The 113,797-nt window shown below is 64.8% G+C and carries 102 protein-coding genes and 8 pseudogenes (2 of these 110 running past the window's edge); 62 read left to right on the forward strand and 48 right to left on the reverse strand.

Annotation, left to right across the window (positions count from 1 at the left end):
- The 8 genes from V5F53_RS08915 to V5F53_RS08950 all read left to right on the forward strand — a co-directional run.
- Nucleotides 1–123, forward strand: partial view of an efflux RND transporter periplasmic adaptor subunit gene (locus tag V5F53_RS08915; protein ID WP_332119769.1) — the 3' portion only. It extends 1,533 nt beyond the left edge of the window; only the last 123 of its 1,656 coding nucleotides appear in the window; its start codon lies beyond the left edge, outside the window; the stop codon is at nt 121–123.
- Nucleotides 124–131: 8 nt separating this feature from the next.
- On the forward strand, nt 132–3,263 hold the full coding sequence (locus V5F53_RS08920; protein WP_332119770.1) for an efflux RND transporter permease subunit: 3,132 nt from the start codon (nt 132–134) through the stop codon (nt 3,261–3,263).
- A gap of 12 nt (nt 3,264–3,275) precedes the next feature.
- Nucleotides 3,276–3,650, forward strand: a complete 375-nt coding sequence (locus tag V5F53_RS08925) for a hypothetical protein (protein WP_332119771.1) — start codon at nt 3,276–3,278, stop codon at nt 3,648–3,650.
- Nucleotides 3,651–3,703: 53 nt separating this feature from the next.
- Nucleotides 3,704–5,254 carry a multicopper oxidase family protein gene (locus V5F53_RS08930; RefSeq protein ID WP_332119772.1) on the forward strand — a complete coding sequence of 517 codons (1,551 nt, stop codon included), beginning with the start codon at nt 3,704–3,706 and terminating at the stop codon, nt 5,252–5,254.
- Nucleotides 5,255–6,203: 949 nt separating this feature from the next.
- Nucleotides 6,204–6,560 carry an ArsR/SmtB family transcription factor gene (locus tag V5F53_RS08935; protein ID WP_012169800.1) on the forward strand — a complete coding sequence of 119 codons (357 nt, stop codon included), beginning with the start codon at nt 6,204–6,206 and terminating at the stop codon, nt 6,558–6,560.
- Nucleotides 6,553–7,095, forward strand: a complete 543-nt coding sequence (locus V5F53_RS08940; RefSeq protein ID WP_012169801.1) for an arsenate reductase ArsC — start codon at nt 6,553–6,555, stop codon at nt 7,093–7,095. Before V5F53_RS08935 ends, V5F53_RS08940 begins: the two co-directional genes overlap by 8 nt.
- Nucleotides 7,095–7,520 (forward strand): arsenate reductase (glutaredoxin), encoded by a 426-nt coding sequence (gene arsC, locus V5F53_RS08945; RefSeq protein ID WP_332119890.1) that lies wholly within the window; start codon nt 7,095–7,097, stop codon nt 7,518–7,520. Before V5F53_RS08940 ends, arsC begins: the two co-directional genes overlap by 1 nt.
- A gap of 23 nt (nt 7,521–7,543) precedes the next feature.
- Entirely contained in the window at nt 7,544–8,839 is a 1,296-nt protein-coding gene (locus V5F53_RS08950) for an arsenic transporter (protein WP_012169803.1), read from the forward strand.
- A gap of 62 nt (nt 8,840–8,901) precedes the next feature.
- Here V5F53_RS08950 and V5F53_RS08955 read toward each other — a convergent pair whose 3' ends face one another.
- From V5F53_RS08955 to V5F53_RS08970, 4 genes are all read right to left on the reverse strand, one after another.
- Nucleotides 8,902–9,621 (reverse strand): hypothetical protein, encoded by a 720-nt coding sequence (locus V5F53_RS08955; protein ID WP_332119898.1) that lies wholly within the window; start codon nt 9,619–9,621, stop codon nt 8,902–8,904.
- Nucleotides 9,622–9,703: 82 nt separating this feature from the next.
- The gene (gene arsH, locus V5F53_RS08960) at nt 9,704–10,447 is read right to left on the reverse strand and encodes an arsenical resistance protein ArsH (RefSeq protein WP_012169805.1); all 744 of its coding nucleotides are present in this window, start codon (nt 10,445–10,447) and stop codon (nt 9,704–9,706) included.
- 16 nt (nt 10,448–10,463) lie between these two features.
- Nucleotides 10,464–11,711, reverse strand: a complete 1,248-nt coding sequence (locus V5F53_RS08965; protein ID WP_043878999.1) for an MFS transporter — start codon at nt 11,709–11,711, stop codon at nt 10,464–10,466.
- Nucleotides 11,712–11,802: 91 nt separating this feature from the next.
- Entirely contained in the window at nt 11,803–12,201 is a 399-nt protein-coding gene (locus V5F53_RS08970) for a PadR family transcriptional regulator (protein ID WP_244421803.1), read from the reverse strand.
- A 458-nt stretch (nt 12,202–12,659) separates the two neighbouring features.
- Here V5F53_RS08970 and V5F53_RS08975 point away from each other — a divergent pair, with 458 nt between their 5' ends.
- The 3 genes from V5F53_RS08975 (at nt 12,660) to V5F53_RS08985 (ending at nt 20,113) form a co-directional block, all read left to right on the forward strand.
- The gene (locus V5F53_RS08975; RefSeq protein WP_332119565.1) at nt 12,660–15,155 is read left to right on the forward strand and encodes an ATP-binding protein; all 2,496 of its coding nucleotides are present in this window, start codon (nt 12,660–12,662) and stop codon (nt 15,153–15,155) included.
- A gap of 443 nt (nt 15,156–15,598) precedes the next feature.
- Nucleotides 15,599–16,750 (forward strand): HNH endonuclease, encoded by a 1,152-nt coding sequence (locus tag V5F53_RS08980; protein ID WP_332119564.1) that lies wholly within the window; start codon nt 15,599–15,601, stop codon nt 16,748–16,750.
- A 651-nt stretch (nt 16,751–17,401) separates the two neighbouring features.
- Nucleotides 17,402–20,113 (forward strand): caspase family protein, encoded by a 2,712-nt coding sequence (locus tag V5F53_RS08985; RefSeq protein WP_332119566.1) that lies wholly within the window; start codon nt 17,402–17,404, stop codon nt 20,111–20,113.
- 3 nt (nt 20,114–20,116) lie between these two features.
- Here V5F53_RS08985 and V5F53_RS08990 read toward each other — a convergent pair whose 3' ends face one another.
- Nucleotides 20,117–20,677, reverse strand: coding sequence for a hypothetical protein (locus V5F53_RS08990; RefSeq protein ID WP_274774090.1), 561 nt, complete (start codon nt 20,675–20,677; stop codon nt 20,117–20,119).
- A gap of 33 nt (nt 20,678–20,710) precedes the next feature.
- Nucleotides 20,711–21,178 (reverse strand): hypothetical protein, encoded by a 468-nt coding sequence (locus V5F53_RS08995; RefSeq protein WP_274774091.1) that lies wholly within the window; start codon nt 21,176–21,178, stop codon nt 20,711–20,713.
- Nucleotides 21,179–21,353: 175 nt separating this feature from the next.
- Between V5F53_RS08995 and V5F53_RS09000 the strand changes: the two genes are divergently transcribed.
- Nucleotides 21,354–22,259 (forward strand): hypothetical protein, encoded by a 906-nt coding sequence (locus V5F53_RS09000; RefSeq protein WP_274774092.1) that lies wholly within the window; start codon nt 21,354–21,356, stop codon nt 22,257–22,259.
- Nucleotides 22,260–22,268: 9 nt separating this feature from the next.
- On the opposite strand, the gene V5F53_RS09005 is transcribed toward V5F53_RS09000, so the two are convergent.
- From V5F53_RS09005 to V5F53_RS09015, 3 genes are all read right to left on the reverse strand, one after another.
- A complete protein-coding gene (locus tag V5F53_RS09005; RefSeq protein WP_274774093.1) occupies nt 22,269–22,703 on the reverse strand; it encodes a hypothetical protein in 435 nt (144 codons plus the stop codon).
- An 88-nt stretch (nt 22,704–22,791) separates the two neighbouring features.
- Nucleotides 22,792–25,029 carry a hypothetical protein gene (locus tag V5F53_RS09010; protein ID WP_332119563.1) on the reverse strand — a complete coding sequence of 746 codons (2,238 nt, stop codon included), beginning with the start codon at nt 25,027–25,029 and terminating at the stop codon, nt 22,792–22,794.
- 64 nt (nt 25,030–25,093) lie between these two features.
- Nucleotides 25,094–25,528 carry a hypothetical protein gene (locus tag V5F53_RS09015; RefSeq protein ID WP_274774095.1) on the reverse strand — a complete coding sequence of 145 codons (435 nt, stop codon included), beginning with the start codon at nt 25,526–25,528 and terminating at the stop codon, nt 25,094–25,096.
- Nucleotides 25,529–25,733: 205 nt separating this feature from the next.
- Here V5F53_RS09015 and V5F53_RS09020 point away from each other — a divergent pair, with 205 nt between their 5' ends.
- The 6 genes from V5F53_RS09020 to V5F53_RS09045 all read left to right on the forward strand — a co-directional run bounded on the left by V5F53_RS09020 (nt 25,734) and on the right by V5F53_RS09045 (nt 30,619).
- Nucleotides 25,734–25,994 (forward strand): hypothetical protein, encoded by a 261-nt coding sequence (locus V5F53_RS09020; RefSeq protein WP_274774096.1) that lies wholly within the window; start codon nt 25,734–25,736, stop codon nt 25,992–25,994.
- Between the two features lie 138 nt (nt 25,995–26,132).
- A complete protein-coding gene (locus V5F53_RS09025) occupies nt 26,133–26,489 on the forward strand; it encodes a hypothetical protein (RefSeq protein WP_274774097.1) in 357 nt (118 codons plus the stop codon).
- A gap of 150 nt (nt 26,490–26,639) precedes the next feature.
- Complete coding sequence (locus V5F53_RS09030) at nt 26,640–27,062, forward strand: DUF4189 domain-containing protein (protein WP_393998282.1); 423 nt, start codon at nt 26,640–26,642, stop codon at nt 27,060–27,062.
- 113 nt (nt 27,063–27,175) lie between these two features.
- On the forward strand, nt 27,176–27,604 hold the full coding sequence (locus V5F53_RS09035; RefSeq protein ID WP_332119562.1) for a hypothetical protein: 429 nt from the start codon (nt 27,176–27,178) through the stop codon (nt 27,602–27,604).
- A 149-nt stretch (nt 27,605–27,753) separates the two neighbouring features.
- Nucleotides 27,754–28,062, forward strand: a complete 309-nt coding sequence (locus V5F53_RS09040; RefSeq protein WP_393998283.1) for a peptidoglycan DD-metalloendopeptidase family protein — start codon at nt 27,754–27,756, stop codon at nt 28,060–28,062.
- 322 nt (nt 28,063–28,384) lie between these two features.
- Nucleotides 28,385–30,619 carry a hypothetical protein gene (locus tag V5F53_RS09045; RefSeq protein WP_332119561.1) on the forward strand — a complete coding sequence of 745 codons (2,235 nt, stop codon included), beginning with the start codon at nt 28,385–28,387 and terminating at the stop codon, nt 30,617–30,619.
- A 749-nt stretch (nt 30,620–31,368) separates the two neighbouring features.
- Here the strand turns inward: V5F53_RS09045 and V5F53_RS09050 are convergent.
- Complete coding sequence (locus V5F53_RS09050; RefSeq protein ID WP_332119560.1) at nt 31,369–32,196, reverse strand: hypothetical protein; 828 nt, start codon at nt 32,194–32,196, stop codon at nt 31,369–31,371.
- A gap of 428 nt (nt 32,197–32,624) precedes the next feature.
- Complete coding sequence (locus V5F53_RS09055; protein WP_393998268.1) at nt 32,625–33,737, reverse strand: Fic family protein; 1,113 nt, start codon at nt 33,735–33,737, stop codon at nt 32,625–32,627.
- Nucleotides 33,738–33,944: 207 nt separating this feature from the next.
- Here V5F53_RS09055 and V5F53_RS09060 point away from each other — a divergent pair, with 207 nt between their 5' ends.
- The 12 genes from V5F53_RS09060 (at nt 33,945) to V5F53_RS09115 (ending at nt 44,422) form a co-directional block, all read left to right on the forward strand.
- Entirely contained in the window at nt 33,945–34,844 is a 900-nt protein-coding gene (locus tag V5F53_RS09060; RefSeq protein ID WP_332119785.1) for an HNH endonuclease, read from the forward strand.
- Between the two features lie 174 nt (nt 34,845–35,018).
- On the forward strand, nt 35,019–35,990 hold the full coding sequence (gene trbB / locus V5F53_RS09065) for a P-type conjugative transfer ATPase TrbB (protein ID WP_332119786.1): 972 nt from the start codon (nt 35,019–35,021) through the stop codon (nt 35,988–35,990).
- A complete protein-coding gene (locus V5F53_RS09070) occupies nt 35,987–36,319 on the forward strand; it encodes a TrbC/VirB2 family type IV secretion system protein (protein WP_332119787.1) in 333 nt (110 codons plus the stop codon). Before trbB (V5F53_RS09065) ends, V5F53_RS09070 begins: the two co-directional genes overlap by 4 nt.
- Entirely contained in the window at nt 36,319–36,588 is a 270-nt protein-coding gene (locus V5F53_RS09075) for a VirB3 family type IV secretion system protein (protein ID WP_332119788.1), read from the forward strand. The genes V5F53_RS09070 and V5F53_RS09075 overlap by 1 nt, the downstream gene beginning before the upstream one ends.
- A gap of 13 nt (nt 36,589–36,601) precedes the next feature.
- Nucleotides 36,602–39,040 carry a conjugal transfer protein TrbE gene (gene trbE / locus V5F53_RS09080; RefSeq protein WP_393998284.1) on the forward strand — a complete coding sequence of 813 codons (2,439 nt, stop codon included), beginning with the start codon at nt 36,602–36,604 and terminating at the stop codon, nt 39,038–39,040.
- Complete coding sequence (gene trbJ / locus V5F53_RS09085; RefSeq protein ID WP_393998269.1) at nt 39,037–39,789, forward strand: P-type conjugative transfer protein TrbJ; 753 nt, start codon at nt 39,037–39,039, stop codon at nt 39,787–39,789. The genes trbE (V5F53_RS09080) and trbJ overlap by 4 nt, the downstream gene beginning before the upstream one ends.
- An 11-nt stretch (nt 39,790–39,800) precedes the next feature.
- Nucleotides 39,801–40,070, forward strand: a complete 270-nt coding sequence (trbK-alt, locus tag V5F53_RS09090) for a putative entry exclusion protein TrbK-alt (protein ID WP_393998270.1) — start codon at nt 39,801–39,803, stop codon at nt 40,068–40,070.
- A 3-nt stretch (nt 40,071–40,073) separates the two neighbouring features.
- Nucleotides 40,074–41,303, forward strand: a complete 1,230-nt coding sequence (gene trbL, locus V5F53_RS09095) for a P-type conjugative transfer protein TrbL (protein WP_393998271.1) — start codon at nt 40,074–40,076, stop codon at nt 41,301–41,303.
- A complete protein-coding gene (trbF, locus tag V5F53_RS09100; RefSeq protein WP_281809988.1) occupies nt 41,300–41,989 on the forward strand; it encodes a conjugal transfer protein TrbF in 690 nt (229 codons plus the stop codon). Before trbL (V5F53_RS09095) ends, trbF (V5F53_RS09100) begins: the two co-directional genes overlap by 4 nt.
- Before the next feature lie 74 nt (nt 41,990–42,063).
- Nucleotides 42,064–42,969, forward strand: a complete 906-nt coding sequence (gene trbG / locus V5F53_RS09105) for a P-type conjugative transfer protein TrbG (RefSeq protein ID WP_393998285.1) — start codon at nt 42,064–42,066, stop codon at nt 42,967–42,969.
- The gene (locus V5F53_RS09110; RefSeq protein WP_393998272.1) at nt 42,966–44,147 is read left to right on the forward strand and encodes a TraB/TrbI/VirB10 family type IV secretion system protein; all 1,182 of its coding nucleotides are present in this window, start codon (nt 42,966–42,968) and stop codon (nt 44,145–44,147) included. Before trbG (V5F53_RS09105) ends, V5F53_RS09110 begins: the two co-directional genes overlap by 4 nt.
- Nucleotides 44,148–44,149: 2 nt before the next feature.
- The gene (locus tag V5F53_RS09115) at nt 44,150–44,422 is read left to right on the forward strand and encodes a DUF2274 domain-containing protein (protein WP_393998273.1); all 273 of its coding nucleotides are present in this window, start codon (nt 44,150–44,152) and stop codon (nt 44,420–44,422) included.
- On the opposite strand, the gene V5F53_RS09120 is transcribed toward V5F53_RS09115, so the two are convergent.
- Together V5F53_RS09120 and V5F53_RS09125 are read right to left on the reverse strand one after the other, a co-directional pair.
- On the reverse strand, nt 44,382–45,299 hold the full coding sequence (locus V5F53_RS09120) for a LysR family transcriptional regulator (RefSeq protein WP_332117000.1): 918 nt from the start codon (nt 45,297–45,299) through the stop codon (nt 44,382–44,384). The genes V5F53_RS09115 and V5F53_RS09120 overlap by 41 nt on opposite strands.
- Nucleotides 45,300–45,640: 341 nt before the next feature.
- Entirely contained in the window at nt 45,641–46,954 is a 1,314-nt protein-coding gene (locus tag V5F53_RS09125) for a site-specific integrase (RefSeq protein WP_332116999.1), read from the reverse strand.
- 532 nt (nt 46,955–47,486) lie between these two features.
- Between V5F53_RS09125 and V5F53_RS09130 the strand changes: the two genes are divergently transcribed.
- Nucleotides 47,487–48,404 (forward strand): LysR family transcriptional regulator, encoded by a 918-nt coding sequence (locus V5F53_RS09130; RefSeq protein WP_393998274.1) that lies wholly within the window; start codon nt 47,487–47,489, stop codon nt 48,402–48,404.
- Here V5F53_RS09130 and V5F53_RS09135 read toward each other — a convergent pair.
- From V5F53_RS09135 to trbL (V5F53_RS09155), 5 genes and pseudogenes are all read right to left on the reverse strand, one after another.
- Nucleotides 48,364–48,636, reverse strand: coding sequence for a DUF2274 domain-containing protein (locus tag V5F53_RS09135; RefSeq protein WP_132034523.1), 273 nt, complete (start codon nt 48,634–48,636; stop codon nt 48,364–48,366). The genes V5F53_RS09130 and V5F53_RS09135 overlap by 41 nt on opposite strands.
- Nucleotides 48,637–48,638: 2 nt before the next feature.
- A complete protein-coding gene (locus V5F53_RS09140; protein WP_393998275.1) occupies nt 48,639–49,820 on the reverse strand; it encodes a TraB/TrbI/VirB10 family type IV secretion system protein in 1,182 nt (393 codons plus the stop codon).
- Complete coding sequence (trbG, locus tag V5F53_RS09145; RefSeq protein ID WP_393998276.1) at nt 49,817–50,800, reverse strand: P-type conjugative transfer protein TrbG; 984 nt, start codon at nt 50,798–50,800, stop codon at nt 49,817–49,819. The genes V5F53_RS09140 and trbG (V5F53_RS09145) overlap by 4 nt, the downstream gene beginning before the upstream one ends.
- Nucleotides 50,797–51,486: a conjugal transfer protein TrbF gene (gene trbF, locus V5F53_RS09150; RefSeq protein ID WP_393998277.1), complete on the reverse strand. Its 690-nt coding sequence runs from the start codon at nt 51,484–51,486 to the stop codon at nt 50,797–50,799. The genes trbG (V5F53_RS09145) and trbF (V5F53_RS09150) overlap by 4 nt, the downstream gene beginning before the upstream one ends.
- A pseudogene (gene trbL, locus V5F53_RS09155) lies at nt 51,483–52,529 on the reverse strand (P-type conjugative transfer protein TrbL); the annotation flags it as partial. The pseudogene trbL (V5F53_RS09155) and the gene trbF (V5F53_RS09150), both read right to left, overlap by 4 nt.
- 66 nt (nt 52,530–52,595) lie before the next feature.
- On the opposite strand from trbL (V5F53_RS09155), the gene V5F53_RS09160 reads away from it, so the two are divergent.
- Nucleotides 52,596–53,420 (forward strand): IS5 family transposase, encoded by an 825-nt coding sequence (locus V5F53_RS09160; RefSeq protein WP_509212946.1) that lies wholly within the window; start codon nt 52,596–52,598, stop codon nt 53,418–53,420.
- 15 nt (nt 53,421–53,435) lie between these two features.
- On the opposite strand, the pseudogene V5F53_RS09165 reads toward V5F53_RS09160, so the two are convergent.
- The 7 genes and pseudogenes from V5F53_RS09165 to V5F53_RS09195 all read right to left on the reverse strand — a co-directional run.
- Nucleotides 53,436–53,621: pseudogene (locus tag V5F53_RS09165) on the reverse strand (P-type conjugative transfer protein TrbL); the annotation flags it as partial.
- A gap of 32 nt (nt 53,622–53,653) precedes the next feature.
- Nucleotides 53,654–55,234: an AlbA family DNA-binding domain-containing protein gene (locus V5F53_RS09170; protein ID WP_393998708.1), complete on the reverse strand. Its 1,581-nt coding sequence runs from the start codon at nt 55,232–55,234 to the stop codon at nt 53,654–53,656.
- 13 nt (nt 55,235–55,247) lie between these two features.
- Complete coding sequence (gene trbE, locus V5F53_RS09175; RefSeq protein WP_393998710.1) at nt 55,248–57,488, reverse strand: conjugal transfer protein TrbE; 2,241 nt, start codon at nt 57,486–57,488, stop codon at nt 55,248–55,250.
- A 13-nt stretch (nt 57,489–57,501) separates the two neighbouring features.
- A complete protein-coding gene (locus V5F53_RS09180) occupies nt 57,502–57,771 on the reverse strand; it encodes a VirB3 family type IV secretion system protein (protein WP_393998707.1) in 270 nt (89 codons plus the stop codon).
- A complete protein-coding gene (locus tag V5F53_RS09185) occupies nt 57,771–58,103 on the reverse strand; it encodes a TrbC/VirB2 family type IV secretion system protein (RefSeq protein WP_393998706.1) in 333 nt (110 codons plus the stop codon). Before V5F53_RS09185 ends, V5F53_RS09180 begins: the two co-directional genes overlap by 1 nt.
- The gene (gene trbB / locus V5F53_RS09190) at nt 58,100–59,071 is read right to left on the reverse strand and encodes a P-type conjugative transfer ATPase TrbB (RefSeq protein ID WP_393998705.1); all 972 of its coding nucleotides are present in this window, start codon (nt 59,069–59,071) and stop codon (nt 58,100–58,102) included. The genes V5F53_RS09185 and trbB (V5F53_RS09190) overlap by 4 nt, the downstream gene beginning before the upstream one ends.
- 177 nt (nt 59,072–59,248) lie before the next feature.
- Entirely contained in the window at nt 59,249–60,148 is a 900-nt protein-coding gene (locus V5F53_RS09195) for an HNH endonuclease (protein ID WP_393998704.1), read from the reverse strand.
- A gap of 208 nt (nt 60,149–60,356) precedes the next feature.
- Here V5F53_RS09195 and V5F53_RS09200 point away from each other — a divergent pair, with 208 nt between their 5' ends.
- The 4 genes from V5F53_RS09200 (at nt 60,357) to V5F53_RS09215 (ending at nt 65,164) form a co-directional block, all read left to right on the forward strand.
- Complete coding sequence (locus V5F53_RS09200) at nt 60,357–61,472, forward strand: Fic family protein (protein WP_393998703.1); 1,116 nt, start codon at nt 60,357–60,359, stop codon at nt 61,470–61,472.
- 1,031 nt (nt 61,473–62,503) lie between these two features.
- Entirely contained in the window at nt 62,504–63,418 is a 915-nt protein-coding gene (locus V5F53_RS09205) for an AraC family transcriptional regulator (RefSeq protein ID WP_393998702.1), read from the forward strand.
- A gap of 145 nt (nt 63,419–63,563) precedes the next feature.
- Nucleotides 63,564–64,313 (forward strand): SDR family oxidoreductase, encoded by a 750-nt coding sequence (locus V5F53_RS09210; RefSeq protein ID WP_393998701.1) that lies wholly within the window; start codon nt 63,564–63,566, stop codon nt 64,311–64,313.
- A 401-nt stretch (nt 64,314–64,714) separates the two neighbouring features.
- Nucleotides 64,715–65,164, forward strand: a complete 450-nt coding sequence (locus V5F53_RS09215) for a hypothetical protein (RefSeq protein ID WP_393998700.1) — start codon at nt 64,715–64,717, stop codon at nt 65,162–65,164.
- Here V5F53_RS09215 and V5F53_RS09220 read toward each other — a convergent pair.
- Nucleotides 65,132–65,945, reverse strand: a pseudogene (locus V5F53_RS09220) (IS5 family transposase). The gene V5F53_RS09215 and the pseudogene V5F53_RS09220 sit on opposite strands and share 33 nt — an antisense overlap.
- 41 nt (nt 65,946–65,986) lie before the next feature.
- Here V5F53_RS09220 and V5F53_RS09225 point away from each other — a divergent pair.
- Nucleotides 65,987–66,244: pseudogene (locus V5F53_RS09225) on the forward strand (hypothetical protein); the annotation flags it as partial.
- A 10-nt stretch (nt 66,245–66,254) separates the two neighbouring features.
- Nucleotides 66,255–66,407, forward strand: a complete 153-nt coding sequence (locus tag V5F53_RS09230) for a hypothetical protein (RefSeq protein WP_393998698.1) — start codon at nt 66,255–66,257, stop codon at nt 66,405–66,407.
- A gap of 204 nt (nt 66,408–66,611) precedes the next feature.
- Here V5F53_RS09230 and V5F53_RS09235 read toward each other — a convergent pair whose 3' ends face one another.
- The 3 genes from V5F53_RS09235 to V5F53_RS09245 all read right to left on the reverse strand — a co-directional run bounded on the left by V5F53_RS09235 (nt 66,612) and on the right by V5F53_RS09245 (nt 69,086).
- Nucleotides 66,612–66,833, reverse strand: coding sequence for a DUF2783 domain-containing protein (locus V5F53_RS09235; RefSeq protein WP_393998697.1), 222 nt, complete (start codon nt 66,831–66,833; stop codon nt 66,612–66,614).
- 10 nt (nt 66,834–66,843) lie between these two features.
- Complete coding sequence (locus V5F53_RS09240) at nt 66,844–68,448, reverse strand: FAD-dependent oxidoreductase (protein ID WP_393998709.1); 1,605 nt, start codon at nt 68,446–68,448, stop codon at nt 66,844–66,846.
- A gap of 98 nt (nt 68,449–68,546) precedes the next feature.
- A complete protein-coding gene (locus V5F53_RS09245) occupies nt 68,547–69,086 on the reverse strand; it encodes a VOC family protein (RefSeq protein ID WP_393998696.1) in 540 nt (179 codons plus the stop codon).
- A 206-nt stretch (nt 69,087–69,292) separates the two neighbouring features.
- Between V5F53_RS09245 and V5F53_RS09250 the strand changes: the two genes are divergently transcribed.
- Nucleotides 69,293–69,757 carry a MarR family winged helix-turn-helix transcriptional regulator gene (locus tag V5F53_RS09250; protein WP_393998695.1) on the forward strand — a complete coding sequence of 155 codons (465 nt, stop codon included), beginning with the start codon at nt 69,293–69,295 and terminating at the stop codon, nt 69,755–69,757.
- A 38-nt stretch (nt 69,758–69,795) separates the two neighbouring features.
- Here V5F53_RS09250 and V5F53_RS09255 read toward each other — a convergent pair whose 3' ends face one another.
- Complete coding sequence (locus tag V5F53_RS09255; RefSeq protein WP_393998694.1) at nt 69,796–70,263, reverse strand: MarR family winged helix-turn-helix transcriptional regulator; 468 nt, start codon at nt 70,261–70,263, stop codon at nt 69,796–69,798.
- A gap of 200 nt (nt 70,264–70,463) precedes the next feature.
- Here V5F53_RS09255 and V5F53_RS09260 point away from each other — a divergent pair, with 200 nt between their 5' ends.
- The 7 genes from V5F53_RS09260 to V5F53_RS09290 all read left to right on the forward strand — a co-directional run bounded on the left by V5F53_RS09260 (nt 70,464) and on the right by V5F53_RS09290 (nt 77,648).
- Nucleotides 70,464–71,432 (forward strand): MBL fold metallo-hydrolase, encoded by a 969-nt coding sequence (locus V5F53_RS09260; RefSeq protein WP_393998693.1) that lies wholly within the window; start codon nt 70,464–70,466, stop codon nt 71,430–71,432.
- A gap of 99 nt (nt 71,433–71,531) precedes the next feature.
- The gene (locus tag V5F53_RS09265; RefSeq protein ID WP_393998692.1) at nt 71,532–72,767 is read left to right on the forward strand and encodes an ABC transporter substrate-binding protein; all 1,236 of its coding nucleotides are present in this window, start codon (nt 71,532–71,534) and stop codon (nt 72,765–72,767) included.
- 45 nt (nt 72,768–72,812) lie between these two features.
- Nucleotides 72,813–74,180 (forward strand): homogentisate 1,2-dioxygenase, encoded by a 1,368-nt coding sequence (gene hmgA, locus V5F53_RS09270; RefSeq protein WP_393998691.1) that lies wholly within the window; start codon nt 72,813–72,815, stop codon nt 74,178–74,180.
- 67 nt (nt 74,181–74,247) lie between these two features.
- On the forward strand, nt 74,248–75,567 hold the full coding sequence (fahA, locus tag V5F53_RS09275) for a fumarylacetoacetase (protein WP_393998690.1): 1,320 nt from the start codon (nt 74,248–74,250) through the stop codon (nt 75,565–75,567).
- A gap of 7 nt (nt 75,568–75,574) precedes the next feature.
- Entirely contained in the window at nt 75,575–76,210 is a 636-nt protein-coding gene (maiA, locus tag V5F53_RS09280) for a maleylacetoacetate isomerase (protein ID WP_393998689.1), read from the forward strand.
- A 458-nt stretch (nt 76,211–76,668) separates the two neighbouring features.
- Nucleotides 76,669–77,055 (forward strand): LysR family transcriptional regulator, encoded by a 387-nt coding sequence (locus V5F53_RS09285; protein ID WP_393998688.1) that lies wholly within the window; start codon nt 76,669–76,671, stop codon nt 77,053–77,055.
- Complete coding sequence (locus V5F53_RS09290; protein ID WP_393998687.1) at nt 77,052–77,648, forward strand: LysR family substrate-binding domain-containing protein; 597 nt, start codon at nt 77,052–77,054, stop codon at nt 77,646–77,648. The genes V5F53_RS09285 and V5F53_RS09290 overlap by 4 nt, the downstream gene beginning before the upstream one ends.
- Here the strand turns inward: V5F53_RS09290 and V5F53_RS09295 are convergent.
- Together V5F53_RS09295 and V5F53_RS09300 are read right to left on the reverse strand one after the other, a co-directional pair.
- On the reverse strand, nt 77,536–77,778 hold the full coding sequence (locus tag V5F53_RS09295) for a DUF2274 domain-containing protein (RefSeq protein WP_393998686.1): 243 nt from the start codon (nt 77,776–77,778) through the stop codon (nt 77,536–77,538). The genes V5F53_RS09290 and V5F53_RS09295 overlap by 113 nt on opposite strands.
- Before the next feature lie 37 nt (nt 77,779–77,815).
- Nucleotides 77,816–78,640, reverse strand: coding sequence for an IS5 family transposase (locus V5F53_RS09300; RefSeq protein ID WP_509212992.1), 825 nt, complete (start codon nt 78,638–78,640; stop codon nt 77,816–77,818).
- A gap of 488 nt (nt 78,641–79,128) precedes the next feature.
- Here V5F53_RS09300 and V5F53_RS09305 point away from each other — a divergent pair, with 488 nt between their 5' ends.
- The 8 genes and pseudogenes from V5F53_RS09305 to V5F53_RS09340 all read left to right on the forward strand — a co-directional run bounded on the left by V5F53_RS09305 (nt 79,129) and on the right by V5F53_RS09340 (nt 85,351).
- Complete coding sequence (locus tag V5F53_RS09305; protein WP_393998855.1) at nt 79,129–79,605, forward strand: toll/interleukin-1 receptor domain-containing protein; 477 nt, start codon at nt 79,129–79,131, stop codon at nt 79,603–79,605.
- On the forward strand, nt 79,602–79,871 hold the full coding sequence (locus tag V5F53_RS09310; RefSeq protein WP_509212993.1) for a hypothetical protein: 270 nt from the start codon (nt 79,602–79,604) through the stop codon (nt 79,869–79,871). The genes V5F53_RS09305 and V5F53_RS09310 overlap by 4 nt, the downstream gene beginning before the upstream one ends.
- A 40-nt stretch (nt 79,872–79,911) precedes the next feature.
- Nucleotides 79,912–80,669 (forward strand): annotated as a pseudogene (locus V5F53_RS09315) (IS5 family transposase).
- Between the two features lie 73 nt (nt 80,670–80,742).
- Nucleotides 80,743–81,496, forward strand: a protein-coding gene (locus V5F53_RS09320; RefSeq protein WP_509212994.1) for an IS5 family transposase whose coding sequence is annotated in 2 segments (ribosomal slippage) — nt 80,743–81,098 and nt 81,097–81,496 — 756 coding nt in all. Because the reading frame shifts where the segments join, the coding sequence is not laid out codon by codon here.
- 294 nt (nt 81,497–81,790) lie between these two features.
- Nucleotides 81,791–82,180 (forward strand): TIR domain-containing protein, encoded by a 390-nt coding sequence (locus tag V5F53_RS09325; RefSeq protein WP_393998830.1) that lies wholly within the window; start codon nt 81,791–81,793, stop codon nt 82,178–82,180.
- Nucleotides 82,181–82,183: 3 nt separating this feature from the next.
- Nucleotides 82,184–83,170 (forward strand): caspase family protein, encoded by a 987-nt coding sequence (locus V5F53_RS09330; protein WP_393998829.1) that lies wholly within the window; start codon nt 82,184–82,186, stop codon nt 83,168–83,170.
- Nucleotides 83,171–83,200: 30 nt separating this feature from the next.
- Nucleotides 83,201–84,367, forward strand: a complete 1,167-nt coding sequence (locus V5F53_RS09335) for a S8 family peptidase (RefSeq protein WP_393998828.1) — start codon at nt 83,201–83,203, stop codon at nt 84,365–84,367.
- Nucleotides 84,368–84,376: 9 nt separating this feature from the next.
- Nucleotides 84,377–85,351, forward strand: coding sequence for a caspase family protein (locus tag V5F53_RS09340; RefSeq protein ID WP_393998827.1), 975 nt, complete (start codon nt 84,377–84,379; stop codon nt 85,349–85,351).
- Here the strand turns inward: V5F53_RS09340 and V5F53_RS09345 are convergent.
- Nucleotides 85,344–85,559, reverse strand: a pseudogene (locus V5F53_RS09345) (IS481 family transposase); the annotation flags it as partial. The gene V5F53_RS09340 and the pseudogene V5F53_RS09345 overlap by 8 nt on opposite strands.
- A 262-nt stretch (nt 85,560–85,821) precedes the next feature.
- Nucleotides 85,822–86,968: pseudogene (locus V5F53_RS09350) on the reverse strand (IS3 family transposase).
- Between the two features lie 61 nt (nt 86,969–87,029).
- On the opposite strand from V5F53_RS09350, the pseudogene V5F53_RS09355 reads away from it, so the two are divergent.
- A pseudogene (locus V5F53_RS09355) lies at nt 87,030–87,590 on the forward strand (DDE-type integrase/transposase/recombinase); the annotation flags it as partial.
- A 958-nt stretch (nt 87,591–88,548) separates the two neighbouring features.
- On the forward strand, nt 88,549–89,907 hold the full coding sequence (locus tag V5F53_RS09360; RefSeq protein ID WP_393998523.1) for a tyrosine-type recombinase/integrase: 1,359 nt from the start codon (nt 88,549–88,551) through the stop codon (nt 89,905–89,907).
- A gap of 343 nt (nt 89,908–90,250) precedes the next feature.
- Here the strand turns inward: V5F53_RS09360 and V5F53_RS09365 are convergent, their stop codons facing one another.
- The 4 genes from V5F53_RS09365 to V5F53_RS09380 are packed head-to-tail and all read right to left on the reverse strand — an operon-like array spanning nt 90,251 to nt 94,148.
- Nucleotides 90,251–90,829 (reverse strand): amino acid synthesis family protein, encoded by a 579-nt coding sequence (locus V5F53_RS09365; RefSeq protein ID WP_393998524.1) that lies wholly within the window; start codon nt 90,827–90,829, stop codon nt 90,251–90,253.
- A 48-nt stretch (nt 90,830–90,877) separates the two neighbouring features.
- Nucleotides 90,878–92,392, reverse strand: a complete 1,515-nt coding sequence (locus V5F53_RS09370; protein ID WP_393998525.1) for a class I adenylate-forming enzyme family protein — start codon at nt 92,390–92,392, stop codon at nt 90,878–90,880.
- A 10-nt stretch (nt 92,393–92,402) separates the two neighbouring features.
- Nucleotides 92,403–93,560, reverse strand: coding sequence for an acyl-CoA dehydrogenase family protein (locus tag V5F53_RS09375; RefSeq protein WP_393998526.1), 1,158 nt, complete (start codon nt 93,558–93,560; stop codon nt 92,403–92,405).
- A gap of 54 nt (nt 93,561–93,614) precedes the next feature.
- Nucleotides 93,615–94,148 carry an acyl-CoA thioesterase gene (locus V5F53_RS09380; RefSeq protein WP_393998527.1) on the reverse strand — a complete coding sequence of 178 codons (534 nt, stop codon included), beginning with the start codon at nt 94,146–94,148 and terminating at the stop codon, nt 93,615–93,617.
- 295 nt (nt 94,149–94,443) lie between these two features.
- Between V5F53_RS09380 and V5F53_RS09385 the strand changes: the two genes are divergently transcribed.
- The 4 genes from V5F53_RS09385 (at nt 94,444) to V5F53_RS09400 (ending at nt 99,330) form a co-directional block, all read left to right on the forward strand.
- Nucleotides 94,444–95,637, forward strand: coding sequence for an ABC transporter substrate-binding protein (locus tag V5F53_RS09385; protein WP_393998566.1), 1,194 nt, complete (start codon nt 94,444–94,446; stop codon nt 95,635–95,637).
- 142 nt (nt 95,638–95,779) lie between these two features.
- Nucleotides 95,780–97,750 carry an ABC transporter permease gene (locus V5F53_RS09390; protein ID WP_393998528.1) on the forward strand — a complete coding sequence of 657 codons (1,971 nt, stop codon included), beginning with the start codon at nt 95,780–95,782 and terminating at the stop codon, nt 97,748–97,750.
- A complete protein-coding gene (locus V5F53_RS09395) occupies nt 97,747–98,511 on the forward strand; it encodes an ABC transporter ATP-binding protein (RefSeq protein WP_393998529.1) in 765 nt (254 codons plus the stop codon). The genes V5F53_RS09390 and V5F53_RS09395 overlap by 4 nt, the downstream gene beginning before the upstream one ends.
- A gap of 75 nt (nt 98,512–98,586) precedes the next feature.
- Nucleotides 98,587–99,330, forward strand: a complete 744-nt coding sequence (locus tag V5F53_RS09400; protein ID WP_393998530.1) for an ABC transporter ATP-binding protein — start codon at nt 98,587–98,589, stop codon at nt 99,328–99,330.
- A 16-nt stretch (nt 99,331–99,346) separates the two neighbouring features.
- On the opposite strand, the gene V5F53_RS09405 is transcribed toward V5F53_RS09400, so the two are convergent.
- The 4 genes from V5F53_RS09405 to V5F53_RS09420 all read right to left on the reverse strand — a co-directional run bounded on the left by V5F53_RS09405 (nt 99,347) and on the right by V5F53_RS09420 (nt 107,367).
- On the reverse strand, nt 99,347–100,243 hold the full coding sequence (locus V5F53_RS09405; protein ID WP_393998531.1) for a TetR/AcrR family transcriptional regulator: 897 nt from the start codon (nt 100,241–100,243) through the stop codon (nt 99,347–99,349).
- A 385-nt stretch (nt 100,244–100,628) separates the two neighbouring features.
- Complete coding sequence (locus V5F53_RS09410; protein ID WP_393998532.1) at nt 100,629–100,883, reverse strand: hypothetical protein; 255 nt, start codon at nt 100,881–100,883, stop codon at nt 100,629–100,631.
- A 142-nt stretch (nt 100,884–101,025) separates the two neighbouring features.
- The gene (locus V5F53_RS09415) at nt 101,026–105,486 is read right to left on the reverse strand and encodes an autotransporter domain-containing protein (protein ID WP_393998533.1); all 4,461 of its coding nucleotides are present in this window, start codon (nt 105,484–105,486) and stop codon (nt 101,026–101,028) included.
- A gap of 378 nt (nt 105,487–105,864) precedes the next feature.
- Entirely contained in the window at nt 105,865–107,367 is a 1,503-nt protein-coding gene (locus V5F53_RS09420) for a helix-turn-helix domain-containing protein (RefSeq protein WP_393998534.1), read from the reverse strand.
- An 82-nt stretch (nt 107,368–107,449) separates the two neighbouring features.
- Here V5F53_RS09420 and V5F53_RS09425 point away from each other — a divergent pair, with 82 nt between their 5' ends.
- Nucleotides 107,450–107,779 (forward strand): DUF1127 domain-containing protein, encoded by a 330-nt coding sequence (locus V5F53_RS09425; RefSeq protein WP_393998535.1) that lies wholly within the window; start codon nt 107,450–107,452, stop codon nt 107,777–107,779.
- Between the two features lie 89 nt (nt 107,780–107,868).
- Here the strand turns inward: V5F53_RS09425 and V5F53_RS09430 are convergent, their stop codons facing one another.
- The 6 genes from V5F53_RS09430 to V5F53_RS09455 form a co-directional block, all read right to left on the reverse strand.
- Entirely contained in the window at nt 107,869–109,287 is a 1,419-nt protein-coding gene (locus V5F53_RS09430; RefSeq protein WP_393998536.1) for an MFS transporter, read from the reverse strand.
- A 95-nt stretch (nt 109,288–109,382) separates the two neighbouring features.
- Nucleotides 109,383–110,345: a DMT family transporter gene (locus tag V5F53_RS09435; RefSeq protein ID WP_393998537.1), complete on the reverse strand. Its 963-nt coding sequence runs from the start codon at nt 110,343–110,345 to the stop codon at nt 109,383–109,385.
- Nucleotides 110,346–110,461: 116 nt separating this feature from the next.
- On the reverse strand, nt 110,462–110,854 hold the full coding sequence (locus V5F53_RS09440) for a VOC family protein (RefSeq protein ID WP_393998538.1): 393 nt from the start codon (nt 110,852–110,854) through the stop codon (nt 110,462–110,464).
- Nucleotides 110,855–110,955: 101 nt separating this feature from the next.
- The gene (locus V5F53_RS09445) at nt 110,956–112,611 is read right to left on the reverse strand and encodes an alpha-keto acid decarboxylase family protein (protein ID WP_393998539.1); all 1,656 of its coding nucleotides are present in this window, start codon (nt 112,609–112,611) and stop codon (nt 110,956–110,958) included.
- Nucleotides 112,612–112,720: 109 nt separating this feature from the next.
- Nucleotides 112,721–112,999: a hypothetical protein gene (locus V5F53_RS09450; RefSeq protein ID WP_393998540.1), complete on the reverse strand. Its 279-nt coding sequence runs from the start codon at nt 112,997–112,999 to the stop codon at nt 112,721–112,723.
- Nucleotides 113,000–113,025: 26 nt separating this feature from the next.
- Nucleotides 113,026–113,646, reverse strand: a complete 621-nt coding sequence (locus V5F53_RS09455; protein ID WP_393998541.1) for a DoxX family protein — start codon at nt 113,644–113,646, stop codon at nt 113,026–113,028.
- Here V5F53_RS09455 and V5F53_RS09460 point away from each other — a divergent pair.
- Nucleotides 113,606–113,797, forward strand: the start of a protein-coding gene (locus tag V5F53_RS09460; protein ID WP_393998542.1) for an HAD family acid phosphatase. 525 nt of this gene lie beyond the right edge of the window; 192 of the gene's 717 nt are visible here — the first part of the coding sequence; it begins with the start codon at nt 113,606–113,608; its stop codon lies beyond the right edge, outside the window. The genes V5F53_RS09455 and V5F53_RS09460 overlap by 41 nt on opposite strands.

Below are 113,797 nucleotides of genomic sequence, written 5' to 3' on the forward strand. Positions count from 1 at the left end.
TTCATGCCACGCGAGCTGAAGACGGAGCCCCTCGACGCGTCCCGCGTGCTGGTGCTGGCGGGCCTCGCCCCCGGACGTCGCATCGTGACCGATGGCGCCGAACTCCTCGACCAGATCCGCTGAGGCCGGCGATGTTCACGGTCCTCGTCACCCAATCGTTGCGCAACCGCCTGCTGGTGCTGGCGCTGGCTCTCGTACTGGTGGTCTATGGCGCCTATGCGGTCACGCGGCTGCCGGTGGACGTGCTGCCGGACCTCAACCGGCCCACCGTCACCATCATGACCGAGGCGGAAGGCCTCGCCCCGGCGGAGGTGGAGCAACTCGTCACCTTCCCGCTGGAAACGGCCATGAACGGCCTGCCGGGCCTCGTGCGCCTACGCTCGGTTTCCGGTGTCGGCCTCTCCGTGGTCTATGTGGAATTCGACTTCGGCACCGACATCTTCCGCAACCGCCAGCAGATCGCGGAGCGCCTCGCTTTGGTGCGCGACCGGCTGCCCGCAAACGTCGCGCCGCAGATGGGTCCCATCAGCTCCATCATGGGCCAGATCCTGATGTTCGCCGTCACCAGCGACACCGTATCGCTCATGGCGGTGCGGGAGACGGCGGACTTCGTCATCCGCCCGCGCCTCCTCGCCATCCCCGGCATTGCGCAGGTCATCCCCATGGGCGGGGAGGTGCGGCAGTTCCGCGTCTCGCCAGACGTTTCCGCCATGCGCGCCTACGGCATCACGCTCGATGCGCTGGAAAAGGCGCTCTCCCAATTCGGCACCAATTCCGGCGGCGGCTTTGCCGATCAGGGCGGGCGGGAGTTCCTCATCCGCAACATCGCCCGCACCCTGAGCCTCGACGATTTGAAGACCCTCGTCCTGCCGCGCCCCGCCGGCGGCAGCGTCTTCCTCCACCAGATCGCGCAGGTGGACTACGCCGCTCGCCTGAAGCGCGGCGATGCCGGTTATATGGGCCGGCCTGCCGTGATCCTCTCCGTGGAAAAGCAGCCGGAGGCCGACACCCTTGCCCTCACCAATGCGGTGGAAGAGGCGGTGGCCGACCTCAACCGCACGCTGCCCGATGGCATCCGCATCTCCCCGCCCGTGTTCCGGCAGGCGGACTTCATCGCCGCCTCCATCGGCAATGTGGAGAAGGTGCTGCTGGAAGCCATGGCGGTGGTGGCCGTGGTGCTGTTCCTGTTCCTTCTCAACTGGCGCACAACCCTCATTTCGCTCACCGCCATCCCGGTGTCGATCCTGGCCACCGCCATCGTGTTCCACGCCTTCGGCCTCTCCATCAACACCATGACGCTGGGTGGCCTCGCCATCGCCATCGGCGAGCTCGTGGACGATGCTGTGGTGGATGTGGAGAACATCTTCCGCCGGCTGCGCGAGAATGCCGCCGCAGCCGTGCCCCGTCCCGTGTTCGACGTGGTGGTGGCGGCGAGCCGGGAGGTGCGCTCCGGCATCGTCTACGCGACCCTCATCATCGTGTTGGTGTTCGTGCCACTGTTCGCCCTGCCGGGCATCGAGGGGCGGCTGTTCGCCCCGCTGGGGCAGGCCTATATCGTCTCGATCCTCGCGAGCCTTCTGACCTCCATCACACTCACGCCGGTGCTCGCCTTCTATCTGCTGCCGGCCCTCAGCCGCCATGCGGAAAGGGACGGCGCGCTGGTGCGGATGCTGAAGGGTGGCTACGCGGCGTTGCTCTCCACCGCCTTCCGCCACCCGCGCCTGGTGATGGGCACGACCGCGCTGCTCTTCGTCGGTGCGCTGGCCGGTGCCGCAAGTCTGCCGCGCGCCTTCCTGCCTCCGTTCAACGAGGGCTCGCTCACCATTTCCATGTCGTTCCGCCCCGGCCTCTCGCTGGCCGAGAGCGACCGCATGGGGCTTGTCGCCGAGACGCTGATCCTGGACGTGCCGGAGGTGAAGGCGGTGGGTCGGCGCACCGGCCGGGCGGAGCTGGACGAACATGCGGAGGGCGTGCACGCCTCCGAGATCGAGGTGGACCTGCGGCCCTCCGACCGCAGCCGGGCCGAGATCACGGCGGATATCCGCGACCGCCTCGCCGTCCTGCCGGCGTCCTTCAATCTGGGCCAGCCCATCTCCCACCGGCTGGACCACATGCTCTCCGGCGTGCGGGCCGAGATCGCCCTGAAACTGTTCGGCGACGACCTCGACACCTTGCGCGCCACGGCGGAAAGCCTGCGCCAGCGCCTCGGCGCCATTCCCGGCCTCGTCGACCTGCAGGTGGAGCGGCAGGTGCGGGTGCCGGAGGTGACGGTGCGCGTGGATTACGGCCGCGCCGCCCTCCATGGCCTCCAGCCCGCACAGGTGACGGACGCGCTGGCGCGGCTTTCCAACGGGCGCGTGGTCTCGACCCTCGTGGACGGCAACCGGCGCTTCGACTTGGTGGTGCGCCTGCCCGAGGCAACGCGCAGCGCCGAGGGGCTGGCCCGCCTCCTCATCGAGACCCCATCCGGCTGGGTGCCCCTCTCCCAGGTGGCGGACGTGAAGGAGACGGACGGGCCGAACCAGATCCTGCGCGAGGGCGGGCGGCGGCGAATCGTCGTGCTCGCCAACACCTCCGGCGGGCGCGACACGGCGGCCATCATCGCCGACATGCGCCGCGTTATCGCCGCGACGGACTTGCCGTCCGGCATGTCCACGAGCCTCGAAGGCACCTTCGCGGCGCAGGAGGAATCCATGCGCACCATCGGCGGCCTCGCGGCCGTATCGCTGCTCCTGGTCTTCGCCATCCTCTACAGCCGCTACCGCTCGGCGCTGTTCGCGCTGGTCATCATGGGCAGCGTGCCGCTGGCCCTCATCGGCGCGGTGGTGGCCTTGTGGCTGGCCGGGCAGCCGCTCTCGGTGGCGAGCATGATCGGCTTCGTGACGCTGACCGGCATCGCCGCGCGCAACGGCATCCTGAAGATCAGCCACATCATCAACCTCGCCATCGCCGAAGGCCTGCCGTTCGGCCCGGCCCTCGTGGCGCGCGGGAGCCTTGAGCGGCTCACCCCCGTGCTGATGACGGCCGCCTCCGCCGGCATCGCCCTGCTGCCGCTCATGAGCGGGGCCGAGGTGCCGGGCAAGGAGATCCTGCACCCGGTGGCCGTCACCATCTTCGGCGGCCTCGTCAGCGCCACGCTGCTCGATGCCGTGCTCACCCCCGTCCTCGTCCTCGCCTACGGCCGCCGCCCGCTGGAGCGGCTGGTGGCGGCGGCGGGCGAGACCGGCCCCACACCAGCCGCCGCCCGTGCGGACGCCTTTTGATCGGAGTGCGCCATGATCTTCCGCCCCCTTGCGTCGGCCCTCATCGCTCTTCCCCTTCTCGCGACGCCGCTCCTCGCGCACGAGCCCGGCACCGGCCCCAACGGCGGCGTGCGCGTGGATGCCGGGCATTATCACGCCGAACTGGTGGCCGACGGGACGCCTGCCGTCTCGCTCTATCTCAGCGACGGTTCCGACAAGCCGGTTCCGGCCGACGGCTTCAAGGCCAATGCCATCCTGGTGGTGGACGGCAAGGCTCAACGCTTCTCCCTGACGCCCGTCGGCGGAAGCCGGCTCGCCGGGACCGCCCCGGTCGCCGTGCCCAAGGGCGTTAAGGGCGCCGTCCAGCTCACCGCGCCGGACGGCTCAACGACCCAGGCGAAATACTGAACTCAATCCCTGCCTCGCCTCGTCTGCCCGGCGACGCACCCAGGAGGCCGACCATGACCCAACCTAAGCACCTGTCTTCCGTGTCCCGCCGCACCGTCCTCGCGGGTGGCGCCGCTGCCGGCGCGCTCGCCCTCTCCGGCGGGTGGAGCCGCGTCCTAGCCGCCCCGCTCATCACCGTGGAGAGCCTCACAATCGACGTGAACGGCAAGGCGGCCAAGGTCTTCGCCGTCAAGGGCCCGGCGGGCGAAGGCATCTTCGCGAAGGAGGGCGATCGCCTCGCCGGCGCGGTGCTCAATGCCTCGCAGGCGCCGGCGGTAATGCATTGGCACGGCCAGATCTTCGCTCCGGCGGACCAGGACCGCGCCCGCCCCGACGGCGGCGAACTCGCGCCCGGCGGGACGGACCAGGTGGACTTCCTGCTCACGCCCGGCACCCACTGGATGCATTCCCATACGCTGAGCGAGCAGCAATTGCTCGCCGCCCCCCTCGTCACCCGCGAGGCGGATGCGGGCGAGGCGCAGGACGTGGTGGTGATGCTGCACGATTTCTCCTTCCGCAGCCCGGAGGAGATCCTCGCCGGCCTCGGTGGCGCGAACGCCCACGGCAACCACGGGGCGCACGCAGCGGGTCCGCCCACGCAGGGCATGGCGGGGATGGCGATGCCGGGAATGGGCCATGCAGGCCACGGCATGGGCGCGATGGGGGGCATGGGCGCCGGGATGATGGGGCCTGCTCCTGCTGGCGCCGACGCCGGCCACGCGGAGCATGGGATGGGTGCGGGAATGGGCGGCGGCATGATGGCCCACGCCAATGACGTCGACTACGACGCCTTCCTCGCTAACCGCCGCACCCTCGCCGATCCTGAGGTGGTGAAGGTGGAAAAGGGCGGACAGGTGCGGCTACGCATTATCAACGGCGGCACCGCCACCGCGTTCTTCATCACCGTGCCGGGCCTGCAGCCGCGCTGTGTCGCGGTGGACGGCTCACCCTGCGTTCCGCTGGAGGCGGAAGCTTTTCCTTTGGCCCAGGGACAGCGCATCGATCTTCTCGTGGATATTCCGGCGGGCGGCGGGGCCTTCCCGGTGCTGGCGCAGGTGGAGGCATCGCCCCGGCGTACCGGCGTCATCCTGGCCACCGCCGGAGCGACCGTCGCGCGCATCGCCGATAGCGCCGACCGTCCACAGGGCCTGCTCGACCTCGCGTTCGAAGAGCGCCTTTCCGCCGGAAAGCCGCTCGCGCCGCGCAGGGCAGACAAGGTCTTCCCCATCATGCTCGGCGAGGAGGCGGGCTATCGCTGGACCATCAACGGCCGCACCTATGGTGAGGGAAGGCCCTTCGCCGTCAGTCCAGGCGAGCGGGTCGAGATGACCTTCATGAACCCCACCACCATGAGCCATCCCATGCATCTGCACGGCCACCATTTCCAGGTGGTAGGCATCGGCGGGCGCCGCTTCTCCGGCGCGGTGCGCGACACGGTGATGGTGCCGCCGCACATGCCCGTCACCATCGCCTTTGACGCCGGGCCGAAGGGCGAATGGTTCCTGCACTGCCACCACCTCTACCACATGGCCACGGGCATGATGGCGGTGGTGAAGATAGCTTGATCCCGCAGAGGAGAGACCGTCATGTACTACGATCAAATGATGGGCGGCGGCATGTGGGGGATGTGGCTCTTCGGCCTCCTCACCCTGGCGCTCGTCGTGCTCGGCATTGCGGCGCTCATGAAATATCTCCGGCGCTGAGGCGGAATACACTGGCAGTCTGACCGTCCACGGATAGGCCTGATCGTGGCGCGGCCAAAGATTTTGCGGGTCGGACAGTCAAACAGCCTCGGGCCGTGCTCTGGTCACGACGGTCAATTCCGCTCTGGCTCGGGCCGGTGCACCGCTGCCTGGTGCCGTCGATGGCCTTCGCGAAGCCACGCGTGATGCGGATGGCAAGAGCACCAAACGCTTGGCTCACCGCAGGCGAGAACCGGCCGCTCCTCTTTTTGCCGGCCTCCGTGGAAAGGCGTGCGCAAGACTAAGGAACGCGGGGCGCGCCTCTACGGCGGCCTCGCCACCAAGCCAAACTCCGAACTAGCGAGTGTGCCGGGTCACGGACGAGGAGCAGGACGCGCAGATGCGGGGCGCAACGGGATGAGGCGAAGACGTTACAGAGGCTGCTGGAGATGGAGTGCGGGCGGCTGCTTATAGCCGGCAGGACAATGTCGCAGATTGACCCAAAGCGACCCCTCAACGGCCCTTTCAGAGACGTCCGCTTTGCGCCCCCATTCCGGTCGTTGATCTGGTAACGGCTGCGGCCCAAAAGCGGACATTAGCGAGGCACGGCACGTAGGCACCCTTTGCGCCGAGAGCAGACGTCAAGCCGCCAATACAATGCGGACGCTCCAGTGTGATCAATGTGTTGGCGTTTGCGCCCTAAACTGAGGTTTTGACAGCGCCACTGTCCGTCTCCCCACTGCAAAGAGAAATAGCGCAAGCCCGCTTATGAAGGGCTTGCGGATCATCCCACAATTCAATATTTCGATAAATATCGAATTGTGGGGGCCATATGGACGAACTCGCTGCCTTGACCGCGTTCGGCGCTCTCTCCCAGGAGACCCGGTTGCGGATCGTTCGGCGTCTCGTGATTGCCGGGCCTGATGGAATCTCGGCCGGAGCGATCAGCGAGGCGGTCGGTGCGTCGATGTCGACCCTGTCCTTCCATCTGAAAGAGCTGGAGCATGCGGGCCTTGTGCGCTCGCGCCGGCAATCCCGCTCGATCATCTACAGCGCGGCCCTCGATGCCCTGGCGGGCCTCGCAGCCTTCCTGATGCGGGACTGTTGCCAGGGCCATCCGGAGGTCTGCGCGCCCGCAATGCAGGCGCTGACCGCCTGTTCATGCCCGGAGCAAGGGTCACATGACTGACCACACCTACAACGTGCTCTTCCTCTGCACGGGGAATTCGGCCCGCTCGATCCTTGGCGAGGCCATGCTGAATAAGCTCGGTGAAGGCCGCTTCCGCGCCTTCTCGGCGGGGAGCAAGCCCAAGGGCGAGGTCAACCCGCTTGCCATCGAGGTGCTGCGGGAGGCGGACTTCCCGACCGACGGACTGTCTTCCAAGAGCTGGGAGGTGTTCGCCCGGGCGGATACTCCCACCATGGATTTCATCTTCACGGTCTGCGACGACGCGGCGGGCGAGACCTGCCCCATCTGGCCCGGCCACCCGGCGACGGCCCACTGGGGCATTGAAGATCCGGCAGCGGTCGAGGGAACCTATCTTGAGCGGCGGAAGGCTTTTGTCAGGGCGCAGCGCTATCTCTTGAACCGGATTTCGGCATTCATGGCGCTTCCGCTGCGCTCTCTCGATCGCATGGCGCTCCACAACCAGCTCCGCGCGATCGGTCAACTGACGGACGCTTATGTTGCCCGCTCAAATCTCCTCCATTCGGAGTCGAAATGATGGACGTGGTCATCTACCACAACCCGGAATGTGGAACCTCCCGCAACACGTTGGCCCTGATCCTGAACGCTGGTGTGGAGCCGCACGTCATCGAATACCTGAAGTGCCCACCTTCTCGCGTCATGCTTCGTCAGCTTGTCGACCGGGCCGGAATGACAGTCCGCGCCCTCCTGCGCGAAAAGGGCACGCCCTTCGCGGCGCTAGGTCTCGCCAATCCGGCGCTGACCGATGACGACCTGCTCGATGCCATGATGGCGCACCCAATCCTCATCAACCGTCCCCTGGTGGTGAGCCCGAAGGGTGTCCGGCTGTGCCGCCCATCCGAAGAGGTCCTCGACCTCCTGCCGCCGCAGCGCGGCGCCTTCACCAAGGAAGACGGCGAACGCGTCGTCGACGACGCGGGAAACCGCGTGACCAATTCCTGAGCTCTTTCCCTGGATTTGCGCCCATGCTCGCCGTCGCGATCTTCATCGCCACCCTCGTGCTCGTCATCTGGCAGCCGAGAGGGCTAGGCATCGGCTGGAGTGCGCTCGGTGGCGCGGCTCTGGCGCTGGCGACGGGCGTGATCGGCCTCGCTGATGTCCCGGTGGTCTGGGACATCGTCTGGGATGCGACCTTCACCTTCGTCGCGCTCATCATCATCTCGCTGCTGCTGGATGAGGCGGGGTTCTTCCAATGGGCGGCCCTCCATGTCGCCCGGTGGGGGAAGGGCCGAGGTGCACTCCTGTTTCCCCTCGTGATCCTGCTGGGCGCGGCGATCGCGGCCGTGTTTGCGAACGACGGCGCGGCCCTCCTGCTGACGCCCATCGTGCTCGCCATCCTGCTGAGACTGAACTTCCGGCCTGCCGCTGCCATGGCCTTCATCGTCGCCTGCGGCTTCGTGGCGGACAGCACGAGCTTGCCGCTGGTCATCTCGAACCTGGTCAACATCGTCAGCGCGAACTTCTTCGGCATCACGTTTGACCGCTATGCGGCGGTCATGGTGCCGGTGAACGTCGTCTCCCTTGCGGCGACCCTGATCGTGCTCTGGCTCTTCTATCGGAAGGACATCCCGGCGACCTACGATGTCGGCGAGCTCGATGTTCCAGCAAGTGCGATCCGGGACCGGGGCGTGTTCGTCGCCGCTTTCCCTATGCTGGCGATCCTCCTCGCCGCATACTTCGTGACCGCGCCCTTCGGCATCCCGGTGGCGGCTGTGACGGGGGCCGGTGCTCTTGTGCTCATAGCGGTCGCCGGGCTGGGGAATGCCATTTCCGTCCGAAAGGCCGTGGCCTCCGCACCGTGGCAGATCGTGCTGTTCAGCCTCGGCATGTATCTGGTGGTCTACGGGCTGAAGAATGCGGGTCTGACCGATCACCTCGCAGGCCTACTCCAGTGGTTCGCCGGACAGGGAACGATGGCCGGCGCGATCGGGACCGGCTTCACGTCGGCCATTCTGTCCTCGGTCATGAACAACATGCCCAGCGTCCTGATCGGGGCCATTGCCGTCCAGCAGGCTCCGGACGTCTCCCCGCTCATGCGGGAGGTCATGGTCTATGCGAACGTCATTGGCTGCGACCTCGGCCCTAAGTTCACCCCGATCGGAAGCCTCGCCACGCTGCTCTGGCTGCACGTGCTGGGCAGCAAGGGGCAGAAGATCACATGGGGGGCGTACATGAAGGTCGGGCTGGTGATCACGCCGCCGGTCCTGCTGGTCACGCTCATCGCGCTGGCACTGTGGCTGCCGGTGCTTGGCGTTCAGTAGCTTGAACCGTCGCCAAGAGTTGCGTGAAACCCATTACGCGGATCCGTGGCTAACGGCAGCTTTCAGCGTGCTGGGTCGTGCAGGTCCATGTCCATAGATGGCAGTACGTCGAGGAAGTGGACGTGCATCGCCTGTAGGCGCGCCCTGACGGCATCGAGCAGCGAGGTGTTGAGAACCTTTGCCTGCTGGACGCGCTGGTAGTCAAGCATGACCCCCTCGTTGAACCTCGGCGGATTCAGGCATGTGAAGGACTCGCCAGCCCAATTGCGGCTCTTCATCACCACCGGAGCCCCATATTCGACCTGGCTGGCGTCGCTGTGGGCGAAGAGGGTGTTCCGCTTGATAATGAGGTCGTCGTGCAAGGCGCGGGTGAACGGTGAGAGCTTGATCCCGAGGGCACCGTAGGAGAGCGAGGGAATGCCTCCCTTCGATTCCGAGAACGGCCGACAATAGGAGACGATCAAGGTCGTTTCGTAGCAGATGAACTTTCGCAGGGTCGCAAGCGGGTATCGCCCTTCGTGGTCCACCTCCTCTTCAATAAAGGCAATTGCGCTTCCTGCGTGTGACAGGTCTCTGACACTCAATATCAGGCGTTTGAACAAGCCCCAGTTCTTCAGCAGATATTCGGGCACCCGATCCAGTTGGGGAGGGTCGAAGGCGCGGACACCCCCGCTTCCCGAGTGTTCGTCGATGCGTTCGTAGTAGAACCATTCATCGGGAAACCCGTATTGGTGCTTGAGGTGTGCCTGATAGGCTTCTGTCGCCTCATTCCCATCCGACATCCAAATCCCGCCCCTAGGAAAATGCCCGATCCGATCGTAGCGGAGCGTTCGGCAGGAGCGAAGCGAGCGCCCATCCTCGAGACTATCGTGATCGGATATCTGCCAAGCTGTCCTCCATCGCATGCCTGCGCGCTTCAGCCTGCTGGCGGCGCTCGGAATAGCGGTCGACGAGGTAGTCGGCTCGGCCCCGGACGAGCAGCGTGAACTTCATCAGCTCTTCCATGACGTCCACGACCCGGTCGTAATAGGCCGAGGGCTTCATGCGCCCGGCCTCGTCGAATTCCTGATGGGCCTTCGCCACCGACGACTGGTTCGGGATCGTGACCATCCGCATCCAGCGGCCGAGGACACGGAGAGAGTTCACGGCATTAAAGGACTGGGACCCCCCGCTCACCTGCATGACGGCGAGCGTGCGGCCCTGCGTCGGCCGGATGCCACCCATCTCAAGGGGCAGCCAGTCGATCTGGCTCTTGAACACGCCGGTGATGTTGCCGTGGCGTTCCGGGCTGCACCAGACCTGTCCCTCCGACCATGTGGACAGGGCGCGCAGCTCCTGCACCTTCGGGTGATCTGGAGACACGCTATCCGGCAGCGGGAGGTCGCGTGGATCGAAGATGCGGGTCTCGGCACCCATGCGTTCAAGGAGCCGAGCCGCTTCCTCGGTCAGCAGGCGGCTGTACGACCGCTCGCGCAGGGAGCCGTACAGAAGGAGGATGCGGGGTGCGTGATCGGGGACCGAGCGAGGCTCTAGAAGAGCGGCATCGGGAAGGACGAGGTGCCTCTCGTCGAGCGCGGGGAAGTCCGGGGACGAAGTCGTGTCGGTCATCACTTGAACCTTGATGTCAGATGGCTGCGCGGGACGCGCGGACGGAAAGCAGAGCGGCGCTCCAGAAGCCAATCACGAGGATGCAGGCTCCGATCACGAGCGCGATCACAACGGCATCGTATGAGCCGGTACTGGCCCAGATGGATGCGGCACCGACGGGCGCGATGGCCCGCGCGATCGTCCCCGGCGCGGCGAGCGCACCATTGACGGCCCCATAGGCTTCCCGCGTGAGCATCTCCGGGACGGCAAGGCCGCGCACGATGGTCATGATGCCGTTGGCGCCGCCGTAGAGGGCCGCCACGGCGGCGACGAGGGTGAAGCTCGGCGGAAGTGCCTGAAGGGCGAGGAGTGCCACCGGGAAGACCAGCACGACGGCACTGCCGATCAGGCGCACCGATGCTTTCGGAGCGAACACCCAGATGGCGATCCGGCCCGCGACCTGAGCGGGACCGATGATGGCCATGGCTGCGACCACCGTGCCGGTATCGAAGCCGCGCTCAATGAGCAGCGGGTAGAAGTGGAACGTGAAGGCGGAGAAGGCGGCGTAATAGGCCGTCAAGGCGATCGCTAGGGCCCAGAAGGCGGGAAGGCGCATGACCCCACGGACGATGCCGCTTCCCACCATTGCCGACGTCGCCGGGGCTGTGCGTTCGGGATGATCCGCCCGTGGATCGATGACGAGGGCATAGAGGGTGGCGCAGAGGATCAGGTTCACGCCGCCCAGCACCATGAGCGTTCCCCGCCATCCCACGGTGTCGAGCAGATGCTGGACGATGGGGATGAAGACGGTGGAGGCGAAGCCGCCCCATAGCGTGAGGGCTGTGATCCCGGCCCGTGCCCCACCGCTGCCGCTGCGCCGGGCGACGACGGCGAAGGCGGGTTCATAGAGGGTGGCGGCCTGCACGATGCCGATCCCGGCGACGCAGAGATAGAAGGGCAGGAGGGACGCGATCTGCGACCAACCGAGAAGCAGGAGGCCAGCGATCAGGGAGCCGCCGGCCATCACGAAGCGGCCATGGCCTCGGTCGATGGCCGATCCGACGGGATAGGCGGCGAAGCCCGCTAGGATCAGGCCGAGGGTGGCTGCGCCATAGGTCTCGGGCTTCGACCAGCCGAGTTCCCGCTCCATGGCCTCGGCGATGGGCGGGAAGGCATAATAGAGCGATCCCCATGAGCAAATCTGCCCGATGCCGAGGCCGGTGATGAACCAGCTTCTGCCGCTCAGGGGTGGCACGTCTGTTGTGGCTGCCGAGGTGCCGGTCATGCGTTCATTCCGGAGCCGGGAACCCGTGGAAGGCGAACAGCGCATTCCTTCATGCATCGACCATCAATGCTTCGGGGCAAATGAAGGATGGTCATGGGCAGCATGCCGGGCCGTTCCCCTCGACGAGCTTTCCGGCATCAAGCAGGCAGCGGGTGACGTCCATCCATGCCTCGACGGCGACCTTGAAGGCGGCCCGGCCCTTGTCGGTCAGGGTGTAGACTTTCCGCTCCCGCCCGGAGACGACCTCGGTCTCGACGGTGAGATAGCCGCCTTCCTCGAACTCCCGCAGCACCGGGTAGATGGTCCCCTCGGTGGGGGAACAGCAGCCGTTCGTGGTCTGCTCCACGGCGCGGGCGATGTCGTAGCCGTGCATGGCCCGCTGGTGGAGCACGCACAGGATGAAGAACTTGGACAGGCTCATCTTGATGGTGCCGTTCCAGTAGGCCCGACTGAGGAAGTCGGGCCCGGTCTTCGCTGCGGCATCAGGCATCGAGGGTCTAGGCATAGGAGCAGACCCTATGCATTGAGGGGCAATGCGTCAATCCGCGCTCAGCGCCTCCGCTGACTGTCGGTTCACTTTCGAAAAGTGGACGTCCGTTCAAGCGATGAGGTATCGCAGCGCGTGGCCGCCGGAGAATTCCGCTTTGGAGCTTCCTGGATCGTCGGCGGCGGCCGCTTTGCGCCCCCATTCCGGCCGATGAGGCAAACTCTGCCTCCGCTCGAAAGCTGATGCTGTATGACGTAGGCTAAAGCTCACTTTGCGCCCATCCCTCCCAGCCGCCGCAGTGGACGCATACTTTGCCGCAGGCGTCGTTCCGTTGCTGCTACATAGGACGTCGCTGTAGGTTGGTGAGGGCATTTCCACACAGTCGGTCGCTAGGCTTCCCGAGTCGACAAATCGCGTTTCTGTCTGGATAGTCCGCGGGAGCAAACGCGCAAGGATTCGGGATGAGCAATGCCATCGACGAGGCTTTCGGTCGGCTTCAAGGCATCGAAGCAGAGATCTTAATAGCCCTGCAGTCCGGTCCGAACGAAGCGGACACGCGTTTCAAGGCTTTGGACCGAATCCTTCTCGAGGTTATGGGATGGGAACGTGACGCCATCTTCACCGAGCCTTCGACAGACAGCGGGTTCATCGATTACCTTTTCAAGACAGGCTCGGAGAGAAACCTGTTTGTCCTGGAAGCAAAAAGGTCCGGTTTGCTAGCTCCCGAGACAAAGTCCAACGAGAAGATGACGATCGCGTTGGACGGACCCGTCGCAAAGCCAATGAAGGAGGGAATTAGGCAAGCTCTCGCATACGCAAACGAACAGGGCGTCCCGACAGCCGTCCTAACTGACGGGCTGACATGGCTTTTCTTCAGAGCATCCCGGACAGATGGGCGTCCGCCTTTGAAGGGCAAGGGGATTCTTTTTCCGTCTTGGATGGCCGTGAAAGATTACTTTGTTCCATTCACGGAGTTGATCTCACCTCGGGGCGTTCTCGATAAACGCCATATCGCGCATCTCAACGATGCAGAAGGTTATACCGTCTCGGAAGCCGAACAGCAGTATACCGTTTACCCGCCGAATGAAGCGAAGATGCGCGTACGTGATCCAATGGCCAGCGACGCGGCGGAATTGTTCGCGCAGTTCTTCTCCAGGCTGTCTAACGACCAAGATAAGGAGATGCTGCGGGATTGTTTTGTTGAGACCGCAGAAAGCCACAAAGCCGATCTAGAGCTCGAAAAAATCATCCAGAACGTGCTTAACAACGTGGCGTCGATCGCGACCGATCGGGGTGGCGTGCTTCAGGATCAGATCGAGCGGACGATGGCTACGCAGCGAGCCGAGACGGTCCTATTAATCGGCAATAAGGGCTCAGGGAAGTCGACGTTCATAGACCGATTTTTCGGCGACATCCTGCCCCAGGCACTGCGGAAAAAGTGCCTGCTCGCTCGAGTGGATCTCGCCGAAAGCACTGGCTCGGCCGCGACGGCTGTCGAGTGGTGCATCCTGCAGCTACGCAACGCTCTGGAGGACGGAATCACTGCGGGAGAGGCGCCTTCATACGAAGAGCTTCAGGGGATCTTTTTCAGCGAGTACCAGCGGATGTCCAAAGGGCCGCTCAAACATCTCTACGAGTCCGACAAAAACGCCTTCAAGATCGAGTTCGGCCGACATATCGAAGCGCGGCGCGAAACGCACGCCGACGAGTACGTTCGTCTCTTGCTGGCGCGCGCTGCTAAAGGTCACGGGCTACTACCGTGTCTGGTGTTCGATAACACGGATCAATTTCCGCTGGAGGTTCAAGATAACGTCTATCAGTTGGCGCATTCTCTCGAAAGTGCCGCGCCGATTTTCAATATCGTGCCAATCACGGATCGCTCCGTCTGGCGCCTTTCCAAGGCAGGGGCGCTTCAGAGCTATACCTCCAGAAGTTTTTATCTTCCGGTTCCGGATGCGAAGCAGATCATTTCGCGACGTGTCACATTCATCAAGAAGAAATTGAATGGCGAGAAGCCGAAGACCGAAGCTTACTTCTCAAGGCGTGGATTCAGAGTTCAGGTAAATGACATTCGGGTGATGGCTGATACTGTTGAAAAGGTTTTCGTCGACAACGATTACGTTACGGGTCTGATTGGTCGGCTCGGCAATTTTGACATCCGAAGAATGTTGAAGCTCGCCGAACGCATCTTCGTGTCGCCCGAACTCAAGGTCGACGACATCATCAAGTCATCATTCGGCGGTCCAAGCGTCACGGCAGATCGGCTGCGGACGCACCGCGCGTTGATCAAAGGCGAATATGATCGTCTCAGCGAGGTCGAGAACGACTTCGTGACCAACGTCTTTGTGACGGAACAGACCAAGCCCGGATCGCCGCTGTTGCCATTTTATTGCCTCTGGATGCTCCGGCAGAAGCTCAATGCATCAAAAGCGGGAGAGTCGGACGATCGGCACTGGCTTGCCGATGACCTCTGCTCATATTTCGATCAATGCGGAGTGCCGGTTGAGATCACACTCCGGACACTTCGTCGTATCTACAAGCGCGGCCTCGTCGAGACGCTCGATCCCAACTCGGAGGACGTCGAGTTGTCCGATCGCGTCGCTATTAAGGAAAGCGGTATCGCTCATCTCGAGCTGGTGTTGGGATCTTCCGTTTATCTTGAGCAGACCGCTTTAGTCACCGGCTTTGCAGAACTGCCCGTTCGAGACGAGATCAAAAAGCTCACGATCCAGCCCAACGCTCAGAAATTCACAGAGATCAGAGATATTTTCTTACGCTATCTTTTGAAGATAGATGCTGCGCGACTCGAAATCCCGCCGGGGAATTCCTTTGCCTCTTTGATGGAAGCCAGGAGAAGTGTCCGAGGCCGCATCGGCGAAGAGCGCCCTAGGTCGCGTCAGCAGCCGCGTGACTTTAGGCGACAGTCAAGCGGGCCCCAGGCGCGACGCCAGCCCTAAAGTTGGTCTGAGTGCCCCGCAGGGGCATTAAGGACCAGGATTCCCTTGCCGTGAGCCGCCGACTTGGCGTCGCGAGCTGACCAGACGGACTTTGCCTGATTACGGGAAGCTGGAACGGCAGCTTTATGCCGAGCACTTCCGAAAGGCAGACCGTCCGGACCCGGCTCCGGAGCTGTGGACAGAAAAGCGCCCCCATTCCGGTCGTTGATTGCGTAACGGGCGTAGCCGAAATGTGGACATCCGCAGGTCGGGGCACTGCGTCACCCTTGCGCCATTTGTAGTTCTTCGCGGGCAGTACGGAAGCGGACTCGGCGTTCTCTTGCAAAAGCAAGCTGTGCTCCATACCTCCACGGACAGGCGTTTCCGACCGCTTAGTTCCGTCAGTTCCCAGCAGGCACGGTCAGCGGCGGTCGATACTTCATCCCTTTCGGGAAATTCAGAGAATGACTAAATGCGCTATCTGCGGCAATCAAATATCGAACGACCCTACCGACCCGCACTGTGACTCGGCTGAGCACATCTTCCCCAATGCGGTCGGCGGTCAGAAAACCGTATCCGGGTTCATCTGCCGCAAATGCAACAGCGAGACCGGCGAGAGGTGGGACGCGGCGCTTGCTAAGACGATGCAGCCACTCGGCCTTTTGTTCGGCGTCCAGAGAGACAGAGGCAAGATGCCGTCGCTCAGGACCGTCACGACCACCGGCGAACGCGTTACGCTACACGCCGAAGGCGGCATAACCTTCACAAACCCGGAGTTCGAGAAGACGCGTCGACCCGACGGCTCAATCGACTACAACATCAAGGCCCGGTCTATGGGTGAAGCGCGCCGGATTCTCGAAGGACTGAGGAAGAAACTCCCTGAGCTAGATATAGAAGCCACGCTTGCGCAGGCGACGGCGGTCGAGAAATATCTCGATGGGGATTTTCACTTTGCCTTCCAGTTCGGCGGCCCCGAAGGGGGCCGTTCCATGGTCAAGACGTGTCTCGCATTTGCGTTCGCTAACGGTGTTGGCTGGCACGAGTGCGACCAGGCGACGGCTTACCTCCGCGATCCGAGCGCGAAGGCTTGCTTCGGATACTTCAGCACCCGGGACTTGGTCTCCGGCCGGAAGTCGGGCGCCCCACTTCATTGCGTCGCGCTGCGCGCTGATCCGACCACGGGCTTGGTTCTCAGCTACGCTGAGTTTTTCGGTGTGGCGCGGATCGTGGCTTGCTTGGGCGAGAAATACACCGGTCCGCCCGCCGAGTCCGCTTATGCTTTCGATCCTCGAACTGGGGAAGAATTCGAAGTTCAAGTCTCTCTGGATTTCGATCGGGCAACGATCGATGACATTTATGCTTATCGGCATAGTGACGAGCGCGCGGTCAGAGACGCGTTCTCGTCGGTTATCGGCCCGACCCTCCAGTCGCAGGCGGATGCCGAGAAAGATCGGGTCATCGGTCGCGCAGTAGACAAAGCCTTCGACGAATGCGGCGCGAAGGAAGGCGAGCGGCTGACGGAAGAACACCTCCGTAAGATCAGCCGCTCTATCGCCGAGAGCATCTCACCTTTCGCGTTACACAGCATGCGGCCGGTGCGCGGTCCTAAGAAGTAAAACGAGCGCGAGATTGCCCGATGGCGGACGTTACTAATGACCGTGACGGGTTGGTCGATTGTCAAGCTGAGTGTCCGCTTTCGCCCTGTGGATGACATACGCCGCTAGTCCGCTCCCGGCCCCGGAGCCGCCTGTCAGCAAAGCGCCGCCCAGGCCGGCCACTGATCTGGTGACAACTGCGGCCTGAAAGCGGACACTCGCGAGATGGAGGGTAAGTCCCACGGCTACGGCTCGCTCGACGAGGCCCCGGCCATAGTGATGCGCTTCTGTGCATTCAGGGTGCGTTTCCTCGCCCAGTCCGCTCGTCGCAGCATGCGGCGCCTCCCCCAGCGGAGGCGTTCGAGCGAACACTAGCCGCTGTAAGGTGAAAAAAGCGCTCTGCTCATCCTAAGCGATCTCTGGATTGAATGAGGAACAAAACCCCCGCTGATACGGATTGCTGGCGCGTCGTCCATTGGCCAAACTGAGGCATTAGGCAAGGCCATGCCGCCGAGGACATATCGGTGCTGAATGCAGTATCTATGGTTTGACGCCCCCGACAACGCCCCTACGAACGGCGGCACGCGTGCGCCCGGCGCGACGCAGGCGGGAGCGGCGATAGGGGATGGTCCAATTCAGCCTCAGACGGCCCCCGACGCCCGCTTGGCGCTGGTGATCGGAAATGGACGCTACCATCGTCAGCCATTGGCAAATCCGGTACGCGATGCCGAAGAAATCACCTGGGGCCTGGAAGGGCTCGGCTTCACGGTGCGCCTTCTGAAGAATGCGGACCTCGCCCAGATGCAGGAGGCGATCATCGCTTTCGCCGACGACGTGGACGCGGCTGGACCGTCTGCTGTCGCTTTCGTCTATTATGCGGGGCACGGCCTCCAGGCCGACGGTGTCAATGTCCTGATCCCCGTCGGCGCGGACATCTCGTCCGCCCGCCATCTTTCCGTACGGGCGGTGCCACTTGACACGATCGCCCGGGAGCTCGGCCGCTGCGCCCACAAGGCAACCGTCATCGTCCTTGATGCGTGCCGCAACACCTATGTGGGGGACCTGGCGGACGCGGTCTCGGCGACCGAAGGGCTCGCCGCGGCCAAGCTGCCCCGCCCTTCGGAACTGATCTATTCCACCGCCGCCATGGCTTCGGCACAGGACGGCTGGGGCGGGCACAGCCCGTTCGCCGTCGCGTTGACCGAGGAAATGCCGGGCCTCCTGAAACCCGGCACGCGAATCCAGGACGTGTTCGATACAGTGGCCGCGAAGGTGGCGCTGTGGACCGGAGATACCCAGACGGTCGCGGTCTATCGCGAAGGCCTGCTTCCGCCCCTCACCCTGACCGCGGAGGACGAAGCGCGGCTGCGGGATTGGAGCAAGCGGCCCTACCGCCTCAGCCGCCGGCAAATCCTGCTGAGGACTCTTGCCGGCGCGGCGGCGGCCGTGATGCTGGGGGCCGTGGCGCTGTGGTTCTCGCTCTATCCGGAGACGCGGACCGGCCTGCTGCTGCGGGCGAACCTGCTCGATCCGGCCCTGTATGACTTCACCTGTGCCCCGCCATGGGACGGGCCGGCCGACAAATATGGCCTGACACGGCGCGACTGGTGCCTGGAACTGGACGATGAAGGCAACATCGAGAAGGTACGGAACGCGGGCAAGTGGAGCGCCGTGGAGGCGGGTTTCCGGGACGGAGATCCCAAGGCCCTTGCCCTGAAGGCCGTGGAGGCGAACCTCGAAGCCTCGAAGGTCCAAGGCGCGGAGCGCCAGCACCTGATGGCGCAAGCGCGCAGCCTCGGCGGGCGGGCGGGCACCACGGATCTGCCGCGCGGACAATTGCTCGCCTGGACCCTCGGGGATCGTCTCGCGGACCTGAACGTCAATTTTGCCGATATGGTGCGCGACCTCGAATCCGCCGGCGCCAAGGGGGTGCTGGCGGCGAAGATCGGCGCACGCATCATCGCCCGGCAGTTCAACTCCACACGGCCGGGTCGCGTGCCGGCGGCGAGCGATGACGGCGTGGAGGCGGCACTGCGGGAAGCGGACCTGTCCGATCCCAGCGGGAAGACGGCCTATGGCGCTGCGGCCGCCTATCGGGGCGGCGGCGGATTGCTGACGGGCATCGAAGACCTGGCGCGCTACCGGGCATGGCTGCGCAAGGCGGCCTTCGCCGGCGTCCCGGCGGCAGCGGACGAACTGCTGACGCAGGCGGCCTCTGATCCCGAGCTCCAGCTTTCGGATGCCGAGCGCCTTCAGCTCATGACCATTGCTGCGAAGGATGACGGAACGCCCGGACTCTATTGGAAGGCGCGGTTGCAGATGCAGTCGGACGGGCGGGGCGATCCCGCAGGGCCGCCGTCGCCACGCGCCCTCGACCTCCTGTCCCAGGCCGCCGCCCAGGGCTTTCCGCCGGCGGTGGCGGACATGGCGCGCTATTATCTCTCCGACCGGGGTGGTCAGGGACCGGACCCGGAGGCGGCCATCTCGCTGCTGCGCCGTCTGAGCGCCGATGGCGATGCCCGCGCGACCCTCACCCTTGCGCACATCTTTGCCTTCGGGAGGAGATCTGCCACGGATGCGGCGCTCATCAAGCCCGACCTGGAGGAGGCTTTGAAGCTGCTGAAGACTCCGCAGCTGGCGAACGATCCGGTGGCCCTGGATCTGCGCGCGCAGATCCTGCGCTATGGTCCCGCCGCGACTCGCGACCCCTCCGGCGCGGTCGCGCTCTGGCAGATCGTGGAGCAGCGGCTTCCCTTCCCGCAAATCTCACAGAGGGCCGGCTTTGAGCTGAGCCGCGCCTGGACCGAGGCGAAGCTGGAGGCAGGCGCGGCGCCCGCTTTCACCTTTCTGAACGGTGACGCCGATGCGCCGGTGCATGTGACCGCGCTCCTCGCCGCCGACTGCGCCGACTGCCGGTTGTTCCTCAACAACACGTTGCGCCCCTTGCTGCGCGCGTTTCCCGAACGGGCGAAGGTCCGCTTCGAGATCCGCCCCATCTGGCGCGATGGAGACGATGGGACCTTCCAGGCCGCGCAGGTGGCCGCGTGCGCGGCGGATCCGGAGGTACGGTTTCGGATCTTTGGCTTCCTTCTCAGTGGCATGGAGGACTGGCTTCACCTCTCTGCCACAGCGGATCGGCTCGCCGCCTTCTCGCGCCTCATCGATCCCATCAAGGGGCGCCCGGACGACCTGCAGGCCTGCATCGGCAACTCCTCCGTTCGCGCCGCCCTGCTGCGCCAGCGCAATGCAGCCGTGCGGGATTTCGGCCCGGCTCTGCCGCAGGTCTATGTATCCGGCACGCTGGGCGACCCGGGCTCTCCGGCACAGATCGACGACCTGATCACCGGGGAGTTGAAGGCCTTCGACGCCTTTGCCGCGAAGTGATGCTCAGCCCGGCGGCACCTCGGAGCATGCGGGCCGGCGCAGCGTCGCATAGCGCCCGAGCCCGGCGACAAGCGGGATTTCACCGACACTGCGGGTCCACGTCCCATCCTTCAGAACGAGAGAGACGGTGTAGACCGCGCCCACCGGCTGCCAGTCGCTCCATTTGCCCCGAGTCCCATCCTTGCCCACCGAGATCTGGCGGCCCGCCGCCGCGCTGTAGGTCAGCACGCCCTTCCATTCGATGCCGTTGCGGCGGTCCATGTCGGAGGTCGCTTCCCGCCCATCCAGGCGCACATCGGAATACATGACGTAGATGGTGTGGCCGGACGATCGTGCTGCGGGCGCCGGGGAAAGGCTCTGGGTGAAGCCGCCAGCTGGCGGCGGCGCCACGTCGATGGCCACCACATAGTCCGATCCACACTTGGCGCGAAACGTCTCGAACGCGGCATTGGCCTGCTGCCGGGCCTCCTCCTTGGGGGAGGCCGCCGACAAGGGCGGGAGGAAGAAGCACCCGAGACCGAAAGCAAAGGTCAAGGCGGTGGCGAGATGCGGGATCATTTTCACGGCGATGGTCCTTTCCACGTTCGAGTTTCGATCTCAGCCCTTCAGGACGGCGAGATATTTGTTCCAGAAGGCGAGGAGCGGTCCGGTGAGATTGAACCGCTGGAGCGCCTGGCAGTCGTACCGCGTGAGCAGGGCGGCGGTGTCGGAGGCGCCATTGTCCAGCTCGCTCACCACCATCACCTGCATGGCGGCCGCGAGTTCGTCCTTGACCTTCTCCGCCCGGTAGGCCTGGTCCAGCCGGTCCAGGGCGGCGCTGTCCGTGGCCGAGAGAACGCCGCACGCACGGTGCACGCTGCGCGTCATGCCGATGATGTAAGCAAGGTTGCTCTTCTGAATGATGGCCGGCCGGCCCACGATCTCGTCCTCCAGCTTGCCGCTGGTGATGGCGACGATCATCTGGCGGTTCTTGACGACGATCTTCTTCCCGGCGTCTTCCGCCTGGGCGCCGGTGCCCGAAACCAGGACGAGGGCGGCGAAAGCTGCGGCGGCGAAGGTCTTCATGGCTTCATCTCCCGGTGCGGTGGATCCGCGGCGGATCCGATGGGAGAGGTGTACCGGCGCCTTCGCCTGGACGGCATTGCGGGGCGTTGCGCGATGTTGCAGGCGGTCCGTTGGCTGGACATGGCCGCGCGTTCGTCGCACTTTTGCGCCGGTTTCAATGCGAGCCGGTCAGACCATGGCGACCATACCCAACCTGTACCTGAAATGGCGGCTGTTCCGGGAACTGATCGGCGTGCCGCAATCCGACGCGCAGATCGGCTCCGTCATCTTCGGCGAGGGGCGCGACGGGGCGCAGAAATTCTCCAAGCTGCTGTATGGGGATTATGGCTGCTCGGCCGAGATCGCCGACGTGCTGGCGGATTTCATCAACCGGCGCCTGGACCTCTCGCGCAAGAGCCGGGGTCTTGCACCGCTTGGCACGGAGGGGCTTTCGCCCGCCGACCTGTCCGGCAACGTGTACGATTTTGCGCGCAGGATCGCCGAGGCAGGCGCGGTGACGGACGCCACAGCCCTCGACCGCGCGCAGGACGCCCTGCTCCAGGAGATCACCCCTGCGCCGGCCTCAACCAGCATGCCCCGCCTGGTGGTGGAGCAGTATGCGATGGGCCGGTTCTTCGAGCCGTTCGTGTCGTCGGACGATGAGGGCCCCGTGGTGTTCGTGCCCGGCAAGCATAAGGGCCGCCTCGCTGTCGTCGGCATCGATCGCGAACCCGCCATGGCCTACACCTTCCTGGTCCGCGATCCGCGCCCGGCCGGGCAGCGCAGCTGGGATCTCACGTGGGGAGAAACCCTGCGCTGGATGCCGGCGCCATCCCAGCCGCGTCTGGAGGACGGAACCCTGCCGCTCATGGCGGATGCCTTCCCCGTCTTGCCGGTGAAGGGGCGCTTCATCGCCACCTCCATCCTCGTGTGGGACCCCGCCATCCAGCCGCTGCTGGACCCGCGCGGCGCCAATCCCGCGCCCGCCGGTCTGACCGAGGAGGAAACGAGTCGCTTCCTCACCAATCTCCGGCGCCTGCAAAAGCGCCGCCCGGACAGTCTCACCGCTTGGGGCGCGGAATATTCCGTCGAGGTCCCGTGAGCGGGCCGATCATTTGACGTACCTATTGATGTCCCGCACATAATCGACCAGCAATTCCCGGGCGTTCTTCACCCCGGAATTGCTGTCCGAGCAGCCGTAAATTTCCGAGAAGGCCTTGCCATCAAGCATGCCGGGCCGGATCTGCGTGGCGACAATCTGCTGCTTTGTGGGATCGTTCACGAGCCGGTTCATGCGCTCGCCGAAGGCGTCCTCCTCGGCCTTTGTGAGGCCCGGACAACGCAGGAAGAAGGACGTGGCGAAGCCGAGGAGATAGTCGGCGCGCCGGTTGCTCTCCTCCGGCGTTATTCCGCTGAGGTCACCCGCAACCCCCATGGTGAGGCGCATCACCATGCGCAGATCCTGGAAATTGCCCTTGACCTCCTGGGCCTGCACGCCCGATGCGGCGGCGAGCAGCAGCAGTGTGGCGGGAATGATGCGCTTCATGGGACGATCTCCGTTCGTGTGACGTGACACTCGCGGCTCCGTGCTTTTGCAGCCATTGCCGCCCGTTGCCGGCGCTTGCTTCGCAAACCTAATGGAGCCACCGGCGTCTGCGCTGCTGAGACGCGGTCTTGGACACCAACCATGGCTCCAGGCGTCCATTACGGGCGACATAATCAACATTCGGCGCGATGCCGTCCTGCCCCACGAGACCACAAACCCATTGCCCGCTGCGCTCATCCCGCGCAACCAGCAAGGCATACTTATCGCCTCTGACGCGCCCATGCCGGGCCACCACCACGGACATCCTGCCACCTTGGGCCTGGACCGAACCCTTGCCGGCGCCGATGGCGACGCCCGCACCGCCGCATACCGCGACACCCGCGGCCATCACCACCGAAACCCCTCTGAGTCCGGTGGCGGTCGCCGAACCGCCGTCCCGGCTTGCGACGGCGACGCCGCGCGGCCCGGCAACAGCCTGCCCGCCTGTGATACCCCCGTGAATGCCGACCTCGTCGCCGGGGACCAATCTGCTCCAGGCGATACTACTGTAGTGATCCGAAACAGCGCGGCCGCTTTCGCAGATGGCAACGCCCTTCACGTACGCGTACGCCACACCGTGCCCGAAGGCACAAGCCATGCCCCCCCATGCCGCATGCGCTTCTCCACCGCAGATGGCCCAGCCGTACTCTCGCGCGATGGCAAGGGAGGGTTGCGCCCCAATGGCCCGGTCCCCCCGCAACACAACGACGTCCGGCTTATCGAGGGGAGGGCGTTCCGTTTCGTCCACCATCTCGGGAGGCTTGGGGACCTCCACGAAGCCGACCGGAATTCGGGCGGTTTCGCCCCGTTTAGCCAACGCCACGCGAGATCCCCATTGCGGGTCCTTGCCAAGGGCACAGAGGACGGCGAGCGCGCCGCGCAAGGTGCCACGGTAGAGCGTCGTACCCGAGCGGAATGCGACGACACCGCCCTGTTCCTGGCACACCTCGTGGGCGCCCTCCACCCGGACAAGCGCGCACGGCGCGCCAGGTTGCAAGCCGGCGTCTCCCTGGCCCCAGGGCGCGCCGAGCCACCAGCCGCCATCGGTGCGCCCCGCCTTCAGGTCGGCATCCGGAATGGCGCGGGTGAGGACGACAAGGTCCGCCTCTCCGATTGCTTCCTTGAGAATGAATGCTTCGGAATCATGGGAGAACGCCTCGTCCCACCAGGGACGTTGCGTGCCGAAGAAGGGGAAGTCCTTCGTCTCTACGGAGGGCTTTGGGCTGTCATCCGGCGGTAAATACTCCGTCTCAAGCTCGTCAACGCTATCGAAATAGCTGCGCGTGAGATCCGGGATAAGGCGAAAACCGCGCTCGGTATATTCGTAAACCGCGCCGGCGCGGACCTCTTCGGACTCTGTCGAAATGGACCTGGCGCCCCTCCATTGGCCCGCGAAGCGCTCCCGGAAGATCAGGGTGGCATTTCGCCCGAGCCATATAAGTGTGCCGGGCTCAAGCGGAGGGCGATGGATCGCGAGAGCGTCATCGCTCACGACGACAGTCTTGACGGGCATGATCGCCACCCCAATCCCCTCCGGCCCGACGAACATCTGGCCGCCAACCTGCAAGACCACCACCGATCCGCGGCCCCCTTTGACGGCACATTCGGCCTCCTGGGCTATGGCAACCCCGCTGTCCCCAACCTCTGCCATGCCGCCGCTGTCCCCAACCTCTGCCATGCCGCCGCTGCCAGCCCGCCTGACCGCCACGCCCCCATTTCCTGCTTTAGCGACACCGCCATCTCCCGCAACGGCAAGCCCATGGGACCCGGCCAGCGCGGTACCTCGTTCCCCCGCCATCGCCACGCCGAACGCACCGCATTCGGCGCTTCCATAGCGTCCCGCCTCGGCAAATCCCTCGTCCCCCGCCATGGCGACCCCGTAATCACCAGTCCGGGCCACCCCCGTCTTGTCCTGCAGGCTGCGCAGGGGCGACGATGCGGCGGCGCCTGATGTCATGGTTGTGAAGACATCAAGGGCGGTGCGCCGGTCGCCGCGATAGACCACGAAGCCGGAGCGGAAACGAACGATCCGCTCCGAAAGGGTCCCATCCTTGATGAGATCGAGCTTGGCATGATCATCCACATCCAGCTCGATCACCGCCCACAAAGGGCAGGTGAGATGAGCGAGGTAGGCCGGCCCGGACGCCTCAAGAAGTCCAGTCAGCCAGACCGGAACGGTCCCCTTGGCCGGCACAACCTCGAACCGGCCGAAGGGCGGGATCCGGAGCCACCACCCCTGGGTCACGCCGCACAGCACGTAAAAGGGGAATGTCTTTAATTCGGGCACGGAAACCTCCAGGCAAGACGATCGGACAGAGGCACGCGCATAATACTGGCTGAAAGGCTGATACTCACCTGTCATGGCCCTCCCGTGCAAAGATGGAAGTGATGGACGCAATGGCGGCGCTGACCTCCTCGCTCTCCCTGCCGCGAGAGGAGAGCCGCATGGCGGCCTCGGTGCCGGTCCGCCGAGAGGCGCGCAGCGTCTTCGCACGCACCTCGACGAAGCCGGGCCGTGCGAGCGCATCGTCCGCCCAGGCCAGGGTGGAGCGCATGCGCGTTTCCACATCGGCCGGGAAAAGCCGCCAGGCCTTCTGAAGCCCGAGCCCCAGTTCTGCGGCATAGACAAGAGGCGCAAGCGCATCGAGATGCGCCGAGAGCGGCGCGGCTGGCAGGCGCGGCCGCACGATGAGCGCGGCCGGCAGGGACGGTTTGCTGTCGGCGTTCGCCGTGTTGTAAGCTCCCGACAGGATAAGAAAAGACAGGATCAGGCGACGGGAGAACATGTTCGGCCTCGCGTTGACGATGCCGCTCTTCTCCCTGCCACCGGCCAAAGCCGATATTGCGCGACCTTACCTTTTCTTGATGCCTCTCCCCGCCAGCCTTCATCCGCAACACGGCGCAACGGCGCGCAATAGTGCGACGAAGGGCACTTGAGCCATTCCTGTCTCCAGCAAACAGCGCATCCCGCGTCGATACAGGAGACACACCATGATCCGCTCCGACACCCTTTTCCGCCTCGGCGTCGTTGCCCTCCTTGTGGGATCGGCCGCCTGGCTCCGGTGGGAGCCGCAAGAAAAGGCCCACGTAACGTCGGAGAGCGTCGTCGGGCGCACGCTCCAGGGGCAGTCCGCGCCGGACACCGCACTGAAGACACCGGACACCATCGGCGGAGGGCTCGGGAACCGCTACCTCAACGACTTCCTGGTGAAGGGGGCGGGTGGCGCGGAGGCGGCCAAGCCGGCGCAGTGACGCCCCCGCGGAATAGAAACCAGACAGAAGCCATCGCACAGGGCTCGCCGACGCCTTGAGCAGCTCAATGTCATCCCCGCCGCCAGGCACGCACGCACGGCTATGGCGGCTGCGCCGGCCGTTTGACCGAGGGATCCAATGTCGATCACCGGACCAGGAAATCGAAGTCTCAACCGATTGATCGCCCAATCCGGACTTGCAGTGTGCCTCCTTTGCGCGACGACAGCGGCCCAGAGCACAGTGCTGCGCCTCGACGGCGCGGGAGGCTTTTCCTGCCGCGTCCTGGATTCTCCCTCAAAGGCGCGCCTGGCCAATGGACGCGCGGCGCTACAATGGAGCCTCGGCTACCTCACCGGCCGTGTCCAGTCGGGCACCGGACAGTCTCATCGACGTTTCACCGGCCCGGACGGCATCGCCGCCGAGATCATCGCCTATTGCCGAGCGCATCCCGAGCGACAGATCGCCGATGCGGCGGCGGAGTACTTCGAGCCCTGACGACCTCTCGTCCGGCGGCTCGGGCTTCAGGATTTCACAGGGGGATTGTCCGCGATGTCCATGATCACCCGGTTTCATATCGCTGGTGCGGCTGCTGCCGTAGCGGTGCTCCTGTCCCTTCCAGCGGCCGCCCAGAACACTCACTGCGCGATGACGTGCAACGGCACCGACAACGAATGCTACCGGTCCTGTGCCGGACCGAATTACGCGCCCCGGCCCGGTGGCGCTTTTGCGCCCGGTAGCGATACCGGCCGTTCCGGAGGCGGATATGGAGCCATCGCGGTCTCCGACAGCGACAAGGGCGTCCTGAGCTGGGGAAAATCTTACGGCTATGGCTCTCGCGCCCGCGCAGAGGCCGTGGCGGTGCAATTTTGTAAGGCCGAGGGCCTTCCGGGCTGCAAGGTGAGGGTCTGGTTCTCCAACGCTTGCGCCGCCCTCGTGACGGCGGGCGATGGCAACTGGTGGGCGTATTGGCGCGGTTCGCTCGCGGCCGCACGGAGTGCGGCACTCGCGGAGTGCCAGCATGACGCTAAGGGCCGCTGCATGGTGAGGGAGGCGTTCTGCTCACAGTAATGCTGGAGCGCGGTCGCGTAAGCCATCGCAACGCCTGGCAATTCCTTAACCCCGGTCCGCTTGGTCAGGCTGGACACGATGCAACCGGCACCTCCATGCAATAGGAACGTTCGATGCGACATCATTCAGCGTATGTCTTGCTCATCGCCTCGACCCTTTTCGGTCCGACTTTACCGGCCAGCGCCGAGTCCGGCTCGCCGCTCGCCGCTGGCGGCTGCTGGATGGTGTTGCCCAAAGGCGAGAAGCCCGAACGCACCAATGCCGCCGAAATCCTCTGCCTTCAACGGGACGGCTCTGGCCGTGTCCGCGAAAGCCAGTTCTATGGGGACGTCGCTGCCTGTGCCCGCGTGACGTACCGCACGAGCAACGGTCCTACTCTGGTCGGGATCGATTTCAGCGCCTGCACCAATGGCGCACCAAGTCATAACCTGCTCTGCGCGAGCAGCGCCGGACGCAAGCCGGTGCCGTGCCTCCAACGGGTGCCTGGCGACGACGAGCCGGTGGAGATGGAGCTCTACCCGATCGAGGGGGCGGGGTCGTGAGGCCTCTTCTCCTCCTCTCTGCCGTGCTGTGCGCGATGCTCGCGCAGCCGGCGTCGGCGGGCGCCTCCGCGTGCCCGGAAGGCGTCGCCCGGCCGCCTCCGGTGACGGCTGCGATCGAGCGCCCTTTCGGGTTTCGCCTGCACCCCGTCATGGGCATCGCGGTCTTCCAGCCGAGCACGGTGTTCCGAACCCGCAGCGGCCAAGTGGTCAGGACCGTGTTGGGCGGCCGGGTCGTGCTGCGCGAAACGAAGCCGGGCATCGGCCGGTTCGTCTGGATCCGGCAGCGGGACGGGAGCGAGCTGCGATATGGGCCGCTGGCACGTGCGCGCGTTGGCGTCGGGCGATGCGTTCTGCCAGGCGCCCTCCTTGGGAGGACGACCACGTCCACGTTCACACTCGCTTTGCGGCGAAACGGACAATGGATCGATCCCGCGCCCCTATTGGGAGACGGCCGATGACCCACGCGAAAACCGCCGGCGAGGGCTCGGCGGCGGTCCATCCTGCCGTGCTTCACGTCGGTTGAGGCAGCGTGCATGCGTTTAAGCCTGGGGCTGCATATGCCCTGGGTGCAGGTGCGCCGGCTGCTGGGATTGATCTGTTAGCCTTTGAAGACGAGCTCATCTCATCATCGAACCGACGAGCGCGATCCACCAATGCGGCCTCCTCGTTTTCTGGAACGGGTAAGATCACTACAACAGCATCCTCGGACATCTCCGAGAGCGTCTGGCGGCGTATCGCGGCGCACCTGCGGCCGCACACCGATGATGAAGGAGGGGGGCGATGCAGAAACTGGATGATTTTCCCCATCTGGTGCTGTGCAGCGCCATCCAAAGTTACGATCTGGCACTGCCGGCCTTCGGGCGCTTCGAGCGCATCGAATGGCCGTTGGAGTCGGAGGGAGAGTTCAAGAGGCCGCTCCGCTTCACAGGACTTCTCGACCTTGAAGCCCCGCACGCGCTGGCTCATCTCGACTCCCTTGTATGGGCCGTGGTCCAGATCGATCAGGACGATCCTTACGAATGGGCGACGGGCGAAGACGGGACGATGCAGCCCGGTGTGGTGCGTTTCGCCTCCGGTTTCGTGCTGTTTCGTGGTGCGCGCGAGACGGCGCTGAGTATTTTCGCCGCCTACCAAAGCGGGGCGTCCCTAAAGACGCCCTTGTCGGCGTTTCAGGACCGCTCCGGCGTCGCCATCGCAGGCGATTACGGCACAGCGATCGCAGGCGACGAGGGCTTTGCCCGCGCCGGCTTCTGCGGTGTCGCCCGGGCCGGGACGCCCGGAACCCTGAAGCCACGACGCCCCCTCAGAGAGGTCGAATATTCCTCCTTTGGCGTGGCGCTGGCCGGCGTGCGTGGCACGGCATTCGCCGGCACGGCGGGGGTGGCAGTGGTCGAGAGCGGCGGCACGGCGCGGGCGGACAATTGCGGCGTGGCGATCGCTCGCTCGGGCGGCAATTTATGCACCGTCGAAGTGGGCCGCGAAGGCATCGCCATCTCGCGCGCCACGGACGGAAAGGTGATTGCTGGAGACAAGTCCGTCGCTGTGGCGAGCAGTGGCGGCCAATTGTTGAAAGTCGGCCACGGCGGGATCGGCGTCGCGATGAAACACATGGAGACCCTGGTCATCGCCGACGAGGCCCTCGTGATCGCGGCAGCGTCGCAGCATAACAGCGGGGTCCGCCTGGGCCGGCAAGCGACGCTGATCTGCCGTTTGAGCGCGGACAGCGGCTTTACCCGGATAACAACCTGTGGCGGAGCGCTGGAGCCCGGCACCTACTCCATCTGGAACGGCGAGCTGACCAGGCACACCTGCGACGAAAACGTCGAGGTTCTCGATATCTCCTTCATGGCCTGGAAAGAAAAGGCCAAGGCTCGCGCTCCCTCCCAGGCCCCCACCTTCGCGTCAGGCGTGCCCTGGTGGGAGGCCGCCCGCAGCCACGATCCGCTGGCCGAGATTCTACCGGAGGCGATACCGGAGGGACAGATCATCGTTCTGTGCGCCGATATTCCGTCAGCCGAGTTGGAGGCCGGACGCAAGGACGGTGAATGGTGGCTGGGCGCACCGTTCGGTCAAGGCGAGCTGCCGCTGATCGATGGGGCCCCCTGCTGTCTCGTCCGCGTCGAGGGCGAGCACGCGTTCGAGCAGGGTGGCGGCGAAGCGGTCTGTTTCCAACGAGGAACCGCGCTCTACCGGGGCAGCTTGCGCGGCGCCGTAGCGGCGTTGCGCGCCATCGGAGCCGACACCGCGCTGGACGGCCATGTCGCGCTGGCCGGGCACGGGGGTGTCGCGCGGGTTCCCTCGCGGATGGAACCCATGCCGCCGCCGCCGCCGTCACATCTCTACCACACCGATGAGCTTGTCGTCGAAACGCCTTACAACGTCCTGCGCGGTGACCGGACCGTGGGTCGCGATACCACGCTCGCCGTGGCCGGCGACGAGGGTTTCGCGATCTGCGACGGCGAGGCGCATGCGGGCGACTACGGTGTGGCCCGCGTAACCGGCCTGGGTGTCGCGCGGGTCGGGCGCGGTGGGTTGGCATTCTGCGAGAACGGCCGCGCGCTCGCCGGCGAGCTCGGTATCGCCTTCAGCCGCCGGTCTGAAGGCGAGCGTCGGACCCCGAGCGGACTGGCTGCCGCCGGCTGGTGCGGCATCGCCATTGCAGAATCGGACGGTTCCGCCGCGATCGCTGGCAACGGTGGCATCGCCATCGCCATGGGAACCGGTCTGGCCCGGGTGGGGACTCATGGCGTCGCGATCGGCCCCACTTCGAAAACGGTCGATCTCCATGGTGGCTCGGACTCCGTCGTCGTTGCGCGGGACGGGCGGGTCAGCGGCGACGATCGCGCGTTGCTGGTCGCATGGGACGCCGGGACCGAACGATGGATCGCCGCCGAGGTCGGGCGGAACGGAATCGAGCCGGGCATCCCCTATGTCGCCCGCAACGGCCGGTTCGAGCCTCAAGCCCCCGTCGGGGCGGAGGTCGACGGCGAGCGCCATCAACAAACGCTGCACTGAGCGCCAGCATCCGCCGGCAAGGCGGAGTAAGCCCGCGCAATACCGCGACAGCCGGGCATGACGCGCAGCCTGCACCGGGCTTGCACCATCCTCTCGGACCAGGAAAGTGCGCGGCCGGACCGGCTGGAACGCTCCGACCGGACACAGAAGCGACCGACGAGCTCGGGGCGGCGATGCAGGCCATGGTGCTGAGCGAACTGGACGACGGCGCTGCCGACACGGCGGCACTGCTCAGCCGCTACGATTGCGTGGCGCTGGAACGCTTCAAGCTGTCCGCCTCGACGGGCGCGAGACCACCACCGATATCGAGCCCCGAAACGGCGTCAGCTGGCGTGGGAGCTTGGCTTACGGTGCCGCAGGGGCACGCCAGATCTCTGTCGGGAAAGACGGCACCAAATGCGTCTGGAGCCCGTGGCAGCCGGGTGGGCCGATCTATCCAGTAACGCTTGAGTTCAAGGATGGAGCTTGGTCCAACCCGGGGCAGGAGATGTCAATGGTGGGCGCACTGGGGCGTTACGGCAAGATTAGGCAGCCGTCCTGCGCGGAGGTCCCGGCGGACTGAATGACGAGGGCGTATAGCGCCTCGGCGCGACGGCTATAAGGACCGACTTGGCCGGTCGAGCCCGTTTTCCAGCGGCGCTAACCATAGGATAGGCTCATAAACGAGGCACTGGGTCGCGCTGGCCGACCGGCACCCAAAGAGATCACGGGCGCGACGCGAGCTGAACTCCATGCCAGCCGGGGCCGGCTTAAACGAAGCCGACCGGGCCGCCCGGCGTCACGGGCGGCCATTTGAGATCGAAGATCAGGAACATCGCAGTCTGGACGGCATCCGGAAAATCACGAACCGCCCCCCCGGCGGCGGGGCAAGGCAGGTCGCCGATGGCGGGATCGTCGCGCGAGCGCAGCAGGGCGAGACAGCCGAGCAATAGCGTATGGGTCGGCAGTGCCACACCGAGTTCGTAAAGGAGCGTCGCATTTGATCGCGCACGCGCCTGCTCGACCAGTTCGCGCAGCGCCTCGGGCGGCGTCCAGACCTGATCGACCAGCCCTCGTCGCAGCTCCGGATCGCTCCAGTCGAGCTGGGGGGCGAGGGTTAGCAGAAGCAAGCCGGGGGATGGGGCCGGCTCGACGCTTTCCTTCGGCTGGGCGAAATCCGCCCAGCCCAGGCCGAGAATGGGAAACAGTCTCTCCGGCAGTCCGAAGACGGCGGCCCCATGCAAGGCATCCGGAACCCTGCCTAGGGCGACCATATGCAGCGCGCTGAGAAGAAGCTGCGAGAGGCTGAGGCGATGTTGGTAGCAAGCCTCGAGAAACCCTTCAGAGCGTTCCGCGCGCTCACAGAGCGCTACAAACGAAGCCGGCGCCTGGGCCCAGTCCAAGCCGCGCAGGGCCGCCTGCAAGTCCGGGCTTCGCCAATCGAGGGTGGAGGCGAGCGCAACGATGTCCGGCCCGAGGGGGGGATCGTATGGTTCCGGCGGGTAACGGTCGGGCGCCGGCATGCCCGTGGGCCTCGGATGCCTCAGATTCTCGAAGATGGTGTGCAGTTGGTCCAACCAGGCGCTCCAAATGCTCATAGCGGCCTCCTTGAATGGCCATCCTGCCGTGCCAATGCCGATGGGCAATTGCCGAACCTTGCATTGGCTTGCTCGCGTCGGCGTTAAGCCTCGCCGGACGCGCGGCGGCCGGCCTTAATCGCTCTGCTGGTCCGCCCTATCTGGAGGGCCTCAGGGGCTGGCTTGCGGCCGAAGGTAAAGGCCGGGGGAAAGAGGAACCACTACCGAACAGCGCCGGACACGGCCCCGGATATTAATCAGCGATATGTCCGCTTGTCGTTTGAAGTTCCCAAAAGCTGCCATTCCGCTCCCGGCCCCAAACCGGCCGTTCGTCGCAGCCGCAGCGAACTGCGGCTAGTGGCCCATCCTGCAGGTTCAAGGGGGGATGCCTCGCCGAGGGCGACCCAAAGCCCCCGAACAGTTGCGCCACGTGCCGCCAGCTCACGACTTTACAGCATGTCCCGCAGGTTCAGGTGGTATCGCGTGTATCGGCGCTCGCCGGTGCGCGTCAGGGCACCTTTCTCGACCAAGTCGTGCAGGTCGCGTGTGGCGGTGGGGCGTGAGGTGCCGGTGATCGCGAGGTAGTTCTCCGCGCTCAGACCGCCCGTGAAGCCGCCGGGACCCTCACGGAAGAGACGGGCGATCACCTTTTCCTGCCGTTCGTTCAACTTGTCGCGGAAGCGATCGTAAAAATGCGCCTTGGCGATATGGAAGGCGACGCGGCCGAGCGTCGTCTGCTGGGCCGCGATGATCGTTTCTGCAAAATAGACCAGCCAGCCCGTGACATCGAGCGTCCGCTGATGGACCTCGAGCTGATCGTAATAGGCCTTGCGATGCTGCTCGATGGTGTGGGCGAGCGCGATCAGGGTCGGCTGCCCGATGTTTTGGGCGAGGGATTTTTCAGCGAGGGTTCGGCCGATGCGGCCATTGCCATCCTCGAAGGGATGGATGCTCTCGAAATAGAGATGTCCGATCCCGGCCCGGGTAAGTGCCGGCAAGGGCGTTTCACCGTCCGGGGCCGAGCCATTGAACCAAGTTAGATAGGCAGCCATCTCGTCCGGAACCCGGGAGGATGGCGGCGCCTCGAAATGCACAGTCGGCCGATCCTGGCGGCCGGACACGATCTGCATCGCGTCTTCATGGCGACGGTAGCCGCCGATGGTCTCCAGATGCCGGCTATCCGCCATCAGCATGCGGTGCCAGCGGAACAGCGCGTCAGCGTCGAGGGGATCCGCCCAGCTCCGATAGAGATCGACCATCATCTCCGCGATGCCACGCTCTTTCGGCTTCACGTTGCGATTGTCGGTGTCGAGGCCGAGCTGACGGCGCAGGGAGGATTGCACGCTGAGGCGATCCAGCGTCTCCCCTTCAATCGCGCTGGTCTTGACGGCCTCGTCACTGAGAAGTTCGATCCGCAGCAGGTCCCACTCGTCCTCGCTGACATGCCGGACCGCACCGATCACCTCGCCGGTGAGCAGCAGGAACCGCCGCTCCAGCGGTTCGAGGGCAACCGGATCATAGGCAAAATGCGGCCAGCCGTGCTGCGTCCAGTTCCACACCATGAGCGATAGGGTCTCCCGCTATACCTCACATAATAGCGCATAAGTGATTGATAGATAGCCGTCCTATCGCTCACGGCAGTGCTAAGGAGAACTGAGAGCGTGATGCCGGGTCGATACGTGATGCGCGCGACCAAGGGGTGAAAGGTCCACCTGCTGCCGAACGATACTCATTATGCGCTACGATCGAATGGGGATCAGGGATGGCACATGGGATTCGGCGTCTTCATTCACCGCTCGGACTCGATCTATGACGACAGCCCGGCTGAGCGATATCAGTTCCCGCGCCCATATCTGGGACGCGTCGAGGCCTGCGTCGGCGACTGGATCGTCTACTACGAACCCCGGAAAGTGACGGAGACCCGCGGCTATTTCGCGATCGCCAGGGTCCAGCGCGTCGTTCCCGATCCCACCGCTCCGGGCATGTATCTCGCTCTCATCGAACCGGGCAGCTATCTCGATTTTGCCAGCCCGGTGCCGTTCACCGATGCGGATGGCGTGGTCGAGCGCGGTGTGCTGAACGCGGACGGGCGCATTTCGGGGCGCGCGCAAGCCGCCGTGCGTCCGCTCTCGCCGGACGATTTCAACCGGATCGTCACTCTCGGGCTGAATGATAGCGAGCCGCTGCTGCCCCGCGTCGAAGAGGGTGCGTACCTCTCAGGCTTTGAAGAAGAACAGGCGCCATTCGCGTTCGAGCAGCCCCGCGAGCGCGTCGACATTCTGTCCTCCCGGATCGTCCGCGACCGCATTTTTCGGCGCGTCGTGCTGCGCGCCTATGACGAGCGCTGTGCCATCAGCGGGCTCAAGCTGATCAATGGCGGCGGGCGTGCCGAGGTTGCGGCCGCGCATATCCGCCCGGTGGAAGCGAACGGCCCCGACATCGTCAGCAACGGGCTGGCGCTGTCGGGTACGGCGCACTGGATGTTCGATCGCGGACTGATCAGCCTCTCGGATGATCTGGACATCCTCATTTCCCGGCAGACCAACGATCCCGAAGGCGTGCGCGCCTTCATCAACAAAGACGGCCGCGCGATCGCGCCCCGCAGGCTCATCGAGCGGCCCCATCCCCATTTCCTGCGCTGGCACAGGGAGCATTGCTTCAAGCCGTGAAGCAGAAGCTCACTATGACGCTTCCGATCACTGCAGCAGTTCCGCCGTTCACCTGTCGTTGCACGCCACGCTGCGAAGCGGATCGAATCCTGTTGAACCGGCCCAATATCGGGCTCTTTTAATCATCCCCACCCGGGATGAGATCGTGATGACCCCGGCATTGTCGGGGTTGAGATGGCGGCAGCACATCATCATCAGGGCTTTGCCCGCGGCGCACGGATGCTGCGCACGGCGCTGGGTCCGGCGATCGCCCGGTACCTGGAAGACCCGTCCGTCGTCGAAGTGATGCTGAACCCGGATGGGCGGCTGTGGATCGACCGGCTCTCGGAAGGGTTGGGCGACACAGGCGAGAAGCTGTCGCCCGCTGACGGCGAACGCATCGTTCGCCTCGTCGCGCATCATGTCGGCGCCGAGGTGCATGCCGGAGCTCCGCGCGTTTCGGCCGAACTGCCCGAGACGGGAGAACGGTTCGAGGGCCTGCTGCCGCCGGTGGTCGGGGCACCGACATTTGCCATCCGTAAGCCCGCCGTCGCGGTCTTCACGCTCGAGGACTATGTCCGCGCCGGGATCATGTCGGCGTGGCACGCCGACGCTTTGCGCCAGGGTGTCGCCTCTCGCGCCAATGTCCTCGTCGCGGGCGGCACCTCGACGGGCAAGACCACGCTGACCAACGCGCTACTCGCCGAGGTCGCTAAGACAGAAGATCGCGTCGTCCTCATCGAGGATACACGCGAGTTGCAATGCGCGGCGCCGAACCTCGTCGCCCTGCGCACCAAAGACGGCGTCGCCTCGCTGTCCGAGCTCGTCCGGTCAGCGCTGCGCCTGCGGCCAGACCGTATTCCCATCGGCGAGGTGCGCGGCGCAGAGGCGCTCGACCTGCTCAAGGCATGGGGCACCGGCCATCCCGGCGGCATCGGCACCATCCATGCCGGCAGCGCCATTGGCGCGCTGCGGCGCATGGAGCAGCTCATCCAGGAAGCCGTCGTCACCGTCCCACGCGCGCTGATCGCCGAGACCATCAATCTCGTGGCCGTGCTCTCCGGCCGCGGCGCGGCGCGCCGGCTCACCGAACTCGCCCGTGTCGACGGCCTCGGCCCCGATGGCGACTACCGCATCACCCCTGTCCTCACCGGAGATCCCACATGATCCGATCGCTCCATCGCGCCAGTAGCGCCGCCCGCTTGGCCGCGTCTGCCATCTGCATCAGCCTGATGACAATGGCCAGCGCTCATGCCTCCGGCTCGTCCATGCCGTGGGAGGCGCCGCTGCAATCCATCCTCCAGTCGATCGAGGGACCGGTCGCCAAGATCATCGCCGTCATTGTCATCATCTCGACCGGCCTCGCGCTGGCCTTCGGCGACACGTCGGGCGGCTTCCGCCGGCTGATCCAGATCGTGTTCGGCCTGTCGATCGCCTTTGCCGCATCGAGCTTCTTCCTGTCGTTCTTCTCCTTCGGCGGCGGAGCGCTCGTCTGATGGCGGAGCCGATCGACGTCCCCGGCTTCAGCGTGCCGGTCCACCGAGCGCTCACCGAGCCGATCCTGCTCGGTGGCGCGCCGCGTGCCATCGCCATCGTCAATGGCACGCTCGCCGGCGCCTTGGGTCTCGGCCTGCGCCTGTGGCTGGTCGGCCTCGCCATCGGGATGATCGGCCATGTCGCGGCAGTGTGGGCGGCGAAGCGTGATCCGCTCTTCGTCGAGGTGGTGCGTCGGCATCTGCGCATCCCCGCGCACCTCTCGGTCTGAGCGGGGTGCCATGATGATGAACCTTACTGAGTATCGCCGCCATAACCGCCGCCTTGCCGATTTCCTGCCCTGGGCGGCGCTGGCCGCGCCCGGCATCGTGTTGAACAAGGACGGTTCGTTCCAGCGCACGGCGGGCTTTCGAGGGCCGGACCTCGACAGCGCCGTGCCCTCCGAGCTCGTCGCGGTCGCCGGACGGCTGAACAACGCCTTTCGTCGCCTTGGCTCGGGATGGGCGATCTTCGTGGAGGCGCAGCGCCATGCTGCCGCGAGCTATCCGGCGAGCACCTTCGCCGATGCCGCCTCCGCTCTGGTCGATGCCGAGCGGCGGGCCGCCTTCGAGCAGGCGGGCAGCCATTTCGAGTCGAGCTATTTCCTCACCTTCACCTTCCTGCCGCCAGCCGAGGACGCGGCACGCACCGAAGGCTGGCTCTATGAGGGCCGCGACCAGGCGGGCCTTGATCCCCATGAGACGTTGCGCGGCTTTGCCGACAGAACCGATCGGCTCCTCAACCTTATCGACGCCTTCATGCCGGAATGCCGCTGGCTCGATGACGGCGAGACGCTGACCTACCTGCATGGCTGCGTCTCGACGCATCGGCACCGTGTTCGCGTGCCGGAGACGCCGATCTATCTCGATGCTCTGCTGGCCGATCAGCCTCTGACTGGCGGGCTGGAGCCACGCCTTGGCGACCAGCATCTGCGGGTGCTGACCATCACCGGCTTTCCCACGGTGACGACGCCCGGCCTACTCGATGAGCTGAACCGGCTGGCCTTTCCCTATCGCTGGTCGACCCGGGCGATCCTGCTCGACAAGACGGATGCGGTCCGGCTGCTCACCAGGATCCGCCGCCAATGGTTCGCCAAGCGCAAATCCATCGCGGCGATCCTGAAGGAGGTGATGACCAACGAGCAATCCGTCCTCGTGGATTCCGATGCCGCGAACAAGGCTGAAGATGCCGACCTCGCCCTGCAGGAGCTTGGCGCGGACCATGCCGGCATCGCCTATGTCACCGCGACGGTGACGGTATGGGACGCCGATACCCGCATCGCCGACGAGAAGCTGCGACGGGTCGAGAAGGTCATCCAGGGTCGCGACTTCACGGTGATGACCGAGACCATCAATGCCGTCGATGCCTGGCTCGGATCTTTGCCCGGCCACGTCTATGCCAATGTCCGCCAGCCACCGCTCTCCACGCTCAATCTCGCGCACATGATCCCGCTGTCAGCGGTGTGGGCCGGCGAGAGCCGTGATGCGCATTTCAATGCCCCGCCGCTGCTGTTCGGCAAGACCGAGGGCTCGACCCCGTTCCGGTTCTGCCTCCATGTCGGCGATGTCGGCCACACCCTCGTGGTGGGCCCAACCGGCGCGGGCAAATCCGTGCTGCTGGCGCTGATGGCGTTGCAGTTCCGGCGATATCCGAGAGCCCAAGTCTTCGCCTTCGATTTCGGCGGCTCGATCCGGGCGGCGGCGCTCGCCATGGGCGGGGACTGGCACGATCTCGGTGGCGGGCTCAGCGAGGGGAGCGCGGAATCCGTTTCGCTTCAGCCGCTTGCGCGCATCGATGAGGCCACGGAACGCGCCTGGGCCGCAGACTGGCTCAATGCCATCCTCACCCGCGAAGGTGTTTCCATCACGCCGCAGGTGAAGGAACATATCTGGACGGCGCTGACATCGCTCGCCTCGGCGCCGGTCGAGGAGCGCACCCTCACAGGCATCTGCGTCCTCTTAGCGTCCAACGACCTGAAGCAGGCACTGCGTCCCTACTGCCTGGGCGGCGCCTGGGGGCGGCTGCTGGATGCGGAGAGCGAGCATCTGGGATCGGCCAACGTCCAGGCCTTCGAGACCGAGGGATTGATAGGCACGCAGGCCGCGCCGGCGGTGCTCGCCTATCTGTTCCACCGGATTGAGGATCGGCTCGATGGATCGCCGACCCTCATCATCATCGATGAAGGCTGGCTGGCGCTGGATGACGAGGCCTTTGCGGGCCAGCTGCGGGAATGGCTGAAGACGCTGCGCAAGAAGAACGCCAGCGTGATCTTCGCCACGCAGTCGCTCTCCGACATCGATGGCAGCGCCATTGCGCCCGCAATCATCGAGAGCTGCCCGACACGCCTTCTGCTCCCCAATGAGCGGGCCATCGAGCCGCAGATCACCGCCATCTATCGCCGCTTCGGCCTGAACGACCGGCAGATCGAGATCCTCGCGCGGGCGACCCCGAAGCAGGACTATTACTGCCAGTCGCGGCGGGGCAACCGGCTGTTCGAGCTCGGCCTGTCGGACGTGGCGCTGGCGCTATGCGCGGCGTCCTCCAAGACCGACCAGCAGGCCATCGGCAAGATCTTCGCCGCGCATGGCCGCGACGGCTTCCTGGACGCCCGGCTGCGTCATCGCGGCCTGGGCTGGGCCGCCGACCTCATTCCCAACCTCACCAATCTGGAGACGCAGCGATGACGCTGTTCCGTCCGCGCGCGCTCACCGTCACCGTCGCGCTGCTGACCGCGCCGCTCGCCCTCGCACCCGTGCTGTCCCCGTCCGCGCAGGCTCTCACGGTCTATGATCCCTGGAACTACGCGGAAAACATGATCTCGGCCGCCCGCGCGCTGGAGCAGATCAACAACCAGATCACCTCGCTGCAGAACGAAGCGCAGATGTTGATCAACCAGGCGCGCAATCTCGCCAGCCTGCCGCATTCCTCGCTGCAGCAGATCCAGCAATCGGTGCAGCGCACCCAGCAGTTGCTAGGCCAAGCACAGAGCATTGCCTTCGATGTCGGCCAGATCGACCAGGCCTTCCAGCAGCGCTATGGCAACATCCCGCTCTCGGCCTCCGATGCCGATCTCGTCGCCGGTGCGCGCTCGCGCTGGCAGACCACGGTCGGGGGCCTGCAGGATGCACTGCGGGTGCAGGCCGGCGTCGTCGGCAATGTCGACGCCAACCGGGCCGAGATGGCGACGCTTGTCGGCCAGAGCCAGGGCGCCACGGGCGCGCTTCAGGCCACGCAGGCCGGCAACCAATTGCTCGCTTTGCAGTCGCAGCAGCTTTCCGACCTGATCGCGGTGATGTCCGCCAATGGGCGCGCCGCGGCGCTGTCCGAGGCGGAACACGCGACCGCCGCCGAGCAGGGCCGCGAGCAGCGCCGGCGCTTCCTCACCCCGGGCGCCGGCTATCAGGCCGGCACTGCCCGCATGTTCAGCAACTGAAGGAGGCCGACATGGACGGAGCCATGCTTGCCCGGCTCGGCGCGGTGATCTTTGTGGCCATCGCCGGCACGGAGGCGGTCGTGGAGATGAACCAGGAAGAGAAGGCGCCGGTGCGTTCACCCACTCGGACGGTCGAGGCCGAGCGCGATCCTCTGCGCGATGAACAACGCCGCTGCCAGCAATTGGGAGAGGCTGCCGCGCAGGACACAGCGTGTCTGAAGGTCTGGGCGCAGACGCGGGACCGGTTCCTCGGGCTCACCGTGCCCAACGAAAGTCGCTGAGCCATGAACGGCACCGGCGTCATCGACACTTTCCTCGGGGTCTTCACCTCCTATATCGACAGCGGCTTCGGCCTCCTTGGTGGCGAGGTCGCATTCATCGCCACCACCCTCATCGTCATCGATGTGACGCTGGCGGCGCTGTTCTGGTCGTGGGGCGCTGATGACGACATCATCGCCCGGCTCATCAAGAAGACCCTGTTTGTCGGCGTCTTCGCCTACATCATCGGCAACTGGAACACCCTCGCCCGTATCGTCTTCGAGAGCTTTGCCGGGCTTGGGCTGAAGGGATCGGGCACGGCATTTTCCGTCAGCGACCTCATGCGTCCGGGCAAGGTGGCCCAGACCGGGCTCGATGCCGGCCGCCCTTTGCTCGACTCCATCTCCGACCTGATGGGTTGGGTCGCCTTCTTCGAGAACTTCATCCAGATCGCCTGCCTGCTGTTTGCCTGGGCGCTGGTTCTGCTCTCCTTCTTCATCCTCGCCGTCCAGCTCTTCGTCACGCTGATCGAGTTCAAGCTGACGACGCTCGCCGGCTTCGTGCTGATCCCCTTCGGCCTGTTCGGCAAGACCGCCTTCATGGCTGAACGGGTGCTGGGCAATGTCGTCTCCTCCGGCATCAAGGTCATGGTGCTCGCCGTCATCATCGGCATCGGCTCGACCCTGTTCGGCCAGTTCACCGCCGGCTTTGGCGGGCAGACGCCCACCATCGACGACGCCATGGCCATCGTGCTGGCCGCCCTTTCCCTGCTCGGCCTGGGCATCTTCGGTCCTGGCATTGCCGCCGGCCTTGTCTCCGGCGGGCCGCAGCTGAGCGCCGGGGCCGCCGTCGGCACCGGCCTCGCCGCCGGTGGCGCCCTGATGGCAGCGGGCGGTGCTGCCAGCCTCGCCGTCCGCGGCGGTGGCGCCGCGCTCTCGGCGACTGCGGCTGCTGCGCGGGGTGGAGCGACAGCCTACAGCATCGGTGCGGCCGGACAGTCCGGCATGGCGAGTGTCGCCTCGGGACTAGGAAGCGTCGCACGCGCCGCGGGCTCCGCCGCCGTGACCCCGCTGGCGAACGCCGTCAACGGCACGGCCTCGGCTTCCGCGGCCGGTGACGTGCCCGACTGGGCAAAGCGCATGAAGCGCAGCCAGTCCCTTCGCCACGGCGTTTCCGCCGCCGCCCATGCTGTGCGCTCCGGTGACAGCCATGCCAGCGGCTCTTCCGTCTCCCTGTCTGAGAGCGACCGCTCATGAGCCTCTTCAAGCGACCCGCGACCCATTACGGCACCTCGCCCGAGCCGGTCACGCCCTATCAAAAGGCGGCCCAGGTCTGGGATGAGCGCATCGGCTCGGCCCGTGTGCAGGCGAAGAACTGGCGGCTGATGGCCTTTGGCAGCCTGTTGATCTCGGCTGGCTTTGCCTCGGCACTGATCTGGCAATCGACGCGAGGTACCGTCGTGCCCTGGGTGGTCGAGGTGGATCGTCTCGGCCAGACGCAGGCCGTTGGACCCGCCACCGGCGACTATCGCCCAACCGATCCGCAGATCGCCTGGCATCTCGCTCGCTTCATCGAGCAGGTGCGCAGCCTGCCGGCCGATCCCGTCATCGTGCGGCAGAACTGGCTCAGGGCCTATGAGTTCACCACCGATCGCGGCGCCGCCGCGCTCAACGACTATGCCCGCGCCAACGATCCTTTTACCCGGGTCGGCAAGCAGCAGATCGCCGTCGAGGTCTCCAGCGTGATCCGGGCCTCGCCCGACTCCTTCCGTCTGGCCTGGGTCGAGCGGCGCTATGAGAACGGCCAGCTTGCCGCCACCGAGCGCTGGAGCGCGATCCTGACGCTGGTGATCCAGCCGCCACGTGATGCCGAGCGCCTGCGCACCAATCCGCTCGGCATCTATGTCAACGCCATCAGCTGGTCGCGGGAGATGAGCCAGTGAAGACGGCGATCCGTAAATCCGCATCTCCGGCTTTCCGCCTATCCGCCTTCGCGGTTCTCCTGCTCTCGGCGACGATGCTGGGCGGTTGCGCATCGGCACCGAAGCCGCCGCAGATCAGCTATGACAGTGACGTGCCGGCGCTGCCGGCGGCGCCTGCCCTCGTCACGGATGAGCGGCCGCGCCCGCTGCACATGCCGCCTGCCTGGACGCCGGCCAAGGGCGGCACGGATGCGAAAGCGCCCGTTGCCCGCGTCGAGAACGCCAATGCCGCCGCGCGGGTCGAACCCCGCCGCGAGGGCTATTACAACGCCATCCAGATCTATCCGTGGAGCGAGGGCGCGCTCTATCAGGTCTATGCCGCGCCCGGCCAGATCACCAACATCGCGCTGGAGCCGGGCGAGAGCCTGACCGGCAGCGGACCCATCGCGGCGGGCGACACCGCGCGCTGGATCATCGGCGACACCGAGAGCGGCGAGGGTGTGAACCGGCGCGTGCATGTGCTGGTGAAACCGACGCGGGCGGACATCTCCACCAACCTTGTCATCACCACAGACCGGCGCAGCTACATGATCGAGCTGCGCGCCGGCGAGAAGCCCTATATGCCGGCCGTCGCCTGGGCCTATCCGCAGGTTCCGGGAGCGCAGCGCGCCAGTGTTCCTGCGACGCCAATCATCCCGGCCATCACGGCCCGCAACTATCGATACGCGCTCTCCGGCGACACGCCGCCCTGGCGGCCGATGGCCGTCTATGACGATGGGCGTAAGGTCTATGTCGAGTTCCCGCGCGGGGTCATTCAGGGCGAGATGCCGCCGCTCTTCGTCATCGGCGCCGACGGCGAAGCGCAGATCGTCAACAGCCGCATCCACCAGAACATCCTGATCGTCGACCGCCTGTTCGGTGCCGCCGAGCTGCGCCTCGGTGGCGGCGAGCGTCCGCAGAAGGTGCGGATCGAGCGTACGGACGGGAGGCCGGCATCATGAGCAGCCCCGACAATCATGACCTCGAAGCGGATCTCGGCGCTCCGGCCACGGATCACGCCGCCGCCATGCGGCTGCGTCCCGCGCCGCCGCGCGTCACGCGCCTATCCCGCAAGGTGCTGGCCGGCGCCGGGCTGGTTGTCAGCCTCGGCATTGGTGGCGCGTTGATCTATGCGCTGCAGGGGCGCGACAAGGGCACCGGAGGTGAGGAGCTTTATTCCACCCAGAACCGCTCCACCGCCGACGGCCTTGCCGGCCTGCCGCGCGATTACACCGGCCCGATCCTGGGTCCGCCTCTTCCCGGCGATCTCGGCCGGCCGATCCTTGAAGCACAGAACCGCGGCCAGCCCGTCGTGCCGCCGACAATGACAGCGCCACAGGTCGATCCCGAGCAGCAGCGGCGTCTCACCGAGCAGGAAGCCGCGCGCACCAGCCGCGTATTCTTCCAGGCTGCGCAGGCTCGCGCGCCGGCGTCGTCAGTGACGGGTGCCTCCGGCTTCAACGGCCCTGGCTCGGCAGGAACGGGCGGCACGTCCTCACCCCAGGATCGCCAGCTTGCCTTCCTCAATGCCGCTGTCGATCGACGCGTCGTGGCGTCCGATCGCGTCATGGCGCCGGCGTCGCCTTATGTGCTGCAGGCCGGCGCTGTCATCCCCGCCGCGCTGATCACCGGCATTCGCTCAGACCTGCCCGGCCAGATCACCGCGCAGGTGACCGAGAACATCTATGACAGCCCGACCGGCAGAATCCTGATCATCCCGCAGGGGACCCGGCTGCTCGGCCAATACGACAATGGGGTCGGCTTCGGCCAGCGCCGCATTCTTCTGGTCTGGAACCGCCTGATTTTCCCCAATGGCCGCTCCATCGTGCTGGAGCGCCAGCCCGGCACGGATGCGCAGGGCTATGCAGGCGTTGAGGACGGCGTCGACATGCACTGGTGGGACCTCGCCAAGGCGGTCGGGCTCTCGACGCTGCTCTCCGTCAGCGCCGAGCTCGCCATGGATGATGAGGACGAACTGATCCAGGCGCTGCAGAGCGGGGCGCAGGACACCATCAACGATGCCGGCCAGGAGATCATCCGCCGGCAGTTGCGGGTCGCGCCGACCCTGACCATCCGGCCCGGCTTCCCGGTGCGGGTCATGGTCACCCGTGACTTGGTGCTCGAACCCTACAGGTACTGACCATGGCGAAGCTTAAACTCGGCCCCATCCCCAACGACAAGCCGGTGAAGGTGGCGCTTTCGCTGCCCGGCGCGCTGCACCGTGACCTTATCGCCTATGCCGAGGTGCTCGCGCGGGAAACCGGCGAACCGGTCCCGGAGCCTGTGAAGCTCATCGTGCCGATGCTCGAGCGCTTCATCGCCACCGATCGGGAGTTCGCCAAGGCGCGGCGCGAAGCAGGAAGTATTACGGGCATCAACGCGTCGCAGCCCGCTCCTGGGCCATCTTCCGTGTGAGGCTGAGCAAGGTGCGCACCGCCGGGTTGTCGTTTCTCAGTGAATAGATCACAGAGAACGGGATCACCTCGCCGGCGAGCGGCCGGTACACCACTTCCGGCAGGCTGATCACCGCCTCGGATTCCAGCACAGGGACGATCCCACGCCCCGTGGCGACGAGACCCAGAAGGCTATAGCGCGCGACTTGCTGCGTGCTGATGCGCGGCGAGATGTCGAGTTCCCGGAATTTGCGTTCAAGGAAGCCCCGCACCTCATTGCCGGAGCCCTCGGTTCGGACCAGAAAGGTTTCATCCGCGAGATCTCGCCAGGACAGCACATCCCTTTGGACCAGAGGATGAAGCCGCGGCAGCGCGAACAGGAGTGGTTCGCTCCAGGAGGACATCGCATCACAGTCCGGCCAGCTTTGCCGGCCCAGCACGAATGCGGCGTCGAGATCAAACCGCCGTATCGCGGCCGCGTGATTTTCGGCAGGCGCTTCGACAAAGTCGATATGAACGCCCGCATAGCGGCTGTCATAGGTCTGGAACAGGTCGCGTAGAAAGCCGGAGGACAGGTTGGAGAACAGGCCAACTTTAAGGTGGCCTTCCTCAGCACGCCCGAGCGCGGCCGCTTCCACGGTTGCCTCTCGGATTTGATCGAGGGCCTGCCGCGTGCGGTTCAGAAAACGCTGCCCCGCCAGAGTGAGGTTCACCCCGCTTGAGTGCCGGATGAACAGCGACACACCAATCTCGTCTTCAAGATCTCGCACGCTCCGGCTGATCGACGATTCCTTGACCTCAAGTGCCACCCCCGCCTTGCGGAAGCTTCCGTGCTCGGCGGCCGCCACGAAATAGCGCAGGTGGCGCAACTCGATAGAGGTGGAAAACGGCGCAGCCATCCGGGCTCCGGCGTGTTGAGTAGCTTTGGAAATTTCTACCGAAGGTTTCAAGAGAGGTCGAGCCCGATAAATGCGGCGCCACCCCTCCGCAACCGCCGCACCTTGGCGTCGCCTAAATCCAGGCGGTCACGCCCGTCACGTCGATGGGCGAGATGGGTAGCATCAAGGCTCTTCCCGGCATGGTCGGCGCAGTTGCCGACACGGTCCACAAAATTGGCGCGCCGGCGTCGATCTTGCCGCACGCGCTTTCAATCAAGCGGCTGCGGCGCTGGTCGACATCGTGGTCGGAGGCCTGTCGCAATCGCGTCTGTGGCTCATGGCTGTGCTCTGCCGGGACAGCTTTACGATTCTGACTGCGGCAGTCTCTGATCTGTCTCCCGCGACTGTCGCGCCCCACGTCGAGAAGGACGCGCGGCCGCCGCCTTGCCGTCGAGGACGTCGGCCATCTCGTCCGCGACGCGGTCAGCCGCGAGCCGCAGCGCCTCGTCGATATGGATATAGCGCTGCGTCACGCCGCGCGCCGCGTGGCCGAGCAGCGCCGCGATCGTCAGTTCGGAAAAGCCGAGGTCGCCGGCGACGCTCGCGAAGGTGTGGCGCAGGGTATGTGGGGTGACGTCCTCCAGCCGCGCCATTGCGCAGAGGCGATCGAGCACACGCACGATCCCGACGAAATGCCCTTCACCCCAGTCGGCCGGGAAGAAGAAGCGCGATCCGGCCTGTGGCTGAGCCAGCAGCAAGTCGACGGCGGCGCGGCCGATGACCCGCGTCTGCGCACCGCTCTTCGTGTCGGGAAATCGGATCGAGCCTTCCTCGTCATGGAGCCAGGCACGCTCCAAAGCGAGCCCCTCCATGCGGCGCAGACCCGTCATCAGGAAGAAGCGGATCGCCGCAAGGCCGGTCGGGTGCTCGCCGTCCTGCTCCGCTATCCGCATCGCCTTGCCGAGCTTCTCGATCTCGGAGCGGCTCAGCCGGCGGTCGCGTGGCGTACTGGCGAGGCGACGGACACCCTTTGCCGGATTGCTCGTGATTTTCCCCAGCCGCACCGCGTGCTCAAAAATGGAGTGCAGGGTCGACATGGTGCGTGCAGCGACCCCTTCGCCGCCTGTGGTGGCACCGCCGCGGCTACCGACGCGCGCTTTGGACGTCTTACCGGCCGCGATATCGGCCTGGGCACCTTCGATGTCGCCCAGCTTAAGCGTGTTTATGATCCGTTTGCCCAGCAGCGGCTTGATATGCGCATCAATTCGGCTGCGATCCATGGCAAGCGTCGACGCCTTGATAGGCCGGCGTCGCTTGCCAAGAATTCGTCCGGCCTCCGCCTCGGCCAGATACCAGTCGCAGACCGCACCGACGGTTAGATCGTCCGTTCGCGTGGCGGCCTCCTCCGGATCGCATCCCTTTGCGACCGCCATCAGGATGTCTCTTGCCGCGTCCCGCGCCTGCTCCACGGTCATGAGACCATACCGCCCGATGACCCTGCGGCGATGGCGTCCTTCCGGCGTTCGGTACTGCACGATGAAACTCTTGAGGCCCGCCGCGCTGACCCGCACGCCGAAGCCGCGCAACTCGCCATCCCAGAGGAACTGCTCAGAACCTTCGACCCCAACCTTGGAAGGTTTCAGAGCGTCCAAACGGCGCTTTGTGAGCTTTTCCATTTTATTCCAACCACTTATAGAAAATCTGCTTCCATTTTTCGCATTTTAACGCCTCCGGAAGCCGAATGGAAGCATTTGAAATCAAATCGTGGCGTCTAGGTGACGACGATCGGCGGGGCGCGTATGAGCTAACTGTCTGCCTTATAGTGAATTTTACAATTACGGCGAAGGATCGGATATCGCAGCGAACGGCTCTCGGGCACGTTGCCAAGGTTGGGGTCGAGGGTTCGAATCCCTTCGCCCGCTCCAAATTTTCCCAATAAAATCAGATAGTTAGCAAACGCCCTTCGGGGCGTTTTCTGCTTAGATTCTCCCTCGAACGCGACATTCTGAGCAGAATCTATGCTCCCGGAAGAAAATTCCCGGATGCCATGGCGTGCGTTCGGCAGCTTTCTAAGCGGCGACGCTGCACCGATGCGCTGCGCTTGGCGGCGCCCGGAACGGCTGCGATGCAAAGCCGGTCTGCAACTCTCGACGTAGCTGCAACTTTGAGTATCAATATCCAGAAGCTACTCAACACGCCGGAGCCCGGATGGCTGCGCCGTTATCGCCCTCGATCGAGTTGCGCCACCTGCGCTATTTCGTGGCGGCCGCCGAGCACGGAAGCTTCCGCAAGGCCGGGGTGGCACTTGAGGTCAGGGAATCGTCCATCAGCCGGAGCGTCCGGGATCTGGAGGATGAGATCGGCGTCTCACTGTTCATCCGGCATTCAAGCGGGGTGAACCTCACTCTGGCGGGGCAAAGGTATCTCAGCCGGACACGGCAGGCGCTGGATCAGATTCGCGAAGCCGGCGAGGAGGCTGCGGCGTTCGGCCGGGCGGAAGAAGGGCACCTGAGGGTTGGGCTGTTCTCGAACCTGTCCTCCGGCTTTCTGCGCGAGCTGTTCCAGACCTATGACAGCCGCTATGCGGGTGTTGACATCGACTTTGTCGAAGCGCCGGCCGAAAGCCACGCGGCCGCGATGCGGCGGTTTGATCTCGACGCCGCATTCGTGCTGGGCCGGCAAAGCTGGCCGGACTGTGATGCGATTTCCGCGTGGAGCGAACCACTCCTGTTCGCGCTGCCGCGGCTTCATCCTTTGGTCCAGAGGGATGTGCTGTCCTGGCGCGATCTCGTGGATGAGACCTTTCTCGTCCGCACCGAAGGCTCCGGTAATGAGGTGCGGGGTTTCCTTGAACGCAAATTCCGGGAACTCGACATCTCGCCGCGCATCAGCACGCAGCAGGTCGCGCACTATAGCCTTCTCGGTCTCGTCGCCACGGGGCGTGGAATCGTGCCGGTGCTTGAGTCGGAAACGGTCATCGGTCTGCCGGAGGTGGTGTTCCGCCCTCTCGCCGGCGAGGCGATCCCGTTCTCCGTGATTTACTCGACTCGCAACGACAACCCGGCGGTGCGCACCTTGCTCAGCCTCACACGGAAGATGACCCAGGAGCGGGCAGCGGCGCGCTGATCCTCGCAGCGCCGCCAGCCTCGCGGCGCGCCTTGGCGAACTCGCGATCGGTGGCGATGAAGCGCTCCAGCATGGGCACGACGAGCTTCACGGGATCATCGACCGGCTGGCCGGTTTCCCGCGCGAGCACCTCGGCATAGGCGACAAGATCGCGGTGCAGTGCGCCAGGCAATGACAGCGCCACCTTCACCGGCTTGTCGTTCGTGATCGGTCCGAGCTTCAGCTTCGCCATGGTCAGTACCTGTAGGGTTCGAGGACGAGGTCACGGGTGACCATGACCCGCACCGGGAAGCCGGGCCGGATGGTCACGGTCGGGGCGACCCGCAACTGCCGGCGGATGATCTCCTGCCCGGCATCGTTTATGGTGTCCTGCGCCCCGCTTTGGAGCGCCTGGATGAATGCATCCTGATCATCCATGGCGAGCTCGGCGCTGACGGAGAGCAGCGTCGAGAGGCCGATCGCCCTGGCGAGGTCCCACCAGTGCATGTCGACGCCGTCCTCGAGGCCGCCATAGCCCTGCACATCGGTGCCTGGCTGACGCTCCAGCACGATGGAGCGGCCATTGGGGAAGATCAGCCGGTTCCAGACCAGCAGGATGCGGCGCTGGCCGAAGCCGACGCCATTGTCGTATTGGCCGAGCAGCCGTGTGCCCTGCGGGATGATCAGGATGCGGCCGGTCGGGCTGTCATAGACGTTCTCGGTGACCTGGGCGGTAATCTGGCCCGGCAAGTCGGAGCGAATGCCGGTGATGAGCGCGGCGGGGATGACAGCGCCCGCCTGCAGCACATAAGGCGATGCTGGCGCCATGACGCGATCGGATGCGACCACGCGTCGATCGACGGCGGCATTGAGGAAGGCAAGCTGGCGATCCTGGGTCGAGGGGGCGCCCCCCGGTCCCGCTGCGCCAAGGCCGCTGAAGCCGGAAGCGCCCGTCACTGGCGCCGCCTGCGCGCGAGCCTGCGCCGCCTGGAAAAATACGCGACTGGTCCGCGCGGCTTCCTGTTCGGCAAGACGCCGCTGCTGCTCGGGATCAACCTGTGGCGCCGTCAGTGTCGGCGGCACGACGGGCTGGCCGCGGTTCTGCGCATCAAGGATAGGCCGGCCGAGATCGCCCGGCAGCGGCGGACCGAGGATCGGCCCGGTGTAGTCCCGTGGCAGGCCTGCAAGACCATCGGCGGTGGAGCGGTTCTGGGTGGAGTAGAGCTCCTCGCCGCCGGTGCCCTTGTCGCGCCCCTGCAGCGCATAGATCAGGGCGCCGCCTATGCCGAGGCTGACGACCAGCCCGGCGCCGGCGAGGACCTTGCGCGAGAGACGCGTGACGCGCGGCGGCTCGGGACGCAGCCGCATCGCCGCGGCGTGATCGGTGGTCGGAGCGCCGAGATCGGCCTCGAGGTCATGATTGTCGGGGTTGCTCATGATGCCGGCCTCCCGTCCGTGCGCTCGATCCGCACCTTCTGCGGATGCTCGCCGCCACCGAGGCGCAGTTCGGCCGCACCGAACAGCCGGTCGACGATCAGTATGTTCTGGTAGATGCGGCTGTTGACGATCTGCGCTTCCCCATCCGCCCCGATGACGAAGAGCGGCGGCATTTCGCCCTGGACGATGCCGCGCGGGAACTCGACATAGACCTTACGCCCGTCGTCATAGACGGCCATCGGCCGCCAGGGCGGCGTGTCGCCGGTGAGCGCGTAGCGATAGTTGCGGGCGGCGAAGCTCGGGATGACCGGCGTCGGAGGAACACTGGGGCGCTGCGCTCCCGGAACCTGCGGATAGGCCCAGGCGACAGCCGGCATATAGGGCTTTTCGCCAGCCCGCAGCTCGATCATATAGCTGCGCCGGTCGGTGGTGATGACGAGGTTGGTGGAGATGTCCGCCCGTGTCGGTTTCACCAGCACATGCACGCGCCGGCTCACACCGTCGCCGCTCTCCGTGTCGCCGATGATCCAGCGGGCGGTGTCGCCTGCGGCGATCGGTCCGCTGCCGGTCAGGCTCTCGCCCCGCTCCAATGCAATGTTGGTGATCTGGCCGGGCGCGGCATAGACCTGATAGAGCGCGCCCTCGCTCCAGGGGTAGATCTGGATGGCGTTGTAATAGCCGTCGCGGCGCGGCTCCACGCGGGCCGCCGCATTCGCGTTCTCGACGCGGGCAACGGGCGTTTTAGCGTCCGTGCCGCCCTTGGCCGGCGTCCAGGCGGGAGGCGTATGGAGCGGGCGCGGACGCTCATCCATGACGACGGCGGGCACTGCTGGCAGCGCCGGAACGTCACTGTCATAGCTGATCTGCGGCGGCTTCGGCGCCGAGGCGCAACCGCCAAGTGCGCTTGCGGAGAGCAGGAGAACCACAAAGGCGGATTGGCGCAGAGCCGGAGATGCGGGTTTACGGAAAGACGTTTTCACTGGCTCATCTCCCGCGACCAGCTGATGGCGTTGACATAGATGCCGAGCGGATTGGTGCGCAGACGCTCGGCATCGCGCGGCGGCTGGATCACCAGGGTCAGGATTGCGCTCCAGCGCTCGGTGGTGGCGAGCTGGCCGTTCTCGTAGCGGCGCTCGACCCAGGCGATGCGGAATGAATCCGGGGAGGCCCGGATCACGCTGGAGACCTCGACCGCGATCTGCTGCTTGCCCACCCGCGTGAATGGATCATTGGCGCGGGCATAGTCGTTGAGCGCGGCAGCGCCCCGATCGGTGGTTAACTCATAGGCCCGAAGCCAGTTCTGCCGCACAATCACCGGATCGGCCGGCAGGCTGCGCACCTGCTCGATGAAGCGGGCAAGATTCCAGGCAATCTGCGGATCGGTCGGGCGATAATCGCCGGTGGCGGGGCCAATGGCCTGCGTCTGTCCAAGACGATCCACCTCGACCACCCAGGGCACGACCGTACCCCTCGTCGACTGCCAGATCAGCGCCGAGGCAAAGCCGGCCGAGAGCAACAAGCTGCCAAAGGCCATTAGCCGCCAGTTCTTGGCCTGCACACGGGCCGAACCGATGCGCTCGTCCCAGACTTGTGCTGCCTTCTGATAGGGCGTGACCGGCTCGGGCGAGGTGCCGTAATGGGTCGCGGGTCGCTTGAATAGGCTCATGTGCGGTCGCTCTCATTGAGGGAGACGGAAGAGCCGCCGGCATGGCTGTCACCGGAGCGCACAGCATGGGCGGCGGCGGAGACGCCATGGCGAAGCGACTGGCCGCGCTTCATGTGCTTGGCCCAGTCGGGCACGTCATCGGCCGAGGAAGCCGAGGCCGTGCCGTTGATGGTGTTCGCCAGCGGTGACACGGCGGCGGAGCCTGCGGCGCGCGCGACGCCTCCCAGTCCCGAGGCGACACCCGCCATGCCGGACTGGCCCGCGGAACCAAGGCTGTAGGCGGTCGCTCCACCTCGCGCCGCAGCCGCCGTCGCCGAGAGGGCGGCCCCGCCGCCCCGGACTGCGAGGCTGGCGGCACCGCCAGCGGCCAGCATGGCGCCACCGGCGGCGAGGCCGGTGCCGACCGCAGCGCCTGCGCTCAGCTGCGGGCCACCGGAGACAAGGCCGGCGGCAATGCCGGGACCAAAAATGCCGAGACCGAGCAGCGATAGCGCAGCCAGCACGATGGCCATCGCGTCGTCGATGGTCGGCGTCTGTCCCCCGAACCCCGCGGTGAACTGGCCGAACAGGGTCGAGCCAATGCCGATGATGACGGCGAGCACCATGACCTTGATGCCGGAGGACACGACATTGCCCAGCACCCGCTCGGCCATGAAGGCGGTCTTGCCGAACAGGCCGAAGGGGATCAGCACGAAGCCGGCGAGCGTCGTCAGCTTGAACTCGATCAGGGTGACGAAGAGTTGGACGGCGAGGATGAAGAAGGAGAGCAGCACCAGCGCCCAGGCAAACAGCAGGCAGGCGATCTGGATGAAGTTCTCGAAGAAGGCGACCCAGCCCATCAAATCGGAGATGGAGTCGAGCAAGGGACGGCCGACATCGAGCCCGGTCTGCGCCACCTTGCCGGGACGCATGAGGTCGCTGACGGAAAATGCCGTACCCGAGCCCTTCAGCCCCAGCCCGGCAAAGCTCTCGAAGACGATGCGGGCGAGGGTGTTCCAGTTGCCGATGATATAGGCGAAGACGCCGACGAACAGGGTCTTCTTAGAGCCCGTTTGGAAATTCGTTATCCAGGGATTCCTGTTTGTCCGTGCTTATGATTCAAGCTGTGGATGTGGACAGCAGAACAGCGGGACCGGATGGCCAGGATCGCCCGGAAGACGAAACGCTATCCGTCGGATCTGACGGATGAAGAATGGGAGCGGATGGCGCCGTTGATGCCGGCTCCCGGACGCCGGGGGCGGCCCCGCGAGGTGGAGTTCCGGGAAGTCATCAATGCGGTGCGCTATCTGGTGCGTTCAGGCGGCGGCTGGCGGATGCTGCCGATCCATTTCGGTCACTGGCGCACGGTCTATGGCTGGTTCCGCGAACTGGCGCGCCGCTTCCTGTTCCAGACCATCCACGATGTCGAACTGATGCTCGACCGCGAGCGGGCGGGGCGTGAAGCGAGCCCGACGGGGGCGGTGATCGACAGCCAGACGATCAAGGCGCCGCAAGCCGAAGCCAGGGGATACGATGCCGGCAAGAAGATCGTCGGGCGCAAGCGCCACATTGCGGTCGACACCGACGGGCGGCTCCTGATGGTCCATCTGACGACCGCAGACATTTCCGACAGCGCCGGGGCACAGATGATCCTCGATGCGATCCGCAAGCGCTGGCCGTGGGTGAAGCACCTCTTCGCCGACGCCGCCTACGACCGGCTCACGCTCATGGACAAGGCGGCCTATCTCGCCTTCGTCGTCGAGATCATCCGCCGCCGCGATGGCGTGCAGGGCTTCGAAGTCCTGCCGCGCCGCTGGGTCGTCGAGCGCACGTTCGGCTGGATGACCCGATGGCGCCGCCTTGTGCGTGACTATGAGCGCCGCATCGACGTCTCAACCGCCACGATCCTCGTCGCCATGGGCGCAAATCTGGCCCGGAGAAATGCACATCCCTGAATTTCCAAACGGGCTCTTAATGAGCCGGGCGATGATGTCGTCATCAGCGCCCCACGACCAGAACAGCGCCGCCAGCGTCACGTCGATGACGATGAGCGTGGTGGCGATGAAGGCGACCTCGCCGCCAAGCAGGCCGAAGCCGCTGTCGATATAGGAGGTGAAGACCCCCAGGAAAGTGTCGATGACGCCGGTGCCGCCCATCTCAGCGGCCTTCGGTCGGCGCGTTGTGGTCGCTATTTCTCCCCTTTTGGCCGCCACAACAGTTCATCTAGACGGCAAGCGGCTCGAAAGATCGCGCTGCGGAGATTGCCGTTGCCTGAGGTTTGAGGTGTGGCGCGCTCGAAGCATCTCAGCAGGACGGAAAGGATGTCTTGTGGATTGGGCGTATCGTCCGGGAGGCCCTGCACCGCCAGTGCGAACTTGTGAGCCTCTGAATCATTGCCCGGCTCATCAATTTGTCCGGCAGCGAGTGCCTTGACGATCTGCTTCGGCTTGCCAGCATTCACCTTGTATGCGCTCTTCTTGCCGCTCAGCCTCTCTATTGCTGCGGCGCGATGCGTCGGCTGGCTCGCGGGCTCTTTCGCCAGGAGGTCCACCGCGTCGCTTACCGACAAGCCCGCTTGGTCAATGTAAAACCAAATGGGTTGCCACTCGCGATTGGAATGTGCTGAGTGTGCAAGGTAAGCATCGGGGTGCCCGACCTTCTCACGGCTCAAACAATTCCGAAGCACAGCATCGGGCGTGATCGGCCCGCGAACGATGTTTGGCTTGACCGCAGCCCCGTCAACGGTCACGTCGCCGACCAGCTTCAGCGTCGGCGCGCCAGCCATCTCATCGAACTCGCCTTCTCGGATAAAATTAATCTGGTTGAGCAAGTCCTGATCGATCAAAATCGGCCGCTTCCCATCGTCCAAAACGCCCTTTTCCAAGTCGGCAATCAAGGCGCGCGCCGGACCAAGGGCAAGCAACCGCTCGACCAACGGAAGCACGTCCAGACGGGACGCTGCGTCTCGCGCATCGAGAATGGTGCGAAGGTCGCTGTACTTGATGCGCTCGCAGCTTCCTGTATATCGAAAGAAAATATCGCCCTCCTTTAATATTTTTCCATCTCCAGTACGCACGATGACTGGGCGCCCCGGATGCTGCTCAACATGCATCACACCAATGGTCTTGCCCCCCACAACGGCGGTGACTGTGAGCACGTTCGGCGTCGGGTCTAGATAGGACCGAATTAGTTTCGTGAAGTTCGCCGGATCGGCTTTCACGAACTCATCGTTGATGAGGCCGGTGACGGCATAGCTCTTGTCGCTCTCGGCTGTCGCTGCACCATCCTTGTCGTGGACGCCAAAGAAGATGTAACCGCCTCGGTTGTTGGCAAGCGCGGCGATGGCACGAATCCATTCGTGGCAATGCCTGAATCCGAAGCTCGTCTTGCACTCATGCTGATCGGTTTCACCGCTGGTCAGCCGCCATGTTCCGCTCGCATCCGCCGCGAACTGGCTTGCGATAACATCACTATGGAGTGGGCCTTTTGGCCCTTCGTTCGGCGGGGGCGAAGCTATGGCTGTCGGGATGCCCACAGCAGCTATGTGCCCTTCCGGTTTGGGCGCGGCGATGAAGGCGTCCAAGTCGGCATCGGTCGCTTGCGGCACTTCCGCACCATAGGATCCGTCCCGGATTTGCGAGATTCGGCCCGAGTTAACCGCGCGATCCGGGCGATTGAAGAAGAACTGGACATCCTTGTTCTTCATGCCCCGTGCGAGCATGGCTTTGATCAGCCCGATTTCCTGATCCGTGATGCTGCGCTTGGGCATCGTTCAACCCTACTTATTGAAAATCAAATGGCCTATCCTCCTGATGATTGAATCTCCTCCCTTGTGCAACCGTTAAGGATATCCGCATCGGGCCGAAGCGGCGATAGATGGCGGTGATCTGCGGCTCGATGGCCCGCTCATTGGGGAGCAGAAGGCGTGTCGGGCAGCTCTCGATGATCGCCGGGGCAATGGCGCTGCCATCAATATCTGAGAGCGACTGCGTGGCGAAGATGACGGAGGCGTTCTTCTTGCGCAGGGTCTTCAGCCATTCCCGCAGCTGGCCGGCGAAACCCTGATCGTCCAGCGCCAGCCAGCCTTCATCGATGATGATGAGGGTCCGTGATCCGTCGAGCCGGTCCTCGATCCGATGGAACAGATAGGCGAGCACCGCAGGCGCGGCCTCCGTCCCTATCAATCCCTCGGTCTCGAAGGCTTGGACCGTGGCCGAACCCAGATGCTTGCTCTCCGCATCCAGCAACCGGCCCCATGCGCCGCCAAGGCAATAGGGACGCAGTGCCTGCTTCAGATCGTTGGACTGTAGGAGGACGCAGAGGCCTGTCAGCGTGCGCTCCTCGGCCGGCGCGGAGCCGAGCGAGGTCAGCGCCGTCCAGATGTGCTCCTTCACCTGCGGCGTGATGGGGACGCCTTCGCGGGTGAGGATGGCGTTCAGCCAGTCGGCGGCCCAAGCGCGCTCCGCGGCTTCATCGATGCGCGCAAGCGGCTGAAGCGACACACTCTCCGCACTCCCCTCGCTGAGGCCGCCGCCGAGATCGTGCCAGTCCCCGCGCATGGCAAGCGCCGCAGCCCGGATCGAGCCGCCGAAGTCGAAGGCGAAAACTTGGGCTCTCGGATATCGCCGGAACTGCAGCGCCATCAGCGCCAGCAGCACAGACTTTCCCGCGCCGGTCGGGCCGACGACGAGGGTATGGCTGACATCGCCGACATGGAGGCAGAATCGGAACGGGGTCGAGCCCTCGGTCTTGCCGAACAGCAGCGGCGGTGCATCGAAATGCACGTCGCGGCTCTCGCCGGCCCACACCGCTGACAGCGGGATCATGTGCGAGAGATTGAGCGTCGAGATCGGCGGCTGGCGGACATTAGCGTAGACGTGCCCGGGCAAGCTGCCGAGCCAAGCGTCCACGGCATTGATGGTCTCGGTCATCACCGTGAAGTCGCGACCCTGGATGATTTTCTCGACCCGCCGCAGCTTCTCGTCGGCAATGCGGGGATCGGCATCCCACAGCGTAACGGTCGCGGTGACATAGGCGATGCCGGCATGGTCCGCGCCAAGTTCCTGCAGCGCGAGGTGGGCATCTTCAGCCTTGTTTGCGGCATCCGAGTCCACGAGGACGGAGGCCTCATTGGTCATGACCTCCTTCAGGATGGCGGCAATGGATTTGCGCTTGGCGAACCACTGGCGACGGATCCTGGTGAGCAGCCGGACCGCATCCGCCTTGTCGAGCAGGATCGCCCGGGTCGACCAGCGATAGGGAAAGGCCAGGCGGTTCAGCTCATCAAGTAGGCCGGGCGTCGTCACCGTCGGAAAGCCGGTGATGGTCAGCACCCGCAGATGCTGGTCGCCAAGGCGTGGCTCCAGCCCGCCCGTGAGCGGCTGGTCAGCCAGCAGCGCGTCGAGATAGATCGGCGTTTCCGGTACACGGACACGGTGCCGGTGCGTCGAGAGGCAGCTGTGCAGGTAGGTCAGCGTTTCGCCGTCATCGAGCCAGCGGCATTCCGGCATGAAGGCGTCGATGAGGTTGAGGAGCCGATCGGTTCGGTCGGCAAAGCCACGCAACGTCTCATGGGGATCAAGGCTCGCCTTGTCACGCCCCTCATAAAGCCAACCTTCGGTGCGCGCCGCGTCCTCGGCCGGCGGAAGGAAGGTAAAAGTCAGAAAATAGCTCGACTCGAAATGGCTTCCGGCCTCTTCAAAGTCCGCCCGCCGCTCGGCATCGACCAGAGCGGAGGCGGCATCGGGGAAGGCGCTCGCCGGATAGGTCGCGGCGGCATGGCGCTGCGCCTCCACAAAGATCGCCCATCCCGAGCCGAGGCGGCGGAAGGCGTTGTTCAGCCGCCCGGCGACCGCGACCAGCTCGGCGGGCACGGCGCTGTCGAGGTCCGGCCCGCGAAAACGCGCCGTGCGCTGAAACGAGCCGTCCTTGTTCAGCACGATGCCGGGCGCGACCAGCGCTGCCCAAGGCAGGAAATCGGCAAGGCGGCGGTTGCGGCTGCGATATTCGGCGAGGTTCATCATCATGGCACCCCGCTCAGACCGAGAGGTGCGCGGGGATGCGCAGATGCCGACGCACCACCTCCACGAAGAGCGGATCACGCTTCGCCGCCCACACCGCCGCGACATGGCCGATCATCCCGATGGCGAGACCGAACAGCCACAGGCGCAGGCCGAGACCCACGGCCCCGGCAAGCGTGCCATTGACGATGGCGATGGCGCGCGGCGCGCCGCCGAGCAGGATCGGCTCGGTCAGCGCCCGGTGGACCGGAACGCTGAAGCCGGGGACGTCGATCGGCTCCGCCATCAGACGAGCGCTCCGCCGCCGAAGGAGAAGAACGACAGGAAGAAGCTCGAGGCGGCGAAGGCGATCGACAGGCCGAACACGATCTGGATCAGCCGGCGAAAGCCGCCCGACGTGTCGCCGAAGGCCAGCGCCAGCCCGGTCGAGATGATGACGATGACGGCGATGATCTTGGCGACGGGGCCTTCGATCGATTGAAGGATGGATTGCAGCGGCGCCTCCCACGGCATGGACGAGCCGGAGGCGTGAGCGCTGGCCATGGCCATCAGGCTGATGCAGGTGACAGACGCGGCCAGCCGGGCTGCGCTGCCGGCGCGATGGAGCGATCGGATCATGTGGGATCTCCGGTGATGACAGGGGTGACGCGGTAGTCGCCATCGGGGCCAAGGCCCTCGACATGAGCGAGTTCGGTGAGCCGGCGCGCCGCGCCGCGGCCCGAGAGCACGGCCACGAGACTGATGGTCTCGGCGATCAGCGCGCGCGGGACGGTGACGACGGCTTCCTGGATGAGCTGTTCCACCCGCCTCAGCGCGCCGAGCGCGCTGCCGGCATGGATGGTGCCGATGCCGCCGGGATGGCCGGTGCCCCAGGCCTTCAGGAGGTCGAGCGCCTCCGCGCCGCGCACCTCGCCAATGGGGATGCGGTCGGGACGCAGCCGAAGCGCCGAACGGACGAGGTCCGAGAGCGAGGCGACGCCGTCCTTGGTGCGCAGGGCGACGAGGTTCGGCGCCGCGCATTGCAGCTCGCGTGTATCCTCAATGAGAACAACGCGATCGGAGGTCTTCGCGACCTCGGCGAGGAGCGCATTGGTCAGCGTCGTCTTGCCCGTCGAGGTGCCGTCGGCCACTAGGATGTTGGTGCGGGACGCAATGCCCCGGCGCAGCGCATGGGCCTGTCCGCCGGACATGATCCCGGCGCGGACATAGTCCTCCAGCGTGAACACCGCGACGGCGGGCTTGCGGATGGCAAACGTCGGGGCCGCCACGACCGGCGGCAGCAGGCCCTCGAACCGTTCTCCCGTCTCGGGCAGCTCGGCTGAAACCCGCGGGGCGCCCGCATGCACCTCCGCGCCGACATGGTGGGCGACGAGCCTAACAATGCGCTCGCCGTCAGCGGGCGAGAGCCGCCCACCCGTGTCTGACAGTCCCTCCGAGAGCCGGTCGATCCACAGCCGCCCGTCCGGGTTCAGCATCACCTCGACGACGGCCGGGTCTTCCAGATGCCGGGCGATCGCCGGACCCAGCGCCGTGCGCAGCATCCGCGCGCCGCGGGCAAAACCCTGATGATGATGTGATGCCGCCATCTGCCCCCCGACGATGCCGGGGAACAGACGATCTCATCCCGGTCGGGGATGATTAAAAGAGCCCGATATTGGGCCGGTTCAACAGGATTCGATCCGCGTCGCAGCGTGGCGTGCAATGACAGGCGAACGGCGGAAACGGCTGTCCGGTTATCGGAAGCGGCATAGGGAGCCTCCGCTTCAAGGTTTGAAACAATGCTCCCTGTGCCAGCGCAGGAAATGGGGATGGGGCCGCTCGATCAGCCTGCGGGGCGCGATGGCGCGGCCGTCTTTATTGATGAAGGCGCGCACGCCATCGGGATCGTTGGTCTGCCGGGAAATGAGAATATCCAGATCATCCGAGAGGCTGATCAGCCCGCGATCGAACATCCAGTGGGCCGTACCCGACAGCGCCAGCCCGTTGCTGACGATGTCGGGGCCATTCGCTTCCACCGGGCGGATATGCGCTGCGGCCACCTCGGCACGCCCGCCGCCATTGATCAGCTTGAGCCCGCTAATGGCACAGCGCTCGTCATAGGCGCGCAGCACGACGCGCCGGAAGATGCGGTCGCGGACGATGCGAGAGGACAGAGTGTCGACGCGCTCGCGGGGCTGCTCGAACGCGAATGGCGCCTGTTCTTCTTCAAAGCCTGAGAGGGACGCACCCTCGTCGACGCGGGGCAGCAGCGGCTCGCTGTCATTCAGCCCGAGAGTGACGATCCGGTTGAAATCGTCCCGCGAGAGTGGACGCACGGCGGCTTGCGCACGCCCTGAAATGCGCCCGTCCGCGTTCAGCACACCGCGTTCGACCACGCCATCCGCATCGGTGAACGGCACCGGGCTGGCAAAATCCATATAGCTGCCCGGTTCGATGAGGGCGAGATACATACCCGGAGCGGTGGGATCGGGAACGACGCGCTGGACCCTGGCGATCGCGAAATAGCCGCGGGTCTCCGCCACTTTCCGGGGTTCGTAATAAACGATCCAGTCCCCTACGCAGGCCTCGACCCGCCCCAGATATGGGCGCGGGAACTGATACCGCTCAGCCGGGCTATCGTCATAGATCGAGTCCGAGCGGTGAATGAAAACGCCGAATCCCATGTGCCATCCCTGATCCCCATTCGATCGTATCGCAGATTGGAAAGCACTCGGCAGCAGGTGGACCTTTCATCCCTTGGTCGCGCGCGTCACGTTATCGACCCGGCATCACGCTCTCAGTTCTCCTTCGCACTACCGTGAGCGATAGGACGGCTATCTATCGATCATGATTCCGCTATTATGTGAGCTATAGAGAGGAATTCTATCGCTCATGGTGTGGAACTGGACGCAGCCCGGCTGGCCGCATTTTGCCTATGATCCGGTTGCCCTCGAACCGCTGGAGCGGCGGTTCCTGCTGCTCACCGGCGAGGTGATCGGTGCGGTCCGGCATGTGAGCGAGGGCGAGCGGGACCTGCTGCGGATCGAACTCCTCAGCGATGAGGCGGTCAAGACCAGCGCGATCGAAGGGGAGACGCTGGATCGCCTCAGCGTGCAATCCTCCCTGCGCCGTCAGCTCGGCCTCGACACCGACAATCGCAACGTGAAGCCGAAGGAGCGGGGCATCGCGGAGATGATGGTGGATCTCTACCGGAGCTGGGCCGACCCCCTCGACGCCGACACGCTGTTCCGCTGGCACCGCATGCTGATGGCGGACAGCCGGCATCTGGAGACCATCGGCGGCTACCGTCGCCATGAAGACGCGATGCAGATCGTGTCCGGCCGCCAGGATCGGCCGACCGTGCATTTCGAGGCGCCTCCATCCCCTCGGGTTCCGGACGAGATGGCCGCCTATCTCACCTGGTTCAATGGCTCGGCCCCGGACGGGGACGCGCCCTTGCCGGCACTTACCCGGGCCGGGATCGGACATCTTTATTTCGAGAGCATCCATCCCTTCGAGGACGGCAACGGCCGTGTAGGCCGAACACTCGCGGAAAAGTCCCTGGCCCAGAACATCGGCCAGCCGACGCTGATCGCGCTCGCCCATACCATCGAGCAGCATCGCAAGGCCTATTACGATCAGCTCGAGGTCCATCAGCGGACGCTCGATGTCACGGACTGGCTGGTCTATTTTGCCGAAACGATCATCGCGGCCCAGCAGACGACGCTAAGCCGCGTCGCCTTCCACATCGCCAAGGCGCACTTCTACGATCGCTTCCGCGACAGGATGAACGAACGGCAGGAGAAGGTGATCGCCCGCCTGTTCCGCGAGGGCCCCGGTGGCTTCACGGGCGGCCTGAGCGCGGAAAACTACCTCGCGATCACCGGCACCTCACGCCCCACCGCCACACGCGACCTGCACGATCTGGTGGAACAAGGCGCCCTGACGCGAAGCGGCGAGCGCCGATACACGCGCTACCATCTGAACCTGCACGGTGTGGCTGTATAGTTAAGGGCGGCAAAGTCAGTGGCGCAACCGTTCTGTCCTTTCGATAGCCCAGGGGGCATCCACTTCAACCTGCAGGATGCGCCATAAGCGGAAGGTCGCAGCGGCTATCACGAATAGCCGGTTTGGGGCCGTCTTCGGACGGTCAGCTATCCGGTCGCGAATGCAGTTTATCTGCCCCTCTAGGTGTTTGATCCCAGGCTTTGAAGTCGGGCCGGCGAACGACCGCCATCGCGCGCAAAGCTGACGTCGCTGCAAGCGACGTCGAGGGGCCGCTTCGGGTCAACTGAAGACAAAAAGAAGGCGCGGGGGCGAGCCGCTGGTGGGCAGCTTTGGCGCCGCATTGCCTCTTGGGGAGCTTGGCTGGGCATCGTGGCACTGGAGTTCCGTTGAGGATGTGGCCGAAACCCGTCGCCTCAAGGACTTCCGGTGCGTCCATACCCGGCTGGCCGCCAACCTGCTCTCCGCTGCGGCGCTCGCAACCACTCTCGCCTTCTGACTTTGATCGAGTCTCGACCTTAAGGCATTGAAAAATTTGGTGCCGCTAAAGGGACTCGGCCACCTGTCTTGGCCATGAACGGGTTACAAGAGGCCAAGCCGCCAGGCGACGGGATCACAATCGGGTGTGCCCTTGAGATTCGCGGGCACCGACGAGTCCTGCAAATCACCCGGCTGATGCCCGCCTTTGTTCGCTTAAACCCGCCGGAATCCGGCGCCAGCGCTGGGGCAGATGCTAGGGCAGGTTCTCTTCGAGAGAGCGAAAAGCCTTTAAATACCAATCGCATAAGGCAGACAGAGTGGCGGGCGGCGCCCGACGAAGATGAGCACTACGAGATCGTGATAAGACTTTGATAATCCAACAGATATCTCGCCCGATGCGGAGATTGGCGGTTTTCGGCGGTGATTGGGTGACAGACGGCGATGATATCGGGCTCCCGGTGGGCAGACCGCGAGATTTGACGACCCTGCGTGCTGGAAGACGAGGGTAGGACGGCATATAAGCGAGCAGCAGCTATTAATTACGGACAGTCCATATGGACCCTCTCAGCGAGGTGATAGCTCTGCTCCAGCCGAACACGGCCATCTCCAAGCCCATTACTGGGCGGGGTCATTGGGGCGTTCGCTATGCGGCTCACGACGCTCCAGGCTTCACGATCATTCTGAAAGGCGCATGCTGGATCGCTTTCGAGGGAGAGCAGCCCCTGAAGCTGGAAAAGGGCGCCTTTCTCCTTCTGCCTGCAACCCCGGCCTTCACCTTGAGCAGCCATCCCGTCATCGCCTGTGAGCCGCGCGACCCGATGGACGTGCCCGCCCGCCATGGCGAGCAGGAGGGAGAGGCGGACTTCGAATCGCTGGGCGGCACCTTTCGCATCGAGGCGGCCAACGCTCCGCTCCTGCTCGCCCTGCTGCCGCGGACGATCCATGTCCCACCCTCGGAAGGGCGATCGGTGCGGTTCAGGCGGGTGATCGACCTCATCATGGAGGAATGCAGCGGCGACGAGCCGGGCAAGGACATGATCCTCCGGCGGCTGCTGGAGGTTTTGCTCATCGAAGCCTTGCGCCTGCGCGGTGTCGCGACCGACGATGATCGCGCCGGTCTTCTCAACGGGATGCGCGATCCTGCTCTGGCGCGCGTCCTCGGCGCCATGCACGCCGATGTACGCGCCGACTGGACGGTCGCCGGTCTCGCTCGGATCGCCGGGCAGTCGCGCTCCGCCTTCGCCGCGCGCTTCGGCGCGGTCCTCGGCTGCGGCCCGATCGAATATCTCGTCCGCTGGCGGATGGCGCTGGCGAAGGACGCCCTGCTGCGTGGAACCAAGACGCTGGACCGGATCGCCGACGAGATCGGCTACGAATCCGCCAGCGCCTTCAGCACGGCCTTTCGAAAGCGGCTCGGCTGTCCACCTGGAAAATTTGCTCGGAGCAGCAGTGCCGCTGAACCCGGCTAGGATCGAGAGCGAGCCACGCTGAAGTCTCGATACCAGGCTGCCTCTGCCGATATGGACGATTGGAAAACGATAATGGACTTTGGATTATATATCGTCTCCACCTTCGAAGCTATCACGGAGCCATCCGAAACGAATGGAAGCTCCCATGCAAACAATCCTGATCACCGGCGCATCCTCTGGCTATGGCCTTGAAACAGCGAGTTACTTCCTCGACAAGGGCTGGAATGTCATCGCGACCATGCGTCGCCCCGACGCCGCTCTTCTGCCGGTTTCGTCCAACCTGCGCATGCTGCCGCTCGACGTGACGAGCGAAGAGAGCATCGTCACCGCCATCGAGGCCGCCGGGCCGATCGACGTGCTCGTCAACAATGCCGGCATCGGCGTCGTCGGGGCGTTCGAGGCGACGCCGATGGCGCATATCCGCAAGGTGTTCGACACCAACACGTTCGGTGTCATGGCGATGTGTCAGGCCGTCATTCCGCAGATGCGCGAACGCCGATCCGGCGTCATCGTCAATGTGACGTCGAGCGTTACGCTGGCTTCCATGCCGCTGGCGGCCGCCTATACCGCCAGCAAGCAGGCGATTGAGGGCTTCACCGGCTCGCTCGCCCACGAGCTTGGCCACTTCGGTGTCCACGCAAGGCTGGTGGAACCGGGCTATGCTCCGACGACCCGGTTTGCGCACAACACCGATCTGCGGGTCGAGGATCTCATCCCTGCGGCCTATGCCGGTTTCGCTGCGCCGATCTTCGAAGCCTTCGCCAAGCCGGCGCAAACGACGAAGGAAACGGATGTCGCAGAGGCCGTCTGGGCCGCCGTTCACGATACGTCCGGCCGGCTTCAGTTTCCGGCGGGAGCTGACGCTGTCGCCCTTTATCAGGCCCGCCACAGCTGAGGTTGTGCTCCGCTCGATCCTGCAGAATGGGAATATCGGCGGCGCTGCGCCATTCGCCAGCGCCGCCATAGGTGATCGCGCTGTAGCGGTAAAACGGCGGCATTTGGGTGGCGAGCGGCGGCCATTTCGGGCGTTTGACGTGGCTATCCTGTTCGCCCAACCTAAGGAGCCGCTCGATCAAGCATCTGGAACTGGAACATCGTGTTCTGTCCGCTTCGGAGCACAAAACAAAAAACGGACATTTGGTTCACATCTACGTGATGGCTACATCCGCCGACAAAGCAGTCCTTCGCGGCGTGGACTTACCTTACTGAAAGCGCTTATCCATTGATCATTGTCTTTTGAGGTTGTTTGATCGTTTCCTTCGAGGAAAAGCTGCGCGGAAAGAGGGCGAACGCCGGATGAACCAGCATGAGCTTATGGTTGCGGTGCTCACCGCCGCGGGGGGTGAGCCGATTGAGAGTCACACGGTGCCCGGCTATACGGGCAAGATCGCAGATATCCTGTTCCCGGCGGAGGATGTGATCGTCGAGGTTAAGTCGCTCACCACAGATCGGGCGGCATCCGAGGAGACGTCGGAGGCGGTTGGCGAGATGTTTTCGCGCCACACGCATATGGGCGCACCGGTAATATTCGGCACAGTGACGGTGAAGGTGCATGATCTGCCGCCCGCGATAGCCATGAACACGCTGCGAATCGCTGGCAAAAGGGTCTTAGCCGAAGCGAAAGCAGCGAACGCGCAACTCAAAGCGACGAAGGATGCGCTGGGTCGGCCAGAGGCGATGGGGCTACTGGCACTAATTACCCCGCCTTTCCGGCTAGGTCCTGTTGACGAATACGCGCATCCATAGACGGACGGCGGCGATGAGGACGAAGCCGAGGTAGCTGTCGGCGGTCTTGTCGTAGCGGGTGGCGAGACGGCGCCAGTTCTTCAACCTGTTGAAGCAACGTTCGATCCGGTTCCGGAGCGTGTAGACGTGGTCGTCTACGGGCAACTGCACCTTCCGACTTCGCCGCATCGGAATGATCGGGGTGATGCCGCGGACTTCCATCGCTTCGCGGATGGCATCGGCATCGTAGCCGCGATCGGCGAGAAGAACCTTCGGCTCCGGCCCGCCGGCATCGAGCAGAGGCAGAGCGCCGGTGTAATCGGAGCCTTGGCCGGGTGCGATGTCGACGGCTACGGGGAGACCGGCGCCGTTGGTGCGGAGATGAATTTTGGTCGAAAACCCACCTCGCGAGCGCCCGAGACCCTGTCTTGGAGCCCCCCCTTGCGCCGGCGGCGCAGGGGTGCGCCCGGATGACGGTGCTGTCGATCATCTGGACCGTCTCACCGACGCCCTCGGTGTCGTTCAGCACCTCGAGCAGCAGATCCCAGAGCCCACAGAGTGTCCACCGGCGAAACTGCCGATAGACCGACGACCATTCTCCGAAGAACTCGGGCAGATCGCGCCACTGGGCACCGGTGCGCGCGATCCAGAAGACGCCGTCGAGGACGCGGCGATGATCCTGCGGCCGGCGGCCGCTGTGTGGGCCTCGCCTCGTCACGAATGGCTCGAAGAACGCCCACTCCTCGTCGCTCATCAGGTCTCGAATCAACGCCGCCGCCCTCCGAAAGCGACCTTGAATCATTCCTTGGCCCGAAGCGGAATCCTATTCGTCAACAGGACCTAGCGAACTACATCCATACGCTCGATACCGCCCTGATCATGGCCGCCGATACGATCTCCGGCTACATTCAGGGGCTGCTCGACGGAGTCGAGTTCAAGCAGACCGCCTATGCGTTGGATCGCGGCTCCCGGAAAGCGGCATTGGCCCGATTTCTCCAGAGGGCGGCTGGCGATGAGGAGGCGGAACATGCTGAATGCGAGCATGTTCCGCGTGAGGCCGGAGAACGTCCCTATGCCCTGGATTGGATAGGGCGCCCGTAAGCATGGCGGCATGACCGACCAAATCGCCCGAATGCGCATCATGATGGAGAATGAGAAGCCCGCCATCTCTAACCGCCCGGACATCTCCACTATAGGCGGCAATCGGATACCACTGATCGTCATCTCGGATGGCGCCCTGAATTCCGCACGTTCCTCGGCGTGATCATGCACCGAGCAAAGCGGGATGGACAGACGGGAGCTGTCGAGGGACATCAACGCATTGCCCTCGACAGCAGTCTCCCCGCCACCAGGACTATTGACGGTGCTGATGCTGGCATCATGACGTCGGGCCGGCTTACCGTCGACGCGGCGAGACCTATGCCGGTTCACATTCTACGGCAGAGGATTTCGTCTGCAGGGGATTAACCTATGCCGTCGCCGCCGTCAGAGCTTCGCTCAGCACTGTCCGCACGCCGATATGGTTGGCGAGGATGAGGATGAGGCGGCAATTCATGTCCTGCGCCTCCTCCTCCGTGAGGTGGCGCTGGCGCTCGATCAGCTCCTCATAGAAGCCGTCCGGATCGGGAATGTTGGGGGTGAGGACGAGACGGGGCACGCCCTGGCCGGCGCGGGTGGTGTGATCCAGCATGGTGTCCTCCTCAGGCGGCGATGGCGCGGCGCAGGGCCGCGGTGATCTTCTCGGGGTCGAAGGTGCGCCAGCGCGCTGCGACATGCTGGTCCGGGCGGATCAGATAGGTGGTGCCAGGAGCGGCATCGTACCGGTCGGCCAGCAGCCCCTTTGTGTCCAGAAGATCGTGGCCGACCCGCAGCACGCCCGCACGGATGGCGCCGGCCTCGATCCCGGACACTGACGCCTCACCAAAGGTGAGCACCGTGAAACCGTGGCCCAGCAGCGGCAGCAGCCAGCCGTCCCGCCCGTCCACCTCCACCGGCGCATCGGCGCAGGCGGTTCCCGGCAGCATGAGGCCGGCGAAGGCGTCCTCGTCAGGTGTGTTGAGCACGGAGTGGAGATAGGGCGTCGGCATGGAGAGGCGGCCGGAATTCACCAGTGGCCGGGCGAAGGGATGCACGCCCGCGAGTTCCAGCACGGCATTGCGAAAGCGCCGGCTCATGGCGGTCTTGGGGGTGATGAAGTCGGTGGAGCGTGTGGAATGGGCGATGTTGTCGTCCGCCGCCAGTGCGCGCTCGTCGTGATAGGTATCGAGGAGGCGCTCGGGGGCGAGGCCGTCCAGCACCAGCTTCAGCTTCCAGCCGAGATTGTCCACGTCCTGCACGCCCGAATTGGCGCCGCGCGCGCCGAAAGGCGAAACCTGGTGCGCGGCATCGCCGGCGAAGATCACGCGGCCATAGCGGAACTTGTCGATGCGCCGGCAGGCGAACTGGTAGACCGAGGCCCATTCCAGCTCGAAATCCGCCTGCGGCCCCAGCATGGCCTTCACGCGGGGAATGATGTTCTCCGGCTTCTTCTCCTCCACCGGATCGGCCTCCCAGCCGAGCTGGAAGTCGATGCGCCACACATCGTCCGCCTGCCGGTGCAGGAGGACGGACTGGTTGCGGTGGAAGGGCGGATCGAACCAGAACCAGCGTTCGGTGGGGAATGCCGCCTTCATCACCACATCGGCGATCAGAAAGCGGTCCATGAAGGCCTGCCCGCTGAATTCGGCGCCCACCATGCGGCGGGTGTTCGAATTGGCGCCGTCGCAGGCCACCACCCATTCGGCTTCCAGCATGAACACGCCATCCGGCGTCTCCACCGTCAGCGTGGCCACATCGGCGTCCTGATGGAGGGAGATGAGCTTGTGCTTCCAGCGCAGGTCCACGAGGGGCGAGGCCGTGCAGGTCTCCACCAGATATTCCTCAAGGTAATATTGCTGGAGATTGATCATGGCCGGCATCTTGTGGTCCGGTTCGGGCAGAAGATCGAACTGGTAGCGCAAATCCTCCTCGAAGAAGACCTTGCCTATGCGCCACGAAATACCCTTCTCCACCATGGGCGCGGCGCAGCCGAGCCGGTCCCAGATCTCCAGCGGGCGCTTGGCATAGCACACGGCGCGCGAGCCGATGGAGACGGTGTCGTTGTCGTCCAGCACCACGGTGGGAATGCCGCGGCTGGCGAAATCGAGGGCGGCTGTGAGACCCACCGGGCCGGCGCCGATCACCACCACCGGATGGCGCGCGAGGCGGCCGGCTTCCTGCTCGGCCGAGATGCGATAGGCGAACTTCGGATAGCTATAAGTGCTCATCATCGGAGCCGGTCTCCCGAACGTTTCCTCAAAATGGATCCGGGCCTTTGTGGCCTCTCGTGGTCCCGCGCCGCCGCTTAGAGGGGCGGCGCAGCGCGTTAGTGCGCAGAGAATTCCTTCTCGTGCAGCCAGGCGGCGTGGCGCGGCGGCGTCTTGGTCTGCGCCCAATCCGCGATCATGGCGGGCGCCACCGCTTTCAGGCGCGCCAGCACCTCGGGGGTGGTGGTCCAGGCGGCCAGTTCCAGGCGGTGGCCGGAAGGATCGAAGAAATAGATGGACTTGAAGATGTCGTGATCGGTGGGGCCCACCACATCGATGCCGGCGGCCTCGGCCTTCGCCTTCACCTGTTCCAGCGCATCGACGCTGCCCACCTGGAAGGCGATGTGCTGCACCCATTCGGGGGTATTGGGGTCGCGCCCCTGGGGCGGGGAATTGGGCAGCTCGAAGAAGGCGAGGATGTTGCCGGCGCCCGCATCCAGAAAGATGTGCATGTAGGGATCGGGCGCCTTGGTGGAGGGCACCTTGTCCTCGGCGATGGCGCCGACCAGCTCCATGTCCAGGATGTCCCGGTAGAAATCGACGGTCTCCTTCGCATCCCGGCAGCGATAGGCGACGTGATGGATCTTCTCGACGAGCATGTCGTCCTCCCGTTCGTTGTTGGGCTGTGTGGGGCCGGCATAAAAAGTAACAAACGTTACTATATGGCGCAAGCTGAATTCGTTGCAGATGAGACGATTTCATCCGGACGGCTGCGCAAGTGCGCCAAACGGCCCCGCTCGCCGAAACGCACTGCGGTGATGTATAAGTCACCGACGTTATCAATGAGGAGGGGGAGGCCGGCGGCATGGCGAAACACGAGGGCGTGCCGTTCGCGCTCGGCGCTTTCTTCCCCTATCGCCTCGCGGTGCTGGCGGAGCGGGTGTCCATGGCAGTGGCGCAGCTCTATGCGGACCGCTTCGGCATCAGCCGCGCCGAATGGCGGGTGCTGGCCGCCCTGGGCGCGAACGGCGCCATGGCCGCAAAGGACATCAGCGCCTATTCCACCCTCGACAAGATGCAGGTGAGCCGCGCCGTCGCCCGGCTGGAGGAGGCGGACCTCATCACCCGCGCCGCCGATGATGCCGACCGGCGCGCCAAGATCCTCACCCTCACACCCGCGGGCCGGACCCTGTTCCGCAAGATCGTGCCCCTCGCGCAGGCGCGGGAGCACGATCTGCTGCAGGATCTCGATGCCGGCGAGCGGGAGGTGCTGGAGCGGGCCATGGACAAGGTGCTCGCCCGCGCCCAGTCGCTGGTCGAGCGGGGGTGAGGCTCAGGCGCTGCAGGGGTGGACGTCGCTCGGCCCCGTCAGTCCGCGCACTGCACCAGGTCGAAACTCTTTTCCAGCTTGTCCATGAGGTGGTCGAGCTGGGCCTGCTCCTCCGCCGTGAGGCAGGAGAGGATGGCTTCCTCGCGCTTCAGCAGCAGCGGCACCAGTTCGCCATAGATGGCGCGGCCCTGCGGGGTCAGCTCCAGCATCACCTCGCGGCGATCGTCGGCGCTGTCGAGGCGCGCCACATAGCCCATCTCCGCCAGCGCGCTCACCGCGCGGCTGATGCGCGATTTGTGGGTGCGGGTGCAGCGGACCACATATTGCGCACTGCGCGGCGCATCGTGCAGGCCGAGGGTGGCCAGAACCCGCCACTCAGGAATGTCGATCTTGTAGCGCGCCATGTATTCGGCCGCGAGCGCGGTGGAGAATTCCGCCGCCAGCCGATTGAGGCGAAACGGCATGAATTTCAGGAGGTTGAGCCTTTCAACCTTGCGCTTCGACATGGCCTTGGACCCGTAACGTGAGACGTCGGCCCCGCAGGGCCCTTGACTGTTGCAGTTGCAACTGCATAACATGGTCTCAGTCGCAACCAATTGCGCTATATCAAACAGCCGGGGATGAGGGAAGCGCGCGGGAGGATTTCGGCGGGTCCGGTATCGGGCCGGCCCCTCCGCCCGGCAGCCCCTCAAGGGAGGACCGCCGCGTGACCACCGCCGCCGCCACAAAGACCTTCGCCAGCCAGGGCGACCTCGCCGAGAAGAGGGAAACCTTCACCGAGCTGGCGGACGGCGTGTTCGCCCTCACCGCCGAGGGCGATCCCAATTCCGGTGTCATCATCGGCGACGACAGCGTGCTCGTCATCGATGCGCGCGCGACGCCGGTGATGGCGAAGGAACTGGTGGCGCGCATCCGCGCCGTGACCGACAAGCCCATCCGCCACGTCCTGCTTACCCATTATCATGCCGTGCGGGTGCTGGGCGCCGCCGGCTTCGAGGAGCGCATCAACGTCATCGCCTCCGACGTCACCCGCGACATGATCGTGGAGCGCGGCGCGCAGGACATGGCCTCCGAGATCCAGCGCTTCCCCCGCCTGTTCCGGGCGCAGGAGACCATCCCCGGCCTCACCTGGCCGACCGTGACCTTCCACAAGGAAATGACCCTGTGGCTGGGCACGCGCGAGGTGCGCATCATCCATGCCGGGCGCGGCCATACCCGTGGCGACACCATCGCCTGGCTGCCGAAGGAAAAGGTGCTGTTCGCCGGCGACCTCGTGGAATACGGCGCCACCCCCTATTGCGGCGACGCCCATTTCCGCGACTGGCCGCACACGCTGGACCGGCTGGAGGCCCTCGGCCCGCAGAAGCTGGTGCCGGGGCGCGGCGAGGCGCTGGTGACGCCGGATCAGATCAAGGTCGGGCTGGACGAGACCCGGGCCTTCCTGCGCGATGCCTTCGCCATCGCCGAGGCGGGCGTGAAGGCCGGGCACGACCTGAAGACCGTCTATGCCGAGGCCATGCGCCAGATGCGTCCCAAGTACGGCCACTGGGTGATCTTCGAGCATTGCATGCCGTTCGACATCGCCCGCGCCTATGACGAGGCGCAGGGCATCGACAACCCGCGCATCTGGACCGCCGCGCGCGACATGGAGATGTGGCAGGCCCTGGAGGACTGACCGCACCGGTCCGCCGGCCGTCATAGCCCTATACACGCGAATACGATGCAACCGGCGCAGCGTCGCAGGAACGATGACGCACGCCTTCGGGAGGACAACATGCAGCTTCTGGGTCATGGGCTGACATCGCGCACGGCGCTTGCCGCTCTGGCGGTCGCCGCGACCGCCTTCGGGCCGGCCACGGCGCGGGCGCAGATTTCGGACAATGTGGTGCGCATCGGCGTGCTCGGCGACATGGGCGGCCAGTTCGCCGACATCGGCGGCCGGGGCTCGGTGGTGGCGGCGGAACTGGCCGCCGAGGATTTCGGCGGCAAGGTCGCCGGCGTGCCGGTGGAGATCATTTCCGGCGATCACCAGAACAAGGCGGACGTGGGCGGCGCCACCCTGCGCAAGTGGTTCGACGAGGGCGGCGTGGACGCGGTGGCCGACCTGCCGGTCAGCTCTGTCGCCCTCGCCGCGCAGGAGATCGCCCGCGAGAAGAAGAAGACGCTGCTCATCTCCGGCGCCGCCGTCTCCGAGCTGACCGGCAAGGCCTGCTCGCCCTATTCCACCCACTGGGCGGACGACACCTATGCGCTGGCCAACGCCACCGGCAAGGCGGTGACCGCGTTGCCGAACGGCAAAAGCTGGTATTTCATCACGGTCGATTATTCGTTCGGCCACGCCATAGAGCGTGACGCATCGGCCGCCGTCGTCTCCGCCGGTGGCAAGGTTCTGGGCAGCGCGCGCCATCCCCTCGGCGCGCCGGACCTCTCCTCCTTCCTGCTCCAGGCGCAGGCGTCCAAGGCGCAGGTGATCGGCCTGACCAACGTGGGCGGCGACACCAGCAACGCGGTGAAGCAGGCAGCGGAATTCGGCATCACCTCCAGCGGCCAGAAGCTCGCGGGCTTCCTCGTGTTCCTCACCGACATCAAGGCCATGGGCCTGCCGCTGGCCAAGGGGCTTCTGGTCTCCACCGGCTTCTACTGGGACCAGAACGACGAGGCCCGGGCCTTCGCCAGGCGCTTCGAGGCGAAGGTGGGCCGTATGCCCACCAAGCAGCAGGCCTCCGTCTATGCCTCGGTTAAGCATTATCTGAAGGCCGTGGCCGCTGCCGGATCCGACGATGCGGGCAAGGTGAATGCGCAGATGCGCGCCCTTCCGGTCGATTATTTCGGCCATGCCGCCAGCATCCGCCCCGATGGTCGCGTGCTCTACGACCTCACCCTCTACGAGGTGAAGAGCCCCGCCGAGAGCAAGGGCCCGTGGGACTTCTACAAGCCGGTCACCACCCTGCCCGCGAGCGAAGTCTTCCGCCCCGCCGGCGAGACCGGCTGCCCGCTGGGCAAATCCTGACGGTTGGCAAGTCCTGACGGCGCGCCCGACATCCCGGAGGTCCAGATGACGATCCAGCCTTATGTGGCCTTTCAAGGCCCGGCCGTGCGGTCCAGCGTGCGTGCGCCCGGCTACATGTCCGGCTTCGGCAATGCGTTCGAGACGGAAGCCATCGAGGGCGCGCTGCCGGTGGGCCGCAACTCGCCGCAGAAGGTCAATTTCGGCCTCTATGCGGAGCAGCTCTCCGGCTCGCCCTTCACCGCGCCGCAGGCGGTGAACGAACGCTCCTGGCTCTACCGCATCCGGCCCACGGTGAAGCATTCCGGCCGCTACCGGCGGGTGGACAAGAGCCTGATCCGCACCGCCCCCATGGCGCGGGACGAGAGCGATCTCGCGCTCGGGCAATATCGCTGGAGCGCCATTCCCCTGCCGGAGGAGAAGCGCACCTTCCTCACCGGCCTTGCCACCCTCACCACGGCGGGGGACGCGGACAGCCAGGGCGGGATGGCGGCGCACATGGCGTTCGTCACCGCGTCCATGGAGAACGACTATTTCTTCAATGCGGACGGCGAATTCTTGGTGGTGGCGCAGCAGGGGTCGCTGCGCTTCCGCACCGAATTCGGCGTCATCGACATCGCGCCGGGGGAGATCTGCCTCATCCAGCGCGGCGTCATCTTCAAGGTGGAGCTGATCGACGGGCCGGCCCGCGCCTATGTCTGCGAGAATTACGGCGCCACCTTCACCTTGCCGGATCGCGGCCCCATCGGCGCCAATTGTCTCGCCAACCCGCGCGACTTCCTCACCCCCGTCGCTGCCTACGAGGACAAGGAGGAGCCCTCCCGCCTCTATGTGAAATGGGGCGGGGAGCTGCATGTGACGGAAATCGGCCAGTCGCCCCTCGACGTGGTGGCCTGGCACGGCAATTACGCGCCCTGGAAATACGATCTGCGCACCTTCTCGCCCGTGGGCGCGCTGCTGTTCGATCATCCCGACCCGTCCATCTTCACCGTGCTCACCTCGCCCTCGGGCACGCCGGGCACGGCGAACATCGACTTCGTGCTCTTTCCCGAACGCTGGATGGTGGCGGAGAATACGTTCCGCCCGCCGTGGTATCACCGCAACATTATGTCCGAATTCATGGGCCTCATCTTCGGCGTCTATGACGCCAAGCCCGAGGGGTTCGAGCCCGGCGGCTTCTCCCTGCACAATCTGATGCTGCCCCACGGCCCGGACACCGCCGCCTTCGAGCACGCCTCCACCGGGCCGCAGACGCCGGTGAAGCTGGAAAACACCATGGCCTTCATGTTCGAGACGCGCCTGCCCCAGCGCGTCACCGCCTATGCGGCCGGCGTGCCGCAGTTGCAGGCCGACTATGTGGACTGCTGGGCGGGCCTGAAGAAGCGCTTCGACCCCACCCGCCGCGCGGCGTGGTAGCACCCGCCTGTCGCAGCCTGCGCCGGAGTTGGCGCAGGCCCTGCCGTCCCCGCTTTCCGGATGTCCCATGATCGACGCGACCCATGATCCCGCCCGCCAAAGCTGGGCGACCTCCGCCAACGGCCATGCCGATTTCCCCATCCAGAACCTGCCCTTCGGCATCTTCAGCCCGAACGGCGGCGCGCCGCGCGGGGGCGTCGCCATCGGCGAGGAGATCCTGGACCTCGGCGCGGCGCTCGCCCTCGGCCTGTTCGACGGCGTGGCCGGTGAGGCCGCGCAGGCGGCATCCGGGCCGACGCTCAACGCCTTCTTCGCCCTGGGCGCCGCGCCCCGGCGGGCACTGCGCGCGCGGCTGGTGGAGCTGCTGGACGCCGCCGGGCCGGAGCGCGCGCGCGGCGAGCCCCATGCCGGCACGCTGCTGCACTGCGCGGCGGACTGCATGATGCACCTGCCCGCCGCCATCGGCGACTATACGGATTTCTATGCCGGCATCAGCCACGCCACCAACGTGGGCAAGCTGTTCCGGCCGGACAATCCGCTCCTGCCAAACTACAAATACGTGCCCATCGGCTATCACGGCCGCGCCTCCTCCATCGGCGTGTCGGCGGGCGCGGTGCGGCGCCCCAACGGCCAGCGCAAGCGGGCGGACGAGGCGGAGCCCAGCTTCGGCCCCTCCCGCAATCTCGATTACGAGCTGGAGCTGGGCGTGTTCATCGGCGCCGGCAATGCGCTGGGCGAGCCCATCCCCATGGGCGCGGCGGCCGGCCACATCGCCGGCTTCTGCCTGCTGAACGACTGGTCGGCGCGCGACATCCAGGGCTGGGAATATCAGCCCCTCGGCCCCTTCCTCGCCAAGAACTTCGCCACCACGCTCTCGCCCTGGGTGGTGACGCCCGAGGCGCTCGCCCCCTTCCGCATCGCCCAGCCCCCGCGCCCGGAGGGCGATCCCGCCCCCCTTGCCTATCTGATGGACGCGGACGACCAGTCGACCGGCGCCCTCGACCTCACCCTCGACGTTCTCATCGAGACCCCGGCCATGCGGGCGCAGGGGCTGGCGCCGCACCGGCTCTCCCGCGGCTCGTCGCGCGACCTCTACTGGACCTTCGCCCAGCTGGTGGCGCACCACGCCTCCGGCGGCTGCAATCTCAATCCCGGCGACCTTCTGGGCACCGGCACCATCTCCGGCCCGACGCCGGACAGCTTCGGCAGCCTCCTGGAGCTGACGCAGGGCGGCCGGGCGCCGCTTACCCTCGCCTCAGGGGAGGAGCGGCGGTTCCTGGAGGATGGCGACACCCTCATCATCCAGGGCCGCGCGACCCGCGACGGCTTCGCCTCCATCGGCTTCGGCGCGTGCCGCGGCACCATCCTGCCCGCCCCGGCGGTGTGAGGCGGCGATGCGGCTCTTCACCTACTGGCGCTCCTCGGCGGCCTACCGGGTGCGCATCGCGCTGGCGCTGAAGGGGATCGCCGTGGAGCAGGTGCCGGTGCATCTGGTGCGCAACGGCGGGGAGCAGCATGCCCCCGCCTATCGCGCCCTCAACCCGCAGGAGCGCGTGCCGGCGCTGGAACTCGACGACGGGACGGTGCTCATCCAGTCCCCCGCCATCCTCGACTATCTGGAAGAGACCCATCCCGCCCCGCCCCTGCTGCCGACGGATGCAGTGGCGCGGGCCAAGGTGCGGGCGGTGGCGGCCATCATCGGCTGCGACATCCACCCGCCCAACAACTCCTCCCAGCTCGCCTATTTGCGCCAGGCCCTCGGCCAGGACGAGGCGGCCGTCTCCGCCTGGATCGCCCGCTGGGTCACGGACGGCTTCCGCGCGGTGGAGGCGCTGATCGGCGACGAGGGCTATTGCTTCGGCCCCGCGCCGGGGCTGGCAGACGTCTTCCTGATCCCGCAACTCTATTCCGCCCGGCGCTTCCACGTTCCGCTGGAGACCTTTCCCCGCATCCTGCGCGTGGAGGCCCTGGCGGCGACCCACCCCGCCTTCGCTGCCGCTCATCCCGCCCGCCAGACCGACGCCGAGTGAAAGGGCGCGGGCGAAATCCCGCTTCATAGGCCGGAACCGGTTCTACCGAGGTTGCCATGCTGATTATGGGAGACGGTGTCGCGAAGGGACGCTGTGTAACGGGCCACATCTTGAATGAATGGCCTGCTGAGGCCGGAGCTCTGTTGCCTGTGGCCCCCCTTCTCTGGGGTCGCCTCATTGAAAGGATACCGAAAGCCCGGAGCCACGGCGAAGGTGGGGTGCCGGCCGCCGGCCGAACTCGGTATCTCGCATACACCCGGCTTGTGCTGCTGGTAAGGCGGACGTCAGTGATCGAAGAAGGAAAGGGATCGCAGCAGATGATGCAACGCTTCCCTCCGTGCGAACTGGCAATGAAGCCGTCTACCTGCCGCCCCGCAATAATGACAATTTAAAATTGTAATTTCTTAGAAAATAGCAGTATATCTGCTGCATGTTTCAGTTGTGCGTTGAGGCGTGTTGTGAAGCAAGCCCCCTTTGATGTGGAATTGCGCGTTCTGCGGCATTTCATCAAGGCGGCAGATGCTGGAAGTTTTCGCAAGGCCGCAGCTGCATTGGGGATACGGGACTCCTCCATCAGCCGTCGGATTCGCGACGTAGAAGACCAGATCGGTGCCTCCTTGTTCATTCGCCATGCCGGGGGTGTCACCCTCACATTGGCTGGCCAACGTTTCATTTCTCGAGCGCGATCGGCCTTAAGCCAATTGGAAGACGGCGCTCATGAGGTGATTGCTATTGGTCGATCAGAGGTAGGCCATCTGAGCGTTGGACTGTTCTCGCCCCTGGCCTCCGGCTTCGTGTCCAATATTTTTCGGCTTACGACGACAAGAATCCAAATGTCGAAGTGACACTCATCGAGTATTCTGCCGCAAATCATCTTGAATCGATCGACATGTCTCATATTGACCTCGCCTTCCCGATCGAAAACCGCCAACAACATCCATACGATGCTTATCAGATTTGGCGAGAGAACGTATTCGCGGCGCTTTTGGACGGACATCCATTGAGAACCAAGAGTGAGTTGAGCTGGAGTGACCTTGCCCACGAATCATTTCTGGTGTGTTCCGGTGGTCGTGGAGATGAGGTCCGCGACTATCTCAGCCTTCGGCTCGGTCAGATGGGAAGCCACCCCAGGTTCCTGATCCAGAACATTGAGCGCTATAGCCTTTTAACCCTCGTCGCATTGCGCCGTGGCGTGGCTCCGACGCTCGAGTCCGAGACTGCGATTTCGATCCCCGGTGTGATCTACCGGCCAATCGCGGGAGAGCGGCTGCCATTTTTTGCCATTGCGTCGCCAAGGAACGACAATCCGGCTGCACGAACTCTTCTCAGTCTTGCTCGGACGATGGCGCACCCGTCAGCGCCCTTCGCCGCGTCCCCGGCGTCGGATCTCGATAGCTCAAACGCCGTGCCTTTGCGAACGCCCGATCCGTCGCCATGAACCGCTCCAGCATCGGCACGATGAGCCTGACCGGATCGGAGATCGGGTTCCCCGTCTCTCCGCCCAGCACCCTGGCATAAGCCAAAAGATCGCGATGCAACTTTGCCGGCAATTCGACCGTCACCTTCACCGGCTTGTCGTCGAGGCCTCAGAGCCCGTTTGGAAACTCAGGGATGTGCATTTCTCCGGGCGAGATTTGCGCCCATGGCGACGAGGATCATCGCGGTTGAGACGTCGATGCGGCGCTCATAGTCGCGCACGAGGCGTCGCCATCGGGTCATCCAGCCGAAGGTACGCTCGACAACCCGGCGGCGTGGCAGGACTTCGAAACCTTGGGCGCCATCGCGGCGACGGATGATCTCGACGACGAAGTCGAGAGAGGCGGCCTTGTCCATGAGCTTGAGCCGGTCATAAGCAGCCTCGGCGAACAGGTGCTTCACCCACGGCCAGCGCTTGCGTATCGCATCGAGGATCATCTGGGCGCCGGCGCTGTCGGAAATGTCTGCGGTCGTCAGATGGACCATCAGGAGCCGCCCGTCGGTGTCGACCGCAATGTGGCGCTTGCGCCCGACGATCTTCTTGCCGGCGTCGTAGCCCCTGGCTTCGGCTTGCGGCGCCTTGATTGTCTGACTATCGATCACCGCGCCCGTCGGGCTCGCCTCACGCCCGGCCCGCTCGCGGTCCAGCATCAGTTCGACATCGTGGATGGTCTGGAACAGGAAGCGGCGCGCCAGTTCGCGGAACCAGCCATAGACCGTGCGCCAGTGCCCGAAATGGATCGGCAGCATCCGCCAGCCGCCGCCTGAACGCACCAGATAGCGCACCGCATTGATGACTTCCCGGAACTCCACCTCGCGGGGCCGCCCCCGGCGTCCGGGAGCCGGCATCAACGGCGCCATCCGCTCCCATTCTTCATCCGTCAGGTCCGACGGATAGCGTTTCGTCTTCCGGGCGATCCTGGCCATCCGGTCCCGCTGTTCTGCTGTCCACATCCACAGCTTGAATCATAAGCACGGACAAACAGGAATCCCTGGATAACGAATTTCCAAACGGGCTCTAAGCGCGATCGGCGAGGATATCGACATTTTGGTCGTCGGGCCCAGCGGTGACGCACTTTCGCAGTTGAAGCGGGAACTCCAAGCAGCAGGCGAGTCTCTGCCGCTACACATCCTCTACATGCTGCCGTCCGAGGCGCTACGTACCGATTTTGTGGCAAAAGAAGAATGTGTTCCACTCGAACGGTTGATATTTGCCGCCGAGAGATGATCCGGTGCGTTCGGCGCAACGCTCGGACTCGCTCACACTTCACCTGATCTCTCGCCAACAATTAGCTTGAACTGAGCCACTGAACCTCCTCCATATTTGGGTAGAGTCCGTCGATTACGGAGACGGACGATGCGGGCCTCACGGTTTCCCCTCTTGTTCCCATGATCCGCTATCGGCTATCCTTTGGCGGACACCAGCCTAGAGGGCGGGCCACTTGAAGATCTTCATCTCCCACCAGAAAACAGACTCGGCGCTCGCGCTGGGCATCTCGTCGCGTCTGAAGCTACAACACGGAATCGACAGCTACCTCGACGTGATCGACCCCGAGACACCGGGCGCAGGTGACGATCTTGCCGACCTCATCCGGGCGAGGCTCGGCACCTGCACGCAGCTCCTCGCCGTGATTTCCCAGGCGACGCGCACATCTTGGTGGGTGCCTTGGGAGATCGGCGTCGCGAGCGAGAAGGAGTATCCCCTGGCAACCTACTCAGGCGGGGGCGCCACGCCACCCGAATACTTGCGCAAGTGGCCGTATCTGCGCAGCGACATGGATCTAGACCACTACGCGATGGCATCGAAGACCGCGAGCAGGGACTTCGCCACGAAGCGCGCGTACCTGAACGAGTCGGCCGCACGAGCGAGGTCAACGAAGGAATTCTACCGTAGCCTCAGAGGGAACCTGGGCCAATGACGTTACCGGGTAGCGTCGGCGTCTCCGGCCACCAGGCCCGGACGGGCATCGACTGGGAATGGGTAGCTAAGAGCGTCGGCGGCGCGCTGCGCGAGAAGGCGCCCGTGTCGCGGGCATTCTCGTCGCTTGCCGCTGGCAGCGACCAAGTGTTCGCCGAGGAGGCGCTGGCGCAGGGCATACCCGTCACGGCCTTTATCCCCTTCCCTGGCTACGAGCGTTGCTTCACCGAGGGCCTAGGGCGTGGCCCCATAAATTTGCGCGTCTGAGCGTATCGTGATTCAAGCTCCCGAACTGGGAGCCTGACAGATGCGCCGCCACGAGCTGACCGACGAGGAATGGGCGATCATCTCGCCGCTGCTGCCGAACAATGTGCGCGGCGTGGCGCGGGTGGATGACCGCCGAGTGATCAACGGCATCCTCTGGCGCTTTCGGACCGGTGCGCCGTGGCGGGATGTGCCGGAGCGCTATGGACCACGTACAACCCTCTACAACCGTTTCGTGCGCTGGCGGGCCGCGGGGGTCTGGGACAAGTTGCTGGAAGCGGTCTCGGCCGCCTATGACGGGGACATCGTCATGATCGACAGCTCCTGCGTTCGCGTTCACCAGCACGGCGCCGCGATCAAAAAGGGGGCGATGACGATCGTTGCATGGGACGCTCCCGGGGTGGACTGACTACGAAAATCCACGCCTTGGTCGATGCGGAGGGCCGTCCGATTCACCTCCTGCTCACCGCAGGGCAGGCCGGCGACGCACCGGCGGGGCGCGAACTCCTGGCCCGGCTCGCACCCGGCGGCATCCTCCTCGCCGACAAGGCCTATGACACGGACGCCATCCGCACTGAAGCGGCGGAACGCGGCGCCTTTGCCAATGTGCCGCCACGTGTCATCCGAAAGCGAACCTTCGCCTTCAGCCCTTGGCTCTACCGCCAGAGAAACCAAATCGAGCGCTTCTTCAACCGCATCAAGCAGATGCGCGGCCTCGCCACGCGCTACGATCGCCGTCCGGACAACTTCCTCGCGGCCCTCAAGCTCGCTGCCGTCCGAATCTGGATCAATGCGTTATGAGTCCGCTGCCTAGGCTCAGGACCTATTAATTGAGCTGCGGGTGTGATTCACAGTTTCCGTTGAGGAGGCTGCGATGGGTGATTTGTTCCTGTTGAGCGCGCGCCAGATGGCGAGGATCTCGCCGTTCTTTCCTCTGGCCCATGGGGTTCCGCGGGTGGATGACCGGCGGGTGGTGAGCGGCATCGTCTACGTGATCCGCAACGGCCTGCAGTGGAAGGATGCGCCGAAGGACTACGGTCCGCACAAGACGCTCTACAACCGCTTCATCCGCTGGAGCCGGCTCGGGGTGTTCGACCGCATCTTCGCCAGCCTCGCCGGCGAAGGGCCCAAACCCGATCGGGTCATGATCGATGCCACCCATCTCAAAGCCCACCGCACTGCGGCGAGCCTCTTAAAAAAGGGGCTGTTCCCCGTCGTATCGGGCGCACAAGGGGGGCCTGAACTCCAAGCTCCACACTGTCTGCGACGATAAAGGCCGGCCGATCATCATGCTCTTGTCGGAAGGCCAGATGAGCGACCACAAGGGCGCCCGCCTTATCCTTGATGCCTTGCCGCCGGCCAAGAGTCTGATCGCCGATCGGGGTTATGACAGCGCCTGGTTCCGGGACGCGCTCGCCGCCAAGGGGATCGCGCCTTGCATTCCATCATCCAGGAGCCGCAAGCGACCTTTCGCCTATGACAAGGCCCTCTACCGCCAGCGACACAAGGTCGAGAACCTATTCGCCAAACTCAAGGACTGGCGCCGCATCGCCACACGCTACGACCGGTGCGCCCACACCTTCTTCTCAGCCATCTGCATCGCAGCCACCGTCATCTTCTGGCTCTGATTAGTGAGTCCTGAGCCTAGGCAGATACCGCGAGCTACTGAGCCGGTGCGAGCGCGTGGTGCTGGACGGCGCCTCGTCAGACCAGGAAGCATTCATGGAGGCCGGTCGTCGCGTCGCCGACAACTCCGCAACGCTGATCGCGATCTGGGACGGGAAGCCTGCCGGGGGGGTACGGAGGCACCGCCGATGTGGTCGCCTACGCACTCTGCCGCGGTTGCAGCGTTATCCACATCAACCCTATCTTGCGCACTGTGGGTGAACTGAAGCCGAACCACATCCCGCTTGGAGGAAAGCTTGGCTAAAACTCGCGTGTTCATCAGCTTCGACTACGACCACGACTCGTTCCTGAAGACGGCGATCGTCGCCCAAGCCAAGAACGAGGACAGCCCGTTCGAATTGGCCGACTGGTCGATTAAGGAGCACATCGACGATAACTGGAAGGCAAAGGCCCGCACCCGAATCAAGTCGGTCGACGTGGTCTGCGTGGTCTGCGGAGAACACACCCACACAGCGACCGGGGTCAGCGCCGAGCTAAAGATTGCACAGGAGGAGATGGTTCCCTACTTCCTCCTAAAGGGCTACGCCGACAAGACCTGCACGAAGCCCAAGGCGGCGCTAGCTGGTGACAAGCTCTACAATTGGACTTGGGACAACCTGAAAATCCTGGTCGGCGGGGGCCGCTGAAGGATGAAGAAGGCACTCGTCATCGGCATCGACGACTACCCCTCAGCCCCGTTGCAGGGCTGCGTCAACGACGCAACCGCCGTTGCGCAACTGCTGGAGGTGCACGGCGACGGCTCGCCGAACTTCTCTGTCCGCCTCCTGACCAGCAACGACTTGGAGGTGAACAGCGATGTCCTTAGCCAAGCGGTGGCGGAGCTTTTCCGCGGCCACGCCGAGACGGCGCTCCTCTATTTCGCAGGGCACGGCATCATCAACCCGGACACGAACGCAGGCTACGTCGTGAGCCGCGACGGCCGCAAGGGCGCCTGGGGGATGTCCCTCTCTGAGATCCTCGGCCTCGCCAACGGCGCGCATCCCCGCATCCAGTCCAGCGTCATCATCCTCGACGCCTGTCACTCGGGTTACGCAGGCGAGGTCGCTGGTCTCCCTGCAGGAGCCGCGTCGCCGATCGGAACGGGCGTCACCATCCTCACCGCGAGCGAGCGCGACGGCGAGGCGGCGGAGGGCCTACGTCACGGTCTATTCACGGAGATCCTCATCGACGGCCTGCAGGGCGGGTGTTCGGACATCCTGGGCAACATAACGCCTGCGTCGCTCTACTCTCACGTTGACCAGACGCTCGGCCCGTGGGAGCAGCGGCCGCTCTACAAGGCAAACGTCCAGTCCTTCGTGACGCTCAGGCAGGTCGCTCCCAAGGTCCCACCCGACGTCCTGCGGCGCCTTCCGACCTACTTTCCAGAGCGGGCTTGGGTCTACCCGCTTGACCCTTCCTTCGAAGAGGACCGCCGCAATGTGCCCGAGCTTGACCTCATCCCGGTCAACCCCGAGAACGTCCGGATCTTCAAGGAGCTCCAGAAGTGCAACCGGCATGGTCTCGTCGTGCCGGTCGACGCGGAGCACATGTACTACGCCGCGATCAACTCGAAGGGCTGCCGGCTCACGGCTCTCGGGGCGCACTATCGCAAGCTCGCGGAAATGAAACGGCTGTGAGTCGAGCAAGTGCTGGGGGGGGTAGAACCGATGAAGCGCTACGCTATCCTTCGCGTCGAGGACGCTAGGCCGCGGGTGCGCGGGCCCAATCCGGCAGTTCTCGGTACGAATACCGGAACTGCTAAGATCAGCCTCGAACAGCTCGCGGAAAAGGAGGCAGCGGAGGCGGCAAGCGATCCCGCAACGCGAGCGCTCGCGCCGATCATGCCGACGCGCCTCATCCAGCCCTACGCGGCCGGCGATAAGGTTGACGAGGCCAACTGGGGCATCGCCGCCGTTGGGGCCGCTGATAGTTCCTGCTCTGGAGCTGGCGTGACTGTCGCCGTGCTCGACACGGGCATCTACGCTGGGCATCCAGCGTTCGCTGGCGTTAACATTGTCCAAACAGACTTCAGTGGATCCGGCGACGGCGACCAACAGGGCCACGGCACGCACTGCGCCGGCACCATCTTCGGGCGCGATCTGACGGCAGGGAAACGGATCGGGATTGCGCGGGGAATCCGGCGCGCGCTGATTGGAAAGGTACTGAGTGATGATGGCGGCGGAGAGTCCCAGTGGCTTTTCGACGGCATGCTGTGGGCGATGAGAAGCGGGGCGAATGTGATCTCGATGTCGCTCGGGTTCGACTTCCCCGGCATGGTCGAAAGCCTGATCGCGAAAGGCTGGCCGCCCGCCCTGGCCACCTCGGCGGGCCTCGAGGCCTATCGTGGCAACCTGCGAATGTTCGATGCGATCATGGCTGTATTCCAGGCCCAGTCTGCCCTCGGACCAGTGCTGATCGTAGTAGCTGCCGCGGGTAATGAGAGCCGACGCGACCAGAACCAAGATTTTCGCATTGCCGCTTCTCTTCCTGCGGCGGCAAATAATGTGGTGTCGGTCGCCGCGGTTGGACGCAACGCTTCCGCGTTCGGCGTCGCCCCCTTCTCGAATACTATGGTGACCGTCGCGGGGCCCGGCGTAGACATCCTCTCCGCTTGGCCCGGCGGCGGGCTGCAAGCGCTCAGCGGGACGAACATGGCGTGCCCGCATGTAGCAGGCGTCGCCGCGCTCTGGTGGGAGGCCATCCAGAAGACTGGCGTGACTCCGACGGCCAGCAATGTCGTGGCGCGCATCCTAGCAGCCGCACGTCGCGACGTCCTTGCGCCCGGCATTGAGGAGATCGATGTAGGGCAGGGCCTCGTGACGGCGCCACGGTAGCGAATCAACGTGTCGCAGCGTCGCGCGCTCATCGTAGGCATCAACGACTACGCATCTGCGGAGTGTCTGTCTGGCTGTGTAGCGGACGCGGATGCGATGGCCACCCTGCTTGAGCGCAACGAGGATGAGTCTGTTAACTTCCGTTGCCGCAAGTTTACAAGTGCCAACGGCGTAATGGTGACAACGTCCGAGTTGCGCTGCGCTCTCCACGGGCATTTTGACCAAAACTTCGACGGCGACGCCCTGTTCTACTTCTCGGGCCATGGCGCGGCCACCAGCCTCGGAGCACATATTCTGACCTACGAAGGGGCCCGTTACACACCGGGTCTTCCCATGCGGGAGCTTGTCGACCTTGCGAATCGGTCGAGGGCACGCAACGTCTTCATCCTGCTCGACTGCTGCTATGCTGGCGCCGCGGGCAGCGACTCAGAAGTAATCGGATCCTTTGAGAACGAGGCCAGGCTACGGGAGGGGGTGACCATCCTTGCCGCCGCGCGCCCACGGCAGGGCGCCCACGAAGTGGCGGGCCACGGCGTCTTCACCCGCCTGGTGCTAGCGGCTCTATCGGGTGGCGCCGCCGACATCAGGGGCCGTGTTTCCACCGCCGGAATCTACGCCTACGCCGAGGCTGTCCTCGGTGCCCTCGACCAGCGCCCGATCTACAAGTCGCATGCGGCGACACTTGAACCCGTACGCCTCTGCCGACCGACCGTTCCAGACGAGGAGCTTAGGAGGCTGCCGGTCTATTTTGCCACGCCGATGCCTGACTTTCGGCTCGATCGGTCCTATGAAGAAACGTTTAACGACGTGGCGGTTCCCGAGCACGTCTCAATCTTCAGGGCATTAAAGCGGCTCCAGACCGCCGGCTTGGTCCGTTGCGAGGTGGGCCATGACCTCTACTGGACTGCAGCTCGATCGGAGCAAGTGTTCCTCACGCCCTTGGGCAGGCTCTACTGGGAGTTGGCCGCAGCAAACCAAATCTAGCCTGCTCACCGCGATCCGCTTTCGGCAGGCGCGAGATGCCATTGCGCTGGAGGCAACGATGTAGCGAGAAGCCCGTCAAATGCGGGATAACGTCCTTCAGGGCAAGGAAGACATCATGCAGCGGCAGGGGAGCTTGGACCTGGAGCGCAGCGATCGCAGCCTCTTCGACGGCCGGCAGGACGGAGCTTCGGCGCTCTTTCGGCCCCATCGCGTGTCTTTCAGATGGCGATAAACATAACCGAATCGTCAGGTAAATAGGTGAACGCCGTCAAACCGATCGTCCCGCCCCCCTCGGCCACGCAGTCCGCAGCGATTACACCTCAGCATAGCCATCAATTTCGGCGAAAAATGCCTGATGCATCGACCTTAGCCTAAGGGAACTAGGAACTCCTGCACCTCGGTTCGGGCACCTAGAACGATTTCCGTTCATAATGGCTCATTGAGCTGCTGCCGATTTTGTGGACAGGGAGTTAAGCTAGCATAGCGCGGGCTTCGAACTCCATGGGGCTGAGGTACCCCAGTTTCGAATGCCGCCGACGCGGGTTGTAGAAGCGCTCGATGTAATCGAAGACATCGGCACGGGCTTCGTCGCGGGTGCGATAGAGCTTGCGGGCTGTGCGTTCGGTCTTCAGCGTTGAGAAGAAGCTCTCCATTGCCGAGTTGTCCCAGACATTCCCGGCACGGCTCATCGAGCAAGTGATCTCATTGTCAGCCAGAAGCCGCTGGAACTGCTCGCTTGTGTATTGCGATCCCTGGTCCGAGTGATGAAGCAGAGCGTCGGCCTTGCCACGTCGCAGACCGCCATCATCAGCGCATCCATGACCAGGGAGGCATCCCGCTCGGCCTTCATGGACCAGCCAACGACACGCCGGGAAAACAGGTCGAGGACGGCAGCGACGTAAAGCCAGCCGTCCGCGGTCCAGATATAGGTGAAGTCAGCCAACCACTTCAGGTTTGGCCGGTCGGCCTGGAAGTCGCGGTCGAGAATGTTATCGGCGATGACCGCGCGTTCGCCGTCATCCTTCGGCTTGCCACGGCGCCTGGGCCGCGCCCTCATGGCATTGACCCGCATCAGCCGTTCGATCCGGTGCAGCCCGCAGGCCAGCCCCTCTTCCAGAACATCGCGCCAGACACGGCGCGCGCCGTAGGTCCGGTCGCTGGCCCTGAAGCTTGTTTCGATCGCCATGACGAGCTTCGCGTCATGGATCTCGCGGGCTCTGGTCGGGCGATTGAACCAGGCATGGAAGCCTGAGCGCGAGACCTCCAGGACCTTGCAGAGCCAGCTGACCGGCCAGATGTGGCGGTGTTTGGCGATGAAGACGAACCTCATATCGCCTCGCGCGCGAAAAAAGCCGCGGCCTTCTTGAGGATGTCACCCTCCGCACGCAGCCGCGCGACCTCTTTCTTCAAGGCTGCAATCTCGGCCAGGTCGGCCCGCATCTGCCCGTTCCCAGGAAACGCTGTCGCCGGGGTCGCGGTCAGCTCCCGCATCCAGCGGCGCAGCACGCTCTCCGCCACATCAAGGTCACGGGCCGCCTGCGCTACCGAGACACCCCGATCCGTCACCAGCCTGACGGCCTCGACTTTGAACTCGCGGCTGAATTTCCGCCTCGTCATATCCTCTCTCCAGGTCCTTGGTCACGATCTTATCTTCGTGTCCACGAAACCGGCAGCAGCTCACATCGACATCGCCGAGGTGCAGACGGCGGAAGGTCAATTGCATCTGTATGTCGGCATCGACCGCACCTCGAAGTTCGCCTTTGCCCGACTCGTCGACAAGGCCACCACGGCGACGGCACGCGCTTTCCTTGATGCGCTGGTGGCTGCCGTTCCCTACAGGATCGCGATCGTTCTGACCGACAACGGCATCCAGTTCGCCGACCTGCCGAAGAACCGTTCCGGTCCGACCGCCATGTGGCGCGGGCATCCCTTTGATCGCGCCTGCCAGGCCCACGGGATCGAACACCGGCTGACGAAGCCCAGGCATCCCTGGACCAACGGGCAGGTCGAGCTTCTGTCCCGCACGATCAAGGAGGCGACCGTCAAGCGCTTCCACTATGACGGCCACGACCAGCTCCGAGCCCACCTCGAAAGCTTCGTCGCCGCCTACAACTTTGCCCGTCGCCTCAAGACCCTGAAAGGCCTCACGCCCTACGAATTCATCTGCAAACGATGGACCTCAGAGCCAGAACGATTCACGCTCAATCCAATCCACCAAATGCCGGGACTAAACACCTAGCATTTGAGGGCCCAGCATCGCCCGATCGCAGCGGCGCGTGCCGACAAAACGGTGCAAATGGCTTGAGCCGGCAAAATCCCATCAACGGCGAAGCGCTGAGTGAAGGTTTGAAACCGCCTGTGGCTTGTACTGCCAATCTATCCCCAGAACACCGAGAGCGCGGCATTGGGAACTAAGTACCTAAAAATATGGCAACCCGGGAGGAGTCCAAACTCCGACCTCGGCTGTCGGAGTACGCGCGGGCCGTGAGCAGACAGAACGAACAGCCGCTTTGGATCACCTTTGCCCTTGCAAGCAGGGCTACTCCCTTCGGCCCGATCGTTAGGGTTCGACAAATCCTGAAGTACAATCCCGTTGGAAGCGGAGAGGGGAGCCCCTGCTGCGGTTGCTGTGCCCGTCATTCAGAGCGGCGGGATAGCGCCCTCCCTTGCACGACGCATCTGTCACAGAGAGTGTTCAGATAAAAGACGGAAGCTGTCCCGGTGCTTGTAAAGGAAGACCTGATCACCGCGCGAGGCATAGGGGATCTACCGACCGCGTGGCACGCAAGAGACCGTGGGAGCCAGGGGCGCCAAGCCGCGCGGCTCATACCCTGTCGAATTTTGGAGCAGACGGGATTCGGATGCAGGTACGAGCCGCGCCACGCCCCTGCCAAGGCGTGCCAATCAGCTTCCAGCACGAGGACAAAAACGGGCGCCTGCCACCCAAATGTCAATACAACCCTTAATTGAAATGGCGCACCCGACACGATTCGAACGTGTGGCCTCCGCCTTCGGAGGGATTACTGGTAGCTCCGTCGAAATCACGATGGAGCGCGAGATGATACGCTATCATACTGTTGTTGAAAAAGAATTTGTGGCACCCGCTAGCCCAGGCTACGCTTCCCCTCGCTACCACTTTCTTCCCGTTGCTTACGTGGTGCTTACGCGAAACGGGGCGACCGGGGCGGAGGATCTCCATGGCTAAGCTCACCAAGAGGGCCGTCGATGCCGCGGAAGCCGGCGCCAAGGACTACGTGATCTGGGACGATGAGCTCCCTGGTTTTGGCCTCCGGGTTTTCACGTCCGGAAGGCGAAGCTACGTCCTTCAGTATCGGTCGGCTGGCCGATCGCGCCGGTTCACGATCGGGCTGCACGGAGTGTGGACACCGGAACGCGCGCGCCAGGAAGCCAAGGCGCAATTGGGCCGGATCGCGCAAGGCGACGACCCGGCCGAAGAACGGCTGCTCGATCGGAAAGCACTCACAGTCAAGGAACTCTGTGACCTCTACCTTGCCGATCTGCAAGCGGGTCTCATCCTCGGAAAGGGTGGCCGCTCCAAGAAGCCGGGCACGATCGCCTCCGATCTCGGCCGCATCCACCGTCATATCGTTCCCCTCCTCGGCTCGCGTCGCGTCAGGGACCTGACGAAAGCCGACATCACGAAGGCCATGAAGGACATCATGGCAGGGAAGACGCGTATCACCGTCATGACGAAGAACCTGCGCGGCAAGTCCATCGTGAGAGGCGGCGCCGGCACAGCCACGCGGACAATCGGTCTGCTCGGCGGCATCCTCACCTATGCGGTCGAAGCCGGGGTTATCGAAACGAACCCGGCACACGGCGTGCGGCGGCCGAAGGACAATGTCCGCGCCCGGCGGCTGAGCGAAGCCGAATATCGCGTCCTCGGCGACCTTCTCAAGGCCGCAGCCGAGAACGAGAGCTACCGGATGTCGGTCGAGATCATCCGCCAGATCGCCCTCACCGGCTGTCGGCGCATGGAGATGGTCACGCTGCAATGGGATGAAGCCGATACGGATTGCAGTTGCCTGCGCCTGAAGGATAGCAAGGAGGGAAGCTCCGTCCGACCCATTGGGTTACCCGTGGTGGAATATCTAGAGAGGCGCCGGAAGGACGCGATCGGAGAGCACGTCTTCCCGGGCCGGGGCGGCGAGAGCGCGTTCGGCAGCTTTCCCAATCACTGGAGGAAGATCTTCGCCAACTCGCCCTTGGCCGATGTCACCCCTCACATCCTGCGCCACAGCTTCGCCAGCGTCGCGAACGATTTGGGTTTCACCGAGGTCACCATCGCCGCTCTGGTCGGCCATGCGAAGGGGTCGGTCACTAGCAACTATATCCATACGCTCGACACCGCCCTGATCATGGCAGCAGATACCATCTCTGGTTACATTCAGGGGCTGCTCGACGGGATTGAGTTCAAACAGACCGCCTATGCAATCGACCGAGGCTCCCGGAAAGCCGCGCTGGTCCAGTTTCTACAAGGAGCCTCGATCTCTCCGAGCACAGCCACAACGCGGGGGCAACATGTCGGGCCATAAGCTCAATGGTCCTCACATAGTCGATCGTTACCGGACCGCGGGCGATAGCCGTCTGTTGATCCCCGGAGCGCAACATACAGCGACCATCAGCGCCGCCCTTCCCTCTTCTTCATCCCGCCAACGATATTGGTGGATGCAGGCGCATGTACTTTTGATCATCACTGCGTCAACCACTACAGTTGTTCGGCGCCAGCCAAACAGCGGTCTGGAACCCCGGACCATCAGGCCACCGAGGCCGGCAATTTCGTATGATGTCAACGAACCCACGGCACTTTAAATTCGAACCAGAACATTCAGCGGTGGCCGGGGAAGCCATACGCTCAGGTCCGGCGGGGGTCTTCGATCAACGCTGGCCATCGTGCACGCTGACCGCCTCCTTCTGCAGGCCGCCCAGTCGGGAATGGACGCGCCCGCCGGTGCCCATGGCCAAGGCGAACAGGATCTCGTTGGGGCGCGGTGCGTCCTGGAGGCCCACTTCAATGCCATTGAAGTGACTTCGCACATAAGCAGCGTGAATGTAGTGGAGCGGCATCATCATCCGATAGCCGGCGCTCGCCACCGCTTTCACCGACGGAACAATGGCTTTTGGCTGGTCAAGGGCCTCCCGCATGGCCCAGCCTCCCGCTTCGTGCCATACGGCACCGTGCTCCAGCTCACCATGAATGCCGACGATGGCCGCCTTGCCATAAACCTCCACAGCCTCCTTGCCCCAGAGCTGGGTGAGCTCGTCCGCCAGCTCCCGGCCGAGCGGACGCAGCGCTGCCATGAAGGGGGTGATGTCCTCCTCATAGCGGCCGGCATAGGGATTTTGAACGACGGCGGTGGCGACGGCCAGCCGCAACGGTGTCGAGGCCACCGGTCCTCCATCGTGCCAAATGGTCTCAATCGCAAGGCACCGCTTGCGCACCTGAACAAGACTCATGATCGTGTGTTCTCCCCCTGCGAGATACGCTGCAGTGTGCGCCTCATCTCAAATCAACTGGCGCTTCAGGACCTTACCCGCGGGACTGATGGGCAGATCGGCGCGGAACTCCACCTGCCGCGGGATCTTGTAGGTCGCGAGGTGCTGTTCGCAGAAACCGGTCACGTCATCGGCCGTCAGCTGCTGGCCGGGCTTGAGGACGATGACCGCCTTCACCTGCTCCCCGAGAACCTCATGGGGCGCGCCGACGACCGCCACCTGGGCCACCTGCGGCAGCCGTGCGATCAGGCTTTCCACCTCGGTCGACGCGATCTTGTGGCCGCCCGATATGACCTGATCACGGTCGCGCCCGACGATGAAGTAATGTCCATCGGCATCGCTATAGGCGAAATCGCGGGTCCGGAACCAGGCGCCGTCGAAGGCCGCGGCGGTGCGCTCGGGGTCCTCATAATAGCCCGGCATCAGCCGCTCCGAGCGAACCAGGAGTTCGCCGGCAACGCCGGGCGCGGCCGGCGCGCCATGATCGTCGATGATCTTGACTTCGGCACCCGGAACCAAGGTGCCGACAGAACCCAAAGGCGGAATCCCCTGCTCGGTGGACAGATCGAACGAGAAAATCGGCGTGCACTCGGACAGCGCATAGTAATCACGCAGGCGCACGCCCAGAGCGGCATGGAAATCTTCCTTCGTCTGCGGCGTGATCGGCGCGCCCGACGCCGCCATCATGCGCACCGAGGCAAGATCATAGCGCCGGCCCGTCTGGCGGACGTGTTCCAGCATCATGGCATACATGGTGGGCACGCCGACCATGTAGGTGGCACGATGGCGGACAATGCCCTCCAGCACGCGGACCGGGTTGAACTTGGGGAAAAGCAGGATGGTCGCCCCCGCCGAGAGTGCCACGAACGAGGCTGAGAACAGGCCGAACGTGTAGGACAGCGGCAAGGCGCAGACCGAGATGTCACCGGGCGTGATGGCCCAGCGCTCTTGCAAGGCCGAAGCGGAGAGCACCTCCATCTGATCCGTGGCGACGACACCCTTCGGCTGCGCCGTCGTGCCGGAGGTGTGGATGACCACGGCCACGTCAGCCGGTCCGCGAACCGGAAAGGGGCCCTCCACCGGCTGCCCATCGGCCTCCCCGGTCAGCGTCTCCAGGGACAGGTCGGCACCGATCCGAACACCCGCCGCCCGCGCGGCCTCGACCTTCGCCTGCAGCGCTTCAGCCGTCAGCATCAAGACCGGTCGAGAATTGGCGATAATATAGGCGACCTCCTCGACCGACAGCTCCGTGTTGATCGGAAAGAAGGTCGCCCCGCAGCGCAGGGTCGCCAGATAGACCACGTAATAGTCCGGGCTGTTGGGTGCCAACAGGCACACATGATCGCCGGGCTTTACACCCCGGTTCATGAGGGCATGGGCCATGCGCCTGGAGGCCGCCGCCAGTTCCCCATAGGTGATGACCTGATCATCGAAGAGGATCGCCGGATGGGAAGGATTGCGGGCCGCATTCGCGTCGATGCGGGTCAGGGCCGTTTCTTCAGCCGGCATGTTGAGCATCTCCATCTCAGCCCCCTCACAAGCCGATGGCCTGCGCATCGCCCTTGAGAAGGCGACGGGCGATGACCGTCCTCTGGATCTCGTTCGACCCTTCGGTGAGACTGAAATACGGCGCTTCGCGATAATAGCGCTCGGCGGGAAAGTCCGAGACGAAGCCAGAGCCGCCGTGAATGCGCACACAGTTCAGCGCCACTTCGGCACACACCTCACCCGCGAACAGCTTGGCCATGCCCGCCATCATGTCGGAGCGCTGACCCTGTGCCTTGAACTGGGCCGCCTCATGCACCAGCGCGCGGGCGGCCGCCGTCTTGGCCGCCATGTCCGCCAGCAGGCCCTGAATGGCCTGATGCTGGCCAATGGGCTGGCCGAAGCTGGAGCGCTCGGCCGCATAATCCACGGACGCCTTCAGCGCCGAGCGCGCGAGCCCGACCGCGCTCGCCGCCATGGCGATGCGGCCCGTTTCCAGTGCATCCAGCATCTGGGCCAGTCCCGACCCTTCCACCCCACCCACGAGATCATCGGCGGAAACGATCACATCATCGAAGTTCAGCTCCGTCACATCCACGTGGCGGTGGGCCATGGTGCGCGCATGCGCGCCGACGCTGAAGCCCGCGCGCCCCTTCTCGATGACGAACAGGCTGAATGCGGACTTGCCGCTGCCGGTGCGGGTGAGGACCACCACGGCACCGGCCCGCTCGCCATTGGTGATGAAGATCTTGTTGCCGCGCAGGCGATAGCTGCCGTCCGGCTGGCGCGTCGCACTGGTGCGGATGGCCTGCAGGTCCGAGCCGCCCGACGGCTCCGTCAACGCAATGGCGACGCGCAGTTCGCCGGTGGCCATGCGCGGCAGCAGCGACGCGCGCTGGGCCTCGGTGCCGTACTTGGCGAGGATGGAGGAAGCGGAGCAGTGGCCGTTGATGAAGCAGTTCAGCGTCGTCCAGCCATAGCCGAGCTCCTCCATGAGCTTGGCATAGGTGGGGATGTCCAATTCCAGCCCGCCATAGGCCTGCGGCACACAAATGCCGAACAGGCCGAGATCCGCCAGCCCCTTCACGACGTGGCTGGGATAGGCCTCGTCCGCTTCCAGCGCCTGAGCTTTGCCAAGGACTTCCCGTTCGACAAACCGGCGCACACCTTCCACGACTTCGACATCATAGCCTTGAACAGACGCCATTTTCCGATCCAATCCAATTTCTGCCATCGCAAATTCGAGCCCGCATAAGCGTGTTCAGGCTCCCCGAGCAGGCCCTTGCGCAACCTCGCGCCCTTCGGCGCCCACCTCTGCCTGAGCCAAAGACCAAGCCGCGCACCGCGCCTGGTAGAGCTCCACCCGCGCCGCGATCTCCGCCGGCACCGGCATGGCCTTCATGAGGCTGGGCGCGATGAAGCTCACAGTGAAGCGCCCGGAGAAGCATGGCCGCCCCGCGCGCAGCATCCCCCGCACCCGGAAGGTCAGTGACGAACGGCCGAGGCGCTCAACGAAGACTTGCGTGACCAGATCATCCCCCGGTCGGAGCGGGGCCTGGAAATCCAGCTCAGCATGAACGAAGGGGCAACTGATATCGTACTCTGTATTTAGTACGTAAAAGCTTGCACCCGCGATGGAATCAAACCACGCATCGATCGCATCGATCGCATAGTCGAAAAATCGAACTGTATACACGATTCTCGCAGCATCCGCTTCACCGAAACCGATGCGTCGCGGCATGGAAAATGGAGCGTCATCAGCCATTTCCATCAGCTTTATGGATGTTTTTTTCATACTTTTATTTTCTTCCCCAATTCCATAACCGCCCGATTTCCACCGCCGACATCGCTGCCACGCCGCCCGCGTGACCGCAGAGCCGCCGCCTCCGGGGCGGGCGATGGAGGCTGCAAGGGGGTCTTGACGGAGGCCGCATGTCCGGCGACAAAATTACCTTGTCGAATTCATGTTCGACAAGTTATCTTGCATATCGCCGGCCTTCGGTCAAGGCAACTCAGGCGTCATTGAGGACCTGAGGCGGCCACATAAAAATCCATCCAGAAGGACAATTATAATGTCATTTCAGTGCATTATGAGGGCGGCTCTGCTCGCTGGCTGCACCGTGTTTGCCGCCGCCACGGCCCAGGGCCAAGAGCCGCTGAAGATCGGCGAGATCAACAGCTATAAGGCGCAACCGGCCTTCCTCGAGCCCTACCGGAAGGGCATGGAGCTGGCGGTTGAGGAGATCAACGCCGCCGGCGGCGTCGACGGACGCAGGATCGAGCTCGTCATCCGCGACGACAACGCCAATCCGGGCGATGCCGTACGGCAGGCCGAAGAGCTTGTGTCTCGCGAGAAGGTGCAGATGCTGGTCGGCGGCTTCCTGTCCAATACCGGCCTTGCGGTGTCGGACTTCGCCAAGCAGAAGAAGGTGGTTTATCTGGCCGGCGAACCGCTCACCGATCGCCTCACCTGGCAGGGCGGAAATCGCTACACCTTCCGCCTGCGGCCCGGAACCTACACGCAGGCCTCGATGCTGGTGCCGGATGCGGCAAAGCTCAACAAGAAGCGCTGGGCGGTCGTGTATCCCAACTACGAATACGGGCAATCGGCGGCGGCCGCGTTCAAGACGCTGCTGAAGGCGGCCCAGCCTGATGTGGAATTCGTGGCCGAACAGGCCACCCCGCTCGGCAAGGTCGACGCGGGCAGCGTGGTCCAGGCGCTGGCGGATGCCCAGCCGGACGCCATCGTCAACATGCTGTTCGGCGCCGATCTGTCAAAATTCGTGCGCGAAGGCAACACCCGTGGCCTGTTCAAGGACCGCGCCGTTGTGAGCATTCTCACCGGCGAGCCGGAATATCTCGATCCCCTGAAGGGCGAGGCGCCCAATGGCTGGATCGTCACCGGCTACCCCTACGCCGGCATCGATACGCCCGCCCATAAGGCATTTCTCGATGCCTATGAGTCAAAGTTTAAGGACTACCCGCGCCTCGGCTCCCTGGTGGGCTACACCATGATCAAATCCGCCGCGGCCGGCCTCGCGAAGGCCAAGAGCACGGATTCCGAAAAGCTGGTGGATGCGTTTGAAGGCCTGGAGGTGGAGATGCCGCTCGGCAAGATCAGCTTCCGGCCGCAAGATCATCAGTCCACCATGGGGGCCTTTGTCGGCCAGACCCGTAACGTGGATGGCAGGGGCGAGATGGTGGACTACCGCTATCTCAGCGGCGCCGATCCGAAGTTTCAGCCGCCCGCCGACCAGATTGAGAAGTCCCGCGCGGCCCAATAGCGCCCCGCCATCCCTCGGAGCACGCCCGGCGCCGCGCCGCTGGCCGTGCTCCGCCCCTCAAAACATCTCTTGAAATGACAGGCTCTCGCCCGGTTGATGCTTTTCACCCGGAAGGAGAGCAGCTGAGAAAGAACAATGGAAGATGAGCTTTTCCGGTTTGATCGTCCAGCTTCTGAACGGGCTTGCATCCGCCTCGTCATTATTCCTGGTGGCGGCGGGGCTATCGCTCATTTTTGGCGTGACGCGGATTGTCAATTTCGCGCACGGCTCGTTCTTCATGGTTGGAATATATGTCGCCTACAGCCTGGCGGAGCTGCTCGCCGGCGTGGGCTGGGGCGGCATCGGCTTCTGGCTGGCGCTGCCGGTCGCGGCCATTGCGGTGGCCGCCGTCGGCGCCAGCATCGAGATCGTGCTGCTGCGACGGATCTACAAAGCGCCCGAGCTGTTCCAGCTCCTGGCCACCTTCGCGCTGGTTCTCATCATCAAGGACGCGGTTCTCTACCTTTGGGGACCCGACGAACTGCTGGGTCCACGCGCTCCGGGTCTGAGCGGGGCCGTGGAGATTCTGGGGCGCAGCTTCCCAAGCTATGATCTGTTCCTGATCATCATCGGACCGCTGGTTCTCGGCGCGGTGTGGCTTCTGCTGGCGCGGACCCGCTTTGGAACCCTGGTGCGCGCAGCGACCCAGGACCGGGAGATGGTGAGTGCGCTCAGCATCAATCAGGCCTGGCTCTTCACTGCAGTGTTCGCCATCGGCTCCCTGCTGGCGGGGCTGGGCGGCGCCCTGCAGCTTCCGCGGGAGCCGGCCACCCTGGAACTGGACATCAACACCATCAGCTCCGCTTTCGTGGTGGTGGTGGTCGGCGGCCTCGGCTCCCTGCCCGGCGCCTATGTAGCGGCCCTGCTGATCAGCGAGATCAAGTCGCTGTGCATCTGGCTCGGCGTGGTGAACATCGGCGGCTTTTCGTTCTCCTTCGCGAAGCTCACCTTGGTGGTGGAGTTCGTGGTGATGGCCGGGGTTCTGGTCTGGCGCCCGTGGGGCCTCATGGGCCGGCCGCAGGCACCGAGCCGCTATCTCGGTATGCAGGAGGAGCCCCTGCGGCGGTCCGGCCCTGGCTATGCGGCCGCGGCAGCAGCCGCGGTCGTGGCCCTGGCGCTGCTGCCGGTTCTGACACCCGACTCCCCCTACACCACGGTGCTGCTGATCGATCTGCTGATCGCCGCGCTTTTCGCCGCCAGCCTCCATTTCATCATGGGTCCGGCCGGCCTGCACTCCTTCGGCCACGCCGCCTATTTCGGGCTTGGCGCCTACGGCGCCGCCTTGCTGGTCCGCGCGGGCGGGCTGCCCATGGAGGTGGCGCTGGTGCTGGCGCCGCTGGTGGCGGGGCTTGGAGCCCTGGTGTTCGGCTGGTTCGCCGTTCGCCTCTCCGGCACCTATCTCGCCATGCTCACCCTCGCCTTCGCGCAGATCACCTGGGCGATCGTCTACCAGTGGGACAGCTTGACCGGTGGCAGCAACGGGCTGACCGGGATCTGGCCGCCCCAATGGCTGGCCGCTAAGCAGAATTACTACTGGCTGACGCTCCTTATCACCGCTCTTGGCGTCTGGTGGCTGCGGCGGGTCCTGTTCTCGCCCTTCGGTTACACCCTGCGCGCGTGCCGGGATTCCGCCGTGCGCGCCGACGCCATCGGCATCGACGTGAAGCTCCAGCAATGGATGGGCTTCGTGCTGGCCGGGCTCGTCGGCGGTGTTGCGGGCGCGCTGTTCGCCTTCTCCAAGGGGAGCATCTCGCCAGAGGCTCTGGGCGTGGGCCGATCCGTCGACGGACTGGTCATGGTGCTGCTGGGCGGCATTCAGACCCTGGCGGGGCCGGTGGTCGGCGCCTTCACCTTCTCCTGGCTCCACGATGCGGTGGCCCGCAACACCGATTATTGGCGGGCCATGCTTGGCGCCATCATCCTGCTGCTGGTGCTGGCCTTCCCACAGGGCATAGCCGGCGCGGTCAAGGAGATCGCCGATCGGTGGCGCGGCCGTCGCGATGACATGGTCGCGGACGAACTGGCGCAACATCCAATGCAGGCCGCCGCCGCCAATGGGGAGACGGAGCGATGAGCGCTTTGACAGTGACGGGCCTCGGCAAGTCGTTCGGCGGCGTGGATGCGGTGGCCGGCATCTCGTTCGAGCTGAGGAGCGGCGAGCTGCTCGCCCTCATCGGCCCCAACGGAGCTGGTAAATCCACCACATTCAACATGATCAACGGACAGCTGAAGGCCGATTCCGGCTCGATCCGTCTCGACGGCGTCGAGCTGGTGGGGCGCAAGCCGCGCGAGATCTGGCGGCTGGGCGTGAGCCGCACCTTCCAGATCGCGGAAACGTTCAGCTCGTTGACCGTGGTCGAGAACGTCCAGATGGCGTTGCTGTCGCAGCGGCGCAGGCTGTTTGCCATGTGGCGGCCGGCCGCCGATGAAGAGCGAGACGAGGCCCTGGCACTGCTGGATCGTGTCGGCATGAAGGCGCAGGCCGATCGCCCCTGCAGCGTGCTCGCCTATGGCGATGTGAAGCGGGTGGAACTCGCCATCGCGATGGCCAATGCCCCCAAGCTGCTGCTGATGGACGAGCCCACCGCCGGCATGGCGCCCGGCGAGCGCAATGCGCTGATGGCCCTGACCAAGCAGCTGGTGGTGGAGCGGGGCATGGCAGTGCTGTTCACCGAGCATTCCATGGACGTGGTGTTCGCCTATGCCGATCGCATGATCGTGCTCGCCCGCGGCCGGCTGATCGCCGAAGGCCGCCCGCTTGAGATCCGCGACCATCCCAAGGTGCAGGAGGTCTATTTCGGCACCGGAAAGACGTTCGAGAAGCCGGGCCGCTGACACGCGCCGTCCGCCGCCCCTCCCCGCCATCGAACCGACCGGCGCGCCGCCCGCACCGGTCATTTACGGAAAGCCATGCACGTGAACGACACTGCCGAAACTCTCCTCGAGGCCAAGGGCCTTTGCGCCTGGTACGGTGCCGCGCAGATCCTCTACGACGTGGACATCGAAGTCCGGCGTGGTGAGTTGGTCGCCCTGATGGGACGCAATGGCGCCGGCAAGTCCACCACCCTTAAGGCGCTGATGGGCATGCTGGCGAAGCGCAGCGGCGCCATCCGCTTTTTCGGGCACGATATTTCAACGGCGCAGCCCTATCAGGTGTCGCGGCTCGGCCTCGGCATCGTGCCCGAGGATCGCCGCATCTTCAGCGACCTGACGGTGATGGAAAATCTGGAGGTGGGACGCCAGCCGCCCCGCACCTGGCCGGATGGCGCAGACGCGCCCCGATGGACCGCCGAACGCCTGTTCGCCCTGTTCCCGAACCTGGGTGAGATGCCCCGGCGGCTGGGCGGCCGCATGAGCGGCGGCGAGCAGCAGATGCTCACCGTCGCCCGCACCCTCATGGGCAATCCGTATCTGGTTCTCTTGGATGAGCCCTCCGAGGGCGTCGCCCCGGTGATCGTCGAGCAGATGATCCACATGATCCTCGAACTCAAGGCGCAGGGCGTCTCGATCCTGCTCTCCGAGCAGAACATGCACTTCGCCGAATTGGTGTCCGATCGCGCCTATGTCCTTGAAAAGGGGCAGATCCGTTTCCATGGGACCATGGCGGAACTGGGCGAGAACGAAGAGATCCGGCGGACCTACCTGACCGTTTGAGCCCGTCGCGGCGGCGTTATCCGGGCGCGGGCTTCGGCTCGCGCTGGTGGCCGTAGCCGAAGATGATGCGGATCAGCTCACGGCCGATCTCTTCGGGCGTGAGGCGGCCCTTCTGGTACCAGACCGAGGTCCAGTTCAAGGCGCCCAGCAAAGCGAGGCGGAGCAGGGTCCGGTCCGCCTCCGGGTGAAGCGGGAGCTGATCGATCTGGCGGCGGAAGCGCTCTTCATAGGCCGCGCGGTCGGCATCGATCTTCTTCTGCAGCTTGGCATGGAGCTGCGCGCCCGTATCCACGCGAACAACCACCGCCAGTTCGCTGCGATCGAGCTGAAAGCGCACCGCTGCCGCACAGGTTTCCTCCAGGCGCCGCCAGGGGTCGTCATAGCGGGCGGCCGTTTCGTCCATGGCCTCGATCACGCGCTTGATGCCCAGCTGGTGGACCGTGGCGAACAGATCCTCCTTCGATTTGAAGTGATAATACAGGGATGCTGGCTGGATTCCGGCAGCCGCGCAGACCTCCTTCAGCGAGGCGTGCGCATAGCCCTTCCGCGCGAACACCTGCGCCGCCGCCAGCAGGATGCGCTCACGCCGGACCATGGCGGGGTTCTCATCGCTGTTGCGGGCCTCGGCGACCAGCTTCCTGTTGCGGCGCTCGCGCTTCAGCAGCGCCTGCTCCTCGGTGGACAACACCGCCTGCGCCTTGCCGCCGAGGGCCTTCGATTTCGCCATCAGACGCTGGTAGCCAGTCTCCAGCCCGTTCCGCTTCCAGATATTGCGCACGGTGGACGGCGACACGCGATGCCCGAGCTTGCCGAGTTCGGATGCCACCGAAAACTGCCCCAGCTCCGGGTGTTCCTGGGCAAAATTCAGAACCAACTCCTCGATGGTGCCACTTGGCGACTTGGGTGGGGTCATGGGGGGACATCTTGGTTCAGGTGCGAGACGCAAGGTGCGTTCTCGGAGAGGTGCATATAGCCTATCGGCTGATCCGATTCGTGGGCAGGCCCTTTCCAACATCTGAACTGATAGGCGGATGCCCCTCCCACGAGCTGAATTGATGGGGTGGATGCGGCCGACGGGACGCAACATCGGCCCGAGCACATGACGCCAATTCGGCATTTGCCACCACCTCACCTGCGACGACACTGATGCCCAGACGGGGCTGTTCTGCATTGAGCGACCGACATCACGAACCGGTGCGGGCGATCGGCCGAGCCACGGCTCGGACCCAAGCGGTGCCACGCCGCTCGGCCTACGCTCTGCCCCTATGCGAGCCATGCGGGGAACGGCCGCCCTCACGCTACGGTAAGCATTTTGGGTGCGATCGCCACCAGGACAACACCATGTGCGTGACGATGGGCTGCATAGTGCTGCGCTCGCCCACGATCCATCCACGCGGCTTCAGCCCGCTGCGCAAAATCTCCGCGCTCGTCAATGGCGCGCCAAGGCAACCGACATCCGCGTCAAAGGAGAATGCCAGATGGATCGGCCCTTTCAGCGGGGCCTCGCGCGTTTCAGGCAAAAGCTCCGGGACGACGCCGTTCAGCTCCTTCATGTCGCAGGGCACCGTGCCCGTAGGAGGCACATGCCGGGCGCGCGCTGCCTTCCGAGCACAGGGGGCCCCTTCGGGAAGAGCCGCTTCAATTGTGCAATGGCTCGGCCTTTCAGGAAAGGCCGATGATGGTCGGATCGCCGGTCTAAAATTGCACCTTCAGATTTGCATTGAATCCATTCTCCATGACCCCGTCGCCGAACTGGCCCGTATAGGCGGCGCCCAGCGTGGTTCCGGTGCCGACCTTGAGATCCAGCCCAGCCTCCAGGATGGCAGCGTTCTCCGCGACGGGAACGCCGGCCACCGTGAAGGCGTCGGAGCTCAGGAAGGCCTGCGTCACGGTCGGGGTGATATCGCCGAAAGCATGACGCCAGCCGATCGCTCCGCGCAGGATGGTATCCAGGCTGCCAACCGTAACCTGCCTCGATGCCCTCAAGCCCAGCATCGAGAAGGTGGTGTCCATACCGGTGCCGCCGGAGGACAGGGCCGCCGCCCCGCCCTGCTCAAGATAGGAACCGGTGTCGAGATTGACATAAGCGAGGTTCGCATAGGGCTCGAAGGACGCATAAGCCGTGTCGATGCGCCAGCCGAGCTCGCCGAAGGTCTGGAACGTGCCGGCATCGTAATCGGCAGAGAGGCTGTCGGCAAAACCGGAGAAGGCAACCGAACGCGCGGTCGAGATGTCCTGCCACGTATAGGCAAGACCCGTGCGCAGGGCGAGCGCGCCCCATGTCTTGCCGCCGTAAAGACCGACGTGCCAATTGTCGCTGCTGCCGGAGGAACTGCGATCAGCCACCGAAAAGTTGGTGGTGCTGTAGCCGCCGGCCAGCCCGAGCCGCCATCCGTCACCAATGATGGCATCGGCGCCGATCAGGAAGCCGCCGGTGGAATCCGAGAGCCCGGCAGCGTTGCCGGTGCCATCGAAACGGCCCCAGTTGCCAAACCCGGTGGTCCAAAGGGCGAAGCGCTCGACGGGCGCGTGTGACCCCTTCACCGGCATGCTGAGATCCGCCGCCGTCTGGGCAGACGATGGCGCCGCATAAGCGAGGCCACCGGATGAGGTCTCGACCACGCTCACCGAGCCGGCGGCCGACGCGCCGACAGCGCCCTGGGCGGCGCGCAGACGGTCGATCAGCGCCGCGCGGATCAGGCTGCTCTGTTCCATGAACATGCTCTGGGCGGACGCATGCACTTCGCCCGACAACTGCCCGAAGGCCGCGCGAGCCTCCTGCGCCGACGGCAGGAACAGAAGGGCATTGTATAGGGCCAGGGGCGCCCCGGACTGGGCCAGCGTGTCCAGGGCGGAGGCGGTGGCAGACTGGTTCGCCGTCCACGCCACGGAGTTGAACACCGACGGCGCGGCCCCACCGCTCCCATTCGCGAGTTCGATGGTCAGGGTGACAGCGCCATCCTCTTCCGAGGTTCCTGCGGCGAGAAAGACCGAGCCCGTCTCGATGGCCCCGAAGCTACCTTCGACGCCGCCCACAGCCGTGAGGATGATGGCGCTCCGGCCATTCTGATAGCTGACCGTCGGATCAAGCGCGGCCAGCGTCAGGCTTGCCCCGTTGAGAGCCGCCTGGCCGCTGACTTGGATCAGGTCGCTCGCTCCATCGCCAGCGAGTTCGACCTCATAGGTGGAGCCGGCGGCGAAGACGATGTCGCCGGCCACGTTCAGCGTGCCGGTCGAATTGCCCGGCGCGATGACGGCTCCGTCGGCCAGCGTCACGGACCCCACCGTGCCGTTGCCGCCCAGCGTGGCGCCGGAGAGGACCGACACCGCGCCACCCAGCGTGCCATTCACCGCCAGGCGGCCGGCCTCCACCTGTGTCAGCCCGGAGAATCCCGCGCCATCCCCCGTATAATTGAGGGACCCGGTACCGGTCTTGGCGAAGGTGCCCTCCCCCGTCAGCGTGCCGGCATAGCTTGCCGCCGTGCCGGCATTCAAAAGGAGGATCGCGTCGCTGCCGATCGCCACGTCGCCGGCGAAGGCCGTTGCCTGTGCCGCAAGGCTGCCCTCCTGAATGTCCCAGTCAACGGTGGAGCGGCCTGACAGCACCAGCGCGCCCGTCCCCTGCTTAGCCAGCGTTCCCTCGCCGGAGATCGAGCCCGAGAGTTCGAGTGCGCTGTTGCCCGCAACGTCGAGGCTGCCGAGCGTCTCCACCTCCACGTTCCGCGCCGAGGTGAAGCTCGCGGTCGTCGCCAGCGTGCCGCCGGCAAAGGTCAGCCCACCAGACGCGGCGCCGAGATTGGTGTCTGCCGACACCTCCGCCCGACCGGCGCCGAAGGTGGTGCCACCCGCATAATCGTTGGCGCCCGAGAGCACCAGCGTTCCGGCCCCCTGCTTCACCAGCCCGCCGGCACCGGTGATGGTGCCGGTCAAGGCCAGAGCCGTGCCATCGGCGACGTCGAACGTTCCGGTGCCGGCCAGGCTGACGTCCCGGGCCGTGGCGAAGCTCGTGGTGGTGGCCAGCGTCCCGCCGTAAAAAGTCAGCCCGCCGGATGCCACGCCGAGATTGGCATCCACGGACACCTCAAGGGTGCCGGCCAGCAGCCGCGTTCCGCCGGAATAGGTGTTTGTGCCACCCAGAACCAGGGTGCCAGTGCCGGTCTTGTCGAGACGCGCGTCCCCGGTCAGCTCGGCATTGACGGTCGCCGTGAGGCCCGCATCGACCAGAATGGCGCTGGAAGAGCCGGTGAGCTGAATGGCGCCGGGACCATTCAGCACGTAGCCATCCGTGCCGAACTGCAGCCCGGCGACGGACACGTCCTCGGCGACCGTCACGGTGCTCGTGGCTCCGGAAAAAACCGCCGTCAGCGCCCCCCATGTGGCGCTCGTTGCCCCGAACGGGTCGGTCCAGTTGGTGGAGGAGGCATCCCACGTGCTGGTGCCGCCATGCACCACGCCGTCCGCCGTGGTGGTCTCCCCGTTCCAGAACTGCAATCCGTCCTGGCTGACGACGAGGTTGACCTCACCGCTGGTCGAGAGATCGACCGTGTAGTTGTAGCCGGCCGGGCCGCTGGCCACCAGAAGCTCGCTGTCCGCCGTCAGCGAGGCATACTGGAACAGCGTGTAGCTACCGACGCCGAAGCCGCTGAGGGCGTCGATGTGAAGTTGTCCGTCCAGGGTAAGCGCATTGCTCACCTCGACGAGATCGTTCACCCCCGCACCCGTCACGCCCGGCGTCGCGAGTTCAAAATCCAGGATCGAGGCCGCATTCAGAGCCAGACCGTTGACGCTCAACGTGCCCACGCCGTTGCCCGGGGCCAGTGTGCCGCCGCTGGCGATCGTCACGAGGCCTCCGATCGATCCCGAGCCGCCCAGTTGCGCACCGGAAGACACAGAGACAGCTCCGGCCACGAAGCCCCGACCATCGAGCCCGACGATCAGCGTCCCGGCCGCGACCGTGGTGAGGCCGCTATAGGTATTCATGCCGGTGAGGGTCAGCGTTCCCGCGCCCAGCTTCGTCAGCCCGCCGGAGCCCAGCGGCAGGCCGGGATCGTCCTTGACCATCGCGCTGATGCCGATGTCGAAGCCGTTGGTGTCGATGAAGGCACCGCCACTCTGCACAAGGATGTCGCCGGCCTGAAAGCCCGATAGGAAATCCGCCTGGTCGCCGCTCGCCTGCACAATCCCGCCGTCGAACACGAGCTGCGCCGTGCCCGGCCCTGCAATGACCTGCCCGGTGGTCAACCGACCCTGCCCCTCCGTAGCGCTTCCGGCAACGGTGATTGTCCCCGAGACACCCTTCATCCCGGAAATGTTCGCGCTTCCAGTCGTGACCTGCCCACCCTCGTCGACGGTGAGCGCGCCACCGCCCCCATAGGCCACATAAAGAGCCTCGCTTCCGAGAGTCCAGGTCGACCCGCTGCCAGTCACCGTCACCAGGCTGGAACCGCCGCCGCTGGCGCCGATGTAGCTCGTGGCGCTCGTCACGAGGCCGCCGTCTTCGACGGAAAGCATGGCCGTTCCGCCATTGCCCAGCACGAACAGGCTGCTCCCGAGGTCCCAGGTGGAGCCGCTCCCGGTAACGGTGACCTGGCCGACGGAGCCGGGCATATAGCCGACATAGGTCTGCGTACCGCCAGTCACCTGCCCGCCATCCTCGATCGTCAGAATACCGGTGCCGGAATCGCCCACGGTCAGGCTGCCGGACGTCCCGAGGTTCCAGGTCGACCCGTTGCCGCTGACAGTCACGGTGCCGTCCGCGTCCCCGCCCACACCGATGATTGCCATGGCATTACTGGCGACCTGACCACCATTCGTAAGGGTCAATGCGCCCGTGCCAGTATTGCCCACATGAAGATCACCGGAGACCGTCCAGGTCGGAGAGGTGGCGCCGGACGGGGTCGCGTCGCCGGTGGCGAAGACGGACTGCGCCTGCGCTGGAGCGATGGCAAAAGCGAGGTCGATCACCCCGGCAAGGCCGGGAACAGCAACGGTGAGCAGCAACGCCTCGCGAACATGCTTCAATCGCGTTCGGCGCTGGGGGTGCACAACGCGAGCCGCATCGAGCCGTCCGCAAAAAGGTGCAGGCCCGGTTCCGGCCTCGTTACGGAGCCCGTCGCCCTGCGCCTGCCACCGTTCGCCGGCGTAAACCTGCTTCATCGTTCCAATCCCTGTCATGCGACGCCGTCGCGTCGGCTCGCGGTTGTCGAGACGACCCTCGTGACGTTGTGAGAGCCGCATGCGGATCGGCCGGTGATCACATCAAAGGGGGTGATCGCGCCCCTCCGCGCTCGCTCGCCATCCGCGAAAAGTGCAACGTGTGAAAGCTCTCCGGATCGCCTACCGATCCAGAATGGAACCGAGCTCACAGCGGCCTGATGCGGCCGATCTCGGAGATAGAGGGCAGCACAACGCGTGGTCATCACCAGAAAAGGTGATCCGCCCCTCCAAATCAGCGTGATGTTGTGGGCTTCATGTTGGGCGCCTGGGTGTCATGGCGCCTCCCGGCTCGGCCAAGATCATCGCTGCGCCAACAGGTCAGGTCTCCGTAAGACCGGAAGCGCCGAGCGCCGTTCGGGCGAGGTCATTGCCGAAGACAGCCACGCACCACCCACGCACGGCGCCACTGAGCTGCTCCAGCATGCGCACGTCGCTGGTCGCGCGGGCAGCCTCCATCGCGCGGTAGAACACGAAGAAATGGCAGATCAGGGCGACATGAAGCGCGCGGGCGCCGGGCACATCGTCCGCGGTCCCCACCCGGAACAAAGCTTGGAACAAGGCTTGACGTGACTGGCGCGCAAGGGCCTGCACCGGCTCCTGGCCAGGATCACCGGCCTTGTGGGCGATGGTCCAGGAGAGCGCGAGGATGGCCGCGACGACATCGGCCAGATCTTCGGCGCACAGGCCGAAGGCTTCAAGAATATCGGCGCAGACTCCATAGACGTCGTGCGGCGCTCCGAGCATCGCACGAAAGTCCCGCGCCAGCGCGAGATTACGTGCTTCGAGCTGCGCGCCGAACTGTGCCATCTCTTCGATCAGGCACGAGTACTCGAAGCACGGCAGGTCGGGGCTGGGCATCTCCACGGTTCCGGATGCCTTGAGCAACAGGCTGAGGAAGCGTCCCGACAGGCAGGTTCCCACCGGAGCTAGCTCGGGCACGATCAGCCGCGCCCAGGTGCGCTGGGCAAGAAGATTGTCCGCCGCCGGAGGCCCGAACTCCCAGGCGCCGTCGCTGGTCAGCGCCTCGACATTCGCCCTCACACCTTCTCCCTTGGCGGCCCACGCGCTGGGAGAACACCCGACCATATCCTTGAACACCACGTGGAAACGCTCGTAGCTGCCGAAGCCGGCGTCGAGGCAGGCGGTGAGAAGATTTGAGCCGGCCCGGTAGGTCCTGAAGAAATGCTCCAGCCGCGCCCGATTGCGCCATTCGACGAAGCTTCTGTTGGTATCGGTGATCAGCAGGCGGCTGAGATAGGACGCCGCCACGCCGACTTCCCGCGCCACATCCGACAATGAGATACCCGCCGGCCGTTCGCGAATGACCAGCAGGGCGCGCGCGACTGCGGGATGGACCGATCGCAGTATCGCAGTCTGGCTCGCGCGGCACGCGCGAACGGCGCGCGCGATGGCATAGGCGAGGCCGGCATTGAAAGCTTGAGGATCATCGAAATCCTGTGCGATCTGACCGAGGAGACGATCAAGGTCGATCAATTGATCGCCGTCCAGAACATAAGTGGGTTGAGCTTCGACCTGTGCCGTCCATTCCGCAGGCGCGAGCTGGGCTGTCAGGCTCACCACCCACATTTCCAGATTGGGCGCCCGAACGAGGCGATGCCGGACGTCCGGGACCAGCCACACGAGGGTGCCCGGCCGCAATTCCAGCATCTGGTCACCCACAAGGTAGCGACCGGATCCCCGCAAGATGAGATCGAACTCCATTTCGGCATGGCAATGGTCGATGTGGATGCGCCCGCCCGCGACCGTCCTGCGCACGCTCCCCAGGAAGCCCGGAGGAATCTCCGGATGTCTCTCAGGCATCCGACCTCCCTTCGCTGAATGTCAAAAAGCGACAGGCGCGATGGCGAAAGCCGGCAGGCTTCCCGGAGCCCGGAAGCGGACAATGGCCACATCGATCAGGCAGAAGCCTGGATGTTTCAGGAGACCGATCATGTCGATGGCTCATATGCCCTTCCCGCAGGCGACGACGATGCGGGATGCCGCCTCGCGCAACGCCGGGATGCTGGGTTCCGCCCTGGTCCGCTTCGTCAATGTCCTGAACGGTTGGAAGGCCTTTCAACAGATCGCCGATCTCGACGACGCGCGGCTTGCCGATCTCGGGCTGACGCGCTCGGATGTCGAACGGGCCCGGCTCACGCCCGTCTACAGGAATCCCACCGCGGAACTGGCCCATGCCGCCCGGGAATGCCACATCGACCGGCCGGCCGAATGAGCGGCGAGAGCAAAGATGGAACAATGCCACCCCCGCCGGGCCCCACCGGCGAGGGTGGCACCTTTGGTTCTCCTTCCGCGGCAGGATGCTCATGCCTGCGACCCTCCCCTGCCGCTCTCGTCCCTTCGGCACAGCAGCCAGCCTCCGGCTGCGATCAGAAGGATCGGCACAGTCATTCCGGCCTTCTGGCTTGCCGTCAGAGCGGTCAGAAGCGCGGCCAAGGTCGGCCCCATGAATGACGTCACGCGCCCGGACAGGGAAAACAGGCCGAAATGCGCGCCCATATGTCCGGCTGGAGCCATTTGGACCAAAAGGACGCGCGATGAGGATTGGAGGGGCCCCGCGACCACGCCCACGACAAGCCCCAGCGCCAGGAAGATCCGCTCTTGCGGTGATTTGAAGTCCCCGGCAGACGGTTCCATCTGAACGAGGCCGAACAGCAGCGCATCGCGTTCAAGCGAGAGCATGCCCAGGAGCGCGCACAAAAGAGCGCCGATGGATCCGAGAATGACGCCGTGCGCGCCGATCCTGTCATTCAGCACGCCGCCAGCCAGCGCGCCGAAGATGCCGGCAACAAGAATGAGGGCGCCAAAGATCCCCGTCTGCGCCGGGCCCCATCCAAAGGTGCCGGCGGCATAGATCCCACCGAGAGTGAAAAGGGCAGCGAGACCGTCCGCATACAGCATGCGTGCCACCATGAAACGCAAGAGCTCCGCGTCACGGCGGATCCGCCGGACGCTGCCCCTGAGGCGCGCGATTACAGTTCCGAGTGGCTGTGGGGTCGGCAGGCGGCGGGACCGTTCGCAGGAGCACAGGAACAAGGGCGCCGCGAACAGCATGAACCATGCCGCGCAAAACGGTCCGACGATGCGGGGGCCGCTACCCGCGTGGGCATCGGAACCGAAAAACGGCTGCAGGCCGAACGCTGTCCGGCCCGTGGTGGGGTCCGCCACGAGAAACGATAGAACGATGCCGAGGGCCGTCAGCCCGCCCAGATAACCCGCGGCCCAACCGAGACCCGAGACGCGCCCGAGCCGATGCGGCGCGGCCAGCACTGGCATCAGCGCATTGGCGAACACCAGCGCGCACTCCGCGCCGAAAAGAGCCACCATGAATGCGATGAGGGCCAGCGGCACGGCGGCCGGCGCGCCGGGCACCGCGAGCCATAGGGCCGCGGAGCCGCCCACCAGCATCAGGCCGCAGGCCGCCATCCCGGATCTGTAGCGCCCCGTGGCATCTGCGAGCGCGCCGAGAAAGGGGGAAAGCACTCCAACGAGGAGACCCGCGCCGCCGGCGGCATAGCCCCAAAGGGCCTGACCTCGCGCGCCATCTCCCACCACCACATGCGCAAAATAGGATGCGAAGACGAAGGTGGTCACAAGGGTAAAGAATGGCTGGCATGCGGGATCAAAGAGCACCCAGCCGACGATGGTCATCCGTGAGGGCGCATCGGTGAAGCCGCCCTGCAGTGCGGAGGCATTGAGAGCGTCCTGATGTCTCTCATCCATGAATGCCTCCTCTATCGCGAGAATGCGCGCTTGCGTGGTCTTCGGTGGTCTTCTCAAGCAAAACAGGGATGCCGGTCGAACCCCGTCCGCGAACATCACCGGTCTGCGGATTGCGGCGCGCGGCGATGGTCCACTTCTTCGAGGGAAGGTCGAACGTACTGCTCGGTTCCTGGCTTCTCCACCCGTTGCGGGCGTCGGGCACAAACCGAAAGCGTGACCCCAGCCGCCACCAGGAGGCCGCCGATGACCTGCGCCGGATAGGGCGATGTTCCTCGCAGCGCGACCATGATCATGGTCAGCACGGGAATGAAGTTGTAGAGCAGGTTCGGTTCGCTGACGCCGAGCACCTGCACGGCCCGGTTCCAGAATATGTAGCCCAGCACTGTGGCGCCAAGCGCCACGCCGACCAAGGCCACCACAGCATCGCGCGTGGGCGCTCCACGCGGCGGCCCACCCAGCACGCAGAAGGGCAGAAGCAGGAGCGTGCCCGTGGCAATCACCAAGGCGGTGTTGGTCATCACTGGCACGTCTGAGGGCAACAGCCGGCGCGCCGCCACAGTGTAGAACGCCATGCAGATCGCGGCAGCAAACGCGATGGGCTCGCCGAGGTCGAGCGTGAGGCCAGCAAGGCCTGCGGGACTGTCACCCAGCACCGCGAGCAAAGCCCCCGCAACAGCGATGAGCATCCCCATTCCGGCACGCCACCCAAACGCGTCACCCAGAAACCCTGCGGCCCCCGCCATGGTGAGCACGGGCGTCAGCGCCATGACGACGGCGCCGTTCACCGCAGTCATGTGGTCCAGCGCGACGAAACGCAGCAACTGGTAGAGTGAAATACCGATGCCGCCCAGCGCCAGATAACCGCGCCAATGTGCCCGGAAGGCAGCAAGGAGGCCGCCGCCGGGCGCGGCGAGGGCCAGCAGCACCACCGCGGACAGGCTGAAACGCGCCTCAGCCGCGGCGACCGGATCGAGCCAGGCGAGAAGTTCCTTGCTCCAGATGTAGTTGGCCGCCCAAAGCACAATTGTAGCGGCCGCCATGCCCCGAGCGATCCACATGCCGGAATTCCTGGAAGCGCATGATTTCAAAGAGAGGCAGGACTTGCCTCGCGGTCTCCGGGAGCAGTCCGCCACGCGACGTCCGCGATCTGCGCACACCGTCGCGGCGCGGGGCTTCACTTCATCTTGAAGCCGTTTTCCACGAACCCCTGAAGCCCGAGCATCCGGTCGCCGAGCTGAACGTCGAGCCCATCCGGATCGCGGACATGGAAGCTGTCCGAATCCTTCTGGGGATCAAGACCTTCGGCCTTCAGCTGCGCCTCGATCCGCTCGGCGTCATATGCAGCGAGACCGAACATGAAGTGGGAGATCGTGCCGGGCTTTTCGCCGGGGCGGAGCACCAACATGCTCTCGCCGAACCCAAGCAGCACGCTTTCGGCGCTTTCCTGGATCACCGAAAGCCCAAACATCCGGCAATACCAGGCCTTTGACCGGGCGAGATCGGAAACCGTGATGGCAATGTGGTTGACGGTAACGGCATCAAAATGAGGTTCGCTCGTCTCGGACATGCGATCTCCTGCTGGTCTATGGGGCGTTGGTCTGCCGCGTGTCACTCGGCGCATGGCTTGGGATAGAGCTTGCTTTTGGTCGAACTTACTTTTGGAAGAACTTATTTGGGGTAGAGCGTCGCAAGAGCATCGTGCAGCTTGCGAGCGAGCGGGGAGGCCTCATAAGGGCCTGTCACCACCTCGATATAGGCCGCTTGATTGCCCGTTTCGGCAGCGATGAGCGCCGCATCCAGCTCCCCAATGGTCGAGACGCGAGCGGTCAGCCAACCTTCGCAGCCAAGTGCCTGGGGAAGCTGCGTGTAGCGCCAGGGCGCGACGTCGTTATAGGCGGCGTCAGGGTCGCGGCAGAGAAGACGCTCGATCAGGTAGCCGGAATTGTTCAGCACGAAGACGATGGGCTTCAGCCCCAAGCGGCCGAACAGGCCGATCTCCTGTGCCGTGAGCTGATGGGAGCCATCTCCCGTCACGAGGATGGTGCGCCGCTCCCGCGCCGCGACCGCGATGCCAACGGACGCCGGCGTGGCCCAGCCGATGGAGCCCCACAGCGTCTGATTGTGGAAGCCCGCGCCCCTCGGCAGGGCCGCGAATGCGAGGCCCATGGAGATGGTCCCCGTCTCGGCCACCAGTTGATCGCCGGGGCGCAGGAAATCCGCCCAGCGGGCATAGAGAGCCTCCGCCGTGATCGGAGCATCGGCGATCGGCTTCGTCGCCTTCATCGCGGGGGAACGCTCCGGCACATCAGGACGAACCCATGGGCGGTGTGTGAGACGGCGCGTCAGCTCGACGATCAGCTCGTCCATCTCCACATTCTGATGGAGCACGCCGCCGACCCTCGTCCGATGATGGCCGACCTGGATCATTTTTGCCGGATCGAGCCTGGCGGTGAAGGCTCCGGTGTTGAAATCGCTCATCAAGGCGCCGACCGCGAGGACGAGGTCGCACCCCTCCACAAAAGCACCGACGCTTTCATTCATGATGGCGCCGTCATACATCCCGATGAAAGCAGGCTGATCCTCATCGAGCACCCCCTTGTCCATCGCCATGGATGCGAACGGCAAGCCGCTGCCGTCCACGAGCCTTTGCAGGAGGGAAGAGAAGCCGGCACGGGCAATAAGGACGCCCGGCAGAAGGCAGGCCGCCGTCGACGCCTCGAGCGCCTCAATGATCGCATGTGCTGCTCGCTGGAGCGCTGCCGGGTCGCTTCGTGAGGGCGAGACCGGCGAGGCGGCACCGAGAACCGGCTGCTCTGCGAGGTCGGCCGGAAACGCCATGTACACGGGCCGGCGATGGTAGAGCGCCTCGTGGATCAGCCGTTCTGTTTCATAGGCAACATTCTGGGGTGTCATCACGGCTTGGGCGACCACCACTGGTTCACACATGCGCCGAAAGAGGCCGTATTCTCCATCGCCAAGGGTGTGATGCATGATGGCACGGGCCGTCTGCACCGACATGCGCGGGGTGCCGACCAGATGGAAGATGGGAAGGTGCTCGGCATAGGAGCCGGCGACCGCGTTGATCGCGCTGAGCTCTCCCACGCCGTAGGTCGTGGACAGCGCAGCCGCGCCCTTGACCCTGGCATAGCCGTCGGCCGCATAGCCCGCATTGAGCTCGTTGCAGCAGCCGATCCAGCGTAGCTGCGGATCCGCGAGCACAGCGTCGCAAACCGAGAATGAATAATCGCCCGGCACACCGAAGACGTCATCAATTCCAATATCTTTCAGCCGATTGAGCACATGCTGGATCACTGTGGCGGACATGGGGTGCTTCGCCTCGGAATGCTGTCTGAGGGGCTGAAGGGCACGGGGCACACTTCGGTGGGGAAGGCCCACGCCGCAAGGCATGCGGCATGGCTCGCGTCACACGGCGCTATTGAGCACCACCGCCGCCATGTTCGTCGGCATACTCGACACCAGCCTGCGTCTGTTCGATCGCTTGCTGAATGAGAGCCATGGCCTTCATGCGGTGGCCGCCCTTGTTCGATGACGCCTCGCGCAGGGTGGCCAGGGCGTCATAAAGGGATGAAAGCGCCCTCTCCATGTTGCCTTGATACGCCTCGGCGCGAGTTGCGACGCCCACTGTTCCGAGCACTGCGGCTCCGGCGGCCAGCGCCGCGAGGCGTCGACGGTTCATCCGCGCATCATCCATGATGATCTCCGTATATTTCTGCTGAATTATTTCGCTTTCCGGTCCTGGCAGAGGATCGCCGCCGCCAGGAGCGCACCGATCAGAGAAATGTGCTCCATGACCACATGAAAATGCGCGGTTCGCTCCGGCTCGGGCATCGTCCAGAACCCATGCGCGATGGGTATTGTCAGCACCGTGAAGACGATGAGGGATGCCGCGCCCAGCCAGGCTGCGCGGTTCAGAATGATCATGGCCGATCCAATGAGAAGCCACGCGGCAGTCGCAGCGCCATAGACCGGCGCCGGCTCCAGGCCGAAATGCGCCATCTCCTCTACCCAGGAGGGGAACGAGAGGAGCGCGGCGAGGCCGGCGCTCCAAAAGACGAACGTCAGCAAGACGCGTGCGACAAGCCGCACAACTGCGGCACCAAGAATTGTATCGAGAATATTTTGCATCTTTAACTTGATCTGTTGCGCCGGGATGGTCTCGCCTGTCTCCTTCGCTTGAGGAAAGGCCCTCGTCATCACCAGAAGTAATGATGTGCTCTCATCCCTGCCGCCGCATGTTGGCGCCGTTCGCTGCGCGGGCGACCTTTCGGGATCAGGAGGCATGTTGGTGGGTCGATGGATGATGGCGCGCGTCGTCGCGCTGGTGATGATCGCGGGCATAGCGCCGCCGCCGGCTGCGTTCGCTCAAACGGTGAATGGCTTGTTCGTGGCACCGCCTGCGCAGCCCCTCAATGTCGGCGATGCCATTCGCGCCGCTGCCGCATATCACGGCAGCGCAGCCTATGAGCGCGACCTGTCATCGGTCACGCGT

It is taken from the genome of Xanthobacter cornucopiae, assembly GCF_043195065.2.
Lineage (GTDB): Bacteria > Pseudomonadota > Alphaproteobacteria > Rhizobiales > Xanthobacteraceae > Xanthobacter.

Coding starts and splice junctions, on each gene's coding strand:
- V5F53_RS08920 (WP_332119770.1), top strand. CDS start 132: ATGTTCACGGTCCTCGTCACCCAATCGTTGCGCAACCGCCTGCTGGTG.
- V5F53_RS08925 (WP_332119771.1), top strand. CDS start 3,276: ATGATCTTCCGCCCCCTTGCGTCGGCCCTCATCGCTCTTCCCCTTCTC.
- V5F53_RS08930 (WP_332119772.1), top strand. CDS start 3,704: ATGACCCAACCTAAGCACCTGTCTTCCGTGTCCCGCCGCACCGTCCTC.
- V5F53_RS08935 (WP_012169800.1), top strand. CDS start 6,204: ATGGACGAACTCGCTGCCTTGACCGCGTTCGGCGCTCTCTCCCAGGAG.
- V5F53_RS08940 (WP_012169801.1), top strand. CDS start 6,553: ATGACTGACCACACCTACAACGTGCTCTTCCTCTGCACGGGGAATTCG.
- arsC (WP_332119890.1), top strand. CDS start 7,095: ATGGACGTGGTCATCTACCACAACCCGGAATGTGGAACCTCCCGCAAC.
- V5F53_RS08950 (WP_012169803.1), top strand. CDS start 7,544: ATGCTCGCCGTCGCGATCTTCATCGCCACCCTCGTGCTCGTCATCTGG.
- V5F53_RS08955 (WP_332119898.1), bottom strand. CDS start 9,621: ATGTCGGATGGGAATGAGGCGACAGAAGCCTATCAGGCACACCTCAAG.
- arsH (WP_012169805.1), bottom strand. CDS start 10,447: ATGACCGACACGACTTCGTCCCCGGACTTCCCCGCGCTCGACGAGAGG.
- V5F53_RS08965 (WP_043878999.1), bottom strand. CDS start 11,711: ATGACCGGCACCTCGGCAGCCACAACAGACGTGCCACCCCTGAGCGGC.
- V5F53_RS08970 (WP_244421803.1), bottom strand. CDS start 12,201: ATGCCTGATGCCGCAGCGAAGACCGGGCCCGACTTCCTCAGTCGGGCC.
- V5F53_RS08975 (WP_332119565.1), top strand. CDS start 12,660: ATGAGCAATGCCATCGACGAGGCTTTCGGTCGGCTTCAAGGCATCGAA.
- V5F53_RS08980 (WP_332119564.1), top strand. CDS start 15,599: ATGACTAAATGCGCTATCTGCGGCAATCAAATATCGAACGACCCTACC.
- V5F53_RS08995 (WP_274774091.1), bottom strand. CDS start 21,178: ATGAAGACCTTCGCCGCCGCAGCTTTCGCCGCCCTCGTCCTGGTTTCG.
- V5F53_RS09000 (WP_274774092.1), top strand. CDS start 21,354: ATGGCGACCATACCCAACCTGTACCTGAAATGGCGGCTGTTCCGGGAA.
- V5F53_RS09005 (WP_274774093.1), bottom strand. CDS start 22,703: ATGAAGCGCATCATTCCCGCCACACTGCTGCTGCTCGCCGCCGCATCG.
- V5F53_RS09015 (WP_274774095.1), bottom strand. CDS start 25,528: ATGTTCTCCCGTCGCCTGATCCTGTCTTTTCTTATCCTGTCGGGAGCT.
- V5F53_RS09020 (WP_274774096.1), top strand. CDS start 25,734: ATGATCCGCTCCGACACCCTTTTCCGCCTCGGCGTCGTTGCCCTCCTT.
- V5F53_RS09025 (WP_274774097.1), top strand. CDS start 26,133: ATGTCGATCACCGGACCAGGAAATCGAAGTCTCAACCGATTGATCGCC.
- V5F53_RS09030 (WP_393998282.1), top strand. CDS start 26,640: ATGACGTGCAACGGCACCGACAACGAATGCTACCGGTCCTGTGCCGGA.
- V5F53_RS09035 (WP_332119562.1), top strand. CDS start 27,176: ATGCGACATCATTCAGCGTATGTCTTGCTCATCGCCTCGACCCTTTTC.
- V5F53_RS09040 (WP_393998283.1), top strand. CDS start 27,754: ATGGGCATCGCGGTCTTCCAGCCGAGCACGGTGTTCCGAACCCGCAGC.
- V5F53_RS09045 (WP_332119561.1), top strand. CDS start 28,385: ATGCAGAAACTGGATGATTTTCCCCATCTGGTGCTGTGCAGCGCCATC.
- V5F53_RS09050 (WP_332119560.1), bottom strand. CDS start 32,196: ATGAGCATTTGGAGCGCCTGGTTGGACCAACTGCACACCATCTTCGAG.
- V5F53_RS09055 (WP_393998268.1), bottom strand. CDS start 33,737: ATGGTGTGGAACTGGACGCAGCACGGCTGGCCGCATTTTGCCTATGAT.
- V5F53_RS09060 (WP_332119785.1), top strand. CDS start 33,945: ATGGGATTCGGCGTCTTCATTCACCGCTCGGACTCGATCTATGACGAC.
- trbB (WP_332119786.1), top strand. CDS start 35,019: ATGGCGGCAGCACATCATCATCAGGGCTTTGCCCGCGGCGCACGGATG.
- V5F53_RS09070 (WP_332119787.1), top strand. CDS start 35,987: ATGATCCGATCGCTCCATCGCGCCAGTAGCGCCGCCCGCTTGGCCGCG.
- V5F53_RS09075 (WP_332119788.1), top strand. CDS start 36,319: ATGGCGGAGCCGATCGACGTCCCCGGCTTCAGCGTGCCGGTCCACCGA.
- trbE (WP_393998284.1), top strand. CDS start 36,602: ATGATGAACCTTACTGAGTATCGCCGCCATAACCGCCGCCTTGCCGAT.
- trbJ (WP_393998269.1), top strand. CDS start 39,037: ATGACGCTGTTCCGTCCGCGCGCGCTCACCGTCACCGTCGCGCTGCTG.
- trbK-alt (WP_393998270.1), top strand. CDS start 39,801: ATGGACGGAGCCATGCTTGCCCGGCTCGGCGCGGTGATCTTTGTGGCC.
- trbL (WP_393998271.1), top strand. CDS start 40,074: ATGAACGGCACCGGCGTCATCGACACTTTCCTCGGGGTCTTCACCTCC.
- trbF (WP_281809988.1), top strand. CDS start 41,300: ATGAGCCTCTTCAAGCGACCCGCGACCCATTACGGCACCTCGCCCGAG.
- trbG (WP_393998285.1), top strand. CDS start 42,064: ATGCTGGGCGGTTGCGCATCGGCACCGAAGCCGCCGCAGATCAGCTAT.
- V5F53_RS09110 (WP_393998272.1), top strand. CDS start 42,966: ATGAGCAGCCCCGACAATCATGACCTCGAAGCGGATCTCGGCGCTCCG.
- V5F53_RS09115 (WP_393998273.1), top strand. CDS start 44,150: ATGGCGAAGCTTAAACTCGGCCCCATCCCCAACGACAAGCCGGTGAAG.
- V5F53_RS09120 (WP_332117000.1), bottom strand. CDS start 45,299: ATGGCTGCGCCGTTTTCCACCTCTATCGAGTTGCGCCACCTGCGCTAT.
- V5F53_RS09125 (WP_332116999.1), bottom strand. CDS start 46,954: ATGGAAAAGCTCACAAAGCGCCGTTTGGACGCTCTGAAACCTTCCAAG.
- V5F53_RS09130 (WP_393998274.1), top strand. CDS start 47,487: ATGGCTGCGCCGTTATCGCCCTCGATCGAGTTGCGCCACCTGCGCTAT.
- V5F53_RS09135 (WP_132034523.1), bottom strand. CDS start 48,636: ATGGCGAAGCTGAAGCTCGGACCGATCACGAACGACAAGCCGGTGAAG.
- V5F53_RS09140 (WP_393998275.1), bottom strand. CDS start 49,820: ATGAGCAACCCCGACAATCATGACCTCGAGGCCGATCTCGGCGCTCCG.
- trbF (WP_393998277.1), bottom strand. CDS start 51,486: ATGAGCCTATTCAAGCGACCCGCGACCCATTACGGCACCTCGCCCGAG.
- V5F53_RS09160 (WP_509212946.1), top strand. CDS start 52,596: ATGTGGACAGCAGAACAGCGGGACCGGATGGCCAGGATCGCCCGGAAG.
- V5F53_RS09170 (WP_393998708.1), bottom strand. CDS start 55,234: ATGCCCAAGCGCAGCATCACGGATCAGGAAATCGGGCTGATCAAAGCC.
- trbE (WP_393998710.1), bottom strand. CDS start 57,488: ATGATGAACCTCGCCGAATATCGCAGCCGCAACCGCCGCCTTGCCGAT.
- V5F53_RS09180 (WP_393998707.1), bottom strand. CDS start 57,771: ATGGCGGAGCCGATCGACGTCCCCGGCTTCAGCGTTCCGGTCCACCGG.
- V5F53_RS09185 (WP_393998706.1), bottom strand. CDS start 58,103: ATGATCCGATCGCTCCATCGCGCCGGCAGCGCAGCCCGGCTGGCCGCG.
- trbB (WP_393998705.1), bottom strand. CDS start 59,071: ATGGCGGCATCACATCATCATCAGGGTTTTGCCCGCGGCGCGCGGATG.
- V5F53_RS09195 (WP_393998704.1), bottom strand. CDS start 60,148: ATGGGATTCGGCGTTTTCATTCACCGCTCGGACTCGATCTATGACGAT.
- V5F53_RS09200 (WP_393998703.1), top strand. CDS start 60,357: ATGGTGTGGAACTGGACGCAGCCCGGCTGGCCGCATTTTGCCTATGAT.
- V5F53_RS09205 (WP_393998702.1), top strand. CDS start 62,504: ATGGACCCTCTCAGCGAGGTGATAGCTCTGCTCCAGCCGAACACGGCC.
- V5F53_RS09210 (WP_393998701.1), top strand. CDS start 63,564: ATGCAAACAATCCTGATCACCGGCGCATCCTCTGGCTATGGCCTTGAA.
- V5F53_RS09215 (WP_393998700.1), top strand. CDS start 64,715: ATGAACCAGCATGAGCTTATGGTTGCGGTGCTCACCGCCGCGGGGGGT.
- V5F53_RS09230 (WP_393998698.1), top strand. CDS start 66,255: ATGACCGACCAAATCGCCCGAATGCGCATCATGATGGAGAATGAGAAG.
- V5F53_RS09235 (WP_393998697.1), bottom strand. CDS start 66,833: ATGCTGGATCACACCACCCGCGCCGGCCAGGGCGTGCCCCGTCTCGTC.
- V5F53_RS09240 (WP_393998709.1), bottom strand. CDS start 68,448: ATGAGCACTTATAGCTATCCGAAGTTCGCCTATCGCATCTCGGCCGAG.
- V5F53_RS09245 (WP_393998696.1), bottom strand. CDS start 69,086: ATGCTCGTCGAGAAGATCCATCACGTCGCCTATCGCTGCCGGGATGCG.
- V5F53_RS09250 (WP_393998695.1), top strand. CDS start 69,293: ATGGCGAAACACGAGGGCGTGCCGTTCGCGCTCGGCGCTTTCTTCCCC.
- V5F53_RS09255 (WP_393998694.1), bottom strand. CDS start 70,263: ATGTCGAAGCGCAAGGTTGAAAGGCTCAACCTCCTGAAATTCATGCCG.
- V5F53_RS09265 (WP_393998692.1), top strand. CDS start 71,532: ATGCAGCTTCTGGGTCATGGGCTGACATCGCGCACGGCGCTTGCCGCT.
- hmgA (WP_393998691.1), top strand. CDS start 72,813: ATGACGATCCAGCCTTATGTGGCCTTTCAAGGCCCGGCCGTGCGGTCC.
- fahA (WP_393998690.1), top strand. CDS start 74,248: ATGATCGACGCGACCCATGATCCCGCCCGCCAAAGCTGGGCGACCTCC.
- maiA (WP_393998689.1), top strand. CDS start 75,575: ATGCGGCTCTTCACCTACTGGCGCTCCTCGGCGGCCTACCGGGTGCGC.
- V5F53_RS09300 (WP_509212992.1), bottom strand. CDS start 78,640: ATGTGGACAGCAGAACAGCGGGACCGGATGGCCAGGATCGCCCGGAAG.
- V5F53_RS09310 (WP_509212993.1), top strand. CDS start 79,602: ATGACGTTACCGGGTAGCGTCGGCGTCTCCGGCCACCAGGCCCGGACG.
- V5F53_RS09330 (WP_393998829.1), top strand. CDS start 82,184: ATGAAGAAGGCACTCGTCATCGGCATCGACGACTACCCCTCAGCCCCG.
- V5F53_RS09335 (WP_393998828.1), top strand. CDS start 83,201: ATGAAGCGCTACGCTATCCTTCGCGTCGAGGACGCTAGGCCGCGGGTG.
- V5F53_RS09360 (WP_393998523.1), top strand. CDS start 88,549: ATGGCTAAGCTCACCAAGAGGGCCGTCGATGCCGCGGAAGCCGGCGCC.
- V5F53_RS09365 (WP_393998524.1), bottom strand. CDS start 90,829: ATGAGTCTTGTTCAGGTGCGCAAGCGGTGCCTTGCGATTGAGACCATT.
- V5F53_RS09370 (WP_393998525.1), bottom strand. CDS start 92,392: ATGGAGATGCTCAACATGCCGGCTGAAGAAACGGCCCTGACCCGCATC.
- V5F53_RS09375 (WP_393998526.1), bottom strand. CDS start 93,560: ATGGCGTCTGTTCAAGGCTATGATGTCGAAGTCGTGGAAGGTGTGCGC.
- V5F53_RS09380 (WP_393998527.1), bottom strand. CDS start 94,148: ATGAAAAAAACATCCATAAAGCTGATGGAAATGGCTGATGACGCTCCA.
- V5F53_RS09385 (WP_393998566.1), top strand. CDS start 94,444: ATGAGGGCGGCTCTGCTCGCTGGCTGCACCGTGTTTGCCGCCGCCACG.
- V5F53_RS09390 (WP_393998528.1), top strand. CDS start 95,780: ATGAGCTTTTCCGGTTTGATCGTCCAGCTTCTGAACGGGCTTGCATCC.
- V5F53_RS09395 (WP_393998529.1), top strand. CDS start 97,747: ATGAGCGCTTTGACAGTGACGGGCCTCGGCAAGTCGTTCGGCGGCGTG.
- V5F53_RS09400 (WP_393998530.1), top strand. CDS start 98,587: ATGCACGTGAACGACACTGCCGAAACTCTCCTCGAGGCCAAGGGCCTT.
- V5F53_RS09405 (WP_393998531.1), bottom strand. CDS start 100,243: ATGACCCCACCCAAGTCGCCAAGTGGCACCATCGAGGAGTTGGTTCTG.
- V5F53_RS09410 (WP_393998532.1), bottom strand. CDS start 100,883: ATGAAGGAGCTGAACGGCGTCGTCCCGGAGCTTTTGCCTGAAACGCGC.
- V5F53_RS09415 (WP_393998533.1), bottom strand. CDS start 105,486: ATGAAGCAGGTTTACGCCGGCGAACGGTGGCAGGCGCAGGGCGACGGG.
- V5F53_RS09420 (WP_393998534.1), bottom strand. CDS start 107,367: ATGCCTGAGAGACATCCGGAGATTCCTCCGGGCTTCCTGGGGAGCGTG.
- V5F53_RS09425 (WP_393998535.1), top strand. CDS start 107,450: ATGGCCACATCGATCAGGCAGAAGCCTGGATGTTTCAGGAGACCGATC.
- V5F53_RS09430 (WP_393998536.1), bottom strand. CDS start 109,287: ATGGATGAGAGACATCAGGACGCTCTCAATGCCTCCGCACTGCAGGGC.
- V5F53_RS09435 (WP_393998537.1), bottom strand. CDS start 110,345: ATGTGGATCGCTCGGGGCATGGCGGCCGCTACAATTGTGCTTTGGGCG.
- V5F53_RS09440 (WP_393998538.1), bottom strand. CDS start 110,854: ATGTCCGAGACGAGCGAACCTCATTTTGATGCCGTTACCGTCAACCAC.
- V5F53_RS09445 (WP_393998539.1), bottom strand. CDS start 112,611: ATGTCCGCCACAGTGATCCAGCATGTGCTCAATCGGCTGAAAGATATT.
- V5F53_RS09450 (WP_393998540.1), bottom strand. CDS start 112,999: ATGGATGATGCGCGGATGAACCGTCGACGCCTCGCGGCGCTGGCCGCC.
- V5F53_RS09455 (WP_393998541.1), bottom strand. CDS start 113,646: ATGCCCGCGATCATCACCAGCGCGACGACGCGCGCCATCATCCATCGA.